Consider the following 115,343-nt stretch of genomic DNA (forward strand, 5'->3'; position numbering starts at 1 on the left):
TCATTTGTTTATTTAGCTTATTATGGCAAGGGTTTGGTATTAGGAGCGAATAAAAAATATCCAGAATCTATAGCTGCATTAGAGTCAGCAACTAAACTCAAACCTGACTATGTAGCTGCTTGGGAAAGACTAAGTATAATCTATCGTCAATCCAAACAGCCAGACAAGGCATTATTAGCAATAGAAAAAGCAATTCAACTCCAGCCAAAAAACCCAAACCTTTATAACGAACAGTATGCAGTCTTATTTGATTTAAAACGATATCCAGAAGCAGAAGTAGCAATCAATAAAGCAATCAAACTTAATCCCCGCGCTGCATTTTACGGTAATCGGGGTAATCTTTACTCTGAGCAGAAAAAATGGGATTTAGCCCTGGCTGATTTCAATCAAGCTCTGAAGATAAATCCTGATTTAGCTAATACTTACAATAGTCGGGGTATTCTTTACCAAGAGCAGAAAAAATTGGAAATAGCTCTTGCTGATTATAACCAAGCTATTAAGCTTAATCCTGATAATGCGGTTGCTTACAACAATCGAGGTAATCTTTACAAAGAGCAGAAAAAATGGGATTTAGCTCTCGCTGATCATAACCAAGCTATTAAAATGAATCCTCAGTATGCTGATGCGTACAACAATCGGGGTCTTCTTTACCAAGAGCAGAAGAAATGGGATTTAGCTCTCGCTGATTACAACCAAGCTATTAAGATTAATCCTGATTTGGCTGAAGTGTACAACAATCGGGGTAATCTTTACAAAGAGCAGAAGAAAGGGGATTTAGCTCTCGCTGATTATAATCAAGCTATTAAAATTAATCCTGATTATGCTCTTGCTTACGGCAATCGGAGTCTTCTTCACTCTGAGCAGAAGAAATGGGATTTAGCCTTGGCTGATGTCAATCAAGCTATTAAGCTTAATCCTGATAATTCTTATGCGTACAATAATAGGGCTAATATTTACTGGACACTGAAAAAATTAGAATTAGCTCTGGCTGATTTCAACCAAGCTCTGAAGATTAATCCTGATAATTCTTATGCGTACAACAATCGGGGTAATCTTTACAAAGAGCAGAAGAAATGGGATTTAGCTCTGGCTGATTTTAACCAAGCTATTAAGATTAGTCCTGATTTGACTGTTGCTTACAACAATCGAGGTAATCTTTACAGAGAGCAGAAGAAATGGGATTTAGCCCTGGCTGATTTTAACCAAGCGATTAAGATTAATCCTGATTTGCCTGAAGCGTACAACAATCGAGGTAATCTTTACAAAGAGCAGAAGAAATGGGAATTAGCCCTGGCTGATTTTAACCAAGCTATTAAGCTTGATCCTCAATATGCTGATGCTTACAACAATCGAGGTAATCTTTACAAAGAGCAGAAGAAATGGGAATTAGCTCTGGCTGATTACAACCAAGCTCTCAAGATTAATCCTGATTTGGCTCTTGCTTACAGCAATCGGGGTAGTCTTTACCAAGATCAGAAGAAATGGGATTTAGCTCTGGCTGATTACAACCAAGCTCTCAAGATTGATCCTGATAATGCTCAAATTTACAACAATCGGGGTAGTTTTTACTATAAGCAGGAAAAATGGGATTTAGCTCTGGCTGATTTAAACCAATCTCTTAAGATTGATCCTGATAATGCTCAAGTTTACAACAATCGGGGTCTTCTTTATTATAGGCAGAAGAAATGGGATTTAGCTCTGCCTGATTATAACCAAGCTATTAAGATTAATCCTGATTATGCTGAGGCTTACTACAATCGAGGGTTCCTTTACTCTCAGCAGGAGAAATGGGATTTAGCTCTGGCTGATTTGAATCAAGCGATTAAGATTAATCCTGATTACGCTCAAGCTTACTTTGCGAGAGGATTTGTTTATAATGGTCTCGGAGATAAACAAAAAGCTATTCAAGATTTACAGCAAGCAGCCCAACTTTTCCAAGCTCAAGGAAATATTGCTATTTATGAAAGTGTTATGATTTTATTAAAACAGTTACAACAATAATTGTAATTATGCTTTAATTTTCCGCCTTCCTTACTAGGGAAGGGTGTTAGCACAATAGTAGTTAGTAGGGTGCGTCATTAGGAATTATCTCTTGGTGTAGTGATAATTTATCGAACTGACGCACCGTAAAATTGGTATATTTTTTTTAGATAACAATCACTAAAACACATATTCAAATAAATAACGACACTAATTTAAAAAAGAAATCATAAACGCCATTTAATTTATATTAATTATATAACGATAACATCTCAATTAATCGCTAATTATTGATTGGCGATTATAAATGTAATAGAATAATTAAATATCAGCAAAACTTTTCCCAATAGCCAAATTAAATGACCCGCTTTATACATGACAAATTTGCCAAAGACTACCTTGAAGAACTATTAAAAAACTACGGAGAAATCAAGACATCAGAAAAAGTAGCAGGAGAGATTAAAGAAATCGATGTTTTATTCACTCCAAATCAACAGCGAAACTCTAATTTAAAAGTTCTGGGATTATTAGGAAGATTGGCTGAAAATCCTGCAATCATAGAACCTTTTCGCAATCCAGTTTCTACCGACGAAATTTGCGACTGTATTCTCAAATTATTAGAAGTCAAAGCTTTGCTCCGGCGAGAATCAAAAGCCAATAAAACCAAACTTCAAGATTCAGAAATTCCCCAATTGTGGGTTCTGACTCCCACGGTATCTGAAACTAGATTATCTAGTTTTGGAACTAGACAAAAAGCAGACTGGTTATCAGGAGTACATTTTCTCCCAGATGCCTTGAGGACAGGTATTATCGCCATACATCAACTACCACAAACACCGGAAACATTATGGTTAAGGCTTTTAGGTAGAGGGAGCGTGCAGTCACAAGCAATAATTGAGTTGCAGGCGTTACCATTAAATCATCCATACCAAAAAGCCAGCCTAGAATTAGTTTACAACTTGCGTGAAAACTTGAGAGTAAATCAAGAATTAGAAGCAGACGATAGGGAGTTAATTATGCGATTAGAACCGCTTTATCAAAGAGACAGAGAACAAGCCAAACAAGAAGGAAGACAAGAAGGAAGACAAGAAGGAAGACAAGAAGGAGAACAAAACTTAATACTGCGCCTACTTAATCGTCGTATTGGTGAAGTTGACGCTTCATTAATCAAGCGAATTCAAGGATTATCTATTGAACAATTAGAAAATTTAGGAGAAGCGTTACTAGATTTCTCTACAGTTGATGATTTAGAAAATTGGTTAAATCAACAATAAAAAGTCTCTACATATTCCCCCTTCCCTACGAGGGAAGGGGGTTAGGGGGTTAGGTTTTACATTAACTTTGCTGTCGTAATCTTTACTTACCTAATTACTTGCGGAGATTTTCCAGCCTGCCAATAATTAACTGTATTTGCTCATATCTTTGATAATTTTTCTGCTCGTACAGTTTACGAGCTAATATTCTATATTTCTGAAGTGCTGTTAGTATATCTTTTTTCCTCAAAGCTGCACGAGCTTCATTCTCCACCTCTTCTATAGAATAAGGAGAAGTTATAGAAGAATTTGTTGGACTTCTTAACTCTGGATCTTCTGGTAATAACACCAGTTTAGTCAGCGATTTGATTTCCGCATCCAGTTGGTTAACATTTTCTAAAAATTTATCAAACTCAGCTAATTTTTGATGTTCTAAAGCCACTAAACCTTTTTGCCAATAAAGCTCTTTTGCTACCTGAAAATCTGCTAATTTTTGTGCATTTTCCTCTTGTATCAACCCTCGCTGATGGTAAGCTGCTGCATATTGAGGGTTAATTTGAATCGCCTGATTGAAATCTGCAATAGCTAGGCGTTTATTCTCTTCAGCCCTCGCGCTTACTTCCACACGACAAATAACTCTATAAGCATCGATTTTTTTACATCCGGGTACGGTTCCATCTGGATTTAAAGGTTCTCCTTGAGCATATCTAGCATAAATTAAACCCCGTTGATAATAAGCTTCGGCATATTGGGGATTAATTTGAATAGCTTGGGTAAAGTCTGATATTGCACCTGGATAATTTTGCTGATTTACCTTTTGTATCCCTTGTAAAAACCAGTTGGTAGCTGTTTGGTTTGTTTGGATTGGCGTTGGTAATGCCTCGATTGTTGGTAACATCACCCCAAAGGTGGTAAAAATAGTAATTGTCAGACTGAGACAGGTAACAGTTAGCTTCATAATTGATAATTAATAAAAATTATTTATCTTGGCTGCATAGGCGGCGTTCTTCTATACCTAAATTGGGATTGGTATTGAAGTAATCTTTTAACCAATCACAACTACGCTGTTGTAAATCTTGGGTATTTAAATCCCATAATCTGATATTATTTTGAACATCTACTAAAGTAATAATATTACCGTTGGCACTAAAATTAACTTCCTTGATATTATGAGTTAATCCTGGTAGGGTATGGAGTAATTCACCTGCTAAATTCCAGAAATTAACTTGAGTCGCACTGGCTGAAATTAGCACTTGGCTATCAGGACTAAAGCTAATATCATAAACTTTATCTTGATGCTCGAAGGTGCGTAATAATTTTCCGCTATGGCTATCCCAAATTTTCACGGTTTTATCGAGACTAGCTGTAGCAATTATTTTGCCATCATAGCTATATACAACAGATGTGATATTATCTTGATGCCCAGATATGATTTTTAATAAATCGCCTTGTAGATTCCACAAGTTTACAGTTTGATCATTATTAGTTGCTAAGGTTTGACCATCTGGACTAAATTGGATAGTTGTTACTAAATTAGTCTTATCTTGCCAAGTTTTTAATAAATTACCATCCAGATTCCACAGTTTAATTTTGTTTTCACGTCCGCCAACAGTCGCTAGTATTTTACCATCTGGACTGACGCTGGCATCTCGAATCTCATCAATTACATCTATATGATTACTAAATCTGTGGTTTACTTGCCAATTTTTTAATAGATTTCCTGACAAATTCCAGATTTTAATCTGATGATCTTTGCCAATAGTGACGAAATTATTATCAACAGGATTAAAAAGAACTTTGATGATTTCTCCTTGATGTGCTGGAAAGCTATGAAGTAAACTTCCGTCGCATTTTCTGAGGGTAATAATACCTTGCTTATCGCTAATTACAATAGTTCTCTCATCAGGACTGACACTAATATGATTACCAATAAAATTCGGTGACATCCCCTCTAAACGCCATAGTTTGATGCTATTATCTGCACTTGCAGTAGCTATAGTTTGACTATCTGGGCTAAAACTCACTTCTGATGCTTTACTTCCGTGTCCTGACAATGTATAAAGTTGTGTTTTAGTGTCAATACTCCAAATTTTGACTGTATTATCTGCACTAGCACTAGCTATTAATTTACTATCAGGACTAAAACCAACATCTAAGACTTCATCTTCATGACCATTAAATGTATGTAATAATTTGCCTCTGACATCCCAAAGTTTTACGGTTTTATCTTTACTAGCGGTTGCTAATTTCTGACTATCTGGACTAAAGTTAACGCTTAATACTTCCTCACTATGACCTGATAAAGTTTTTACAAGCTTCCCTTCTAGATTCCAAATCTTAACAGTTTTATCAGCACTAGCTGTAGCAAAGGTCTTACCATTAGGACTAAAACTTAAACTCCAGATTTTCTGGTTATGGGCTGCAATTGTTTTAATTAATTTACCATCCAATGTCCAAAATTTAACTTGACCTTTTTTATTGCCAGTCGCTAACATTTTGCTATCAGGAGTTAAGCGAGTTGCTAATAATCCATCTGGTTCGGAAATTCTGACAACCGGACGAGTATCAAATAATCCGGTGGCGGAATTATATCGCCAGATAGTGACGGTGTTATCAAAGCTTCCTGCAATTACTAATTGACTATCTTGGCTGAACATGACAGTAAACACACTCTGCTGATGTCCGGTAAGTGTTTGGATTAATTGTCCGTTTTTTTGCCAAATTTTAATTGTTTCATCTCCACTCGCTGATGCTAAAAGCTGACCATTAGCACTAAAATTTAAACTGGTAACTTCACCTGTATGACTTTCTAGACGGTTGTATTCTTTAATTTGTCGGAGATTTTCGACAACAGGAATTAATAAACCTATCTTGGTTTTGGTATCTAATTGCTTGAAACTTCCTAGTCTTTTGAGTACGTCAATAGTGCTGATTAATGTTTTGATTTGGTCATTATTTGAGTTTAAATAACTCAGAGTATTTAATTGAGTAATCTGAATTTCTTGCCTCAATCGCTCTGATTGTTGCCATTGAGACAAAGCAAATACTGATAATATCAATGCACCAATTAGCCCAGTGGATAAGCTAATAATTATTCTTTGTTTAACCGTGTGCTTCTGCTGTTCTTCTCTTTCCTGTAATTCTAAGCTGAAATTAATAAAAATCTGCTCATTAGCACTAATTTCTGTAGGGCGTTGATGTAACCATTCTGCGGCATCAATTAAGGGTTTACCTCGCAATAATGCTCCGGTATCTTTATTACTATTTTCCCATTGTCTGATGACTACTCTTAATTGTTCTTGCCAACGGCGAAATTCTCCATCAGTTTCCATCCATTGTTTTAGTCTGAGCCAGTTTTTAATTAATGCTTCATGGATAATTTCTACGGTTTCAATATTAGTAATTTCATGGCGATTTGTAACTAATAATCGTCCATTGGCTAACTGTGCAACTAACTTCCAGTTTTCTTCTCCCAGTTCTTCACGAGTCGCTAAACGGCGGATATCTGCATTATTTTCTGTAGGTTGTACTAATTGAATAAATATTTGTCGTACTTTTTCTTGTTCTGCTGCACTCAGTTGAGTATAAATTGATTCTGCATGGTTGGCTAAGGCGGTTTCTACTCCGCCAATATCTGTATATGCTTGATGAGTTAGCCATCCTTTTTGTTGTTTTTCCCACAACTGGGTTAAGGTAAATTCCAGCAGGGGTAAGTGAGAGGGAGATGTTAACACTACGTCAATCAGGCGTTGCGTTAATCCTGGTTCTAACTGTACATTCAGGCTATGGGCGGGTTTTTCTATGGCTGCGGCTAATTCTTTGGGGTTCATCGCCCCTAAGTTGATTTGTGCATCTTGTAACGCATCACTCAAGGGACGGTAGGATAATACTTCGCCAAAAAAGTCGGCGCGGAGGGTTAAAACTAGGGTGAAGTAGGGAACAGTTTTCACCGCCGTCAGGAGATGATCTAGAAAGATTTGGCGTTCTTTGCTGTTTTGACAAAGAGTATATAGTTCTTCAAATTGATCAGCAATGAGAACTATGTGAGAGTTGGGTGCAGCAGTATGGAGGGATTCGAGGAAGTTTTGGAAGGTATTCTGGCTTTCTTTTAACCTGATCTCAAATTCCAACTCCTGCAACCTTTCCCCAGGTTTTAGTTCTTGATGAAGTGCGATCGCTAATGATTCTAACGGATTATTCCCTGGACGAAAAGACACTATCTGCCAATGATGGCTTCTCTCCCGCTTTAATTGCGGAATCAACCCCGCAAACACCACTGAAGATTTCCCACTCCCCGAAGCCCCAACCACTGCTACTAAATGCTGTTTCTTCACCGCCGCTACTAACTGTTGTGTCACTGTTTCTCGCCCATAAAAATAGGCTGCGTCTTGTGCTTGAAAAGCGGCTAAACCCCTGTAGGGACATTGAGTTACAGCACCCAAACTTTGCCAGGTCGGGGGTGTTGCTAACAAATTTTGGACAATTATTGGCAACCAACTAGCACAGGGATATTCTGTTTCTAAACCTTGTAATTTTTTGCGGGCAATATTAACAGATTGATAGAATGATTTGTTGTTAGTAAACTGTTGAATAAAGTCCTTTAAAAATTGATGGGCTACCTGATCCGGTACAGGTTCACGCATCACAATTACTTGGGGAATATGCAAAGTTTCTAACTCAGCCGCAATTCCCAAACCATCACAGGAGTTAAAAAAGGCTAACTGTAAACCCTTGCTGACGGCGGTTTGCAACCCATACCGCAGTTGTTCCATTGTTAAACTATCGGTGCGGTTGAGAAAGATTCTACCTTGTGTTGATTCGGTGCGACTATGACCAGAAAAAAAGAGAATATCCCAGCCTGTTTCATACCAAAGATATTGATTAAGTTCGGCTGGTGTAGGTTCAGCTAAAACGACAATTTCGGCTGCTTGGCAATATTGTTTGAGCAGCTTTTCATCCTCAGCAACATTAATTCCTGCGCTATTACCCAAGATAATTAATATGCGGATATGGGGACGGTTACTAGTTTTAATGCGTTGGGATGTTAGAGAACTAAATGCTACTTCTGCATGAGGATAATAGGTGAATAAATTCCATAATTGCCAAGGTAATTTTCGCAGTTGGGTTTCATTGGTGCGAATAATCACGCGCACTTCATCATCAGAATTTAGCTGTGATAAACATACTTCTTTGATGCGCTGGAAGGAATCAGCTTGTAACCAATTGATAAATTGCTGTTTGAGAATGTCGGCTTGGGTGTGACATTCTGTTTTCAGAGATTGAAATCTGACATTAGTAATTTGGTCTTTTTTGGGTTTAATGCGGTATCCATCCAGACTGCGATAACTTTTCGACCAAGTTTGATATATCTCAGGTAGGGTAGGAAGCGGTGGTAATTTTAATGTGTTGTCACTTAATTCGATGTCGGGAAGCGAACCCTCGACGCTAATTGTTAAACTGGCGCGAAACCCTTCATGGAAATCACCATCCAGCTTGAGAACGACTAACTTATTGCTTGTCACACTCTTACCCCTGCATAATTCCTCTATTACGAATTCGATACGCTTGGGAGTATTTTACGCGAATGGCTGAGTTTGTTATAAAAATTGATTGTGATGGTGGATAGATGCGCGATCGCCTCATCTCCCATATTCTGAGAACATAGTCTGTAGGACTGATAATGCTAGACTTGAAACCAGAGTCAGGAGCAAGTCTCATGTTTCAAGCTTTACCGAAAACAGTAAATTTTGCTGAGTTCCTGAATTGGAAGCCAGACGGCGGATATTATGAACTACATAATGGGGTGATTGTTGAAATGCAGCCAGCAGGAGATCATGAAGAGATTAATGGTTTTTTAGCTGGTGAGATCACTTACGAGTTTAAAAGATTAAAACTTCCTTACATCATACCCAAACAAGCATTGATTAAAGTTCCTGATCAAGAGTCTGCTTATTCTCCTGATGTGATCGTGATTAATCAACAGCAACTTTCATCAGAACCGATGTGGAAAAAGTCATCAACAGTGACTCAAGCTACATCTGTTCCTTTAGTGATAGAAGTAGTCAGCACTAATTGGAAAGATGATTATGCACATAAGTTAGTTGATTATGAAACTTTTGGTATTCCTGAATATTGGGTTGTTGACTATTTAGCTTTGGGTGGTAGGCGTTACATAGGTAATCCCAAACAACCGACTATTTCTATTTACTATTTAGTAGAGGATGAGTATCAAGTTAGCCAGTTTCGAGGTAGCGATGTCTTACGACAAGTCGCTTCGCGCCTACGCATTATTTCCCCAACATTCCCGGAATTGAATTTGACTGCTGAACAGGTTTTCTCCAGTGGGCGTTATTCAATTGAGTGAAACCCAACTAAGTTCAAAATTCTAGCTGTTGGGTTACACTCCTAAAAGTAAAACTACAAATAATCTTAACTGTGGTTAGGACTTGCATCAGTACCTAAATTAGTGAAAAATTGATCCGCGAGTAGTTTTAGTACAGCATGGTGGCAATCTGGCTACCACTGTCAATGGTGCAAGAGTTAAAAATTGACTTTTGACTGCCTAGACTGTTCTCGTGTCACAAGGCACGCAAGAGGAAATCAGTGAAAGTTTTAGTTGTAGGTAACGGCGGGCGTGAACATGCTCTAGCATGGAAATTATTGCAATCCCCGCAAGTTGAGCAAGTCGTCTGTGTGCCGGGAAATGGCGGTACAGCTAATCTGGCAGGTTGTCAGAATTTGCCCTTGGCTGTAGATGATTTTGCGGGAATTAGCCAATACGCCTTAGCAAATCATATTTCTTTGGTAGTAGTGGGGCCAGAAGTTCCACTGGCGAAGGGAATTACAGACTATTTGCAAGCTCAGGGACTAATGGTATTTGGCCCTGTTAGAGCAGGGGCGCAAATTGAAGCCAGTAAGGCTTGGGCAAAAGCACTGATGCAAGAAGCTGGTATTCCTACAGCTAAGGCTGCGGTATTTACGGAAGCAACAGCAGCTAAATCATATATCAAAGCTCAAGGTGCGCCGATAGTTGTGAAAGCTGACGGATTGGCGGCAGGGAAGGGTGTAATAGTTGCTACTAACATAGAACAAGCTGAGAGTGCCATTGATGCGATTTTTCAAGGGCAGTTTGGCAGTGCGGGTGAGTTTGTTGTGATTGAAGAGTGTTTATTTGGGCAAGAAGTATCGGTGTTGGCTTTGACCGATGGGTTAACCATTCGCCCTCTACTGCCAGCACAAGACCATAAACGAGTCGGTGAAGGTGATACAGGTGACAATACTGGCGGGATGGGTGCATACTGTCCAGCGCCCATTGCTACACCAGAGTTAATGGCTAGGGTGCAAACAGAAGTTTTAGAAAAAGCGATCGCCACTCTCCGCAGCAAAGGCATAGACTACAGGGGTGTACTTTATGCCGGGTTGATGATTACACCAGAAGGCGACTTTAAAGTGTTGGAATTTAACTGTCGCTTTGGTGATCCCGAAACTCAAGTAATTTTGCCATTGTTAGCCACACCCTTATTAGATTTAATTCTGGCTTGTGTCGAACAGCGTTTAGGCGAAGTCCCCATTGCTTGGCACAGTGGCGCAGCCGCTACCGTCGTGGCAGCTTCTGGTGGTTATCCAGGAGATTATCAAAAAGGCAAAGTCATTACAGGCATTGACGCAGCCGAAACCGCTACAGTCACCGTATTTCATGCCGGGACAAAATTGAACGACCAACAGCAAGTAGTAACTGATGGGGGAAGGGTATTAAATGTCACAGGCACAGGGGAAAACTTTCAACAAGCGATCGCCCAAGCTTACACAGGTCTGAAATCTATCCAGTTTGAAGGAATATATTATAGGAGAGACATTGGTTATAGAGTGCTGAATCAAGTATGAAGTGTGAAGTGTGAAGTATGAAATTTATTTTGCCTTAGCCTACGGTAACGGCATTGCTAACCAACCTTCAGACTTCAGACTTCTCTCTACCCCATTAGTCAAATTAACTGTTAATTTTTTAGTTGTTGGGGTTTATTCCAAAAACTACTAACAACTTGATTGAAAATGTTAGCTCTGTTAAAAACAATCCGAGAAGCGATCGCCAATTGGTGGTCAGATTTCACCCTCCAAACTAAGCTGTTAGCTGTTGCCACTTTGGTGGTTTCTTTGGTGATGAGTGGTCTGACCTTTTGGGCTGTAAACACAATTCAGCAAGATGCGCGTTTGAATGACACCCGATTCGGCCGCGACTTGGGACTGCTGCTTGCTGCTAACGTTACCCCCCTCATTGCAGAAAATAATCTCACTGAGATTGCCCAATTTTCCCAAAGATTTTATAGCAGTACTTCCAGCGTGAGGTATATGCTTTACGCTGACGAAGGCGGCAAAATCTTTTTCGGGATTCCCTTTTGGGAACCAGAGGTGGAAAACTCTTTATTGACAATTGAGCGAAGAATACAATTACCAGAAGATTACCCTGGTGATAACGATAAGCCAATGGTGCGGCAACATAACACCCCCGATGGCATTGTCACCGATGTATTTGTTCCCCTCATTGTTGAGAAAAAATACTTGGGTGTCTTGGCTATTGGGATTAACCCCAACCAAACAGCCGTAATTTCTACTAATTTCACCCGTGATGTTACCATCGCGGTTTTTATCACAATTTGGGTAATGGTGATTTTAGCCGGGGTGATTAATGCTTTAACCATCACCAAGCCGATTAAAGAACTGCTAGTCGGGGTCAAACAAATCGCCACCGGGAATTTTAAGCAGCGCATCGATTTACCTCTAGGCGGCGAACTCGGAGAATTAATTCTCAGTTTTAATGATATGGCAGAGCGTCTAGAACGCTATGAAGAACAAAATATTGAAGAACTAACCGCCGAAAAAGCCAAACTCGAAACTTTGGTTTCGACGATCGCCGATGGTGCTGTGTTGATTGACAACAACATGCAGGTGATTTTGGTCAACCCCACAGCCAGAAGAATTTTTGGCTGGGAAGGTAATGATGTCGTCGGTAGTAATGTCCTGCATCAATTACCCCCCGCCATTCAGATGGAAATCACCCGTCCCTTGTACGAAATGGCTGCGGGTGAATGCGATAGTGCTGAGTTCCGCATTCATCTTAATCAACCAACTAAGCGCACTATTCGGATTTTATTAACCACAGTGCTGAATTTACAACGGGAAAGTATTAAAGGAATTGCGATTACTGTACAAGATATTACACGGGAAGTAGAACTCAACGAAGCCAAGGGCCAATTTATCAGCAACGTGTCTCATGAACTGCGGACACCGTTATTCAATATCAAATCTTTTATTGAAACGCTGCACGACTACGGCGAAGATTTGAGTGTAGAACAGCGTCAAGATTTTCTCAAAACAGTCAACCATGAAACCGATCGCCTGACTCGTTTAGTTAACGATGTTTTAGACTTATCTAAGTTAGAATCTGGTCGTAGTTATAACTTTGATGGTGTAGACCTCTCCCAAGCCATCGAACAAACCCTGCGGACTTATCAACTCAACGCCAAAGATAAAGGCATTGAACTCCTTCAAGAAGTTGCCCCCAGTTTACCCCTAGTCATGGGTAACTATGATTTATTACTCCAAGTCTTAGCCAATTTGGTCGGTAATGCCCTGAAATTTACAAAAGCCGGCGGTAAAGTAGCAATCCGCGCCTACCAATTAGATCCCAAACCCAACTCCCAAAATCAATCTCCCCGTGTGCGCGTGGAAGTATCTGATACTGGAATTGGTATTGCTTCCGAAGACCAACAAGCCATTTTTGACCGCTTCTTCCGCGTTGAAAACCGAGTCCACACTTTAGAAGGTACTGGTTTGGGTTTATCAATTGTCAGAAATATTGTGGAAAGACATGGTAGTAAAGTTAACTTGGTTAGTGAAGTTGGCATAGGAACAACTTTCTGGTTTGACTTAACTTTATGTGACTAGTACAACAAGGCAAAAGTAAAAAGAAAGAATAACGATACTACAAGCCTTTTAGCAATTTCTTATGGTCTATTTATTTACGCCGACCTGTACTAGATTACTGTTTCTGGGCGCAACCTTCTAACACTTTATTACCCAATATCAAAACAGCCGAATAAGGGTAGTTTTTATCTGACATTCCATCACTACAAGCACTCACTTTTTGCAAAATCAATGTATTGTTACCCCTGAGTCGGTAAACTCTGACCAAATCAGCAGGACGGGCTTGGGCTGCTAGAGGTTTTACATAAGGGAAGGTTTGTTTTTTAACCTCTGGTGAAGAGTAAACAATGCCATTTTTACTAACAGTTACACTCCAAAAAGGTTCTGTACCTAAAGCGATAAATTTTTCATTACTAGGAGTGACTGCTTGCAAACTAGAACTGTATGCCAGTAAACTAGCACTCATTCCCACAAAAGCGATGTAAGAGATAAAAGCTTTCATTGCTCAAGATTTTGAAATGATGAATATCTAATAGATACACATTCAATATTCCAATTCCGCTTGGCAATCAAAAGTCACTCTCACGGTTAACAATATGAGTATATTTTTGTTGACTATTTCCAAGAAGATAGAGGTGGAACTTGTGTTAATTCATGGCTGAGAATTTCATGAATGTAACCGTTAGTGGCAAGAATGCGACCTGAGTTGATTTGTAAAGGGCTACCATCATAAGCGGTGACTTTACCGCCTGCTTCTTGTAATAAAATAATGCCAGCGACAATATCCCAAGGTGACAGTCCGCGTTCCCAGTAACCATCAACACGACCACAGGCAACATAAGCTAAATCAATGGATGCTGAACCGCTACGTCTAACTCCTTGGGTGAGGTGAGTCAAGTGACAAAATTCAGCATAATTATTATCTGAGGTTTCGCGGCGATCGTAAGCAAAACCAGTTACTAATAAGCTTTTACGTAATTCATTGGTTTGAGAAACTTTGATGGGGCGACGGTTCCGAGTTGCACCTAAACCAGCCGCCGCCTGAAATAACTCATTATGCAATGGGTCATAAATTACGCCTACCTGCGGCGTACCATTAATTAACAACCCAATAGAAACGGCAAAAAAAGGATATTGGTGGGCGTAGTTTGTCGTACCATCGAGGGGATCGATCGCCCACAAAAATTCATTATCTTGATTGCCTATCTTACCTGATTCTTCCGCCAAAATAGAATGCTGCGGCAAGTGACGGTGGATAACTTCTAACACCACTGCTTCTGAGGCTTTATCCGCCGCCGTTACCAAATCACCGGGGCGGCCTTTTTCAGTTACTGCGTCTTCTAATTTGCCTAAATAACCTTGTAAAACTGCACCTGCTGTTAACGCCGCCTCGGTAGCAATATCGAGAAAAATTTGTAGTTGAGTCATAGGTGAGTTAATTGTCAATAGTCAAGAGTCAATAGTCCCACACTCAGCACTCACGACTCAACACTGAATCATACATTCAAAGGCGCGATCGCTGATCCCTCAATTCATCGATTCAAAAACCGGAACTCAGCCGGAGTTTGGCGCATAGGATTTTTTGGGTTCCAAATTCCCTCTCCCATAATTCTTGCCCATTGCTGGGCGCGTTCTAGACGTTGATCGTATTTGTGATTAGGCGATCGCCCCACAAACAGCGCATATCCTTGTTTGACGATTTGTTCATTTAATAACTGCTTATCTTTCCAGACATAAGCTAATGTCCGCCCCAGTTTATCTTTATTTTCAATATCAAACTCTAGCTTGATTGATTGTTCTACACCACCAATTAACTTTTCTAAGCTTTGTCTCGCTTCATCACCCCAAGGATTTTGCCGCAAATCTGGCGCATCAATGCCAATTAAACGCACTGGCGAAGCAAAATTAGGTTGTTCACCCATACCCAGCACTTCTAAGCTTTGCCCACTCACTACACGCGCTACTTTCACCAATACTTGATTATCTGTGGGCTGATTTTTAGCTTGACAACTTACCAATAGTAATAAGCAAGCTAATATAGCTATTTTTCGCGTCCACCACCCAAAACATCCTGAAATAGTAGATATTCGCATTTTGACTCCTTTGCACCCTTTGAGAAGCCGAGGGAGTTGGGGAGAGGAGTAGACAAGTGAGAGGGGGTAGACAGGGGAGAAGAAATATAGTTTCTACCTTGTCCCCCTTGTCCCCCTTGTCCCCCTTGTCTCCCTTGTCCCCTTGTCCCCCTTGTCCCCCTTGTCCCAGTATTAATCTTCGTCTAACGGTAAACCCGCTTTTACTCTACCTTTAGCAAAGTAACGCCCAAATTGGAGTTCATAGACTTCATCTTCGTCTTGTGTTTCTACATCCAAGTCGGAACGGGCGTAACTCACACACAGCAAGGCGTAACCTTGTCGGCGTAACTCTAAGGACAAGCCAACCGCCTCTGGTTGATCAATTTCTCCCGACAAAACCCTAACAGCGCAAGCTGTACAAGCCCCATTACGGCAAGAAAAAGGCAATTCCACGCCTTGTTGTTCGGCAGAGTGTAGGATGTAGCGGTCATCTGGAACTTGAAGAGTGTGTTCTTTACCAGTGGCGCGATCGCGGATTTTAATTTTGTATGTACGGGACATCGTGATTTTGAATTTGGCTTTTCTCTACTCTAAAATGTCTTGCTAGATATTTGCATTTTCTATAAGTTTATATTACAATAAAAAATTGTGACACCTGGAGAGGTGGCCGAGTGGTTGAAGGCGCAGCACTGGAAATGCTGTTTGGGGGCAACTTCAACGAGGGTTCGAATCCCTCCCTCTCCGTTTTTACAAAGCCTTTAGGGCATTAGAGAAAAGCTTGAAGAAACTTCTTCAAGCTTTTTTCTGTTATTTTGTTTACGTATTCTCAATTAACCAGTACAGTACGTAGGATGCGTTACGACTTGGTGAAATTCTTTCAAATATAGGACTTACGCATAAAAACGAAAAATCAAGGGTTTTGGCGAGGGTGTAGGGGTTCAGGTGTATAAGGGAGCCACTGGCGTGGGCGGGTTTCCCGACTTGAGCCAAGTGGCGTGTGTACTGATTCAAAATCCTTACACCCAATCTCTACAGATAATCTTTGTGCGTAAGTCCTGAAATAGTTTCAGTACTTGCTTTTGACAATCGCTTTTAAAGCATCTGATAGATGTGTGTTATTAAGTGAAAAAATTTCGATGCCATCATCATCCAATTCAGTGGTTACTTGAAGATTCTCTGCCAATTTTGTATCTAGCAGCTGCAACAATTCTGCCAAATTAGGAGCCAAAACACATTTTTCATCTTCATCTCTGCCAAAGTTGATAATTTGCCCAATACATCCATTAACATCAGGCGCTAAATCAATACCGATGTGATTTCCTCCTCCATCGTGCATCAGAGGTATCCATTTTTCATGTGCATAGACGCTTTGGATAACGCCTTCTGGATAAGATGTGCAGAAATCATTTAAACTTTCTAAACCATCTTCAATGATTTCCTTCCAACTTAACCAATTTCGCTCCACTTCAGACAGCGAGAGAAATTGTAACCCATAAAAAATGCCCCGTCCTTCTCTAGACTCTCCATTATTGAGTCGATATAAAGTTTGCATCTCTGCGGGAATTTCATAACCAAGTACCGTTTGCAAATGTAAAATTTCATCTTCACTTGCTGGTGGGTTGAGATACTTGTAATATTTAGGAAACCTATTGTGAATCTTTTCTCGATAGCTTAACCAGGATGCACTAACAAGATTATTCATTTTAGATTAATTTGCTGCAAATAACTCTTTTTTAAGCTGCTGAGAGGTTTTCTCAATTGCATTGATGCTACCTGGATTTACTAATCCATAATAGTCAAAAATATAAACTCGATTATTTTGTGTGGCTTTGAGTTTTTGCCAAAAAGGTTCTTTACTAAATGATTCCAAAATCTCCTTATTTGAGGTTGCTTGCGGAGGGTTGATGACAATTATTGTGTCTGGATTAACTTCTAAAACTTTTTCTGCTGATAAAGTGACATAACCACCAAACGGACTTTTACCTTGTAATTCGGCGGCGACATTCTTGAGTTGAAATTTTTCTAGCAAGTTTCCCGCCCAACTGCTTTTATTTGGGGTGAGAATTGGTTGATTACTCACTAACACTAAAGTAGAAATATTTTGCTCTTGTTTTTCTGGTAAAAAACTTTTGTAGCGAGTTAACAAAGGTTCGGGGTTTGCACCAATTAAATCACCCAGTTTTTGAGTCAGACTTTCTAAAGAATCCCATGTTTTAAGTTGAGTCAATACAGTCGGAATTTTTAATTCTTGTAATCTTTGAATTACTTGGGTAGAAAAACCTTCGATACCAATGACTAAATCTGGTTTGAGAGCCACAATTTTTTCTAAATTAGGAGGAGTTTGACCTTCACTCACACGAGGAATATCCTTCAAACCAAGTTCGTTTTTAAATAATGAATTTCCCGCGATACCTACTAGTTTAGTTTTATCGAGTTGATAAATAATATCTGTGGCTAGGGATGAAAGACTAACTACTCTTTTGGCTGTTGGTTGATTATTAGGGGTTGCTGTAATAGCAGATGTTTGTGGTTGTGGCTGTTGAGTTGTAGCAGTGCTACAAGCCATTAAAAATATACTGATGAGAATTGCTAATGCCGATAATATTAAACGATGATACATATAAGAATAAACCTATGGTAACTATGAAATTTACTGACAAAAATGGCGAGTGTAGACATAGTAAAAATTCCCCCAAGAATTTATAGCTATGCTACCTCGCCATTAAGTATACAAGGTTTATTGAGAAAAGCTTTAAATACTATACATTAGTATGTTGTCAAACTATTGTTAATTAAATAACATTTGTTTGTTTTTGTAAAAAATTTATAGTAAAACTTTTTACTTGTGAGAAATATTTATAAATAATGGTTTAATAGCTGGCTGAAATGTTGTTTTTACTGCATCAATGCCCAATCTTCAGGAGTATTACAGTTAAGTAACATCTTGGTATCAGGCACAGCTAAAACTTGTACCGAATATTGCTGAAGCCACTGCTGAAACGATCGCCCGCCTTGGTTGATAAAATCTAGTAGTTGCGGTAAACATCGCCGGCGATAAAAACCACACAGAGGTTCCCAGCCTTTAGGATGATGCGCCAAAGCGGCGATCGCATCTTCCCCCACATTATCAAGTTGCGCCACCCATCCTTGCAATACCTCAACCTGCAACTTTGGTAAATCGCAAGCAAGTAACAACACCCAATCAGTTTGTACCTGTGTAAGTCCTTGAGCAAACCCCACCAACGGCCCGTGATTTAAAGGTGCTTCTAAAATAAAATTACCACGAGGTAAATGTAAGTGTTGATAACGTTCCAGCCAAGGAGTGACAATATAAACAGTCTCAGCACAAGCCGCCGCAATCTGACAAGCTCGCTGTAATAAAGGTACACCATCAACAGTCAGCAAAGCCTTATCCTGTCCCATCCGCGAACTTTTACCGCCAGCCAATACAATGGCTGATAAAAGTGCTGAGTGCTGAGTGCTGAGTGCTGAGTTATTTGTCATTGGTCATTAGTCGTTAGTCATTAGTCATTTGTTCTTTTATGTTCTTTTCTTCACCTTTACCCTGATGTCGTCACTAGCCCTGAGATATTCTTATTTATCAAGTTTCATCTTTATAAATATAGGACTTACGCAAACTCTACTATTTCTTGGCGTTCTTGGCGGCTTGGCGGTACCCTGCGGGAAGCCGCTTCGCGTCTACGATAAATTAAGCTTGTGGGCAATTGCGTAAGTTCTGAAATAATCTAGAATTTTGGCATCGATACGTTCTTTAATATTATTGGGTAGTTTATTTAGTTGTTTTATCGCACCCTTGGTTAATTCAACTTGATACATTAAGCCGTTTCTTTGTTATATCCTTGATATTCATACCAAGAAACAGTACCATTAATGCGTCTATCTTCTCTAGCTTCCTTAATAGCTTGTAAATCTTCCTCATTTTCTATATCATCGATTCTTTGTAAATACGTGAGTATTTCATCTAATACACTGTCATAAGCTTGATTTAACAACACATTGATAGATTCAATTATTGCTTTTCTTTCTTGTTCAGTTTTCATTGCTATTTTGCTTGATTTATTAGATAGACTTGATCAGTTTTCTGCTTCCTAAAAAGGAATCATCCTCTCGTTTGACTTTGCTGCACTTGCTGTAACATTTGCTCAACACTGGTAGCTGGTGCAAGACACTTTAAACCTTGGCAAACTAAAGCGATACTTCCTTCTGGGAGGTTAGATACTACCGAAAACGCGGCTACTGGCAAATATTGAGGAATGAGAGATTGGATTTGCTCAATGGTACTGCGAATTAGGGTAGAGTTACGATACCAATCTAAAGCGGTGAATAAGCTGGGGCAAGCTTGAGGATGACTAGCCATGATGCTTCGGAAGGCTTTTAAACCTTGCTCTGATAAATCGAGATAATGCAGATTATCAGTGAGTAGAGATAACCTGACAAGATTTGCGATCGCCACTCCGTTAGCAGAAGGTGTAGCATTATCCGCATAGCTGCGTTCGCGGATAATTAATTCCTGACTAGCATCGCTAGATGTGTTAAAATATCCTCCTAGTTCTACACTCCAGAGAAATTCGTCGAATTCTTCTTGGATAGCGATCGCTTTTTCCAACCATTGTTGATCATGTGGGCTACAAGCTTGTAAGTCTAATAACGCTTTAATAAAAAAGGCGTAGTCTTCAGACTGCGCTAAAAATGTCGCTTCACCTTGATAATTGAGTCGGTGGAAACGTCCATTGACAAACTGATTTTCCCAAATAAAATTAGCGGCTTGTGCGGCTAATTCCAAATACAAAGGTGATTGAAAGACCCCACCTGCTCTAGCTAACCCAGAAATCATCAAACTATTCCAAGCCACAATCATTTTTGTATCCGTCACCGAGGGAATACGCCCCGGCCAATTATGGGTTTTGGCTTCTTGATTATTCCGGGCTGGGGGAAAAGTCTTTAATGATTCTGCTTTATCACCATAACGCGCTGTAAACAATTTCCCTAATGCCGTTTCTATTTCTGGACTCAATTCCCCAGGGTTACGCCTTTGCAATACATTCAACCCTTCAAAGTTGCCTTGAGGACTAACTGTAAACTCTTGTTGTAATAGGTTTAATTCTTCTGGTGTTAATAACTGTGCGAGTTCGCTGTAACTCCACACATAAAAAGCCCCTTCTTCTGGCTCGACTGCATCAGAATTAATGAAACTATCTGCATCTTGAGCCGCGTAAAAATACCCTTCTGGGGCAATCATTTCGCGTTGCAGCCATTGTACAGTTCCCGCCACAGCCCTAGCAAAAGATGGTTCTTGAGTACCCGCACTCCATAAATTTGCTAGATACTCGACAATTTGCCCATTGTCATAAAGCATCTTTTCAAAGTGAGGCACTGTCCAGGTGGGATCAACTGTATAGCGATGAAAGCCACCACCCACATGATCATAAATCCCACCCAGGGCTAAATCTAGTCCGCGCTGAGTACAAATTTTCTGACCATCATAGCGAGATGGCAAATTAAACCGATTTCCCCGCAGTGCTAACTCGGCATAAGGCATCATCGGGAAACTGTTACCGTATTGATTAGCAGTAATGATCCCCGTGCTAGTTTCCCAACCTTTGCCCAGTAATTCATTTTCTGCAACTAGTTGGGGATCATCATTTTGCAAGACCGCAGAGGTGAGGAGCGAGTCTAAAATTACTGCTTTGCGTTGGCGTAAATCTTCTTTTTCGTTGTCGTAGTAATGGCGGAGAGCTTGCAGCACCTGTAAAAAACCAGGACGACCATAGCGGGGATCAACCGGAAAATAAGTCCCAGCGTAAAAAGGAACCAAATCTTCCGGAGAAAGAAAGGCATTTAACGGCCAACCACCTTGACCAGTCATCATCTGTAACGCCTGCATATAAATGCTATCGATGTCTGGGCGTTCTTCTCTATCTACCTTGATAGGCAGAAAATTGGCATTCATGTAATCTGCGATCGCAGCATCAGAAAAAGCCTCACCTTCCATCACAGTACACCAGTGGCAACTAGAGTAACCAATGGAAAGAAAGATAGGTTTATTTTCTGCCTTAGCAGTGGCGAGAGCTTCATCACACCAAGGCCACCAATCAATCGGATTTTCGGCGTGTTTACGCAGGTAGAGACTCTTGGCTTGGGCAAGGCGATTAGTCATGATCTTGTTGTGTGAGGATAGATGCCTTATTTGCCCAGTCTACATTCTGAACGTGGGAGTAGAACTACTCCTTACATAAAAAAACAAAACTTACACCACAGGTTTTCAATAGTCAGGTTAGTAAAGCTTGTGAGAAGAGTTGAACAGCTAATCAAACAAACATTTTTTCCTTTGCCTTGTTAATTAGGGCAAAGAGCGCCACAGAAAGCTGATGATAGTTGTTGACATCTCTGGTGCGGGTGGTTTAACCTGGGCTTGAATTTTGGTATTGTAATTAATTCCTGCTATCAGATGGAGCAAGAAAGTAATGATGGCGGCTTGCACAAGTTTTTCGAGCATGGCAGGTCTCCCTCAGTTGATAGCACTGCAAGTAAAATCTTTTTTCTAAATACACCCCGTACTCATAAATTTCGTAATTTGCCGGGATTTTTTGGAAAATTGCCTTAATTTTTGGTAAATAAATCTTGACAAAATCCAAATTTATAGATAAAGGTATGACAGTTTCATTGTCAGAGCGATCGCAGTTGTGGTTTGTCATTGCTCCTCTCTGGCACGAACCGACTCAAATTCCTAGACGCTTTCCCCTATAAAAAGTGCCTGAGTTATGATTTACATCTGTCAGATAGAAGAGAAAATTAGCTCTCTTGCAGGTGATGACAGCCATTCGCCGTTCTCATCGATAAAATAGATGTAAATTAGCTACAGGAACGCTGCATGATTCCTATCGTTATTGAACAATCGGGTCGGGGCGAACGCGCCTTTGATATCTACTCACGACTGTTGCGTGAGCGAATCATCTTCTTGGGACAACAGATTGACAGCAACTTAGCTAACTTAATAGTTGCCCAAATGCTGTTCTTGGATGCAGAAGACCCAGAAAAAGACATTTATATGTACATTAATTCCCCCGGCGGTTCGGTAACTGCTGGTATGGGTATTTTTGACACTATGAAGCATATCCGCCCCGATGTCTGTACCATTTGTACCGGATTAGCGGCGAGTATGGGAGCTTTTCTCCTGAGTGCGGGTGCTAAAGGTAAGCGGATGAGTCTACCCCATTCCCGCATTATGATTCACCAACCTTTAGGCGGCGCACAAGGCCAAGCCACCGACATTGAAATTCAAGCGCGGGAAATTTTGTATCACAAAAAGCGACTCAACGACTTTCTTGCTGAACACACAGGTCAGCCAATTGAGCGCATTGCAGAAGATACCGAACGCGACTTTTTCATGTCACCCGATGAAGCCAGAGAATACGGTTTGATTGACCAAGTAATTGACCGTCACGCTGCGGGTAGTCGTCCGATGACTGTGGTGTAGTTATTTGTAATTGACTATTAAAGCTCCCATCAACACCTGAAAATTTTTACTTTTAAACCAGTATATTGCAGGGGTTATGGGAGCTTTAAAGTATTACTGCTACCTGAGACAAGATATTATGGATAGCGATCGCATCTACCAGTTAATAAATCAAGCAGAAGAACTTGTACAGACGGGGGAGTACAAGTTGGGAATTAGTGTTTTCCAGCAAGCTTTACAAATTGATCCACGTAATGTTGAAGCACTCAGACAATACGCTAAATCTTTGACGCATATACAAGAATTTGAACAGGCTTTTCAAGTTTTCGAGCAAGCCCTAGAAATAGATCCAAATAATGTAGATACATTGAGAAATTACGGTACTACTTTGGGAAAATCAGGTAGAGAGAATGAAGCTTTAAGTATTTTTGAAAAGGCTTTAGAAATCAAACCGAGAGATATTAAAGTTTTGTTTTCGTATAGCACAACATTAAAGAAATTAGGGAAAAATGAGCAGTTGATTTGCGTATTTGAAAAATTAATAGAACTTGATCCTCAAAATTCTCAATTATTAACTAAGTATGCAAATACCTTAGTTAATAATGGTCAGCATGATAAAGCTTTTCATGTTTTTGAGAGATCACTTAAAATTGAACCTAGTAATCCAAGAATACTCAATAGTTATGCCAACGTCTTGTTTTCTAATGGTCGATATGAGAAGGCTTTGCAAATTTTTGAGAGATCACTAGAAATTGAGCCTCATAACCCAATAACTTTAAGCAGATATGCAAACACTTTTGCTGCAATTGGTGAGTATGAGCAGGCTTTTATTTTTTTTGATAAATCACTACAAATTGAAGCGAATAATCTAATAACATTGAGCAAGTATGCAGTTGCTTTGACTGCAATTGGTAAGTATGAGAAAGCTGTTCAATTGTTTGAGCAATGTTTACAGATTAAGTCCCAAAATTCTGATGCGCTAAATGCGCTAAACAGTTATATTTATCTTCAATACGCTCTCGCATTAGAAGGAATAGGTAAATACAAAGACGCAATAGAGCAATTGGAAGCCATCAAAATAGAGACTCAAACTCAATATCAATCTAATGTAATTAAACTCTACTTAGGTAGACTACACTATCGCATTAAACAACCAGATAAAGGTAACGAATATTTCGAGGCGGCAATTGCTAATTCTGATGACAAAGATAAAACTTTACTTTACAGTGCCAGAAGCATCCTTGCCAGCGATCCCCATAGTGAAACAGCTATTAAACTGTTACAGCAAATTGCCGAAGAATCGCCCCGCTATGCTCAAGCATTTGAGATGCTAACTCTCAATTTGAGTGAGGAAGACTACTTTGATATGGTTAAGACTGATACCCAAACTGGGTTAATTGACACAGAGATGCTTAATAGAGCAATGTATCATAAGATTGCCAATGAGATTGGTATACTTAAGGGAATTGCTTATCGGATTTTGCGCCACTCTGAACTACAAGATCCTCTGTTAAGCTGCATTATTCAAGATATTGAAGATGTATTTGAAGAGGTCAATAGACGACGGGCAGCGCAAAAGTCTGAAATTGAAACTATCTCTCACGATGACTATGGAAAAATTCTAGCCGTGATTTCTAAAACAGCCCATGATATATCAGATTTTGTCAATAATCAGCTTGCTGTAATTGAGTCTAAAACTCGTCGGGCAATACGGAAGTTACAACCAAAAGATGTTCACTATACCCAGCTTGAGAAATTGCTGGCGCAACTAGAACTGACTCAGACAGCCCTTAGTGATTTAAAAGCGATTAACGAAGGAATTACCATTAAGAATCATCGCTTTAAAGTGAAAAAGCTGTTTGAAAAGTGGGAAACTACTCCTCGGATTGACCAAGCTCAAATTATGCTAGAGATCCAAAATGGTGATTCTGAATTTTATGGCGATGAAGAAAAAATTAAAAGTGCGCTGAATGAATTAGTAGAGAACTCCCTCAAACACAACTCCGAGCAGCAAAATTTAATAATTCGCATATCTTCTCAGGATGTTATTAATCCACTGGTATGGGGCAGAACAATTCCTGGTGAGCAGAAATATTTGTTTATCGAATTTGCTGATAATGGTAAAGGGATTCCTGAAGATAAAAAAGATTGGATTTTTCAACCACTAAAAACCACTTCTCACGAAGGAAAAGGTAGTGGTTTAGGGTTGTTTATTATCCGTAAAACATTAACTAAGATGAATGGGTATATCCGGGAAACTGGATACAACGGATCTATATTTGAAATTTATATTCCCTATACAAAAGGAGAGTTACATTAGACAAGATGCAAACGGAAAATGTTCATTTATTGGTGGTGGAAGATAACCCTCGTTATTTGAGCGAGTTGCTGGAGTGGTTAGGAGACTATGGTTATCAGCACATAGAAACTGCAACAAGTTCTACCCAAGCACAGGAAAAATTACAAACTCCCTTCGATGTAATAATTTCTGATATGCGGATGGAACAAGATGACAGTGGCTTTGTAATTTTGAATGAAGTGAAGGAAAGAAACCTTTCTTCTGTAGTAATAATTCTGACAGCTAACGATACAGTCGGTGATTGCCGTACAGCATTTAAATCAGGAGTATGGGACTACATTTCCAAAAATATGCGCGGCAATGTTTATGATGTTCTGCATGAATCAATTCAAGATGCGATCGCTTACTTTAACCTTTGGGGTAATGCTCAAAATGAGCAATGGATTACCGAAAATCTAGAAACTTTAGAACAAAATTATTTTGGTCAATATATTGCTGTGATCAACAAAACAGTCATTGATGCAGCAGATACAGAAGAAGCTTTAAAGCAACGTATTGAAGAACGACAACTACGCCGCTTTTTAACCACAATTCGCAAAATTGGCGATTTACGTCCCATCTCTGAGTTGATCCAACTGCCAGAAAGCGATCGCCTAGAATACAAAAGTACCTTTCAGTGGGATGTTAAGCGTAATTGTGAGAACAAAGATTTAAGATTTAGCAGCCTCAAGACAATTGTGGCTTTTCTCAACTCTGAAGGTGGCACTCTGATTATTGGAGTTGAAGATAATGGTAATGTTTTCGGACTTGAACAAGATTTGTCTTTACTGTCAAATGGAAATCTTGACAAATTAGAGCGAACAATTATTGATACAATTTGTAACCATATTGGAAAAAGTTTTATTCAGCAAATCAAAATTAGGTTTGAAAATATTGATGATAAATGTGTTTGTGCAATTGATGTTAAAAAATCTCATAAAAAAGCTTGGTTACAGAAGACTAAAGAAAAGAAACTAGAATTTTATATCCGAATGTCAAACAAGTCTGAACCTCTAGATATTCCAGATATATATGATCACCTCTAAGGGCAAGTATATCTGTATATTTATACTAAACCAGGAGGTATTGCCTTCATATAATGATTTTAGTAAATAAATTTAGGTATTTAAATTTCACCCTACAAATTCTATTTGGATTAATCTAGAGGTGTGGCTAGAGATTCCAAATATTTGAGAAAATCTAGTAGTTCTTCTTCAGTTAATAAATGGCGCGATCGCTTACCATAAGTTTTCATCAGATAATCTCTGCCCCACTCTACACTGACATCTAATCGCTGCATTTCTTGATCAGTTTTAGCTATAACTTGAACAAAAAAATCTTCTCCTGATGATGGCGTAGGTTGAGCTTCCAAGTATCTCAGAAAATCCAGTAATTCTGATTCGGTTAATAAAGTCCGCCCTCTCTTGCCATAAGTTTTAATAAGATATTCTCTTCCTTGTTCTGGTGTCCAGCCTAAACGGTGCAATTCAATATCAGTTTTGGCTAATACTTCTGCTAAATTCACTGGTTTCATAAATGCCTATCTACGGTTAATTTTATCCAAATTCTCTTGACTATTAACTATAGCTGCTATTAATCCTTCAAGGGAATAAGGATTTGCTTCAACATCAACTCTGTTTAAAATACTGCGGCAAGCATTTGAAGTCACTGGGCCAATGGAAGCAATGCAAATATTTTCTAAAACAGATTCGGTATGAATAGATTTAATTAATTGATAGAAACATCCCACTGTTTTCGGACTAGCAAATGTGACTACATCAATTTTATCTGCTTGAAAAGCCTTGGCAATTAATGGTGGTATTTCAGTTGTACAATTTGATTGATAAGTCGGAACAGCTTGGACTTCTGCGCCTAATAAAGTCAGTTCCTCAACAATATTTTCTCGCCCACCTGCTTCTAATTGGGGATAAAGAATTTTAGTATCTTTGAGGTTATCTCTGTTAGGAAAAGACGCAATCAGAGAATCTGAAACAAATTCTGGGGGTGAAAAATCTGCGGTTAAGTTATATGCTTGCAACCGTGCTGCTGTTTTTTGCCCGACTACAGCTATTTTGATTTTGGTGAGTGTGCTGGTATTAAAACCCAAGTTAGTTAATCGCTCTAGAAAGTAATCTACGCCATTAGTTGAGGTAAAAATCAACCAATCAAATTGATTAAGGCTTGCGATCGCATCATCTAGTTTGGCATAACTTGTAGGCGGAGCAATACACAAGCAAGACATCGATAATGCAGTTGCACCCATTTGTTCGAGAAGCGCGACAAACTGATCAGACTGTTCAGCCGCGCGGGTGACAACAACTGTCACGCTACTCAAAGGTAGTTTTGCAGTTTGGTTTTGCTTGGATGAATGTTGATAGTCAGCCATAAATTACAAACTAAAACCTACACTAACCTCTTAAACTTGAGATTATTTAATGCTACCAAAGACAAGGTATGATGAGTAGCGTTAATAACTCAAGCAGAAAAGTTTGTATAGGCAGGTAAGTTATCCGATATCTAAATTCCAGGGCGGAGAATTTTCTCGGCGACTTGGGGAAACCAACGTTGGAGGAAAAACAGCAGTTTGGTTTTACCGATTCGCATTTCATAGCGATCGCACCTAAAATTATGCCAGAATTCATCCGCCAATGCTGCTGGAGAAATTTTACCTTTACCCCTACCGTGAGTCATTGGTGTATCAACTAAAGGCGCGATAATTTCAAATACTTTAATTGATGTGGTTTCCAGTTGCCAGCGCAGGGCTTTAGTGGCAATATGTAATCCGGCTTTACTACCGCAATAAACAGGCGCAGTTTGTTTCGGTACTAATCCCAAACCAGAAGAAACATTCACAATAGCCGCGTTTGGCTTAGTTAACAAATGGGGTAACATCAGTTTAATTAATTGCAATGGTGCAATTAAATTGGTGCGTAATTCTTCTTCAATTAAATCAGGGTCAATCTCTGGATTGATAAATTCATAGTTGTATTGAATCCCGGCATTGTTAATCAATATGTTGACATTGGGGTAGCGATTAACCAGATGTTGTAAAGCATTAAAATCTTGTAAATCAGCAACTTCAGTTATAATTTCCGGCAAGATTTTCTTGACTTCAGCGAGTTTCTTAGCATCACGTCCAGTAATAATCACTGTATTGTTAGCTTGAAGAAATTTTCTAGCCAATGCCAAGCCAATTCCTGATGAACCTCCAGTAATTAACACTGTATTGTTTTGAGTTGAAATAGAGGATTTCTGCACTGATAATTTAACAGCAATTGCCGCCACGAGAATTTGAGCAGCACTAAACCAATAGGGTGTAGCTGGGCTAATGTTTTGATATAACCAACCTGCTAACAAGGGGGCAATCATTCTCGCTAATGCTTGCACTGTTTGAATGTTGCTGTTGATGCGTCCTTGAATTTTTTCACCAACAGTTTTGGACATCAAGCCAATTAAAGAAGTTTCGGCTAGGGGCTGTCCAATGCCAACCAATACAATACTTGTATAGAGAACTATAACCGAGCCTGTGATGGCGAATATACCAGATAAACTAAAAGCTAATCCGGTAATTAATGCCCCAGAAAATGCCATACGAACTTCGCCCCATCGAGGCAATAACCAGGGAATAATTATTACTTGATCAATAACACTAATTACACCAAATAAGGCAAATAACGGGGCAATTTGTGGGGCTGGCCAGTTAAATTGCTCATTTGCTAAAGCAGGTAAATTAGAAATGAGGGCAAACATCGCCATATTCACCATCAAAAAGCTCAACATCAGCCAGCGCAGTTGGGGTAGTACCAAACAGGCTTGCAATTGAGTGAAGGGATTTAATTGAGCAAAATCAGGTTGAGGGGAACGCTGGTTTGATGGTAAAGTTTCCGGCATGGCATAATATCCCCACACCAATGCAACCACAAAAGCGATCGCCACAACATACACAGGTAAAGTTGGATAAATAGCCGACAATACACCACTCATAACCGGGCCGATAATTAGCCCCAAAGCCATCATCCCACTCACCCAGGAAAAAGCACGAGTCCGTTGTTGAGGTGTGGTAGTATCGGCGATCGCTGCAAATGTCATACTAGCTGTACCATCGGTTAGCCCCACAATCAGCCAGCCTGCAAATAGTACAGCTAATGCGCCCCCACTGCCAAAGATAAAATATCCCAAACTAGCCCCTAAAAGGCTAATCAGCATCATCCATCGCCGCCCATAGGCATCGCTAAGATAACCAATTCCTGGCAGTGTCAAAAATTGGGCAAGTGAAAATGTAGCATATAGTAGCCCAACTTCCCACGCTGTACCGCCGTAAAGCCCCACCAATGTCGGCATAATTGGATTTAGGACTCCGAAACCCAAAAATGCCAGAAAGCCTGTGTAGAGGATAAAAGGATGTAGTTTTTTCTTCACCATTGCCCGGTTTGAGCGATCGCATTTCATAACATCTTTTTCAGATGTAATCTCAAATCATGGTGAAGTCATTAACCTATGTTAATTCGGCTGGAGAATTTTCCGAATCCGACTGAGGGACACAGGCGAAATACCCAGATAAGAGGCAATGTGATATTGCTTAACTCTGTGTTCTAAATTAGGATACTCTTGCAAAAACTTTTGATATCTGGTTGTGGCATCATCTAAAAGTAATTCTGCCTCTCGCCTCTCTTTTTTAATAAATAATGCCTCAACCAATTTATGATTAACAGCTTTCCAACATGGGTGTGCTGCACATAATTGGACATACTGACTATAATCAGCAACTAATAATAATGAATCTTCTAAAGCGGTGATAAAAAATTGAGCAGGTTGTTTTAAAATCAGCGCACTATAGGCAGTCAAAAAATGATTTTCTGGACAAAATGATTTAGTAAATTCAGTCCCCGCCCCATTCACATAATAAAGACGAAATATCCCCGCCACCACAAATCCAATTTTGCTAGGAACTTCCCCCGCACGGATGAAAAACTCTCCAGTTTTGCAACTGACTGGTTGAAAGATTTGGGTTAATTTTGCCAGTTCATCCTCTGGAATCTCAACCAGAGTGCGTAAAACATAACTCAGTTGCAGATAGGGCTGAGAAAGCATGACTAATGCTGGAAGTTGTGAGAGATAATCACTCTAGCAGATGCAGGCGCAGATATAAGTAACTCGGTGGAAATAAACAAATTCTATGCAGCTTCATAAAAAATTGGTATTAGACACCACAAAACTTTTACCCCTGTCACCTGTCACCTATTACCTGTCCCCTGCTATATGAGACAATCAAACCACAAAATATTTATGCAAAAATTCTAGTGTATGCAATGGCTCTAGGAGAAATTGCTGGGTGTAAAAATTGTGGTGGGAGTTGTTGAGAATGTCCAAGCAATTTCATGTTTTTCTGGCTCATCACAGCGCAGATAAGCCACTGGTGCGGGAAATTGCCACTAAACTCAAACAGCGTGGGTTCAAACCCTGGGTTGACGAAGAACAAATTCCCCCAGGACGCTCTTTTCAGCAGGCAATTCAACAGGCAATTGACACGGTAGAAACTGCCGCCATCATTCTTGGTAAAGATGGTGTCGGACGTTGGCAAGAGTGGGAAATTGAGACATTCTTTTCTAGGTGTGTGGAAAACAAGATGATTGTCATTCCTGTTTTGCTTCCCGGTGTTGATGAAGTGCCGGAAAAGCTGCCATTTTTACGCAACCTGAGATGGATCAATTTTGATAGTCTAGATGACATAAATGCTCTGGGATTACTGATTTGGGGAATTACAGGCGAGAAACCCGAAGAAGAACTGAAGGAAAGTTCGCCATCTGAAACTAGTACTGAGAAAATTCAACCAAGTTCTTTCGATGCCGATACTTACTTTAACCAAGGGTTAGCCAAGTACAACTTAAGAGACAAGCAAGGGGCAATCTCTGACTTCAATCAAGCCATTCAAATCAAACCTGACTTTGCTCTTGCTTACATCGGTCGCGGGGTAGCCAAGTCAGACTTAGGAGACAAGCAAGGGGCGATATCTGACTACAATCAAGCCATTCATATCAAATCTGACTTTGCTGCTGCCTACTACCTTCGGGGGATAGCCAAGTCAGACCTAGGAGACAATCAAGGGGCGATATCCGACTACAATCAAGCCATTCAAATCCAACCCGACGATGCTGATGCCTACAACAATCGCGGGTTAGCCAAGTCTGAATTAGGAGACAAGCAAGGGGCGATATCCGACTACAATCAAGCCATTCAAATCAAACTTGACTTTGCTCAAGCCTACATCAATCGAGGGGTGGCCAAGTATCTTTTAGGAGACAAGCAAGGAGCAATTGCTGACTTCACTCAAGCCATTCAAATCCAACCTGACTTTGCTAATGCCTACATCGGTCGCGGGATAGCCAAGTCTAGCTTAGGAGACAAGCAAGGAGCAATTGCTGACTTCAATCAAGCAGCACAACTTTACTCGCAGCAGAACAAGATGAGTGATTATCAAGATGCTCTTGATCGAGTGAAAAAACTGGAAAAATCATTTTGGGAAAGGTTGTTTTCATGAAAAGAGATTTATTTTGAACTTATAGGCGTAGGTTGGGTGGAATGAAATGGAACCCAACATTTAAATAACTCAATATTGTGGGGTTTCCCTATGGCTCCACCCAACCTACTGGCGTGTCAAGGCTAAAATGTTGCAGTTTTCTTCATAGCATTTGTTGGGTTACGCTGTCTGTCGCTTCACCCAACCTACGGACTAGCATTACCAATTGGTTAAACTACTCAGACAAAAAGCGATCGCCTGCACAACACCGAGAGCGATCGCTTTTGATTTAAATAGCAATTAACACAATCTCTTACTTTTCCATTGCTAAGGAATACCGGGATAAAATTGCCTTCATTTTCAAGTTAGTCAACTGAATCACAGCTTTAATCATACTTTGCTGATCAGGCAGTAAATCTAAACTCTCTAGAGCTTGATACAAAGTATTACCAGCTTGCAATTTTTCTTTCAACTTTTCGCGTTGCGATAAATTTAAGATAGTATTAATTTCCTTATTGCGGCGTTGACGTAAAGCTTGCAATTGTTGACGTTCTTGGGGTGTAAAATCTGCTTCCGAATATGCAATCAAGTTGCTTTTCCTTGGGGAAGATTGGGCGATAACTACGCCAGAGTTAGCATGAGTTTGTAGAGGTGTAGCTAACGCCATCCCAGGTATCAAGATGACAAGGACAAGAATATTAGCTAACAAAGACAGCCATTTGGGAAAGTTAATTACCATTGTGCGAAACACATAAACGAAATTTCATACTCTGCCTGTTTTAGATGATGGAATTGGAACTTAGATACCAGCATCGTCTGGAAAAATTTTAGATTCTACTTCTTTGTAAATCTAAAATTACCAATCTCAAATCCAAAACTGTTGGAACATTCACAACCAGATGGTAGCTTAGATGATTTTGCTACCTCTGTCTAGAAGGCGCACAGTAAGATACAGAACATACAGCAGATTCGATGTTTATGAGGTACAGCAACTGATTGCAAAAAGTAATGAGTAATGAATAATGAGTAATGAGTCAACAACTTACTTATTACTCATGGTGTACCTCAATTACTTCAAAAGTGCTGTAAGTATTTACTGAATATCTATCTCTGCCAAGCATCCCTTAAAACTATTATCGGAGATTAGGGAAACTGAAAAGATAAATCACGCTACAGAAAATAATTTCTCAAATTTACATTGAAAAATCAGATACACAATTGTTCAAAAAAGTCGAGTATCTGAACCAGGATAATGTTGACAAATCAAACAAACTTAACATAAGAGATTTTTATGTATTTTATGCAACTAAGCTATTGACAATCAAGCAAAATAAACCATTGTTTGGTGAGCATAATTATGCCCACCGTATAAACTACTGAGACCTTTTCATTCTGTTAATTTCTTGTTGTAATTCTTCAATTTGTCGGCGTAAGTTTTCGGCTTCGCTTGCGGAAGTTTCTGAGGCAACATTTACAGCGCCTTCCGAGGGCGATCGCTGATAATTACCTCGGCGGATTTGCTGATATTCTTCTGATACTGCCCACTCCCGTAAGTAATGTATCCGTTCTACAGCAAAGGGATGGCTTAACATCATGCCCTGAGCGCCATTGTAATTCAAGAATTTATAAATTTGATTCAGTCCATCTTCATCCAATGCTTGATAATTTTCTGACTGCCGGATAAACTCTTGTAAACTACATTCATGGGCATATTTGTTACTACCGCCAGATATCTTCATCATCGAAGACATAACTGGATTTAAGTCATCAAGCACTAACAATGCCGCCCGATCTGCTGTTAATTCCGCTTTTCGCCGCCACTCAAAAAAAGCATAGATTAAAGCTTGGGTAACGAAATTACCAATACCAAAGGTCAATTCACCCAGGGCAGAAGCAGCACTCATCGCCCACATCGCCATTTGAATTAAAATAGTATGACCACATTTAATATGTCCCAGTTCATGGGCTAATACTGCCCTAATTTCGACTTCTTCCAGCAAGTCTAGTATGCCTGTATTTATGACAATGAAAGGATTTTCTTGCCCTAAAGCATAGCTATTTGCTTGAGGATCTTGTGAGACAAACAGTGTCGGTTCTGGGTAAACGTCCAAATCCCGCACACATTCCCGAAATATCTGGTAAATAGTGGAATATTGCCTAGGCCCTACTTGGATGGTGTTACCCATTAGATAGACTAACTGCGGGCGTTCATAGACAAATTCCATGAATTTACGGGCAACTAACTCAAATCCCGGTAAATTTCGTAAAGCTTGTTCAGCTTGGCGATCAAGTGGATGCCGGAAAGCATCGCTGGAAATTCCTGTGTACGTTGGCATAATTTAATTCAGTGAACAGTTATCAGTGAACAGTGAACAGTCTAAGTTATCAGTCTAAATAACTGATAAATGAATCAGAGAAATGGGGCTAATGGAAAAATCACTTTGTATGGGATTAAAAGCGTGTGATTGAGGCAGAAGTTCATTTATCACTACATAACTTCCTGCGATCGCAGGCGGGGTTCCCTTCCTGGCCTCATCATTTGACGATGGCAAGGTTGGTAGCCCGCGCCTTGCGTCTAGGACGTAGTGCTTTAATTCAAGTCGGGGCGGCTTGTGGTTATCAAGGAAGATATCGCACCAGCTTTGTCGCATCAGCATTAATGTGGCACGGCCCTGTTATTATTGTTGCGCCAGAAACAGTGCAGCAGCGTCTGTTGCAAGTAGAAATTCCCCGCTTACAACAGTGGTTACAAGTGCAGAAGCCCATCCGCACAGGTAATACTTGGCCGAATTCTGAGTTTCAAGGGCTACTCCTAACGACTCCAGAAGCTTGGTTAAAAGGGCAATTAACTTCTTCTGATGCTTTTTTGCCAGGTGTTCCCACAATTATTGATGGTGTTGATGATTTAGAAGATTGGGTACGTCATCAACTCATTCAAGATGTGCAACCCCAAGACTGGGAAGAATTGATGTTAGCTTGTCCGCAGCAAAGGGAAGCTATTCTTTCTGCAAGAACACAACTCACCAAAGAAGTATTTCAACACCCAGCCAACCCTTATGAGTATTATCTGATTTCCCAGCCAGAAGCAGAAATTCTGCATAATTTGTTTGCAGAATTAGAATTAGCAACTATTCCTGATGTTTGGCAAAATTTCTGGCAGCAATTTCAATACATCCATGAAAATACGCCACTAAATCAGCCACCCCATCTTTTTTGGACGACTATCGCCCGTCGCCAAGGTTTATTTTCTTTGCATTACACGCCGATAGAATTAGCTGAAATACTGTCGCCGATTTGGCAAAGACAGCCAGTGGTGTTAATTGGTAGTGCTTTAGAACCAGAAACCGAAGCGCCTGTATTTCGCCAGCGTTTGGGTTTGGATGATGTTACTTGTCTCAAGTTCTCCTCCGATAGTCAAGCCCAAGCCATTCAACTGTATGTCCCCCATCAGTTACCTTTACCGAATACACCAGAATTTCAACCAGCCTTTATTCACAAAGTCCGTACCTTGTTGTGTTTAAGTGCAACAGCACCAGGGTTGACTGTTGTGTTGGTGGGAGATGTCCCCCTCAAGGCGCAAGTCGGCGCAATTTTAGCTTCAGAGTTTGGTTCGCGGGTGCAGGTAGAAAAAACCTGTTTAGATGAAAATGGTATTTTAATTAGTGGTTGGGAATATTGGCGAGAACATCAACAAGTTTTACCAGCGCCACATTTGTTAATTATTGCGACTTTACCGCTACCATCTCTAGAAAATCCCCTGGTGGCTGGGAGGGTAGCTTATTACAAGCGATCGCACCAAGACTGGTTTCGCGTATACTTACTCCCGGCAGCATTGAATGAACTACAACGCGCGATCGCTCCAGTACGCGAGAATCAAGGTGTAGTAGCATTGCTCGACAGTCGAGTGATTAACCGTAGCTATGGTTCTCAAATCCTCGCAGCACTTAGCCCTCTAGCACGCATCAACTATCTTGACCCTAGTTTATTTTCTAACCCAGATGAAGAAGATTCAGCTTAAATGACAAGTAACTATTTACATTTTGTCAACGGATAGCGATCGCATCTGAGCAAACGCTATTATCAGCTTATTCGCAGATTTTCAATAACACACACTAATTGAAATTTTGAATTACTGATTATGGGTGAAGCAAAACGTCGCAAAGAAACACTTGGAGAACAATACGGTCAAGATGAGCGTATATTGTCTTGGGTTCCCATCACCAAAAAACAATCCGAATTATTTGTGGCTTGGACGACTCGCGGAGCCTGGATTGGTATTGGTACAATGGTTGCTGCTTGGGTAACTATCCGTTTTATCGGCCCCGCCTTCGGTTGGTGGCAAGTTCTAGATTAATCCAGTTCAGAGAGTAGATATAGCAATCTTATTTGATTTGTGAAAATCGAGAGGCTCAGATACCCGACTTCTTTAAGAAGTCGGGTATCTTTTGGTTCACGAATGATTTATGACTGCGATATCTACTCTGTATTATCCCCTGGGAATTAATCAATTCGCTTTTCTAAATATTGACCAATCATTAACTGTTCACCAGAGCGAGAGATGATTGTTTGTCTGGTGCGATATTTATTCCCAATTAACTTTAATTCTTCCTCAAACACTGAGCCATTGTACTCAGTTCGCAAGCACAGAGTTTCAGAATTAGGAAAATGATACTCTGCGGTGATGGGTTTAGATGTGGCAAAACCGCGATCGCGGTACAAAATATTTCCTAATACACCAAATAATGTCGAACCTTGAGATTCTTGTCTACCCTTTAGTTTATCTGTACTATTCCAAATTACTTCTGCACCACAAATCAAACTAACCATATCAGGTAACTCATGCAGTTGTGCCAGCTTTTGTAATTCAGCGCATCCTTGGTCTAAAAACCGAATGGTAATCATACTCACCATTTCTTTGGTTTCACCTTCTGGCAGAGTATAGTAGCGTCTTTCTGATCGCCACTGACCGGCTGATTTTTGGAAAAATTCTGTAATTTCGGCTTCGTTAGCGGTTTGAGTCAGTCTTAGCGGTGATGTCACTCGTTATTGTCCTCGTCTATCCTAAAAAATAGCGTTTGTTCATATACTACATGGTGACAAAAGACAATTACAGTTTAGATTTTTTAATCTATCTCATAAATACTCAGACGTGCCGATTGCTTTTTTAGCAGCTTTGTTAGTATATATTAGGTATACTTAGTAAAACTAAATATAGTTATTTCACCATTGCTAATGCCAAAATTCTGGCAAGAACTAGCACAAAATTTGATTTGTCAAAATCTTCATATCTAAGGCTTATGGTCAAGATATGAGGAAAACATAGCTTTATCTGAATTCTATTGCAGATAAAACCGTTATACATCTGCACAAGCAGGGAGGATATTTTTGTGAAACTTTTATTTAGTAAAAGTAGTAAAAATTGACACAAAAAGATATGTCTCAACATTAATTTATTATCAATGCTTCTATCTAGAGACATATATTCAGAATGGCTTGAGTATAAAAGGCTGCTATTTTCGGAAAAACTTTATATATAAGCAAAATCAATCATTTGCCACCCACAACCGCAAAAATCGATGAAACAGCAAACCTACATAGCTCAAATCCCAGTGATGAATAGCCAGTTAGATTTAACCGCCAATATTTACGCAGAAAACCCAATCAACAAACGGATGTTTCCTGACAGTAAAACCAAGAAATTCATATCATTGTTTGCTTGTTTATTCACCACAGGATTACTTTCAGCTAGTTGTGCATCCCTACCGAAAGAAGCAGCCGAAGCACAGTCACAACAACGTCGAGGCGGACAACAAGGTGGTGCGACACCTGTAGATGTAGCGATCGCCCGGACAGATACACTGGAAAAACAGCCAGAATATACAGGTACAACCATTCCCTTTCGGATAGTATCGCTGCGATCGCAAGTAGAAGCTAGGTTATTATCCTTAAATGTAGATGTTGGCGATCGGATTAGCAAGGGGCAGAACATCGGCCAGTTAGATGATGCCTTGCTGTTAACAGATTTAAAACAAGCCGAAGCCGAACTCGCCGCCCAAAAATCAGATGTAGCCAGAGCCGAAACCCAGGTAAGCAACGCCCGTGCAGAAGTGGAAAGACTGCGGTTACAAATGGTGCAGGCACAAGCCGACTCCGAAAGACAACAAAAATTATACAGAGAAGGTGCGATCGCCGAGCAAACTGCCGAACAAGCAGGTACTCAAGCCCAAACCGCCGCCCAAGCTTTACGAGCTGCTACTGAGCAAGTCCGCACAGAACAACAAGCCGTCGCCGCAGCCCAAGGCAGAGTCTTGGCACAACAAGCAGTGGTGGCTCAAGCCAAAGAACGCCGTTCTTACTCCCGACTAGTTTCCCCCATCAGTGGCGTAGTCACAAGCAAAGTTACAGAACCGGGCAACCTGTTGCAAGCAGGCGGTGAAGTGATCCAAATTGGTGACTTTAGCCGCGTCAAAGTCGTCGTCCAAGTTTCCGAATTAGAACTCGCAAAAATTAGACCAGGGCAATCAGTACAAGTACGGTTAGATGCCTTTCCCCAACGAAGCTTAACAGGTAGAGTCATCCGCATATCTCCCACCGCCGATGCCACAGCAAGGCTCATCCCCGTAGAAGTAGAAGTTCCCAACAGTAACGGCAATATTGGTAGCGGACTGTTAGCCAGAGTTAACTTTGAAAACCAAACCCAACCGCGAGTTGTCGTTTCGCAAACCGCCATTCAAAAACCAGCCACAGACAAACAACCTGCTGAAAACCAAACAGATGGCACTATATTTGTCCTGACAAACACCCCAGGACAACCAAAAGTAACAGCGCGTACCGTCACCTTGGGGAAAAAAGCTGATGGCAAAGTAGAAATTTTATCAGGTTTAAAACCAGGAGAACGCTACGTAGTTCGCAGTGGTAGACCTTTAAAACCAGGAAACCCTGTCCGTCTTTCAATTCTCTCCGAAACAGACGAATCAAATTCTACACAACCCAGAACTAGAAATTAAGAATTTAGATTTGGAGTGCAATCATTCATGCAGCAAGTCCAGAAAAGTGGCGGGTTTAGTATCAGCGCCATCTCAATACGTCAACACATTGGTACGCTCATGCTTACCTTGGCAGTAATTATTATGGGTGTCTTTTTTATCGTTAAGCTGCCCGTAGATTTACTACCATCAATTACCTATCCCCGGATTGGGGTGCGGATACAAGCACCAGGAATTTCCCCAGAAGTGGCAATTGATGAAGTCACCAAGCCTTTAGAAGAAGCTTTTTCTGCAACTGAAGGTGTATTGCAAGTATTTTCCCAAACCCGTGAAGGGCAAATCAGTTTAGATTTATACTTTCAACCGGGAGGCAATATTGACCAAGCCTTAAACGATGCGACAGCAGCCTTTAACCGCGCCAGAGGGACTTTACCAGATACCTTAGAATCACCACGCATATTCAAAGTAGATCCTTCCCAGTTACCTGTTTATGAAATGGCACTAACTTCACCTGCTTTACAAGGTGTAGATTTACGTGTTTTTGCCGAAGAAGAACTCGCCCGTGAACTGGGTGTTGTTCCTGGGGTAGCTGGGGTAGATGTTTCGGGAGGAGTCCCAGAAGAAGTCAGAGTCAACATTGATTTAGACCGCCTACAAGCCTTGGGTGTAGGTTTAACGGATGTTTTAGATGAATTAAGAGACCGTAACCAAGATATTTCCGGCGGTCGTATTTTAGGGCAGAATTCTGAACCATTAACTCGGACTGTCGGGAGGTTTCGCAGCGCAGAAGAATTGCGAAATTTATCCTTTGAAGTATCTGCGGCTAACACGAGTAATACTCAATCAACAGTTCCGACTCGCCGTGTTTATCTGCGAGACTTTGCCGAAGTCATAGACGGCTCAGAATTGCAAAGGGTTTTCGTTTCTTTGAATGGTGAACCAGCCGTCAGAATTAGTGTTCAAAAACAACCAGATGCTAATACCATCAACGTGGTTGATAATGTGAAAAAACGCCTAGAAGAACTGCGCCAGTCTGGCGTGATTCCTGAAGGAACAGTAATTACCGCAACTTTGGACGAATCAAAGTTTATTCGTAATTCTATTTCTAATGTTACAAGTTCGGGGTTAATTGGGACAGGGCTGGCAGCGATCGCAGTTCTCCTGTTTTTAGGTTCTCTACGGCAAACCTTTATCATTGTCCTGGCTATCCCTCTAGCCACCCTCGCCGCAATTATCTTGATGGGGTTGTTTGGCTTATCCATCAACGTTTTTAGTTTGGGTGGTTTAGCCTTGGGTGTGGGTATTGTGGTGGATAACTCCATCGTGATGTTAGAGAATATTGCCGAAGGTGCAGGTATGACACCAGGCAAAAGTAACCGAAGCAAATTAAACCAGCAACAATTAATTAATCAATCAGAACAAAGTAGCCGCGAAGTCGAATCAGCCTTAATCGCTTCTACTAGTACCAACTTAGTCGCAGTATTGCCATTTCTGCTCATTGGTGGATTTATCGCCCTGCTATTTAATGAATTAATTTTGACAATTAGCTTTTCCGTCGCAGCTTCGATTTTAATTGCCGTTACCGTTGTGCCGATGATGGCATCTCGAATGCTGGGATGGAAATTTTCGAGCCGTTTGAGTGAATTTTGGCTGCTCAAAGAATTTAATCGCCGCTTTGATGCTGCCACCAGAGGATATGGCGGCTTTTTAAGTATGATATTACGCTGGCGGATAGTTACAGTTGCGATCGCCCTCCTCTTATTCGGTGGCGGTAGTTTGTGGATGGCTCCCCAAATTCCCCAAGAAATCCTCCCCAGAATTAATACCGGACAAGCTAACTTAAACGCTCAGTTTCCTCCGGGTACACCCTTGGAAACTAACATCAAAGTTATGAATGCGGTAGATGAACTTCTTCGTAACCAACCAGAAACAGAATATATCTTTTCCACATCTGGCGGAGCCTTATTTGGCAACACCACCAACGCCAACCCTTTACGCGGTACTAGCAACATTACCCTCAAACCTGGTACAAATGTCGAAGCTTATGTGGAACGAGTCACCCAAGAACTGGACAAACTAAACTTAGCCGGAATTCGCCTGCGCCTTTCACCCGGACAAGTGCGGGGTTTGATTCTCAATAACTCCCCTGTGCGTGGTGCAGACGTTGACGTAATTTTGCAAGGAAACGACCCAGACACCTTACAACAAGCTGGTCGTCAAGTCTTAGCCGCCTTAGAAGAACAAGCCACCCTCGCCAGATTTCGTCCCGATGCCGATGAACGCCAGCCAGAAATTCAAATTCTGCCAGACTGGGAGCGCGTTTCTGCCTTGGGTTTAACCACTACAGATATTGGCGATACAATTCAAACTGCCCTAGAAGGTAGCGTTCCCACCCAATTACAACGCGGCAACCGCTTAGTTGATGTCCGCGTCAAGTTAAATGAAACAGATGTGCAAGCCCCATCTCAATTAGAAAGATTACCGTTATTTGTTGATAATAATCACCAAGTCCGCTTAAGTGATGTTGCCAAAATTGTGGAAGGGCAAGCACCCGGAGAAATTCAGCGTATCAACCAGCGTCAAGTTGTTATCTTTGCTGGTAATTTAACCGAAGGTGCGAGTTTAAGCCAAGCCATAGAACAGGTGAGAAACGTAATTAATAATCTTGATTTACCAGAAGGTGTAAGTGTCTTACCTAGCGCCGCCGCCGAATCAAATCAACAACTCCAAAGTTCACTGCAACTATTAGGTGGATTAGCAACATTTCTAGTATTTGTAGTTATGGCAGTGCAGTACAATTCCCTCATCGACCCTTTGGTAATTATGTTTACCATTCCGTTAGCATTAGCTGGGGGAATTTTCGGTCTGTATATCACTCAAACTGCTATTGGTGCCACAGTGATAGTTGGTGCTGTGTTACTGGTCGGTATTGTAGTGAACAATGCCATCATCATGGTTGAGTTAGCTAACCAACTTCGAGAAAAAGACAACATCGACCGCAAAACAGCAATTTTACAAGCTGCACCTCAACGTTTACGTCCTGTACTCATGACCACCATTACCACCGTGTTAGGGATGTTTCCCTTAGCATTGGGAATTGGTGAAGGCGCAGAATTTTTACAACCCTTGGGCGTAGTTGTGTTTTCTGGCTTATCCTTAGCGACTGTATTAACGCTGTTTATTATTCCGTGTTTTTACACGCTGCTGCACGATATCTTAGATTTCGGATGGCTCAAGACAATACTCATCAAGTTTGATAAGTTGAAGAACAGGTATTATTAATTTTGCCATCAGTCAAAGTTCGTTAATTCTCAGCTAGAGACGTTGTATACAACGTCTCTATAAAAATCGATAAATCGTATTTATATCCAGAAATTATCTATTATTTAATAATATAGAACAGATTTTGTGATCAGTTTATTTTGAAAATGTAAATTGCGGCAGAAAATAATAGTTAAGAGAATTTTCCAGACCATCAGCGAGAAAGCAGATTGATAAAACATCCTCAGAAAGACTACAAAGTTTTTCTGCTTGAGTGCAACAAACGCCCAATGCAATATGAGATATTTTTTGATATCCTCCATCTTAGGAAGATGATTATGATGATTTTTATGAACTAAAGGATAAATTTTCTCCTTGATTAAAATATTGGTATCTAATCTTTTCGATACGGCGAATTTATGATTATAAGCACCCGGCCAAATGGTGCGATAAGCTAGACATTGATTCAGAAAAATAGCATCACCAAATTGGACAATTCTCAGCCAAGAATCTATATCATCACAATTCGCATCAAGTTGGGAATCCCAACCACCTGTTTTACAGAAAGCATCACGGCTACAAGCAACTTGCACAGGTGTACCAAAAGGCAATAATTCCAACAGCATTCCGTAGTGAATATCCGCTTGAGGAACAGAAAAAGCCAACCCATGTCCAAGCTGAGGAGTGCGACTGAGTTCTACTTCATGTTCATTCACCTGAGCCGCAACACAAGAGCAAATCACCGCACTTGGACAAAAAGCGATCGCCTTTGCCATCTCTTCGATACAATTATCAGCTAGATAATCATCATCATCTAAAAACTTAATCCACTCACCACTGGCTTGTTTAACTCCTGCGTTTACCGTCGCTGCATGACCTTGATTTACCTGATTACGATGGTAAATTACTCTATCACCTAAGCTTTCTACGTAGACTTGTGTGTCATCAGTGGAACAATCATCAGCTACAATTACTTCGCAAGGAATTGTCTGGTTGATGGCAGAATCAACGGCTCGACGCAGTAAGCTGACGCGGTTATAGGTAGTGATCACAATGCTAAATTTCATAAACATCACACCTGTAGCAAAGCTTTATGCAATATAGCCTTCATTTTGGGATATGTCGGATCGGGTAAAATTTTAAATCTTAAATATTACTAGACTGAAAGTCGATTTTCGATTTATTATTGATGATTGTGGGTTTTTCAGCAGATAAGCTATGAACGCTCAAGAGATTATCCGCTCCATAGAAGCGGAACAATTAAAATCTAACTTGCCCGACATTTATGTGGGCGATACAGTCAAAGTCGGTGTGAAAATCAAAGAAGGCGACAAATACCGCGTCCAACCCTACGAAGGCGTTGTGATTGCTAAACGCAATGGCGGTATTAACGAAACTATTACAGTTCGCCGTGTGTTTCAAGGAGTAGGTGTAGAGCGCGTATTTTTATTACATTCTCCACGCATTGACAGCATTAAAGTTGTCCGCCGTGGTAAAGTACGTCGTGCTAAACTTTACTACCTGCGCGATCGCGTTGGTAAAGCAACTCGGATCAAGCAACGCTTCGACCGTCCTTTGTAATTTTTTGCTCAGGGTATGAGAGAAATCTCAATTAACAAGCGGCTTTTGCCGCTAAGTTGCTTCCCCGACAAAAATCATGTACAATCAGAATCGCAATTGCGTTAAACTAAATAAAAGTTCAGCGCAATCACCGAATCAAAACCAACCTGTGCGCTCTTAGTTCAGTTGGTAGAACGCAGGTCTCCAAAACCTGATGTCGGGGGTTCAAGTCCTCCAGGGCGCGCTCGCAAGCAAAAACAAAACCCGAAACAGTAGCACTTCTACCAGCAACGTAGTTAGTGTTTACCATTTCGGGTATAATTGTTTTATACTTTAGAGAATTTTTGCTGCAAGTCAGCAGGCTGGAATCAAAGCTGTAAACCTGAGATAAAACTAAGCAGGATATAGCTGTACAAGAAACGGGGGGATAAACAACAGTGGCGAAAAAAAATGAAGCTGAAATGCCGGAAAACACTGGCGGTCTAAACATCCAAAACTTTGTTCAAGGCACAAAAGAAGAACTTGAAAAAGTAGTTTGGCCAAGTCGCAGACAGCTAGTGAGCGAATCAGCAGCCGTGCTGTTAATGGTGACACTCTCCGCATCTTTGATTTATTTGGTGGATGGATTGTTTGCTTGGGCCGCAAAACAGGTGTTCTGATGACTTTTGCAACAGACGACCCACTTAACTCAAATTTGCAGTCAGAGGAAACAGCAGAAGCGGCGCTTAAAGAAGCGCGGTGGTATGCAGTACAAGTAGCCTCCGGCTGTGAAAAGCGCGTCAAAACCAACTTGGAACAACGCATCCAAACCTTTGACGTTGCCGACAAAATCATTCAAGTCGAAATTCCGCATACGCCAGCAGTCAAAATTCGGAAAGATGGCAGTCGCCAGCATACAGAAGAAAAAGTCTTTCCTGGCTATGTGCTAGTCAGAATGGTGCTGAATGATGATACATGGCAGGTAGTACGTAACACCTCTCATGTGATCAACTTTGTCGGCGCAGAACAAAAACGTGGCAGTGCCAAAGGTCGTGGCCACGTTAAACCAGTACCTCTGAGTTACTCAGAAGTCGAGCGGATATTTAAACAAACCACCGAACAAGAGCCAGTCCTCAAAATTGACATGGCTACAGGTGATAAAATTGTCGTGCTTTCTGGCCCATTTAAGGACTTTGAAGGCGAGGTGATTGAAGTCAGTCCAGAGCGTAGTAAACTCAAAGCCTTGCTCTCGATTTTTGGCAGAGATACACCCGTTGAATTGGAATTCAATCAGGTAGAAAAACAGAGCTAAATACAAATGGCGAAAAAAGTAGTAGCGGTCATTAAACTGGCCCTGAATGCTGGAAAAGCCAACCCAGCACCACCAGTTGGCCCCGCATTGGGTCAACATGGTGTGAACATCATGATGTTCTGCAAAGAGTACAACGCCAAAACAGCCGATCAAGCTGGTATGGTTATCCCTGTAGAAATCTCCGTTTATGAAGACCGGAGTTTTACATTTGTACTCAAAACCCCACCAGCATCAGTATTGATTCGCAAAGCAGCGAAAATCGAAAGAGGTTCCAACGAACCTAACAAAAAGAAAGTTGGTTCCATTACCAAAGCGCAATTGCGGGAAATTGCTCAAACCAAGTTACCCGACCTCAACGCCAACGACATCGACGCGGCAATGAACATTGTGGCCGGAACCGCTAAAAACATGGGCGTTACCATTACTGAATAGTACAAGAAGGCAGGAGGCAGGGGTCAGAAGGAAAGAATATAACTTCGCACTCAGCACGGGCTAAACGCCCCGCTACCGCTAACAGCACTCAGCACTTAAAAAACTATCGGGGGAGAAGCCAAGCTTCGCCATTGACCCCAGGAGAAAAAAATGACAAAAAAAATATCACGTCGCTTGCGAGAACTGCAAGCAAAAGTAGAGGATAGGGACTACGCGCCCATAGAAGCTTTAACACTACTCAAAGAAACAGCAACAGCAAAATTCCCCGAAGCCGCCGAAGCGCATATCCGGCTGGGAATTGATCCCAAGTATACAGACCAACAGTTGCGGACAACGGTAGCACTACCCAAAGGCACAGGGCAAATTGTCAGGGTAGCAGTTATCGCTAGAGGTGAAAAAGTCACAGAAGCAACCAACGCTGGTGCTGATATTGTTGGTTCGGAAGAATTGATTGACGAAATCCAAAAAGGGATGATGGATTTCGATAAACTCATTGCTACACCAGATGTCATGCCACAGGTAGCGAAACTAGGTAAATTACTAGGCCCCCGTGGTTTGATGCCATCCCCCAAAGGTGGTACAGTAACATTTGACATTGCAAGTGCGATCGCTGAATTCAAAGCTGGTAAATTAGAATTCCGGGCTGACCGTACAGGTATTGTTCATGTTATGTTTGGTAAGGCAGGTTTCTCCCCAGAAGATTTGTTAGTAAACTTGAAGGCGTTACAAGAAACAATTGACCGTAACCGTCCTTCGGGAGCAAAAGGCCGCTATTGGCGAACCTTCTATGTATCTGCTACGATGGGGCCTGCAATTAAAGTTGACATCACCGCTTTACGGGATTTAAAACTGACCGAAGCTGCATAAGAAATGGGAATAGGGTTGAGGGGGTAGAAGAGCAAAACCCTACTCACTACTCCCAACTCACCACTCCCCTAAAACTAAATAGTTCAAACCGGAGACAGCAGGTGCGAATAGCTTAATATCCTGCCGAGGTTAAAACTCTCACTGCCTGAAGTACTACCTACAAGGCGTAGACACTACAGCGTCAAGAGTTTTGCTGCGAAACCCCGGTTCAAAAAACTGGGGTTTATTGTTTTTGGTTGTTCAGAACTACAACACACAAGCAGGGAAATCGCTGATTTTGCCCTTGGAGGTGAAACAAGATGGGTAGAACGTTAGAAAACAAACAAGAAATAGTAGCTGACCTCAAACAATCTTTGAGTGAGTCAACTTTAGCACTGGTAATTGAATACCAAGGGCTAACAGTTGCCGAAATCACAGATTTGCGGCGGCGGCTGCGTCCTACAGGCACTACTTGTAAGGTAACAAAAAATACCTTAATGGGTATTGCCATTCAAGAAGACGAAAAATGGCAACCACTGTCTGAGTTGCTGAAAGGTTCTTCTGCCTTTTTATTAGTCAAAGAAGATTTCTCTTCAGCAATTAAGGCTTACCAAGACTTCCAAAAAGCCACCAAGAAAACCGAAATGCGTGGCGGTGTCATGGAAGGCCGTCTGCTGAAAGAAGCTGATGTCAAGGCTTTAGGAGACTTGCCATCCAAAGAACAACTCATGGGTCAAATTGCTGGAGCTATCAACGCATTGGCTACCAAAATTGCTGTTGGTATCAACGAAGTTCCTGGTGGCTTGGCTCGTGCTTTGCAAGCTGTGGCTGAACAAGAACAAGGAAGCGCGGCTGAATAAAGTATGAAGTATGAAGTATGAAGTGTGAAATAAGCCGATTATTCAAAAATGGCTTATTTACTGATTTTTTTCATTCTTTAGACTTCTTTAGTCAAGAGTCAATAGTCAGTGGTAATCACAAATGACAAATGACAAATGACAAATTAACTAATCAAACATTACGGAGTTACATCAATGTCTGCAACAACCGATAACATTTTAGAACAGTTGAAATCCTTGACCTTACTAGAAGCTGCTGAATTAGTTAAGCAAATTGAAGAAGCTTTTGGTGTAAGTGCTGCTGCTCCCGTTGGTGTAGCTGTTGCGGCTCCTACTGGTGCTGTTGCTGCTGAACCTGTTGAAGAAAAAACAGAGTTCGACGTAATTCTGGAATCTGTTCCTGCTGATAAGAAGATTGCCGTACTGAAGATTGTACGTGAGTTGACTGGTCTAGGCTTGAAAGAAGCTAAAGACTTGGTAGAAGCTGCTCCTAAGCCAATCAAAGAAGCGATCACTAAAGAAGCTGCTGAAGATGCTAAGAAACGGATTGAAGAAGCTGGTGGTAAAGTTACCGTTAAATAGTTCCAGTTTCAATACTTGTTTTTAACTAAGAAGCCTATTTAGGCTTCTTTTTTGTATTGTTATTCATTATTTTTCTAGCCATAGCCACAGCAGTTATACCAATTTTATGAGAGGCTGCACTATAGAAATCCTGTAGAGATGTTGTATACAACGTCTCTACTTTTAATTCTTTCCCCTACTTTATCTGAGAATAATCCGATTACGCCCTTCAGCCTTGGCGGTGTAAAGTGCTTTATCTGCGGCCACAATCAAATCAGAAGGTGAAGATTCCCATGTAGGAGTTAGGGTAGCTACGCCGATACTCAGCGTGACATACTCATTTACCGCAGACGCATCGTGAACAATTTGTAAGTTGTTAACACCGGCTTGCATTGCCGTGGCTACATGAAATGCACCAGCAGCAGGAGTATTTGGCATAACTACAGCAAATTCTTCGCCACCATAACGAGCTACTAAATCATGATGTTTTTGTGCATTTTTGCTCAAAACAGCACCCACTCTCTGCAAACAAACATCCCCGGCTGGATGACCATATTGATCGTTATAAAACTTGAAATAATCAATATCACATAAGATTAATGACAGAGGAGATTCTTCCTGTGCTAAATTTATCCATTGAGTATTCAGATATTCATCAAAACGACGGCGATTAGCCAGACCTGTTAAGCCATCAACATTAGCAAGTTGTTGTAAAGCTAGGTTGGCTGCTTCTAATTGTTTATATACTTGCGCTTGTTGTAGTAGACGACGTAAACGCTGGCGCAAAACTGCCCAATGAATTGGCTTGGTAACATAATCAGAGGCTCCTGCTTCAAAAGCACGGTCTACAGATTCTGCATCATTCAAACTCGTAATCATTAATATAGGTGTGCGTTCCCATAATTTGGAAATCACGGTGTTGCCTGTAGCAGAGTCAGTATCAAGATTTGCCAATGCTGACATCAGATTATTTCTGGCAATTTGGAGCAGGTTTTTACAACAAGTAAAGCCATCCATAACAGGCATGATTGCATCTAGTAATACTATGTCGGGTTTGACAGTCTCATAGGCATCTAAACACTGCTTGCCATCTGCAACCTCAACAACTCGATAGCCTTCTTGTTCCATAGCTTCACGCAACAGCAAGCGGATGGTCTTATCATCATCAGCCACCAGAATTACTGGAGGTTGTTTAGGTAGAGAAAATGAGCTTAAGCCTGACATGAATTGCGTTCCACAGAAAATGAAAGTATCGACGAAGAGTAAGCTGGAAAACCTGCATAACACAAAAAGATAGCCATTGAGTAAGATTTTGTGACAGTCAATCTTACTGGAAGGCAACTAGCTGAAAGTTCATGACCGCAGTAAAGCTTGGTCGTACTGCAATGGTCTATGTTTTGTAAGATGTTTGAACTTCCTCGTCAAGTGAGTGCTTGTTAGCACTACTGACTGATCATGGAGGGTGCGATCGCACAATTTTGCCATCGTGGCTAGAAATTTTCTACCCAACCTGTCCGACTGCACAATCAATTTTTTTAGGCAAAGAGAATATTTAATCAGCTTTAGTAAAGAAAGATTTAGATAAATTGGTTTCATAGACAATTTACTGACAAGGGAAAAGCAATTTTTACTTGGGTTGCTCTAGCTTTGCAAAGAAGGCTTATGATTATATTTCCCCAGTGACGTGACTCAGTTACTATCCAGATAAAACTTTAACTCTATAAGAATTTTCATTAGATTCTCAACTGACTTTAGGCAAATACTCAGCAGATTCTTAGCTATGACAAGGTATAGCTGAGAAAACAACTAAACTAAGTCTGAAAAACGCTAGAACGTCCTTGATTACTACCTTTAGGGAAATCTCAGACCTTTAAATTGATGAGCAATTACCCAGATTAAACAGTGTTAATATCAAGCTGTACAAAAAACTTTATTTTTTAAAGGTCAACTTACTTTCGAGTTAAGTAAAATTGCTGATTTCAATCTGCATAATTGGGAGGTAACAAAAAATCATAGATAAGCTTTTAAATAATCTTTATTTAAATACTAGAATATACGAAGTCACACTTACAGAAAAATTGTTTAAATAATCTTATTACCGCTAAAATATTTAATAAAAATAAATTTAAATTAACTCAATTACTGCTATGCCAGACTCTTTAATGTATCAACAAGATAACTTTGTGGTGTTAGAAACTAACCAACCAGAACAATTTCTCACAGCATCAGAGTTATTTGACAAGCTGAAAACAGTTTTACAGACCATAAATTCTCAAGATTTACCACCAGATTTACAAAATATTGAGTCTTTAGAAGCTAGAGTTCAATATCTCATCGATACTAGTTGTGAGTTAGATGTTGGCGCGGGTCAATATTTACAGTGGTATGCAGTTCGGTTAGAAAAGTGATTGTCGGTCAATCGTCATTAGGCGATCGCACAGTCAATAGCTAATAATTAATATTTATTGCTATTGACCATTGACCATTGACTATTGACTAGTAACCAACGCTAACTCTATTTTATCTGCATCGGGCTGGGTAATTTTGATCTCTACTCCAGGGCCAAAGTAACTGGTCATTTTTTCTTGTTTTTGTTGCCAAACATGAATGGGTATATCAGGAGAATCAAATTCTAAAATTAAGGTGTAAGCACCATTAGTTTCTTCTTCCCTTAAACCTGTAACAATTGGTCTTTCTTCGTCGGTGGGGCTGAGACCTAAGTAAGAAAGTGCTGCATCCAAGTGAGCATCTTGACCATAACAATACCGAGTGATGTCTTTGCGGATTTTATTTTGCGTGACAGTTGCTTGCTGCTCACGCAGAGATAATACCGATGGTGCTGTGACTTGGCTGAAGGGTATTGGTTTAAGTTCATTGGCTTTGAGTGCTAGTCCCCCCAATAACAAGGGAAAACCATAAAAAAACCCTACAAGATTGAGAGTGGCATTATTCGCAGCATAGGCAATGAAGCCAACAAGGGTTAATATGCTACCAACTGTTAAACCTAGAGTTCCCAAAGAGATTTGGCGTAACATGAGCAGAAGATAATATTTATTAAGACATTAGTTTTATTATCATCGGCTATGTGTCACAGATGATGACAGCCGTATAACTTTCGTCGAGTTGTTCAAGCTTTGCCTGATTTTGCGCTAACTTTAAACTGGACTGTAGTTAATCAAAGGCAGATAAACAATGGATTTACAAACTATAAAAGAACGAGTTGCAGCAGTTCAAAGCAAACGCGACTATCTTTTGAGTCTCTTAGAACAGCCAAATTTAGGAACTTTGAGAATAGATGTCAATCAAGCTTTAGAAGAACTAGATGACTTACTTGATGAATATAAACGTACTATCCCAGAAACGGGAAATAATTAATTTGTACTAAAAATTGCGTCGGTATCTCTGATAATACAAAAGTGATGCCGACGCTTCTCAATAACAAAACATTACTAGCTCTCCACCCATGAGCCAAGCCTAAGTCAACATAGCATTTGTGCCAATTTATCGCATAATTTCACTGTCGCCTCTACGTTTGCCTAATTGTCTGACTAAAGCGATGAGTTCAGAGGTTGAGACATCTTTTTTACAAAAATCATCGAAATTAGCCATTCCTGTGGCGCGAGGAGATTTAGCCTCTTCTACTGAAGAGTAAGCAAGTATTTGAGTCTGGGGAGAAATGGCTTTAATTTGACTCGAAGCACTCCACCCGTCCATGATGGGCATTTGTAAATCTAAAACAATCACATCAGGACGACAGCATTTTACCATTTCGATCGCTTCTTGACCGTTACTCGCTAACCCCACAACTTGAATATTCTCTTGACAAGAAAAAGCCAATTGTAGGGTTAGACGAGTTAGTTCATGGTCATCAACCACGAGAACACGTAACACAGAAGACTCACAGGAGAGCATTAACATTCAAGGGTAAAAAATTAGTGACAACAATGTTTATAGTTTATGAGAGCTAGTCCCGATAATTACTCTATCTTATGGTTGATAACTCCTGTTTTATCAACCAATTTACATAGAGAAAATACGGAAAAATTAAACTTTACTAAAAAAATCAAATTTTTACTAGTTATCAGTGTAGGAAAAACTCTTTTGAGCATCTAGTAAATTCGGTGTTCCGCCTGTAGAACGGAGTGCCATATTCATCAGAGTTATTTGTGAATGTGTTTCGGGACAATCATCTCCGGGACGGCGTTGGATATAAGTACCATCAGCTTGTAATTCCCAAGCTTGGCGGTTATCTGCCAGCATAATTCCTAAGATTTCTTGCAAATCTTTAGCAATATCTTGATCTTTGATTGGGGTAATCACTTCCACTCGCCGATCTAAGTTGCGGCGCATCCAGTCGGCACTACCAATATAGATTTCTTCTTGACCATTGTTGTAGAAATAATAGACGCGGGAATGTTCTAAAAAGCGACCGACAATGCTGATTATGCGAATGTTTTCACTGATGTCCTTGATTCCTGGACGTAAACAGCAAATGCCCCTAATAATCAAATCGATTTGTACACCAGCGCGGGAAGCTTCGTATAAAGTGGCGATGATTTGTGGGTCAACAAGGGAGTTCATTTTGGCAACAATGCGCCCAGAAAAACCATTTTTGACATTTTCGATTTCGCGCTGAATTAAAGACAAAAAGCGATCGCGCATATTCACAGGTGCAACTAATAATTCTCGATAGGATTTTTGCCGGGAATAGCCAGTTAAAAAATTAAACAAATCTGTAATATCAGCGCCTAATTCTTCACGACAACTAAACAATCCTAAATCGGTATATAGTCTTGCAGTTTTAGGGTTATAATTTCCTGTGCCGATATGCACATAACGACGCATTCTGTCTTTTTCGCGCCGCACTACCATCACGGTTTTGCAATGGGTTTTTAAACCAACTAACCCATAGACAACGTGTACTCCCACCCGTTCTAAACGCCTAGCCCAGTAAATATTATTTTCTTCATCAAATCGGGCTTTTAATTCTACTAAGACTGATACTTGCTTGCCATTTTCAGCCGCAGCAATTAAAGCATTAACGATTGGCGAATCACCGGAAGTCCGGTAAAGGGTCATTTTGATGGCCAGTACATTCGGGTCATGGGCTGCATGGGTGATAAACCGCACCACTGTTGCGGAAAAAGATTGATAAGGATGGTGGACGAAAAGATCCTTTTCCCTAATCACCGAAAAAAAATCTTTGCCTTCTTCCATTTCCAACACATCTTCATCTACATTCGGTTCGCGCAACCTTTGTAGACGAGAAGGAACAACAGATTGACGGGGGGGATCTTTCAGTTCTGGCAAAGGTAAAGCCAGAAAATACATCAAATCGCGTAAACCCAATAAACCATCGACCTCATAAACATCGCTGTCGGTTAAATCTAAATCTTGTAATAACCTTGTGCGGATTGGTTCTGGGGTTTGGGATTGAATTTCGATTCTGACGGGACTACCACCAATCCGGCGTTTGCGTAATTCTTGTTCAATGGCTAACAACAAATCATCGGCTTCATCTTCTTCCAATGCTAAATCAGCATCACGGGTAATGCGGAAGGGATGGTATTCTTGGATATTCATCCCTGGAAACAGAGTGTGTAGGTTATGAGCGATCGCTTGTTCTAAAGGTACACCTGTCCAGTTGGCTGTATGGCCATTTTCTTGAATACCCAACTCTGGCGGTAAAGGCAAAAATCTGGGTAACACGCTTGGGACTTTGACTCTGGCGAAAAATTCTTCTTCGGTATCTGGGTTTTTGACCACCACTGCCAAATTTAAACTGAGATTGGAAATGTAGGGGAAAGGATGGCTAGGGTCAACGGCCAAAGGAGTCAAAACGGGAAAGATTTGTTCTTCAAAATAATTATCTAAATAAGTCCGTTGTTTTTGGTTTAAATTAATGTAGTCCAGGATATGAATGCCGTGGTTGGCTAGTAGCGGACGCAAGACTTCTTCAAAATGCTGATGCTGTTTAACTACTTGCGGGCTAAGGTGCAACCGAATATCATCTAACTGTTGTTGCGGGGTACGGCCATCGGGTGTTAACTGAGTTACCTTTGCTTCTACTTGTTGCTTTAAAGCAGCAATTCGCACCATGAAAAACTCATCTAAATTAGAACTGAAGATAGCTAAAAACTTCAGTCTTTCTAAAAGTGGTGTGCGTGAGTCAAAGGCTTCATGCAACACTCTGTTATTAAATTCCAGCCAGCTTAACTCTCGGTTGATATAGTATTGTGGATCATTGAGATTGATGGGATTGGCAATCTTTTTGGATTTCGGCATGACGATCTGCGGGTAGCCAGAAGTAGCCCACAAGGCTGAAGAACAATAAACATAGTAGTGGAAATTTGTAATTGCCGAGAAGTTGCTTTTTTACAAAAGTCAGATAATTGGGATTTTAAATTTGGGATTTTGAATTAATTTGCTAGTAAAACACAAAAAACGTTACTTTTCTTTAGTTTCCTTTGCGGCTGTAGAAATTGGTAATTGTAGATTTTGGTCATAGACGAACTCGTTGTGAATAGTGACATCGCGTTTGGGGAAAGTCTCACTATTGGCGATCGCTTCTTGGGGTGGAATTCGCAATGTATACTTACCAACAGGCACACCATCTACACGATACAATCCAAATTCGTCAGTCATCGCTGCTAAAACTTCTGTACCATCAAGATTGACGAGTTCTACCCGGACATCAGACATGGGTTGACCTGCAACATCAGTAATTCTGCCTGCTAAACCATATTCTAATCTGGCAGTAAAATCTACATTCGTTACACCTGCCATTCCCACCTCAGCTACACGGCTGGTTTTTTGTACGGTGAGTTCTACAGGTAATTGTTCTGGGTCAACTTCGACGCGATAGACACCTTCTGGTAAACCGCCAACAAAGAAGTTACCACTGGAGTCTGTTTTTGCACCACCCACAGGTTTGTTGTGGTTATTGATGACTCTGACACTAGCGCCTTGTAAATCATAACCTTGATTTTCGCCTGAGACAGCAATGCGTCCCGCGATCGCACCACGGTCTTTACCAAGAGAACTAAAGCTACTAGGAACAGCCCGACCACCAGCAAATGACAAGTCTGAGACTAATGATACCGTCAGGCGATCGTCATTAAATCCGCCAAAAGCATTTCTTCTCCCAGCAAAGGGAATTCCTTGATATTCAACCCTGGCGAATAATCCCGGTAGTACTTGCATACTCGCACCAACAATCGGGCCAAAATTACCCTCACGGTAAGCCAACCCCATTCGCCAACTCAGTTGTCTAATACTTGCAGGACTATAGTTCAACGTCGCTGTATAGCGAGTAGCATAATTACCACCAAAATCAGTACCTAAAGAAACTTGATAGTTACGATTAAAGTTATAACTTAAATCACTAGCATATCTATCTCCATAAGTATTAAAAGATAGTCGTGCCGCATGATTTACTTGATAATAAGCATTGAATAAATACTGCCCAGTAATATCAGGTCTACCACTTAAAGATAAACGAGTAAAAGGTTGTAGAAAGAAAGTTGGTGATATATATTCATTTGTATCCGTACCGCTTTTACGACTACGTGCTAGAAACCCTAACTGAAACTTATTATTAAATCGATAACTTACTTCTGCACTATGGTTAAAGAACTCACCAGAGTTTTTTCCATTCCGATATCCGTTGGGATAAGACTGGGAATTAGCCGTAATATCTAACTGTCCTAATTGAATATCTAAATCTGTGTTATAAGCTAACTTGCCAAAAGAATTACCCACACTAGCAGATAAAACCACAGGATTAGCTACCCGCCAAACTAATCCAGCTTGGCTTTGAATTGTATCAGGGATCGCTTGTACAGAACCTTCAAAAGTTAAATTATTAGAAATACCTTGGCGAATTTGGTAAAATCCAGCAAATTGCCCAGCATCAGTACCATTGTTATTATCAAACAAAGAATTTTGGACTAAATTTCCAGTTAAACCCACCCCAGCTAATTGAACATTACCACCTGCTGGTAATAATAAATCAGAAGCATTAATTCTCACAGAACGGATTTCACTAGGAACATTTAAATTATTCCGGTCAAAAACTAAAATTTCAATTTGATTATTTTGTCCAACAGGTAAATTAACATCAACAAACTCATATCTACCATCAAACCCTACCTGTTGCTGTGCTACAACAACTCCAGAAACCCTCAGTTGTACAAAACTTGCGGCTGGAACTACACCTTGGAAAGTTTGTAAAGGTCGAGAACGTCTTGGTAATAACTCATTCGCATTGTTAGTTTGATTAAAGCGATTTGTTGGTATATTTGTATAACCGAATTGCGCTCCGGTCAAATTCAGACTATTTACTAATGGGTTAATACCAATTTGTTGCCGACCGACTTGATAAAGAAATCTACCATTGCGTTTATAGTAAAAATATTCTGATACATCAGGAGAGTTTTCAAAATTATTATTTACCCTTACACGCCATAAACCACCTGCTAATCTGCCACCCAGTAATGTAGAACTGCGTAAGTTGACATCGCCAGCATTATTAACAATATTTAACTCTTGCCTTAAATTAGAAAAACCATTGAGTGGTGCAAATACATCTGGTTGTAAGTTAACTGCTTGGTTTGTATATGCTGTGCCATCACCCCGCCAAGGTAAGTCAATAATTAAAGCCAGATCCAAAGAATTAAATTCAATATTTGTCGAGAGTTTTTCTCTAACAAAGGCATCACTAATATAGTTGATACCTTTAAAATTTTGAATATCACTCTCTGCAAGATTAATTGTACCTAAAGGCGTATTTAAATATGTATTGTTATCTTTTGTCTCTACTGTAAAACCAGCAAGTTTAGCAAAGTCATCCAAAGGTAGAAGCAAGGTATTTCCTTGGCGGATAACATCTAAGCTTCCTACTTCTTTTCGATTAATAATTACTCCTAGCAATAAATTCTCTAAATTTGAGCTTGCTGTTTGGGTAAAAGTGATACGTGAGTTGTCATCTATATTTAAGATATTTTTACTAACATCTACTCCTTGTTTTGGCGGTTGTACTTCAGCAGGTTTAGTGTTGGGTTGTGGAGTTGATTCTGTGGCTGAACTTGGTGCAGGAGTAGTGTTAGTAGCTGTTTTTTGCGGAACCTGTGGATGAGCTGGTTGTTTTGTTAAAAATGCTGATAAATCTTCTGATTTTTTAGATGTCTGGCTGTTAGTAGGAACTTCAGACGGTACATTGGCAACTTTATATTGAAGTGATGAATTAGATGGTTGTTTTGTTAAAAATGCTGCTAAGTCATGCGAATTTATCGAAGTTTCGCTAGTTGCGGCGGTAGATTCTGTTGTTGTGACATCAGGAAACTGTGATTGAGGTGTTTGTTTTGCTAAAAAAGTACCAAAATTATCAACATTTGTATCAGTTTCGTTGGTAGCTACTTCAGAGAGTGCTGTAATTGTTTGCGATCTTTGTTTATTAACAAAAGTTGCCAAGTCTTCTGGTGCTTTAGCGGCAATTGTCGCTGAAGCTGAGGCTGTTGTATTTTGACGCTGTTGCGGTTGTTTAGTTAAAAAACCAGTTAATTCTTCCGGTGTTTTGGCTGCATCCGCATTACTAGCAACTTCAACTTTAGTATTTTGTGGTTGTGGTGGTTGTTTTAATTTTGTGGAGTCATTCTCACTATTAGCAACTTTGACCGGTGCTGTAGTTCTTCGACGTTGAACTGATGTTTTTGGTTTGGTTTTGTTATCAAAAGTTGTCGTCGCAACTTGAGTCGGTGTTTTGACTTTGCGTTGAACAGAAGTTTGTGCTGGTTTTTTGGTGGTTGATGCTGAGTTGTCAGATGTTGTCGTAGCAACTTGAGTTGGTGCTTTGACTTTCTGTTGTACAGAAGCTTGTGCTGGTTTTTTTGTAGTTGCTGCTGAGTTGTCAGATGTTGTCGTAGCAACTTGAGTTGGTGCTTTGACTTTCTGTTGTACAGAAGCTTGTGCTGGTTTTTTTGTAGTTGCTGCTGAGTTGTCAGATGTTGTCGTAGCAACTTGAGTTGGTGCTTTGACTTTCTGTTGTACAGAAGCTTGTGCTGGTTTTTTTGTAGTTGCTGCTGAGTTGTCAGATGTTGTCGTAGCGACTTGAGTCGGTGCTTTGACTTTACGTTGTACAGAAGCTTGTGCTGGTTTTTCTGTAGTTGCTGCTGAGTTCTCAGGTGTTGTTGTAGCGAATTGAGTGGGTGCTTTGACTTTCTGTTGTACCGAAGCTTGTACTGATTGTTCTGTAGTTGCTGCTGAGTTCTCAGGTGTTGTTGTAGCGAATTGAGTGGGTGCTTTGACTTTCTGTTGCGGTGAAGGCTGTGCTGGTTGTTCCGTAGACAAAGCCACCAAGTTACTCGGTTTTTTTGGAGTTTCGCTGGTAGTAGTAACTTTAGAAGGTGCTTTGACTGGTTTGCATTTAACTAATTGCTTAGTTAATAAATCTGGAGACTCTTCTGATATTGCTGAACTTGCACTAATTGAAACTGTTGGTGCAGAATTTGTTGCTGTTGTGCATTTATCAAGTTCTTGGGTTGATGTGTTCGATACTTCGGGAATTCCGCTTGTAAACGAAATATCAGAAAGTATTGTACCTTTCGTACTGCGTTGAACTGGTACTTCACCAGAATTACTTTCAGCAGATGATTCTTGTTCCTCTACGCCATTGGTAGAAAATTCTGCTTCTGGTGTAGTTTCTGGTGGAAGTGGAGTCGCTACTGTATGTCGCGCAGTTTTATAAGCTGGGTTTGCACTATTTTTATCTGGCGCTGTAATAGGAGCATCTTGCGCGGGTAGAGTAGTAACTTCTGCTGGTGGTAAAGGTGGTGAAGCTTGGTAGATCATACTTGTATACACATGCTGGTATGACAGCCTAAAAAAGTTATAGGCTGGAAGTTGATTGCAGAGACAGACAAGGTAACTAATTTAAAAAACTAGAGAATTTTGGTTAGATAACTGGCAAAATCTAGATAATGTGAGGAGAGATTAGAAGATTACCAGAAGTGAGAAAATCAATTCTTAAACAGTATATTATTTACTTCTGGCTGTAACTGTAAAAGGAATACCCTTATCAATTGCACTGCCATTTAAATCACCATTCACATCTAAAACATATTGCCCAGGAGGCAGTTTTTTGGTGATATTTAGTATTAATTGACGGCGCGTACCTGGCAAAACAGGTGTTGAAGGTAGCATTCCAGCATCCAATACACCATCTGGCTTCTTATTTTTTTCTGCTTGCAAGTTAGCTATTTGCTTAGTACCACTTGCACCAGGATATTTATTAGCAGACCAAACAGCATATTGACCATTCATTCGCACATAAGCATTACCTTGGCTAGAAATGTCAAATGCAGCTTTTAAATTATTAGATTTACTATCAACCGAAATTGAATTCAGAACACCTACTTTTTTGATACTGCCAACATAACCATAGACAGCAACACCAAAACGTCCTAAAACTTTAACGCCAGAACTGGGTTTTTTCTCCTGGTTAGACTTGACTTCTTCGACAAAGATTAAAGCACGGTGTTCTCCAGCTTGAGGTTTAACACGAGGACGAACTGAAAAACGCACGGTTTGGGTTTTGCCAGGAGGAAGAGTAAAGCTGACAGGGTTGACAGTAATCCAGTTATCTAGAGATTGCTCGGTTGATTTTACAGGCTGAATTTCATTTTCTTCGTTAAGCATCCAACCTTGGATATAAATCCTAAATGTTGCAGGTTGATTATCAATATTCACGACACGAAAAACCTGAGTTTTAGGTTTTTTATCATCAAGTTTTAATTCAAACCTGGGCGGGCTAACTCCAATTGCTATTGCCAGGACATGGTTGCAATTAAAAGCAAATGTGCTTAGAGTTAATAGCGCGGTAGCCCCAATTTTATAAAGTCTATTCACTAATTCTTGCTGCTGATTCATTGGTTAATTGCGTTAATATTTAAATCCCAGTAAATGTCATCTTTAATATTCCTGAATAGGAGCCAGAAGTCTTAATATCGGAAAAATCTAATTTAAAAGTGGCTCCTCCTTCTAGAATCCTCTTCGCAGAATTAGGATCTAAAGTTGGGTTAATGGGAATAATAGAAACTTTGATTTCTTCACTAATACCTTCTTTACTTAGACTATTCTCACTTCCATTAGCTGAAGTCAAATCATAACTAACAGATATTTGATTTTCATCTTGACTTGCTGTAAGTTCTAATTGCCAGAGTTTTTGGATTGTACGATCCACTGTTGTAGTCAGTGTAGGTGTTGGTAACGATGGGTTGATTAAGTTGGTTTCTATTTTGCCATTGCCTACTTGATTAGACCCTTCAGTGAAAACTTCATTGACTTTGATTGGATCTAGAGTAATTTTACTACCGGGCAAACTAAATTGCCCCCAAGTTTTGGGCTGATACAAGAGAAATACAGACAAAAATGTGCTAATAAATAGTAGGCGTTTCATCAGATGCTTACCTGACTAAATCAAAGAATGACCTTGAGATATTAAGTTCTGGGAAGAGCATTTAACCTAATGTCATAATTTTGCTCTGAGCCAGAACTTGCCATTTTTACCTATTGGTTTAGATGCAACTCAAGGCCAAAATTTACTATGTCTAAATACCTGTAGCTGTGATTCTCAAAGCTTCTCCTGCTGGTGGAGAGTATGTACCAGATGCTAAGGCGTTTGCGAAGTTAAATCCAAACTGTACATTTCCCAGAATGGGATCTTCGCTTGTATCAAGACCCGGAGCAGCAGCTGATTGAGCTGAGGTAGGTGAGATTACAGAAATGGTTATCTGATTGCTAGATGAGGTATCACCATTCAGATAAAGTATTCCAGAACCGTTATATGCAACGCTATGTTCAATCTGATTATTTGTACCAGTACTTGTACCCCAAATTTTATAAACTAAAACGTCCCCTGTTTGTATCGTTCCTGAAGTAGCAGTTAAGGTACCAGGATCAGGAAGAGGTGTATCAACGCTACCATCAGAGGTAAAGTTTCCAACGGTGTTTTGAGGAACTCCAAAAAACTCTGAGCTATTTGGTTTAAAAGTCAGGCTTTGGTAAGTTTGGATGTAAATAATCTCTGGTACTTCGACTTGGATTGGTACATCAACAAATGCTGCTTTAACAGGTGCAGATAGTAAAGTATTTGCCAGAGAGGCTGCACCGAGAGTAACTGCTGCTAATAAGAAGTTCTTTTTCATGGGGGCTAAATAATTACTCTTTAGAAAAAGATGACAAAATCAATGTAGCCGTTGTAGCAAAAATAGCACCTCAGAGAATTTACCAAAGTCTACGCATTTTACATATATTTCCCTTGTTGATAATTCTCTATAAAGTTACTGTAAAAGCATATTTTTTTATGCCTAATTACTTCTTAAGTATTTTGATATAAGCTGAGTTAATATTTTTCTGTCTACAGTGAAAATACTATTCTTGCGCTAGGTAAAATATGATTTTATCAAGCAGTTTATAAGTTAAATTTAGGATGCGGTTGTAAAGTTTTTACTAAATTAACTGCTACGTTGATAAATTTAGAATCAAGATATTTGGTTTTGGTTTAACTAGGACTTAAGCAGTAAGACGAAAAATTAAGGATTTGGGATAGTTTCAAGGGGTATGGGAGTGTAAGACCTTGTAATCTAATATATTCTTAGCTATTAGTGACTGTTATCAATAAATCTACTTAAGTAGATTTGGGTTGCAAGTATGTTTCAAGCTACTCGTCGTCGGTTGGCTATTTGGTACACTGCGGTAACTGCTGTGTTGTTATTGCTGTTTGCTAGTGGTGTGTACTTATATGTTCGGAGTACGTTGGTGGAGCGAATTGACGATACTTTAAATCATGTGGTGGAAATTGTCGAGCGATCGCTTGTCATTGAGCCAGTAAATCACGAAACTGATAAACTCCGTATTAATGTAGAAGCCAGTTTTCGCAACAATGCCAATAATGTCGATGATGACCACATTGACTTGGAATGGTTTAGTCCTACCGGGAAATTACTTTGGTCAACTTTCTCAGAACCTTTAAATATTCCGATTCACGGTAATCATACTGGTGAAACAGTCCGTATCCCCAAATCAGACCAGTGGGGAGACTCGGAACTATCTTTGCGTCAAGTCACCCAGCGCGTAGAATTTGGCAGACAAGTATTAGGATATCTGCGTGTTAGTCATCCGTGGTTTGAAGTTACTAAACCCAGCCGTCAGCTAATTTTAGATTTAGCATTGGGAATTTGGTTAATGTTACTGTCTGTCGCCGCAAGTGGCTGGTTTCTGTCGGGGAAAGCAATGGAACCTGTGGGTGATTCTTATCAAAGACTCAAGCAATTCACGGCTGATGCTTCCCATGAATTGAGAAGTCCCATTACTTTGATTCAAACTAATGTACAAGTCGCCTTAAGTGAATTGGAGTTAGTTGAAACAGAGGTGAGTAGTTCTACTAACTATCGTCAACAATTAAAGGTAGTGGAACGACTGACCCAACGCTTAGGTAAGTTGGTAAATGATTTATTATTTTTAGCAAGACAAGATAGCGGCATCAGTAAGGATACATTTTCACCTTGTCCTTTGGATGCTTTACTGATGGAAGTGATTGAAGAACAACAACTTCTCGCTAGTGAAAAAGACATTGCTTTAAATTTACACTTAGTTGATCCGCCACTGGCGGAAACGAGTCCCGAATTACTAGAAAATTGGTTCACTCTCTTAGGTGATTGGGATCAACTAGTCAGACTATTGACAAATTTAATTAGTAATGCTTTACGCTACACCCCGGCGGGTGGTAAGGTAAATGTCGAGTTAACACGCCAAGAAGGAATCAGTCGGGTATCGAGGATGCGTGTCAGCACGGCTCAGTTACAAATTAAAGTGGGTGATACTGGCGTTGGTATTCCTACAGAAGCATTACCCAGGTTGTTTGACCGTTTTTATCGGGTAGATCCGGCGCGTACTCATAAAAAAAGTGAAAGCACAGCTACAGATAGTGCTACAGGTTCAGGATTAGGACTAGCGATCGCTCAAGCTATTGTCGAACATCACCAAGGTCAAATTCAAGTTGAAAGTAGCCTTGGTAAAGGTACAACTTTTATTGTCACTCTACCCGTAACTCTAGAGTCTTAAATTTTTGTTTATTGTTTTGTTTCCTGTGACAGATGAATAGATTTGGCATTATTTACTAACTTAAATAGTAAAGCTTGCATTTTTAAATCATAACTTTGAGCGAACACAGTTTACTGTTTACTCTGATGAGTATTCCATAAACTGCTGATTTGTTTTGCCCAAATGCAGCTAAAAATAGGTTATTGGAGCAGATGAGATGCCAACTCCCATTGCAGACAAAAATTTACCTTTTTTAGAAAAGGTAAAACAAAATAGTGGTTTAGCTGACCTTTACGATGCTAGAGATATTACAGAAGTAGTATTTCGCGTGATGCGTGACTTGATGACTACAGAAGCGGCTGACAGAGTTGAAGGTGAACTACACAAACCAGTCGAAGAAACTGAAGACAAATCTCTGCAAATGGAAATTGCCGAACTGTGGCATGATACTAATCCGATTGTGAGCTTTTTGAGTCGGGTACGTCCACCCTGGCAAGGCCCTGGCATTTTTAAAATTGATAGCGATCGCTTTTTATTCCGTGTCGCCAATGAAGGCACTATGCCACCAAATGTAGACCGTGAACAAGTTGTCAAAGCCATTTTTTCTGCGACAAAAGATGAACTTTCCCAAGAAAGAATTCAAGAAATTGCTAGTTGGCTTCCAGGTAGAGTTCGTCAAATTTGGGAAGAAGCTTAGATTTTCCAATCTGCTTGACTGAAAGATGTGAACTATGAATTTTTATTAGTTATTTGTTCTTGATAAACACAAATGACTAATGACAAATGAAGGACTTTTCAGAAAATTATTAATCCCCGATTTACTCAGGAGTAAAAGCTAAATATGAACTCTCAAAAATTACAGAAATTTACTGGCATATTCAGTGCTGTTTGCGGTGGTTTATTAATTAGTTTACCTGCAATTTCGCAAACAGCAGTAGCCCAACAATCACCTACTGTCACACCACAACAATCTACTTCTAAGGTGAACCCTTGCCCTCGTATTTTTTATGAAGAGCCACACAATAGCCGAGTTGTAGTACCGCAAGGATGTCCACCGAATGCCCTCACTCAAAGATTAGCTAATCAAGGACTGTTACCTGAAAATAGCAGCACAACCACCACCTCTACATATCAAACAGGATTAGGTGTGGGTGGTGAAACACCACAAGCTGGTGCGAGTAAAATCAATCCTTGTCCTCGGATTTACTATGAAGAACCTTTCAACAGCAGAAATGTTGTACCTCAAGGTTGTCCACCTAATGCTTTCTCTCAAGGACAAGGAAACATTTCTAGCCAAGGTGTACCAGTAAGTCCCCAGGTGTCTACCGGTGAAACTAGTACCACTCAAACCCCTTTGCCATCTCAACAACAAACACCTAGTGCAACGATCGCCCTGGCCAATGGTAAAGTTGATGTGAGATTGATTAACGATACTGGCGCTAAAGTTACTTACCAAGTTATTGGCGATACAGAAGCGCGATCGCTCGAAGGTAAGTCCAATGTGATGTTACAAGGTATCAGCGCCCCAGTTACAGTCACATTCCAACGCGAAGACGGCGGACTACTGTTAGTCACACCCCAAGCTTCTACTACACAAACAGGAATGTTAGAAGTAACTTTAAATGAAGCAACTGACTTAAGCCAAGACACTAAGGCTATGCGAATTCAACAAAACGGTTCAGTATTCTTGAATTAGTTTTGATTGGGAGTTGGGAGTTTTGATTGGGAATAGGGTGAGGCTCCCCAAAACGGAGAAAGGCTTTGAATCTTGCTCCCCTTCCCTGTCTTCGACACGCTGCGCGAACGTAGGGAAGGGGTTGGGGGTTAGGTTTGAGAGAAAGTTGCACACAGCATTAACTAAAAAAGTTCTCAGTATTGTATTTCCCAACTCCCAACTCCCAACTCCCTCACGTCACAAATTAGTCCCCTCGGTAGTTGATGACGGTAACAACGGTTCTGGTTGTGGTACTGGTTGAGGATTTAACAATTGCTGCCAATTTTTAATTTGTTCTTGTGCTGTACCGTAAGCACTCGTACCTCTAGGAACCAACTGAGCAGTTTCAATGGCTTTGCTGAGATTAGAACTACTCTGAGAGCGGGCTAAGTCTAATAATTGTTGACTCCATTGGTCAATAGCGACATTTGCATCCAAGCGCAGAATATTACTGCTGGGGACTTTATTCGCTAACCGAATTGCCTCAACTAAGGCATCTGGTGTACCCACAGCCGCAACTTGTCTGGCTCTGTTCCAGTTATCTTTGGCGCGAATTTGTCCTCGCCAATCATCAATAGCTGCTTGAGCTTCCCCAGAAAGCGCCCTTCCTGAAGATGCAATTGTCTGTGCGGCGTTAATTGCGGCGTTTAAATCTCCAGTTTGAGCCAAGTCTCGTGCTTGGTCTAAGTATGGTTGGTCTTGGATGCGTTCGATTTTCGCAGTCCAACTGTTAATTCTTCTGCGTGCTTCTGGATATAATGCCCGACCTTTACGGATTTGTCCCGCTTCTGCGATCGCAGCTTGTAAAGAGTTGATATCCTCTAATAAGGCTATTTGTTCGGCACGTTCTAAGTAGGGACGGTCTTCAATGGTTTCCACTTGAGATTGCCAACGTCCGACTTCTTGCCTAGCTTCGGAAGAACGCGGATTATTAGAGGGAATTTGTTGTGCTTCAATAATTGCGGCGGCTAAGTCGTTAATTGTACCTTGGCTGGCTAATGTGCGTGCTTTTTCTAGGCGGGAGACATCTTCAATTTCCAATTGCCAACGGGCAATCAATTGTTGGGCTTTATTATAGTTGGCGCGGGAAGGGTCAATTTCTTGTGCTTGGGCGATCGCAGTTTCTAAACTAGAAACTGTACCTAGCCACGCACTGCGTTGGGCATCTGCTAAAGCAATAAAGTCTTCGACATCTGCTTGTAATTTAGTAATATCAGGAATTTGTCGCGCAATTTCTAAAGCTGCATCTGCATCTTTGGCATCCATCTTAGCTTGCGCCAATTCCAGCATTTTGCGCCCATATAAAGGAATCGACTCTTGGGCTTTATCATAAAAATAACTGTCTTTGCCAATCGATTCCGCAACTTTGATTGCTTCTAATAAGTTATCTACTACTTTGGTTTTGGCTAAACTATCAGCTTTATCTAACTTATCGCCATCTTCCCGCACCGATACAATCAAGCGGTTGATTTGGTCGTATTTAGTACTTGACCAATATTTATTATCTACCCGCAGTAATTTCGCTGCCAACATTGAGGCTGATTGCCAGCGTCTTTGGTTGAGTTCTTCTTGTATTGCTTGATAAATTTCGTCAGCTTTAGCCCAAATCGATTCCCACTTTGCAATTTTCTCGTCTACTAACTTATATACAGGCAAGTCTTGGGGAATTTTTTGGGCGGTGGTAATTGCTGCTTCTAAATCTCCGGCTTGAAAACTTTGATCTGCTAACTGTAAAATATCCCGCGACCACTCCTCAATAAACCGATCAATTTCTCCCCGCAGTGGGTGATTTTGTGGTAACTGTCGAACTAAGGCGATCGCTTGTAATAAATCATTTACTGTCTGCTTAGAAGCTGCCAACTGAGCGCAGTGCAGCCGCACCGAAGCACTCGCCAACGGCCAAAAAATCGCCGGACAGTTAGGAGCCGCAGGCAATTTTAACAGCATTGCCATTGCGATAAACCCGATACTGCCAGGAATCAATGCTAACATTGTTGCCCATAACATCCAGCTTTTCATCCAGCGTGGCAAAGGTCTGGAACGTTTGCTAGGTGGAATGGTTTCGGCGGAATGATGATCTATTATTGGTAATCCTTCTGGATTATTTTCTGTTTGTTGTTTCACTGACTTAGAGTTAGAACCAGTAGCTGGGATGCCAAATGTTTGCGCTTCACCGAAGTGTGGTGTTCGGTTTGTGTGATCTGGCTCTCTAGCTCTAGCTGGAGACCAATCTTCTGGAATATCCCGCTCTGTCATCTCTCACACCAAAAATTTATTAAATAGTAATTGGCTCTAGGTCAAACAATTTTGGATTTTGGATTTTAGATTTACCTTACCCACAAGAGGGATATAGTTTAAAAATTTTATATAGGTTCTGCCCTAACGTAGCGGGGCTGGAACCAAAAAACCAATCTAAAATCCAAAATTCCAAACCTCAAATTCGCAGGGTCAACAATTCAGTTGTTGCCATAGTAACTTTCTCATTGTGAAAAAGCTACTGTTTTTCCGAACTTTCTCCTGGTATACCTTTAACCTTGGCTAAAATCAGTGTTATTTTATACTTAATTTTCAACCAGAAGATTCTGCTTGTAAATCAACAATTAATTGTGCTAAGTGATCACTACTTGCTTGATAAACTCTGCTACAAAAATCGCAAGTAGCCTCAGCACCATTATCTTTCGCAATCATGTCTTGTAATTCCGCTTCTCCTAAAATCTTAAGTGCGCTCAATACCCGGTCAAAAGAACAACTGCAATGAAAACGCAACATCTGAGTTTCGGGAAATATTGACAAACCCATATCTCCCAACAAATCAGTAAAAATTTCTGGCAGGGTCTTACCTGCTTGTAACAATGGGGTAAATCCTGATAAGGCAGCCACCCGTGATTCTAAAGTTTCTACTAATGCTTCATCTCTAGCTGCTTTTGGTAAAACTTGGACTAACAATCCTCCAGCCGCAGTTACTCCAGTCGCACCCACAAACACACCTAATACTAAAGCTGATGGTGTTTGTTCTGAATTTACCAGGTAATGCGCCACATCATCGCCAATTTCTCCAGATACTAGTTCAACAGTACTAGAGTAAGGATAGCCATAACCAATATCCCGAACTACATAGAGGTAGCCACTACCAACTGCACCGCCAACATCAAGTTTACCTTTAGCATTAGGTGGCAGTTCTACAGACGGGTTGCTAACATAACCCCGCACTGTTCCATCCAAGCCCGCATCTACCAATATACCACCCAAAGGGCCATCGCCTTTCACCCGGATATTAATCCTCGAACCAGCACGCTTCATATTAGAAGCCATTAATAAACCTGCTGCCATAGTCCGTCCCAGTGCGGCTGTTGCCACATAAGAAAGTTGATGGCGCTGCCGAGCCTCTTCTGTCAAGCGTGTAGTGATGACACCCACTGCACGAATCCCACCTTCGGCTGCTGTTGCGCGAATTAACTGATCCGCCATGAAAAAACCTTACATTTCTTAACAACTTCACTGTTTCTATTCTAAGTTCTCAGTTACCATCCAGGTGGGTGGATGCTCAGTGGCGATCGCATTTGCAATACTAGAAATACAATTCATTCAAGAATCTAGAAGTCAGGATTCAGAATGCAGAATTTTATGGCTTCTCGCTTGTGAATACTTTTTTGTCGTCCTCACCTTTACAATTCGCAAAAAATGCTAGGTAATTTTCAACAAAGTCAACTACGGATAGAAATCGCAGCATCAGCCAGCGCCATTGGTGATAGCTTGCTACGTCCAGCACAATTAGAAAAATGGCTCTTAGGGCAACGTTTTAACCCCGGAATGCCCGAAGAAATTTATCCAGGATTCCAGTTTACAAGCTGGACTGGCCCTGTCTCCATTCATCATCAAGTGGATGTAGTGCAGTCCAATTGTCTGCGGTTGCTACTCAGTGGCGGTATTGACGGTTTTCATGAATGGTACTGGGGCGAAGGTTGGGTACAGTCCCGCTTGGAAGGCATTTCAATGTTACCTATAAATTTAGGTCAAACCTTGAGTTTATTGAGTCTACGGCAGTTTTTAGCTCAGGCAGAAAAGAGGTAAATAGTGAGATATGCGTCAAATTCTAGTAGTTTCAACCACAGCAGCAATCTTACTATCGTTAATGGCTGTTTCTTCTGCCAATGCCAATAACCAAGAAGAGATAGATATTAACAGAGTGGTAGAACATGAACCAGTAGGACAAATAAAACCCAACTACTCATACCCTGATAATTCCAATAAGGATAAAAAAGAGTTTGATAAAGTCAAACAAATATTAGAGCAAATGAAAGTTAAGGACGGTTTGAAGTTAAAATCAATCAAACTTGTGTCCTACAGTGATTATATTAATTTAATCAGCAATTCTAATTCTGGCAAAATTGAAAATTACCAAGTACATCCAAACAGACAGATGTTTTTAGTGGAAATACATGCACCTAATGGCTACAAACTACCCAAACGAAGAGAATCAAAAATTTATGGTATCACTAAAAACAATCCCCCACTTGAATTTAAAAAAGCAATACTTTACCAAGTATTTGATGCTGAAACTGGCAATTTATGGAGTACGAATGTAAGAGACGTGCAAAACCTAGAAGATTATTAACTCATTTCTGCTAAATTTTTGTAGACTCATAATATAGAGATTGAACATTAGACAGGTTCTATCCATTCATCTGTTTATTATGTAATGCCCTTTAATCTTCCGCAGATAACAATTGCTCAACTGTTAATTGTAATTCGGGAAAAGTTGTCGATAAAATTCTTTCTGAACCGACAAATTCTGTAGGTTAGTATAATTCATCAATTAATGTAAAAACAGGTGTAGATTGGGTGGAGGAACGGAACCCAACAGAGTCTTGAGAATGTTGGGTTCCGCTATCGCTACACCCAACCTACTATTATCTTAACTGTTTATTATGCAATACCCTTTAATCTTCTACAGATAACACTTGCTCAACTGTTAATTTTAATTCGGGAAAGGTTATCGATAAAATTCTTTCTGAACCGACAAATTCTGTGGGTTCATATAATTCATCAATCAATGTGAAAATGGTCACTTTATTGATTAATGGATCAACAATCCAATATTCTGGAATATTCAGAGCATTATATTCAACTCGCTTGGCTCGATAATCTACAGTTTTGGTTGATTCGCTGACAACTTCTACTACTAACAATGGCGGTGGTTCATTAATTTCAATCACTGCTTCTCGGTTTCTTAATTCTCGCCATTGAGGTAAGGGAATAATCACGACATCAGGAATTCTGGAGGTGTCCCATTTACCTGCACGGGGAGAACGCACGCCAATCATCATTTGTTTGGCAGTCCAATCAAAATTTAGTCTAAGAATTTCATTTTGAAAACATTGAGTAATAAATCCGATAATTGCCTCGTGTTGCCCACTTCCCAAACTTATATGAATTAATTCTCCATTGACTAGTTCGTAACGAGTATCATTGCCATCATTGTATTTTAGATATTCGGCAAAAGAGAGTTTTGGGGTAGTTGTAGTCATATTGCTGTTACTACCATTGTTAATTTTTACTGGGCTTCACCACTAATACAGAACAATTAGCTTCTTCTACTACTTGACTACTCACAGAACCCTGGACAATGCGCTTCATTCCAGTTAATCCGCGACTCCCAATAATAATTAAATCAGCTTTATAAATATTAGCTAGGCGAATAATTTCATCGGCAGGTTCGCCAGTGACTAATTCTACTGCACTGTGAATCGATATTTTTTCTTTGTAAGATTGGAGTTGTTTTTCGATTTGGAAATAAGATAATGCTGGAGATTCTGGATGAGGACGATCTGCGGGTAGTTCCATCTCTGAATCTGGTGTCGGAAATACGTGACACAAAACGACTTTAGTTTCTGGTGATAATACCAAATCATCCAAAACCTGAATGACACGTTCTGCAATATCCGAACCATCCAGAGCTACCAATATATTATTCAGCACTGCCCTCGTCTCCTCAAAAGTAGACCCCTGAAACTCTATTACTTACACCAATAATATTACTGATGGAAGCTCAGGTTTTGCTTATTTTATGTATGTTGGGCGATCGCCAATCGCTTTGCCGCCATACAGTTTAATTTTCTAGTGTGCAGCCCCAGGTTAGTTTTTACTAAAAGTGTTGGAAAAAATTAAGCATTCCTCATTACTCATCTTTTTGAATCCGCCGCCGGACTGAATCAGCGTGGGAAGGTAGTCCTTCTGCTGTTGCTAGTGCATCAATTGCCCCAGCCATTTTTTGCAGGGCTGTGGGTGAGTATTGAATAATACTGGAGTGTTTGAGAAAGGTTTCTACACTTAAAGCTGAAGTATAACGAGCTGCGCCAGAGGTAGGTAAGGTATGGTTTGGCCCTGCTAAATAGTCACCAACAGCTTCTGGTGTGGAGTAGCCTAAAAATATCGCGCCAGCATGGCGGATTTGCGGCAAAATAGCCCAAGGATCTTTGACTTCCAATTCTAAATGTTCCGGCGCAAATTCATTGGAGAGTTCTGCTGCGGCTGCTAAAGATTCTACCAGCACAATTAAGCCGTAGTGAGCGATCGCTTTTTCTGTATCAATCCGCCTGGGGTGATCAACTAATTGTCTTTCCACCGCGACTTGGACATTTTTTGCCAAAGCCGGATCTGTAGTTAATAAAATTGCTGCTGCCATTGGATCATGTTCGGCTTGGGCTAACATATCAGCAGCCACATGCACCGGATTGGCAAATTCATCAGCAATAATTAACACTTCGCTCGGCCCTGCCAGCATATCAATGCCCACAGTACCATAGACGAGTTTTTTGGCTAAGGTGACGTAAATATTGCCTGGCCCGGTAATCACATTAACTTTCGGAATTGTTTCTGTCCCATAGGCTAAAGCGGCGATCGCTTGCGCCCCGCCAACGCGGTAAATTTCTTCTATTCCGGTTTCTTGGGCCGCCACTAGCACGGCTGGGCTAATTACTTTCCCCGCCCCTGGTGGTGTCACCATCACAATTCGGGGTACACCAGCCACCTTTGCTGGAATAGCATTCATTAACACCGTACTGGGATAAGCCGCACGACCACCAGGAACATATATCCCGGCTCGGTCTACTGGGGTGTAGCGTTTACCCAAGACTACATCATCTTCCCCAAAGTTTACCCAACTTTTGGGGACACGTTGACGGTGAAATGCTTCAATTTGCCGAGCCGCTAACTGAATCGCTTGGAGCAATTCTTTAGAGACTTGCTGATACGCCGTATCTAGTTCCGAACCCGTAACGCGCAGTTCTTCCAGCTTCAAGGTTTGGTGGTCAAATTCAGCCGTATAGTGCAGCACAGCTTTGTCGCCTTGGCGCTTCACCGTTTGCAACACTTCCCGCACCGTTGCTTCTTTATGAACCACTTGTTCGTCATGGGTGCGATCGCAGATACGTTGTAGTTCTGCTTTAACATCTGCCTGCTGAGTAATGATTCGCAGCATGGAGTAAGGAAAATGCCAAAATTTTAGATTATTCCCGCTTGAGAATTAGTCTGGCTCTTGACCCCCAAGAGGGACGAGTTTCGCTTTAATTCTCATCTCTAGCTTAACCTGGATTTTTTTGATACTCCCCAGGATGCCAGCACATGGATGAGTTAATTTATATGATCTAATTGCCTCAGTTCGACTTGCCTAGTGGGCTTTTGGATAGAAAGCAGGAGTGTAGTTCTACCTATCTTTTCCCTCTATGCCTTACTTGCGGTGGTTTTCTTATGTCGATACATCCTGATTTGCCAATCCAAAAGTCAGTATAGGGTCTGAGTATAGTTATTACTAATTTGATAATTTATTCAGGTACTTTATTCTAGCTTATTTCCAGGGTTCGGCACAGAATTTCACTGACCTACCAGATTGGTTCAAATATACTATAGGACTTACGCAATCAAACGAAAAATCAAGGATGTAGGTGTTCAAAATCCTTATACCCACTCTTCACAGACAACCTTTGAGCATCATTCCGCCCCTTCAAACCAAAGCAAGATTTTTTTGAGAAATTCTGATATTGGCAAGATGAATGCTATATTAGTAAATCTAGTAGTGTGTGTACATATTAAATAGTCTTTTTGGAATCGACTGTGGCGAATACAAAGTCTGCTCTTAAACGCGCCAGTATCGCAGAACGCAATCGGCTGCGGAATAAAACCTACAAGTCAGCTGTTAAGACGCTGATGAAGAAATACTTAACTGTGGTAGAAACCTACGCAGCTAATCCTACGCCCGAACTCAAACAAGAAGTTGAATTACGGCTGGCTGAGGCTTACAGCAAAATCGATAAAGCTGTAAAGCGTGGCATTCTGCATCCTAACAACGGTGCTAGGAAAAAATCGAGATTGGCTCATAAACTCAAGCCAGTCGCAACCGCACAGTAGTAGTCACTTGTCATTAGTCATGCGTTGCAGCAAAAACTAATGACAAATGACAAAGAACAAAAGACAAAAATGCAGCTGATTGACACCCACGTTCATCTTAACTTTGATAACTTCCAGCCAGATTTAGCAGCAGTGCGATCGCGGTGGCAAGCAGCAGGGGTAGTACGTTTAGTACATTCCTGTGTAGAACCATCAGAGTTTTCCAGCATTCAAGCAATTGCCCAGCAATTTCCTGAACTAAGTTTTGCTGTAGGGTTACATCCTTTGGATGCCGAAAAATGGCAAAGTGACACAGCCGAGAAAATTCAATACTTGGCAAGTTCCGACGCAAAAGTGGTGGCAATTGGGGAAATGGGGCTGGATTACTACAAAGCCGAAAACTATGAGCAGCAGCGCATAGTATTTTCCGAGCAATTAGCGATCGCATCAGCACTGAATCTGCCCGTGATTATTCACTGTCGAGATGCGGCCAGTGATGTCAGGGAAATTTTGCAAAAATGGCAGGAAATTACAGGCGGAAGAATGCGGGGTGTCATGCACTGCTGGGGTGGAACACCAGAGGAAACCCAATGGTTTTTGGATCTGGGTTTTTACATTAGCTTTAGCGGGACTGTAACATTCAAAAACGCTAAAGAAATTCACGCCTCAGCCGCGATGGTAAGTAGCGATCGCCTATTAATAGAAACAGACTGTCCCTTTTTGGCTCCTGTTCCCAAACGGGGTGAAAAACGCAATGAACCAGCTTATGTCCGCTATGTGGCGGAAAAATTAGCCGAGTTGCGGGGAGAGACTGTAGAAGCGATCGCCCACCAAACCACGCAAAATGCTTGTAAACTATTTGGATTGGCTCTTTAAGTAACTAACTGTTGCAATTGTCGGGTGTGTACTCAGAATGAAAAACTCAGGAGGATAAAAATATGCTAATATTAATGCCTCCAAAACATTTTGCTTGCGTCATAATGATAAAGGAAGAAACCACAAACTTTTAAGCTTAATATATTGTTATCAACTTGACCATCCTCCACTCTCCACACACGGATGCTCGGAATCAATGAATCACCATAGCAACCGACATTGAGATAAAATTTGGCAAAATATACCCTGCTTTGTATCTAAAACTATAGAAAATTGTTAAAAGTACTTGTCTTGTGAGTAAAACCCACCAAAATAAAGCCATTTTGATTCAAAGCCAGCATCACGCGGCCGATTATCATGATCTTTTGATATTGCCGTGAAGATCAGCGTGCTTAATTTAAAGATTTAAGATGCAAAAATTTTGAGCTGCGTAAGCTACTTACGCGCTTGGGAGGGGAAGTGAGGAAAATAAATCAAAGGCAGAACTCTCTCAACCTGTCGTTGAGAAATCAAGTTAATAGCTGGTTTATAACCGCTATTTATAGCTTGCAAGGGCGTTTACCCCCCTTGTCAAAATCACCCTGTCCAGATTAAAAAAATGCTGCGGTTATCAGCATGAATTAATAACAGGTGGCACAAGGAGAAGTTCCCCAATGGCTACGGACACTGAAGCGGATCAAGAACCATCCCCCAACAGTGTCCTCTAAAAGTTTAACCAGGTTGACAAAGGTAGAGGCATGAATAAAGACAAATATCTGGAACCCGCCTTTTTGTTGCCCGACTTGATTGAAATTCAGCGAGCAAGCTTTCGCTGGTTTTTAGAAGAAGGGTTAATAGAAGAACTAAATTCCTTTAGTCCTATTACAGACTATACAGGCAAATTAGAACTGCATTTTTTAGGACATAACTATAAACTTAAGGAGCCGAAGTACAGCGTAGAAGAAGCAAAACGGCGGGATAGCACCTACGCAGTACAAATGTATGTCCCCACACGCCTGTTGAACAAAGAAACAGGGGACATTAAAGAACAAGAAGTATTTATTGGTGATTTGCCGTTAATGACCGATCGCGGCACGTTCATTATTAACGGAGCCGAGCGGGTAATTGTCAACCAAATTGTGCGATCGCCTGGAGTTTACTACAAATCGGAAATCGATAAAAACGGTCGGCGGACATATTCTGCCAGCCTCATTCCCAACCGGGGTGCATGGCTGAAATTTGAAACAGACCGGAACGATTTGGTGTGGGTACGGATTGATAAAACCCGGAAACTCTCAGCGCAAGTACTTCTCAAAGCCTTGGGTTTATCAGATAACGAAATTTTTGATGCCCTACGTCACCCAGAATATTTCCAAAAAACCATCGAAAAAGAAGGGCAATTCTCAGAAGAAGAAGCCCTGATGGAGTTGTATCGCAAACTCCGTCCTGGTGAACCACCAACCGTATTAGGTGGACAACAACTATTAGACTCTCGCTTCTTCGACCCCAAACGCTATGACTTGGGTCGAGTTGGTCGTTATAAACTCAACAAAAAACTCCGGTTGTCAGTTCCCGATACCATGCGTGTCCTGACCCCTGGTGATATTTTGTCAGCCGTCGATTACCTGATTAATCTGGAATACGACATCGGTAGTATAGACGACATCGACCACTTAGGCAATCGCCGAGTCAGAAGTGTGGGCGAATTGCTGCAAAACCAAGTCAGGGTAGGTTTGAACCGTTTAGAACGGATTATTCGGGAACGGATGACCGTATCTGATGCCGAAGTTTTGACACCAGCATCCTTGGTCAACCCCAAACCTCTAGTAGCAGCCATTAAAGAATTCTTTGGTTCCAGCCAATTAAGCCAGTTCATGGATCAAACCAATCCCCTGGCAGAACTGACACACAAACGCCGACTTTCAGCTTTAGGCCCTGGTGGTTTGACCAGAGAACGGGCGGGTTTTGCGGTGCGGGATATTCACCCCTCCCACTACGGACGGATTTGTCCCATCGAAACTCCTGAAGGCCCCAACGCGGGTTTGATTGGTTCCTTGGCTACCCATGCCCGTGTTAACCAGTATGGCTTTTTAGAAACACCATTCCGCCCTGTAGAAAATGCACGAGTCAGATTTGATCTAGCACCCGTGTATATGACCGCCGATGAAGAAGACGATCTGCGGGTCGCACCAGGAGACATCCCCGTTGATGAAAATGGCTACATTATTGGGCCACAAGTGCCAGTCCGTTACCGCCAAGAATTCTCTACCACCACACCAGAACAGGTAGACTACGTAGCGGTTTCCCCTGTGCAGATTGTCTCGGTAGCGACTAGTATGATTCCCTTCTTGGAGCATGACGACGCGAACCGGGCGCTGATGGGTTCTAACATGCAACGTCAAGCCGTACCTTTGCTGAAACCAGAACGTCCCTTAGTCGGAACTGGTTTGGAAGCCCAAGGTGCGAGAGACTCCGGGATGGTGATTGTTTCCCGGACAGACGGAGATGTTACCTACGTAGACGCGACAGAAATTCGTGTACGTCCCAAACCAAATTCACCAGAAATTAGATACACCGTTTCTAAATACCAACGCTCTAACCAAGACACCTGTTTAAACCAAAAACCCTTAGTCAGAATGGGTGAGAGGGTAGTAGCTGGACAAGTACTAGCCGATGGTTCCTCCACAGAAGGTGGGGAATTGGCGCTGGGACAAAACATTGTTGTCGCTTATATGCCGTGGGAAGGCTATAACTACGAAGACGCAATTTTGATTTCTGAACGCTTGGTACAAGATGACGTTTACACCTCAATTCACATTGAAAAATATGAAATTGAGGCTCGGCAAACCAAACTAGGCCCAGAAGAAATCACCAGAGAAATTCCCAACGTTGGGGAAGATGCTTTACGCCAGTTAGACGAACAAGGCATTATCCGCATTGGGGCTTGGGTAGAATCAGGCGATATCTTAGTCGGTAAAGTTACACCCAAAGGTGAATCCGACCAACCACCAGAAGAAAAACTCTTACGTGCCATCTTCGGGGAAAAAGCGCGGGATGTGCGGGATAACTCCTTGCGTGTACCAAACGGTGAAAAAGGTCGCGTAGTTGACGTGCGCTTGTTCACTCGTGAACAAGGGGATGAACTACCACCGGGAGCCAACATGGTAGTGCGGGTGTATGTCGCCCAGAAGCGGAAAATCCAAGTCGGAGATAAAATGGCGGGTCGCCACGGTAATAAAGGGATTATTTCGCGGATTTTGCCACTGGAAGACATGCCTTACTTACCAGATGGTTCCCCAGTAGACATCGTACTCAACCCCTTGGGCGTACCCAGCCGGATGAACGTCGGACAAGTATTTGAATGTCTGTTGGGTTGGGCTGGTCATACCTTGGGTGTGCGCTTTAAGATAGTTCCCTTTGATGAAATGTATGGGGAAGAATCATCGCGCCGCATTGTGCATGGCAAATTGCAAGAAGCGCGGGACGAAACAGGCAAAGATTGGGTATATAACCCCGATGACCCCGGCAAAATCATGGTGTTTGATGGCCGTACCGGCGAACCCTTTGATCGACCTGTAACCGTTGGTGTAGCTTATATGCTGAAACTGGTGCATTTGGTCGATGACAAGATTCACGCTCGTTCCACAGGTCCCTACTCCTTGGTTACACAGCAACCCCTGGGTGGAAAAGCTCAACAAGGTGGTCAGAGGTTTGGGGAAATGGAAGTGTGGGCGTTGGAAGCCTTTGGTGCAGCTTATACCTTACAGGAATTGCTGACAGTGAAATCCGACGATATGCAGGGACGAAATGAAGCCTTAAATGCGATCGTTAAAGGTAAGGCAATTCCCCGACCAGGTACACCAGAATCCTTTAAGGTGTTGATGCGAGAATTGCAATCCTTGGGGTTAGATATTGCGGTTCATAAAGTAGAAACCCAAGCTGATGGTAGTTCTTTAGACGTGGAAGTTGATTTAATGGCAGACCAGTCAGCCAGACGTACACCACCACGTCCAACGTACGAATCGCTTTCCCGTGAATCGTTAGACGACGACGAGTAAAGAGTAATGAGTGCTGAGTGCTGAGTATTTAATACCTCAGTATTCGCACTCACAGCTTAGAAATCTCTTGATGGATTACTTTTAACTGAATACTTGACTTATAACTCAACACTTAAGTATGAGAGCAGCCCAAACTAATCAGTTTGACTACGTAAAAATCGGTTTGGCATCGCCAGAACGCATTCGGCAATGGGGCGAACGCACCCTACCCAATGGTCAATTAGTAGGTGAAGTCACCAAACCAGAAACGATTAACTACCGGACTTTAAAGCCAGAGATGGATGGCTTATTTTGTGAGCGCATCTTTGGCCCGGCAAAAGATTGGGAATGTCACTGTGGTAAGTACAAGAGAGTCCGCCACAGAGGAATTGTTTGTGAACGTTGTGGCGTAGAAGTTACCGAATCTAGGGTGCGCCGCCACCGCATGGGGTATATCAAACTGGCTGCACCTGTAGCTCACGTTTGGTATCTCAAAGGCATCCCCAGTTATATTGCCATCCTGTTGGATATGCCTTTGCGGGATGTAGAACAAATAGTGTATTTCAACTCTTATGTTGTTCTCAGCCCTGGTAATGCCGAAACTTTAACTTATAAGCAACTACTGAGTGAAGACCAGTGGTTGGAAATTGAAGACCAAATTTATAGCGAAGATTCTACCTTACAAGGGGTAGAGGTGGGCATTGGTGCGGAAGCACTGCTGCGCTTGTTAGCGGATATTAATTTAGAGCAAGAAGCAGAAAGCCTGCGGGAAGAAATTAGCACAGCTAAAGGTCAAAAACGCGCCAAGCTGATTAAGCGGCTGCGGGTAATTGATAACTTCATTGCGACTGGTTCTAAACCAGAGTGGATGGTGATGACCGTCATCCCCGTGATTCCGCCAGACTTGCGCCCAATGGTGCAACTTGATGGTGGACGGTTTGCAACCAGCGACTTGAATGATTTATACAGACGTGTAATCAACCGCAACAACCGTCTGGCACGCCTACAGGAGATTTTGGCACCAGAAATTATTGTGCGGAACGAAAAGCGGATGCTGCAAGAAGCGGTAGACGCGCTGATTGATAACGGTCGTCGGGGTCGGACGGTAGTTGGTGCTAATAACAGACCACTAAAATCTTTATCTGACATTATTGAAGGTAAGCAAGGACGTTTCCGGCAAAACTTGTTGGGTAAACGGGTTGACTACTCTGGACGTTCGGTAATTGTGGTGGGGCCGAAACTAAATATTCACCAGTGCGGCTTACCCAGAGAAATGGCGATCGAGTTATTTCAACCGTTTGTAATTAACCGCTTAATTCGTAGCGGCATGGTGAATAACATTAAAGCGGCGAAAAAGCTGATTTCCCGTTCTGACCCAAGTGTTTGGGATGTGTTGGAAGAGGTGATCGAAGGACACCCAGTCATGCTCAACCGCGCACCGACACTACACCGTCTGGGGATTCAAGCTTTTGAACCAATTTTGGTGGAAGGGCGAGCCATTCAATTACATCCTTTGGTGTGTCCGGCGTTTAACGCTGACTTCGATGGCGACCAAATGGCGGTACACGTACCACTGTCTTTAGAAAGTCAGGCGGAAGCAAGGTTGTTGATGTTGGCTTCTAATAATATTTTGTCGCCAGCTACAGGTAAACCAATCATTACACCTAGCCAAGATATGGTTTTGGGGGCTTACTACCTGACCGCAGAAAATCCCCATGCTACCAAAGGTGCTGGTAAGTACTTTGCTTCCCTCGAAGATGTGATTATGGCCTTTGAGCAACAGCAAGTAGACTTACACGCCTATATCTACGTGCGGTTTGATGGTGAGCTTGAATCAGACCAACCTGATACAGAACCTTTGGAAGTGACAAATAACGATGACGGTACTCGGACGTTACTGTATAAGTTCCGCCGAGTTCGAGAAGACTCCCAAGGAAATTTGATTTCTCAGTACATACGCACAACACCTGGCCGCGTCATTTACAACAAGGCAATTCAGGAAGCACTAGTAAGTTAGGGGATTAGGCAATAGGGAGTAGGGAGTAGGAAATTTCACCACTCACTACTCCCCACTCCCCACTCCCCACTCCCTGCCAATGACTAAGGACGAATGACTAATGACTAACGAAAAAAAAGTTTTTCGCAATCGCGTAGTTGATAAAGGTCAACTGAGAAATTTGATTTCTTGGGCGTTTACCAACTACGGTACGGCGCGAACCGCAGTGATGGCGGACAAACTCAAAGATTTAGGGTTCCGCTACGCTACTAGGGCTGGGGTTTCCATCAGTGTGGATGATTTGATGGTACCACCAAGCAAGCGCAGTCTTTTGGAAGCCGCCGAAGAAGAAATTCGGGCGACAGAAGCTCGTTATCAACGGGGCGAAATCACAGAAGTAGAACGTTTCCAAAAAGTAATTGACACTTGGAACGGTACGAGTGAAGCTCTCAAAGATGAGGTGGTGGTTCACTTCAAGAAAACCAATCCCCTCAATTCTGTGTACATGATGGCGTTTTCGGGAGCGCGGGGTAATATTTCCCAAGTCCGTCAGTTGGTAGGGATGCGGGGACTGATGGCAGATCCTCAAGGGGAAATTATTGACTTACCAATTAAAACCAACTTCCGGGAAGGTTTAACTGTTACAGAATATATTATTTCGTCTTACGGTGCGCGGAAAGGCTTGGTAGATACGGCGCTGCGGACGGCTGACTCTGGGTATTTGACTCGCCGTCTTGTGGACGTGTCTCAGGATGTGATTATTCGGGAATTTGATTGTGGTACTACCAGAGGTATTCCGATCAAAGCTATGACTGAAGGTAGCAAAACCTTGATTCCTCTGGCAACTCGCTTGATGGGAAGGGTAATTGGCGAAGATGTTGTACATCCAACCACTGGTGAAATTATCGCACCCCGGAATACTCCAGTTTCTGATGACTTGGCGAAAGACATTCAAAAAGCTGGGGTAACACAAGTGGTGGTGCGATCGCCTCTTACCTGTGAAGCTGCCCGTTCTGTATGTCAACATTGCTACGGCTGGAGTTTGGCGCACGCCAAAATGGTAGACCTGGGCGAAGCTGTGGGCATCATTGCGGCGCAAAGTATCGGTGAACCCGGTACTCAGCTGACCATGCGGACATTCCACACCGGGGGGGTATTCACTGGGGAAGTTGCTCAACAAGTACGCTCCAAAATGGCTGGGACAGTCAAGATTCCTCGCAAGTTGCGGACAAGACCCTACCGTACACGCCACGGTGAAGATGCTTTGTATGTGGAAGCAAACGGCATCTTAATTTTAGAACCCAAAAAAGAAGGTAGCGAAACCCCCGTTAACCAAGAAATTCAAGTTACCCAAGGTTCCACACTATACATCACCGATGGTCAACAGGTAAAACAAGGTCAGTTATTGGCAGAAGTCGCCATTGGGGGACGGACAACTCGCGCCAACACTGAAAAAGCGGTGAAAGATGTGGCCTCGGACTTGGCTGGGGAAGTGAAATTTGCCGATGTGGTAGCGGAACAAAAAACCGACCGTCAAGGTAACACCACAACCACAGCCGCTAGAGGTGGTTTGATTTGGATTTTATCTGGGGAAGTTTATAACTTGCCTCCTGGTGCAGAATTGGTCGTGAATAATGGCGATCGCATCGATACCAACGGTGTGTTAGCGGAAACCAAACTCACCAGTCAGCATGGTGGTGTAGTGCGTTTACCCGAAGCTACCCCCGGCAAGAGTACCAGAGAAATTGAAATCATCACCGCTTCGGTAATTCTAGACCAAGCCGCCGTTACTGTTAACAGTTCTCAAGGACGCAACAACTACTTAATTACCACTGGAAACAACCAGGAATTTAACCTGCGGGCTACCCCAGGCACAAAAGTGCAGAATGGTCAAGTAGTTGCAGAATTAATTGATGACCGCTATCGCACAACCACTGGTGGCTTTTTGAAATTCGCTGGGCTAGAAGTCCAGAAGAAAGGCAAAGCCAAACAAGGTTATGAAGTCGTACAAGGCGGTACAATCCTGTGGATTCCCGAAGAAACCCACGAAGTTAACAAAGATATCTCGCTGCTGTTGGTAGAAGATGGTCAGTTTGTCGAAGCCGGTTCTGAGGTCGTCAAAGATATCTTCTGTCAAAACAGTGGTGTTGTAGAAGTCACCCAGAAAAACGACATTCTGCGGGAAGTGGTAATTAAACCCGGCGAACTGCTGATGGTGGATGATCCAGAAGCGGTGATTGGGCGAGATAACACCTTTGTCCAACCAGGGGAAGAACTATTGGGACAAACCGTTACCGAGTTGCGCTACATCCAGTATGTCGAATCCCCCGAAGGCCCAGCATTGTTAAGCCGTCCTGTAGTGGAATTTGCTGTACCTAATACCCCAGATGTACCTTCAACAACATCTGTAAGTCAGCAAACCGGACGTTCCATTCAATTACGTGCCGTACAACGCCTACCTTACAAAGATTCTGAGCGGGTCAAATCTGTGGAAGGTGTGGAACTACTGCGGACTCAGTTAGTGTTGGAAATTGAGCAAGAAGGCGAACAAGACCACAATGCTTCGCCCTTAGCAGCCGATATTGAATTGATTCCTGATGCTGAAGATTCAGAAATCCAACGCTTGCAGTTAGTGATTTTGGAATCATTAGTAATTCGCCGTGACATTGTAGCTGATGCTACCCAAGGTAGTACCCAAACTAGTTTGGAAGTCAAAGACGGCGACACGATCGCCCCTGGGGCTGTAGTTGCACGTACCCAAATCTTGTGTAAAGAAGGCGGGATTGTGCGCGGTGTCCAAAAAGGCACAGAAGCAGTACGCCGTTGCTTAGTATTGCGTCACAGCGATATGAACACCGTGACAACGGCTGCACAACCGAAAGTGAAAGTCGGTAATTTGCTGGTAGAAGGTGCAGAAATCGCCCCCGGTGTATTTGCGGAAGAATCTGGGGAAGTTGTAGAGGTGAAGAATGCGCCTCCCGCAGCTGCTGGTGATGAATCAGCCCTCAGTACCCATAATTATCGGGTGACGATTCGCTCTGGTCGTCCTTACCGAGTCAGTCCTGGCGCGGTGTTGCAAATAGAAGATGGCGATTTGGTACAGCGCGGCGATAACTTAGTGCTGTTGGTCTTTGAACGCGCTAAAACCGGAGACATCATTCAAGGTTTACCACGGATTGAAGAACTTCTGGAAGCTCGGAAACCAAAAGAAGCATGTATTTTGGTACGCCGTGGTGGAGAAGTCAAGGTGGTTTATGGTGATGGCGATGAAGCGATCGCAGTGAAAATTGTCGAATCCAATGGTGTAGTCACCGACTATCCCCTTGGCCCTGGACAAAACCTGATTGTTCCTGATGGTTATCACGTCACCGCCGGACAACCAATCACCGATGGCCCATCTAACCCCCACGAAATTCTGGAAATCTTCTTCAGCTTGGGTTCTGAGGATGGAGTCTACGCTTGCGCCAGCCATGCACTACAGAAAGTGCAAACATTCTTGGTGAACGAAGTGCAGTTAGTGTATCAGTCCCAAGGGATTGATATTGCCGACAAACACATTGAAGTAATTGTCCGCCAGATGACCAACAAAGTGCGGATTGATGATGGTGGCGATACTACCATGCTTCCTGGTGAGTTGGTGGAACTGCGCCAAGTTGAACAAGTCAACGAAGCAATGGCCATTACTGGTGGTGCAAGAGCGCAATATACACCAGTATTGTTAGGTATTACCAAAGCATCCTTGAATACAGACAGCTTTATCTCGGCTGCATCCTTCCAAGAAACAACCAGGGTATTGACGGAAGCCGCAATTGAAGGTAAATCTGACTGGCTGCGGGGTCTGAAAGAGAACGTAATTATCGGACGCTTGATTCCGGCAGGTACTGGTTACAATACTTATGACGAACCGGGTGCGATCGATGATTACTCAACTTTGGATACTTCCAGTGTCTTGGATGAAGTTGATGATCCTCTGGATATGGTGTTAGACGATCGCACTGCCCGCGCCTACAATTTAGATGCGCCTTCCCTGACTGAAGGTACTTATGGTAGCCGACGCACAGGATCAATTTTGGATGAAGATGATTTAATTATCGATGGAGTTCATGAAGTCCACGACCTCATACCTGATGACGAAGAGGATGAATACGAGGAAGTTGACGAAGATGATGATTTCGATATGTAAATCATCAGTGAATAATTAGTTAGGAAAGGCAAGAGAAAAGTTTCTTTTGCCTTTTTCTTTTGACTATTTTGAGAAAATTATGTTTTATCCACAAACATAGTCTTAAACTATGCTTCGACTGTTATATAGTAATTTTCATGGGAATGAATTACAAGAGAAAATAATTAACCGCCGATAAATACCGATGATTTTTTTGTAGAAAATTTAAATTAACAATATTTTATATATGACTAACGAAATAAATAATCCGTCTTTAGCAAATCTAGAATATTTTCCTTACATTGATGCAGAGGGAAAACTCCCGGAAATATTTCAAGGAAAAATAGGTGTGTATGCAATTTTTAATCATGATCAATTGCTCCAGTTTGTCGGATATTCTCGTGATGTTTATTCTAGTTTGCAACAACATTTAGTGCGTCAACCAGAACAATGTTATTGGGTGAAAGTACAAACTATTGAACGTCCTAGTCGGACAGTTTTAGAAAATCTTGAAAATGCTTGGATTGCTGAAAATGGCACAATACCTCCAGGTAATGGTGAAAATAAAGAAAAATGGACACAACCAATTAACGTCAAAAATTTGATGACAGCAGAAGAACAAGCAAGTTATCACAATCCTGCTAATGATGAGTTAGCACAAATCAAAGTTGTCAAAAATGTGGCGCGAAGGGTAGAAGCGGAAATTTTCAAAGTTTTAGAATCTCGTGGGTTGCAATTACAACTGCGGTTTAATCCTAAATTGAAGGAAGAAGGATTACTCGATTTGAAGTCTTGATAAGTAGAAGGAATAAATTAAACCTAACTTAAGATGACTTGGTTTCGATACTTCGACAGGCTCTTCGTTTTGATGCGTAAGTTCTAATTTAATTATTATTTCCACTCACCTTGTAAGGTAAAACCAGCCCAGTAATAAGGTGCAGAATAGTTTTCATCTCGCCACAGTTCTAACCTTGCTTCTCGCAGTGCCGCCGCCGGGGTTAATTCTTGTTTGAGAACTTTGGTATAAAATGCTTTCATCAATTGGGATGTTGCTTCATCATCCACATTCCATAAACTGACTAACACACGCGGACTACCAGCGTACATAAATCCTCTGGCTAATCCAACTAATCCTTCGCCTTTGATTTGTTGGCTTATACCAGTTTCGCAAGCACTAAGGACAATCAAATCTGCGGGTAGTTTGAGATTAAAAATATCTTGCAGTCGCAAAAAGCCATTTTGCAACATCCCTTTTTCGTCAAATAGTGACAGCACTACACCAGATAAGGACGGATTTTTGGTATCTAAAATGCCGTGGGTAGCAAAATGAATGATGCGGTATTCACTCAGTTGAGAACTAGTGACAAAATTTCGGTTAGCAGCAAAGTCTAATGCTTGCAGAGTCAGAGATTTTGGCACTAAAGCTAAAATTCCCTCGGCTTCTTGGCGAGTGAAAGATAAACGCTCAAAAGAAAAATTAGGGTTGATGAAGGGAATGTTTGGCTTGGGTATGGGTTTATGGAGAATTCTAGTCAGGCGTTCATCATCATAGCTAAATACAGCATCTGCAATCACGGCTAGGGTTTTGGGGGGTGTTTTGCGTTCTTTGTGTTCGCGCCTAATGACGGCTAAAGTAGAAGCGGATGGTATATAAAGAACTTCGTTACTTTCTAGCAGAGGTCTGATGTTTTTACCGGATGTTCCGGGTTGAGCTAAGGCCGAAAATGGCAGATATTGTAATGCACCATCACCAACTATTACCAGGCGCTTGTTTTTGATTTTTTCCGCAACTGGTTCTAACAACATTTGATTGAGTTTTTCGAGTACTTCGTAACTACTAAAAGCACCTAAACCAGAACTTGCATCTATTTTGATGTTGGCTGTCAGGTTGTAGTAACGTATTTTCAATAAATAGTTAAATTGCTTAACAACTTTTTCAATCTCTGAGCGTTTAGGTAATTCATAACTACTAATACTATTTTTACTAACTGCCCATAAATAACTGCGTTCTTCACCCAGGGCGTATTCTAATAACAGCGTTTCGTCATCTAGTACTTGCTGTTGAATTTCTTTAAGAGAGAGGGGTTGGGGTTGAGTGAGTGCAGCATATTTGGGACTGGTAAATCTGATTTTGGCTTGGACTTCTTGATATTCTTTGAGAAGTGAGGTTAATTCGTTTTCTAAGGCTTGGGCTTGTTCTGGGGTGTATTGACCACTGTTGTAGAGTTCTAAACGCAGTTTCTCTGTTGCATTTAGTCGTTGTTGCAAGTTTTGTTCTGCTTCTAGTAATTTAGGTTCTACACCTTGGCGAATATCAGCATTAGCTTCTGTGAGTAGTTCCAACAAACTGCGAGAACGATATTTTTCACTGTTTTGTAATGCTAAAGCATCGTAGCCTTGCTGGGGATATTTTTTGTGCAACTGCATTAATAAGTCATTGGCAAACTCGTAAATAGTTTGTTGGGAAGCAAAATAAGATGTACGTAGTTGTTCGTTGGTAATTTTAGTCCGGAGATTTTCGATAATTTTAATAGCTGCTTCAACTTTAACTAGAGATTCTTTGAGGTTGTCCCTGTTACGTTCTAAATAAGCAATGTTATAGAGAGTGATAGCTTCCCCGGCTTTATCTTTCATTTGCCGTCTGAGGGGGAGTGACTGGTTGTAATATGCTAAGGCTTGTTGTGTGTCTCCCAGAACAGTGTAAACACCACCTATGTTATTTAGGGTTGTTGCTTCTCCGGCTTTGTCTCTGACTTGCCGTGATAAAAATAAAGATTGGTTGTAATATTGAAGTGCTTCTTGTCTTTCGCCTAATGAGTCATAAACACGGCCGATATTATTCAAGGTAACAGCTTCGCCTGTTCTATCCCCGACTTGCCGTCTTAAAGGCATAGATTGATTGTAGTGTTTGAGTGCTTGTTGTTTGTCTCCTAATAAGTCGTAGACACGGCCAATATTATTCAGGGTAACAGCTTCACCTGTTTTATCGCCAATTTGCCGCCTTAAAGGCAAAGATTGATTGTAGTATTTTAAAGCTTGTTGTTTATCTCCCAAAGCAGAATAAATACCGCCAAGGTTATTTAGGGTTGTAGCTTCCCCGGCTTTATCCTCTACTTTTCGTGATAAATTTAGGGATTGGTTATAAAATTCTAGAGCCTTTTGTTTGTCTCCTAAAGCGTCGTAGACACCACCAATATTGTTGAGAGTAGTAGCTTCGCCTGTTTTATCTCCAACTTCTCGTCTTAAGGGCAAAGATTGATTGTAGTATTTGAGTGCTTGCTGTTTGTCTGCTAAGGAATCGTAGACACGGCCAATATTATTAAGAGTGACTGCTTGTCCGGTTTTATCTTCGACTTTTCTAGATAAGTTGAGGGACTGATTGTAATAGTTGAGTGCTTGCTGTTTGTCTCCTAACGCATCATAAATCCCAGCGATATTGTTGAGAGTGATTGCCTCGCCTGTTGGATCTCCAATTTGCTGTCTTAAGGACATAGATTGGTGATAGTACATTAATGCTTGGTGTTTATCTCCTAAAGCATCGTAGACACCGCCAATGTTATTCAGAGTTGTTGCTTGACCGTTTTTATCGTTGACTTGTTGTGATAAAAGTAGAGATTTGCTGTAGTATGTCAAAGCTTGCTGTTTGTCTCCCAAGGCATCATAAACACCACCAATGTTATTAAGGGTGATTGCTTCTTGAGCTTTATCGCCCATTTTGCGTGAAATGGGTAGGGATTGATTGTAGTATTTTAGTGCTTGCTGTTTTTCTCCCAAGGCGTTGTAGACACTACCGATGTTATTGAGAGTGATTGCTTGCCAGATTAAATCTCCTAGTTGTTCTGATAAAGAGAGAGATTGGTTATAGCAATCCAATGCTTTTTTTTTGTCTCCCAAGGCATCATAAACACCACCAATATTATTAAGAGTAACTGCTTGACCGGCTATATCTCTAATTTGTTGTGTCAAAGATAAGGACTGGTTAAAAAATATTAAGGCTTGCTGTTTATCGCCTAAAGCATTATAAATAAAACCAAGCTCGTTAAGTGTGGTGGCTTGTTGTTTGATATTTCCAGTTTGCTGCCAAAGTTTTAAGGCGGTTTCAAATTTAGCGATCGCTTGCTTGAAAGATGTTGCTGTTCCTAGCTTGAGTAACTCTTCTCCTTCTTGAAATATTTGCTCGGCGCTAGAATTATTAACTACTGATGAATCTATTTGTGCTTGTAGGGTAATATTGGGGGCATAATCTCTAGCAGCTACACCTGATTCAGCAAACATTGTAATGCTGACTAAGAGAAGGGAAAGGTGGCTAGTAAACGCTACTAAAAATCTTCTTGGTTTCTGGTGACGTTTGATTCTCTTAGTCATAACAGCATTTTTTCACAAGAAGTTGTATCTGCTTCACTATACTTTTAGGCATTGGCAAGCTTGTAATTTTTAAGAAAAAAAACCGACTATAGATATAAAAATCTGATTTTATTTCTGAATTTACTTGTGTTAGCAGGGAGTAAGGAATAGGTAGGAGTGGGTTGACTCAATGAATCTGTGGGTAAACAAAATTTTTCCTCAACCCGCACGTACAGGAGTAAAAAATAAGCTTTATTTTAGGTTTATTGATTTTTTCCCAAATTAAATATTAGTTTTATGGATAGCATTACTATTTCTCTTAACTTCAATAGAGACAATCACTTTTAATTCAAAAACTCAAATATACTATCACCTATCTCTAAAAAATCTTTGTATTAGATATCACTTCCACTCAGCTTGTAAAATCCATGACTTACGCAAAAATTCCCAAAAAGCTTAATTTATCGTAGACGCGCAAACGGCTTCCCGCAGGGTAAAACGCCAAGAAATCGTAGAGTCTGCGTAAGTCTTAAAATCAAAGCTGCTCAATCATTAGGGGTAGAATAATTTCTTGTCAGAGTTTTAATTGAGCTTTTCGTATAGCTGCCGCAGGTGTTACTTTTTGTTTTAATATTTCGGTATAAAATCTTTGCAATCAATTTTGCTGTATCCTCATTATCTACGCTCCACAAACTCAATAAGACTTTAAAGCTACACCCATACATCAATTTTCTTGTTAAGCATACCAATCTGCGTTTTGACGCAGTAGGATTTGCTTGTTGTGTTTCTGTATGTGTTTGTTGGGCAATGTTTACTGGATAACGCCAGCCGTTGCTGTACTTGATTTAGCAAATATCAAATCCTCATGTTTTTTTCAATATACTTCTATGTAGTGTGATGACTGGTGTTTTTAATAAAATTTTTTACTCTCACGCACAGACACAGAGGTGCTGAGAGTAAAAGTTGACAAAAAGGCATATTGCTTTCTAATTTTGGCAAAATGTTGACTGAGAATGTCAAATTACTTACTCATCTTGGTGTTTTCCGCAAGCAAAATGCCAAAATACTTGCTCAAAATGCCAAAGTGTTTTCTCATTTCAGTAAATTGTGTACTCATTTTGGTGTTTTCCGCAAACAAAATGCCAAAATACTTGCTCAAAACTTCAAATTGCTGACTAATTTTCGTAAATCACGCAAGCATTAAAGACATCGCAGTGTAACAAAAGCCGTTGTAAATTTGCTGGAATTTTCTCAGGCTGAAAATTATAAATATTTTTTAAGGTAAAGAATATTTACCGTACTGTATTTCAAGGTGTATATTATGGCTCGACAAAAAAGAAGTTCAAAGATATTAGAAAAAGCTGTGCGTCGCGCTGCTAGTATCAATTCTATTGATCCCTATTTAGATTTAGGTAATGGTCTTTCTTTACCAGCTTTTTCAAATTTGATAGAGCAAATGCGAACTAAAGAAAATTTATATAATACGGCTCTTTCTAATTTAGATAAGTTATATCGGGAAATGCTAGAAACTGAGGGCGAGTTGGCAGATATGACAGAACACATGCTACTTGGTGTTGCAACTCGATACGGCAAAAGCAGTGTAGAGTATGGGATGGCAGGCGGAGTTCCAAAAAGTCAGCGTTACAAAAAACGTCGCGGCGAGTCATTAACTGCTAATTCTGAGCAACCTACAATTGTTACCAGTCTCAACAATCAAAACGGCAATAAACCAACAGTGATTAGTTAGGGAAATTTTAGCAAGAAAAATTAGGGCGATCGCATAGACAATTCCAGGAAGAGAAATATCCCATTGTTCTAAGACAGGAGATTATCCTAATTTTAAATGCGATCGCTCTAATTTAAGTTGTACCAAACTCAGTAAACTGACGAATGTATGGCTCATGAAAAGCCAAAATAATATCTTGCTTTGGTACTCCCATTTCTACCAATCGATTGGCAATTCCTTCTTCAGTGCCATCATGTTGAATCCAAATTTTGCCATCTTTAATATCAAGATGTAAAATACAGCCAAAATCGCGTTGATTACCTCGCCAACCAACATACAGTAATTGATAATGGTCTTGCCGTTCGTCAAAAATTGTTTGCACTTCATACTCTTCGGCAGTCAATTTTTGTTGAATTGCGGCTCGTTGTTGTCTTTCAGAAAGAAGATGTTCGATGTATTGGCGATATTGTTCTACAGCCATTGAGAAATCACCTCAGCTTGTACATCATAAATAATCAGTCGTAACTGATATTTTTTAACAGATACAGCAATAAACCTTCGTTGAAAAAAACTTTTATAAATTGGTAAACGAACTGCCAAATATAGTTGGCGTTCTGGTTCAATTTGATCTAAAGCATCTCGATAGTTTAAAAACTGCCCCAACGCAGTATGAAAATCAGAGACATTCGAGGGACTCAGAAAACTTTTAATTTCCACTGCTATTTTTCTGCCCTCTTGTTCTGCTGCTAAAAGCTGTTCTGCTGCTAAATCAATCTCAAAATCTACATCATCTACATTAATTTCATAAGGGTCAGCAGTAATCTTCCAACCGTCTTTTTCTAAAGCGTTTCTGACAATATAATGAAATCTATCTTTTGCCATAGCAGTTAAAAGCACCTAGCACAGCACCATCAAAAATAATTTGTGGCTGCTGTAAAGCCATAATTCATCCCAGCCCAGGTTTATTTTATATACACTCTCACAATCCCACAAGGGAACATTATTTGTTTTGGCATCGTGATGTACATTTAAATATGGCGGACATATTGAACTGTTCATGACATCTATTCTGCTGAATAATCGCTATCAAGTTATCCAGGTACTCGGTGCTGGTGGATTTGGGGAAACCTTTTTGGCAGAAGATACCCACATGCCTTCTCGCCGTCGCTGTGTGATTAAGCAATTAAAACCAATTGCCAATGATCCTCAAACCTACGCCTTGATTCAGCAACGTTTTGAAAGAGAAGCAGCCACCTTAGAGTATCTGGGCGAAAGTAGTGACCAAATTCCTCGACTCCATGCTTATTTTTCGGAAAATGGGCTGTTTTATCTGGTACAAGAATGGATTCACGGTGCAACGTTAACTCATGTTGTCGAAACAAAAGGATGCCAAAGTGAAATCATAGTCCGAGAAATTCTCTTGAGTCTGCTATCGGTGTTGGATTATGTGCATAGCAAGGGCATCATTCATCGTGACATCAAACCAGATAATATTATTCTGCGCTCTGTTGATAGCAAGCCTGTGTTGATTGATTTTGGTGCAGTCAAAGAAACCATCCGCACAGTAGCAGTTAGACCAGGATATCCAACACAATCAATGGTGATTGGTACACCAGGATACATGCCGAGTGAACAAGCAATTGGGCGGCCTGTTTACGCTACAGATATTTACAGTTTGGGTTTAACAGCGATTTATCTTTTGACTGGGAAACAGCCTTCAGAATTACCCACACATCAACAAACCGGGGAAATTCTCTGGCAAAATTATGCGCCGCCAGTGTCACCCCAACTAGCAATGGTACTGAATCAGGCAATTAAACCGCAGGCGAGCGATCGCTACAGTACGGCTAGTAAAATGCTTTATGCTTTAAACTCTACAGCTAATCTGCCTCCATCCCCTACTATCAATCCTCGTCCAACCGAACTCCCATCAACTCAACAAACCCAAGCTGTTTCTCCTCCCCCAAAAATTTCACCGCAAAATTCTCAAAAACCAATTTGGATATTTGGTGGTTTAATCGCCTTTGGTTTAATGACTGGGATAGGACTAGCTCGCTTAACCCGTCCCCAACAGTCGCAAGCACCCATCACCAACAATTCCGACTCTCCATCATCTCCAATTTCATCTTCAGAACCCCAAGAGCCACCAGCCACCCCATTTTTGTCTACACCTAGCACTTCCCCACAGCCACCAATCAATTCAGATACTTTATCCGCCAACAATGGCACAACAGATTCTAACTCTCCAAATGAATCTCCAGAATCTCCAGTCATCACCAATGAGCAACCTGTAAATTCAGAACCTGACAATTCCCCAACCACAACTGATTCTCAACCCACAGCCAGTCCCACACCAGAAGCACCCCCGGTAGAGCCAGAAAAACCAAATAAATCAAAAAAAGTTAGTACCACTAGCCGTCAAAGCGTTCCCGCATTCCCTACAGGGACAGACAGAAGCACCGTAGAAGCAACTCTCGGTAGACCCAAAAGGGATTTCAGAGGTTTGTGGGGTGATACTCGCGCTGTCACTTACAAAGTCGTCCCAAATCAAATCGACTTGGGCTATTTATTCGACCGTAATTCGGGCAGGTTGGTGCAAACTGAAGCCGCATTTGCTCAATCTGTAGACCCACAAGTGATGCAAAATACTTTAAGTGGAATGCTAAACGGTCGAGTCACTCCCGAAATTCAGCAAAAACTCACACAACTCCAGCAGCGTCAAAAAGATGATTTCAGTTTTAATTTAGGTTCTGTGAAAGGACAAGTTGTCCGCCAGAATTGTGATTTTATTTATATCAGCATCTGGGAAGCTGACTTACATCCCATTGGCGACCCATCGTCTGCTAAACAATGTTCGTAAAATTTGGGAAAGGGACGAGGGGGACAAGGGGGACAAGGTGGACAAGGTGGACAAGGTGGACAAGGTGGACAAGGGGGAAACTATATTTCTTCTCCCTTGTCTCCCCCCTCTCCCTTGTCTCCCCTCTCTCCCTTGTCTCCCCCCTCTCCCTTGTCTAATACCACTCAACACTCAGCCCTAAAACGGATAAACAGGCAATGTAAAGTGAAACCATGCTCCACCGTTAGGTGTAGAATCTACCCAAATTTGACCGTAATGCGCCCGAATAATTCGCTGGCACAAACACAAACCAATGCCATATCCGTCAGTACCTTCATCTCTTTGCAGGCGGAAGTGGTTCTCAAAAATTAATTCACGACTTTCGGCGGGAATACCAGGGCCAGTATCGCCCACGCTAAACTGCACTTTTTGGGTGGTGCGGTGCAAGCCAGCAACAGTAATTTTACCGCCTACTGGTGTATATTTGATAGCATTATCCAAGAGGTTGACGACGACTTGGCGAATGCGTTCTGGATCGGCATAGACGCAAGGCAGGTCTGAGGGAATATCTGTTTCTAGGGTTTGGGATTTGGCGGTGTAGCGATCGCCTAATTCCTCTAACACTTCTAAACAAAGTTGTCCAAGTTCAATTTTTTGCGGTATAATTGGAAACTCTTTATCACTGCCTCTGCCTACCTGCAACAAATCAGCAATTAAGCGGTCAATTAACTTGGTTTGAGTCCGAGCTTGTTTTAACAAATGGGCGGCCATAGCTGGCTTGAGACGTTGAAAGCTGCCTGATTCTATATTGTAATTAGATTGCAGTGTTTCAATAGCGATCGCTGCCGCCGTTAAAGGATTCCGCAAGTCATGAGCCAACATCGCTATAACTCGGTCTTTGAACTGTAATTGCTCCTGAAGTTTTTCCTTTTCTTGTTTCAAATGAAAGATTTCATCAGAAAGTTTAATCAGTTCGGCGGAAACAGCAACAGAATTAATTGTTGATTTGGGTGGTGATACCCGACTATTTTCATCGATACGTTCTTGAAAATCTTCTTGCAATTTTAAATAAGCGTCTACAGCAGTTTGCCAACGCGGCCACCAGTTTTTTAATTGAGCAATAATATTACTTCCAGCCAGAACTTGCCTTGGTTCTGGATGAATTTTAATCAACGCTGGCGTAGCTACTAACTTAAAATGTTCGGCTAGATACGGTTGTTGACCGACATCAATAATTTGGACTTCAAAGTGATACTCTGCCTGCAACTCTTTTAAGTAAGAGCGTATTCGCTGTACCTGTTGTCGAGACTGGGGTCTGCCATCGACAAACAGCAACAACTGTAGAGGAGCCTCAAAATAATTAGGCTGATCCTGGGAAACTTGCATGTAATCGTGTTTCAGCACTGGTAACAACCTGGCAACGCTTTGCAGAAGATGAAATTGACTAACGGTTGTCGATGGTCGTTGTTTTTATCAATTTAATATCTATTTTAGATTTTTCATACTCCTACCCGCCCTAAGTTTTGGATGTAAGATACACCTTTTTTTCAATTTTTGCTTTCTTTTTAACTAACTTGCTGCTCAATCAACAACCTACCTGTTATACCATTTTGGATTTTGGATTGGGGAAGATTTGATTGGTAAGCTGTTCAGCAATCTATCTGTCACAATCATTTTGCCACTTGGTATAAGTATAAGTGCGTATACAAGTCTTACCACAATGTAGGAGCAGAGTTAATTGGTGAAAACTTTTATACAACTCAAGTTAGCTTTGGTGGTTTGCACTCAGGCGGCCCTCAATGAACTAGATATGTTCATACCTAGCTATTTATCTGGGAATGATGAATTTTCCCAGCCAAACTTTAGCAGTTTTGCTTAACTATCAGCACTCAAGCCGATTTTTCAGAACAGCTTCCCCTTAACTTAAGCAATTTACTAAGCTACAGAAACCAATTTACTGCTTTTTGTCAACTTTTAGTCAGGATTTATGCAAAATTCTCGATGACTAAACTAATTGCATTCTCAACAGTGTGAATGGATATCATTTAAAATGCAATTTTTATGCTGTTCTTAACCCTTGTATAAAGTTGCGGTCTTACACAAAGCAGCAACCGTGATGTAGAGTCGGGAACTTTGATTTAGTAAGCAGCACCACAAAACATCAGCACTTGTAACAACAGCATTTGCTTCGCTTCTAATACCCAGTTATTCTCTAGAATGCTGCCACCAGAATAAATGAATGCGATCGCACTCCTCAAGGCAGTTATTTTTACTTGCACAAATAGGAAGAGGTTGTTGATAGTAGTGCTAAGAAACTTTTTCTGCTCTTTCACTGATAGAACCAGAGAAAATTTCTACCTGACTTAACATTCTTGTTTTTTGGTGATCCCTAGTGGGGATATACTCCTTAGTCTAGCACTGTACCGCCAAGAGGACTAACTTTCTTTGGCAAATCTGGAATTTTCACGATTTTACAATTGTTTATTTACGTGTCTGATTGCGAAACATAGGGGATTATTTGCTAGTCATCCGTTATAGTTTTGCTGGGGATGGACAGCTAGATAGCTGTCACATCTAACCCTTCTTAGCCAACTATAATTCAGCACATTACAGACACAAAAATGAAATATCAAGGTTTTCATTTTTCTTCCATCAAAAGTATTTACTCGTTTTCTGGAAGAAACCTGAAATTGAATTTATCCTTAAAAGCCGGACTGACAGCTTTATTATTAGCTGCAACTGGTTCGACATTATTGATAGGGACAGCAAATGGCGGTGCTTCGCCCAGTGTGATAGCGCAAGCACCAGCAGCAGCAAAAGTAATTTATGTCAACCCAGCAACAGGTCAAGACAATGCAAGTGCAGGTGCAACAGCAGCCGCACCATACAAAACTATTAGCTTTGCACTCACCCAAGCTCAACCAAGTACAATTATTCGACTTGCGCCAGGAAATTATAACCAAGAAACTGGAGAAACATTTCCACTGTTAATCAAATCAGGGGTGACGTTACAAGGTGACGAAGCCAGCAAAGGTCAAGGGATAATTATTACTGGAGCAGGCTATTACACCAGCCGCACATTTGCGAGACAAGAAATTACCATTTTAGCTGACAACAACAGCGCGATCGCAGGTGTCACCGTGACTAACCCGACTCAACGCGGTACAGGTATTTGGGTAGAATCTACTAACCCGGTGATTCAAAACAACACTTTTACCGCTAATGGTCGAGAAGGCGTATTTGTCACGGGTACAGGAAATCCCAGAATTGAAGGCAATATCTTTGTGCAGAACAAAGGTAATGGGGTTTCTATTGCCAGAGCCGCTCAGGGTGTAGTCAGAAATAACTTATTTCAGGATACAGGTTTTGGTTTAGCGATCGGTGGAACTTCCACAACTTTAGTAGAAGGAAACCAAATCATTCAAAACCAAGATGGTCTATTTATCTCCGACTCCGCTAAACCCGTACTCCGCAAGAATGTCATTCAAAGTAATAAGCGAGATGGTGTAGTCGCCATTACCACGGCTCAACCAGACTTGGGTACAAACGAAAATCCTGGTGGTAATCTGATTCGTGGTAATACTCGTTATGACGTAAACAACGCCACAAAAACTAACACCATTGTGGCTGTTGGTAATGATGTTGATCAGAAAAAAATCTTTGGTCAAGTAGACTTTGTAGCAGCCACAGTCGAACCACCAACAGGCGGCGCTGTGGCCTTTAAAGATGTACCGAGCAATTTTTGGGCAAAAAGCTACATTGAAGCTTTAGCCGCACAAAATATTATTGCTGGGTTCCCAGATGGCACATTTAAACCCAATGACCCTGTAACTCGCGCCCAGTTTGCCACAATTATTACTAAAGCTTTAAATCCCACCGCTAAACGTAGCGCCATCACCTTTCAAGACGTTCCTAGCAATTTTTGGGCTTTCGCTGCAATTAGATCCGCTTATCAAAGCCAATTTGTTTCAGGCTACCCTGATGGTACATTTAAACCACAGCAACAAATTCCCAGAGTACAAGCACTAGTAGCCCTAGCCAATGGTTTAGGCTTAACCGCCAATAATCAAAACGTGCTGAATTTCTACAATGATGCGGCGCAAATTCCTAATTATGCAACCGGCCCAGTTGCAGCAGCCACTGTCCGCCAATTAGTAGTTAACTATCCTACCGTTAAACAGCTTGAGCCTAATCGGCAAGCAACCAGAGCCGAAGTAGCAGCTTTTGTCTACCAAGCCCTCGTTAATGCTGGACGCGCTCAACCAATAACCTCGCCTTACTTGGTGACAGCTCAGTAAAATGCTCTGTTGAAACTGGGTGTAAGGGTGTAAGGGTTTTGAACACCTACACCCTTTTATTACGTAATTTATCAATAAAAATAGCAATTTTTATGACTACATTATTAACAGTAATCATTTCTAAGGCATGATTTTAATGAAGTGAGTTATACAACAATCAGTGTATATTTAGTAAATTAATTTACATACTATCATTTTTTCTATAAGTTTAGGACTTACGCAACTAGCATATTTTTTCTGTAGGGTGTGTGACGCAACAAGAAGATTTTAACGTAGTCATCAGATTTATAGCGTCACGCACTAACCACCAATTGCGACACTTACGTAAGTCCTGAAGTTATATAGAACTAATATTTGATTTGGGAAAAATCAGTGAACTTAGATAAGGCTTTTTTCCTACTCTCTAACTACACAAGTAAATTTAGAAAGCAAACCGAACTCATCCATATTCCAAATTATTAAGTAATGAAAATTGTTGCCTGACGATGAAAATTGTTGGGAACTAACAGTAAAGAAATATAGTCGATGTATATAAGCCAAGCAAGATACCAATTGATAAATATTAGGGTTTTGGTATCACCACAGATAAATGGAACTCTGAAATTCAATTGACAGTCTTCTGCGGAGACAGCAGATATGAGGCTAGAAGTAAAACTCATAGTCTTAAATTACTGCTTTTAGATTTGCAGATGATGTCTCATAAGTATTGCAATTCAAGCAATACAGCTATTCACACTGCTAATAAATAGTAGCTTGTGAGTACTCACGAAAGTATTTTTGTAAATACTTTTGGCAATTTTTTGTGGCATTTTTTTCAAAATCTGCCATGAATTTTGTATTGCAATTTTTCAGGAATAGAGATGGTGATCACAGATTTTATGGAAAATATTTACCGAAAATTACAATCACAAATCTAGTTCCTAATAATTTCTAATTACTCAACTGAGGTGAGTTATGAACATTCAAAATATCAGGAAAACATCTATCAACTTGGCAAAATCTTTTTTTGCAGGTGCAGTACTAATTACAGCTTCTGTTGGCCCTGCTTTTGCTGCTGAGAAAGTTGAGATTCTGGGTGCAGAATATGGTGGTAATGGTTGTCCTGAAGGTTCTGCTAGTGTAAATGTGAGTCCTGATGGTCAAGAGTTAAGTATTCTCTTCGATCAGTTTATTGCTTTAGGAAATCAATCATCAGAAAGGCGTAAAAGTTGTAATTTGAGCATTCCAATTAAAGTGCCTCAAGGATTCCAAATTTCTCTCTATGATGCTGATTACCGTGGCTATGTTGCTCCTAGTACCACTGGGAGACTTAGAGCCGAATACTTTTTTGCTGGTCAACGTGGCCCTGTTTTATCTCGGACATTTCGTGGCGAAACTGACTACAACGTTCGAGATCAGTTAGTGACTGTTGCTGATGTGTGGTCACGCTGTGGCGATAGTGTAAATATGCGTGTCAATGCAGCGATGACTGCTAATGGAGCAGGTATGGCGACTGTTGACTCCTTCGACTTGGCTCACCGGGGATTGGTGTATCACATCAAATATCGTCAGTGTCGTTAGATAGGCTGAAAGCGAGGATAGGGGAAAATCAAGTCAAAAATTCTCTGACTTTTGAATTTTGACTTCTCTGTAAGGGTGTAGGTTTTCAAAATCCTCACACCCTTATAGCTCAATGGTGATGAGGGCTGATTGCTTAATTTCTGCTCTAGCTACCAGACAAGGAGTAAGATTTGGGGGATTCTCCCCCAAGCCCCCGATTGGGGGACGGTTGCGTCCCCCAAACCCCCTCCAAAATCATTCTTTCGTTTTTTGTAGAGTCATTATTTGTTGGTTTGGTGGTGATTTAGTTTTCTGATTTTAAAGGTATTGTCTTATACCTTAATATATTTCAGTTAAGACTAAAAACAAAGTCTTGATGATGTTGGGTTTTGTTACTCAACCCAACATCATCAAGACTTTGTTGGGTGGAGCGATAGCTTAACCAAAACGTATTTCTTTATACTGAAGTCATAATGTCGTCAGGAATGCAGTGGACTTGATATGAGTTCTGGTTAAATACAAATGACAAAACCGCCCACACATTACCTGAAAGAATAGCTAACAAGGTATGGTTGTGGCGGTTTTAAAAATCGCTGTTGGGTAACTGGTAGCGATGCTAACCTATAAAAATTTTGGAAGATTGGCACTGTTCGGGTAAAACAGCAAAGGAGTTAAATGTGCAGTATCAAGCACTACCTGTAAAAGCAACTTCTGGGAACTTCAACTGAGCTTCTGCCATTGGACGGTTTCGACCTTCCTCTTGCCAGTAGTTGATCACTTCTGTTGCTTTGTTAAGCAATTCTACGCGATCTAGCTCAGTAATCCAGTGTTTGGATTCGAGTTCCTTTTTTAACTCTTCCCAAGCATCATTTCTGGGCCAGAAAAAGTACTTTGTTAAGGGACTGGTACCTTTACCTACAACTTGGTCAACTGCTAGGGCAACGTTATCTTCCAACCAAAGAATTTTTAGAATGAACTTGGTCAATCACACCTCCGGGATACATCCGGGCATAGCTTACTAAGTTTGCGATTGCTTATTGTAACTTAATATCTAGCCGAATGACCAAACTTTTCAGGGAGTAGGGAATGGGGAGTGGGGAATTATCGAAAGAATTCAGGACTCAGAAGCCAGAATTCTCCAATTAAATTCTATGCGGCTGATTCTGAATTCTTCTTCAAGGATGCTTATCCAATTTAAAATCGGAAAAGTTTAAATTGTGATCCACGCAACCATGACTGCACAAGCTTCAGCACGAGCAATTGTCGTTTTTGATATTGATGGCGTTGTGCGCGATGTCGGCGGTTCTTATCGCCGCGCGATCGCTGATACTGTAGAGTATTTTACTAACGCTGCATATCGTCCCACACCGTTAGATATTGACCAACTCAAGTCTGAAGGCGTTTGGAATAACGATTGGGAAGCATCGCAAGAATTAATTTACCGTTACTTTGAGTCTCAAGGAAAGACAAGAGAACAACAACAGCTAGACTACAACTCTATTGTGACTTTTTTTCAAGCCCGTTATCGTGGCCCAGACCCGAATAATTTCACGGGATATATTTGTGATGAACCTTTATTGTTAAGTTCAGATTATTTACAGCAGTTGACTGAAGCTAATATTACTTGGGGATTTTTTAGTGGTGCTACCCGTGGCTCTGCTAATTTCATTTTAGAAAAACGTTTGGGTTTGCGATCGCCAGTGTTGATTGCGATGGAAGATGCACCCGGTAAACCCGATCCGACAGGGTTGTTTGCCACTGTTGAGAAGTTGGAAAATCCACAAAGCAACACCACCGTTATTTATGTGGGTGATACTGTGGCTGATATGTATACAGTCACGAAAGCGCGAGAATTGCAGCCGCATCGTCCTTGGGTTGGTGTTGGAGTGTTACCGCCGCACGTCCAAGAAACAGCCGCACGCGCTCAAGCATACAGTGAAAATCTGCAAAAAGCTGGAGCCGCAATAGTTGTGAGTAATGTTGAAGAGTTAAATCCAGCCAAAATAGCAGAACTATTGTTGTGATGAAATACTAACTCGTTGGTATTGGGAATACTTAAACTGAGAAAGCGATCGCTTTTTTACTTCATGCTGCATTTATGAAGAAGAATTCAGCAATCAGGAGTCAGAATTCAGTATGAATTCTGTATGAAACTTCCACAAGCGAGAGTGCATTGCTGCGTGATGAATATTGCTTGATATCCTCGTCCCGTGTGGGCGAAATCGAAATCAAACTTTCTTCTTCATTTCAACTCCATCCCTTTATGTGCGGAGAATCCTGAATTCTGTCTTCTGACTCCTTTTTATTCCCAATAGTTCAAAATCTAGTTATTTATGACAGTCAATCGTCTACTTACTCCCATTGAGGAGGCCTTGGAAATAGTTAATCAGACTGGTGGTTCGTTTAATGTAGTGACAATTAGCCGAATTATTGGGTGTTTAGACGAAGAAATCCTGAGAAAAGCTCTTGATATTGTCCAGTTACGTCATCCTCTGTTAAATGCTCGGATTATTAATTCCCTAAATCGTCTGTGCTATGAAACAGGTGCAATTCAAATTCCTCTGCGTAGTGTTAATAGCCAGCATTGGCAAGAGGTTGTGATTGCAGAAATGAACGAAAAAATAGCGAGTGATGCAGGTTTAGCAAGATGTGTGTTAGTTAAATCGCCGAGTGAGAATCATGTAAATTATCTAATTACAATCTTGCACCACGCTATCTCAGACGGTTTATCTAGCGTCCAACTGCACTCAGAAATATTAACTTATTGTCAAAAAATCGCAGATGGAGAGTTAATCAATTCTGTTGAAAGTTTACCTGTGTTACCACCTATTCAAGAACTGCTACCAGAATCAATGCAGGGATGGTGGGGTAAAATCAAAGGCATTTTCTTGTTATTAAATTTGCAATTAAAGCAGTTATGGTATCAACCAAAAGCTCTAGATTTTGAGCAATGTGTCCCGATAGAATCTCGTTGTTGTGGGTTGGTTCACCGACAACTAGACAAAGAACTAACAGAAAAGTTAGTGAATTTTTGTAGACAGGAAAAAACTACAGTACAAGGCGCGTTATGTGCAGCGTTAATGTTTGCAGTCGCTAATCAAATTTATGGTTACGAGAGGAAAGATATTTGGTTAAATTGTTGGTCTCATGTTGATTTGCGCCAAAGGTTGCGATCGCTTGTGAGTGAAAATAATCTCGGTGTGTTGTTTTCGTCCATCACTTCATTTCATCCCCTCACAACCAAAACAACCTTCTGGGATTTAGCACGGGAAGTCAGACAAACTATCATCGCAGGGTTAAATTCTGATCATCTCTTCAGCATCATTATGATGTACAAGCAGGTACTCAAATTCTTACTGAAGAAACCTAATCAAGCACCTGCAAGTGTCTCTGTAACTAATATTGGCAAGGTCAAAATTCCTAAATTTTACGGTCAATTGGAATTAGAACAAATCAGCTTTTTGCCAGTACAGGGTGTTTTTGGTGGTGTTGTGACTTTGGCTGTGGCAACTTTTGACAGCAAAATGAATTTAAACTTTGCATTTTCTCTACCTGCAATTAGCCAAAATGCGATGGAAGAATTGGCAGACAATTTAGTTGTCTGCCTGAAGAATGCTTGTGATTTTTAGACTTCCCTGATTATTCCAGTTTCAAGAACTTATCTAAAGCAGCCACCATACTAGGGGGCCATCGGCGGATATTTTTCACCCAGTTGATATCTTTGTAACGGTTATCCAAGCCATAAGCGGCTACCCAGTTGCTTTCGGCTTCACCTTTTTGTCCATTTACCCAGTAAGCGGCGGTTAAAGCTGCACGCACATCAGCAAATTTGGGATATTTCCGGGCAATATTTCTCATTTCGCGGATTGCTGGCTCTATTTGACCAGTTTCATATAAAGCGATCGCATAGTTAGCACGAGCAAAGGCAAAATTCGGGGCGACTTCGGTAGACTTTTTATAATCTGCGATCGCATCGTCCCATTTTCCTAAACCTGCTTTGGCATTGCCGCGATTGTTATAGGCCATTGCATCGTTAGGATCTAATTCTAAAACGTGGTTGTAATCTGCGATCGCCTGATCCCATTTTCCCAAACCTTCTAAAGCTGTACCCCGATTTAAATAAGGATCTGTCACATTCGGAGCCAATTCTACAGCTTTGTTGTAGTCTGCTAATGCCTCTTGCAGCTTATTTTGACTCACCCGCGAATTTCCGCGATTACTCCACGCACCCGCATTGGTGGGAAATTTCTCAATAATCTTTGTCCAGTATTTTTCAGCCGTGGCAAAGTCACCCTTATTTGTCGCTGCAAACGCTTGATTTGCCCACTCATCTCCTTGTTGTATTTCTTCTGGCGTGAAGTTGGGTTGTTGGGATTGTGCCATGACTGGTTGACCCCAGCCAAACACAAGTAACACACAAAGAACAACACTAATTAACTTAATCATCTGGGTTTACCTGTGTCTATCTGCGGTGGAGATTCCACAATTTATCATGGCGAAAACTGTCTTAGACAGCAAGCTAGTAAAACAAGGCAAAATTAAAAGGTCAAAAGGCAAAAGAAAGAATATTTATACCACGAGCTTTTTAGCAATTACAGATGGTCACTGAGTTTCGGCTTCGCGGTAATCGAGCGAAGCGATGCACTGAGCTTGTCGTTCGCGTAGCGTCTCCGGTAGGAGAAGTGTCGAGATTCAACTACCGCGCCGTCGAAGTGTGGTCTGTTTATTTACGCCAACCTGTAAGCATAAAAACAAAAAATTAAGGGTGTACACAAGGGTTTGATGTATCCAACACCCTTACACCCTCACACCCCTAAACCCAATCTCTACAGACAATCTTAGTGCGTAAGTCCTTTAGTTTATTTTCCCACCGCTTCTAACCAAACCTGCACATCCGCAAGGCCGGCAAAGTCTAACAGTGCTTCGCTTAAATCTTCCAGAACAGGTAAAGGTAAAGAAGAAATTGACAAACACATTTCCTCTGATAACTCGCCAAACCGCTTAGTTAAAATTCGGATAATCAAGCTAACAGCTTCTTCTGTTCGTCCTTCCTCACGTCCTTCTTCTTTGATTTCACGGTAAACTCTTGTTTCTTGGAGCGTTATTCCTAACATCGACTCTACCTCGGCTCGACTTAAGATTTCAAATTTGTACACCATGATCGTCGTTATCATCTCTATTATGGCGCGGCTTGCCCTTTCGGATGTTTCTTGACTAGCTCTGGTTAACAAATACCTGGCTTCTGTTGGTGCTTGTTCTGGTTCTACTGTGGTCAGTACCATCAACGCTACCCATAAAGGTAATTGACGAATGTCGCCTAACTCGTCTAAATACACCCGATGGACTTGCTCTCCATTTAGCAGGGTACGATGAGGATAAATATCACTCTGTTCAATATACTGCACGATGGATAGATAATTACAGCCTGCCAATCGCTGAACCTGGGACGATTGCGGTAGAAATATAACGAGGATTCTGCAAATACCCTTTCATAAAGCTGTTCGTCTCTTTGAAATTGTACTTCGCAGAAATATACAACCCCAACACCTTCATTGTCTGGCGGCAGAAATACGCCATCGATTTCAAATTTCGGTTCTTTGACAGCTACCGAATCAAACCGATACGCTCCTGCATTGTTTGGGATATTTGTCAATAGTTCAAATAATAAACTAGGGGATTGTTGAAATAGTTTGTAAAAGATTGAGTCTCGGCGCATGAACCATTCTATGTGTTTGTTTTAGTCTGCGATCGCATCATCCCACATCCCCCACAGCGTAATGGCGATCGCACTTTCTCCCTTCACAAAAGAGATAACTGCTCATTCGGTGGCGTAAAATTCATGTGCTTATATGCAGCTTTAGTTGCAATCCGACCGCGTGGCGTGCGGCTTAAATAACCAATCTGCATCAGATAAGGTTCGTAAACTTCTTCAATGGTTTGCGGATCTTCACCTGTGGCGGCAGCGATAGTTTCTAAACCCACCGGGCCACCATTAAACTGCTCAATAATCACACTGAGCATTTTCCTGTCTGTCCAATCTAAGCCACAGGGGTCTACTTGGAATAGATGGAGTGCTTCTGCGGCAACACTTTCGGTAATTTCTGGCTGTTTTTTCACTTCCGCGAAATCACGCACTCGCTTGAGTAATCTATTCGCAATACGCGGTGTACCTCGTGAACGACGGGCAATTTCTGTTGCGCCATCGGGTGTAACGTTGGTTTGTAGTAGTTGCGAACTGCGGAGAACGATTTGGCTCAGTTCCTCTACTTCATAAAAGCGTAACTTCTGCACCAAGCCAAAGCGATCGCGTAATGGTGAAGTCAAAGCACCCACGCGGGTTGTCGCTCCCACCAAGGTAAACTTCGCCAAAGGCAAACTTCTAATCCGGGCGCTGGTACCTTTGCCAATGGTAATATCTAAGCGATAATCCTCCATAGCTGGATAGAGAATTTCCTCAGTCATCCGCGAAAGACGATGAATTTCGTCGATGAAGATGATATCGCCGGGTTTTAGGTTAACTAATAACCCAACAATATCTCTAGGGCGTTCTAACGCTGGCGCACTCGTAATTTTATAGTTGACCCCCATTTCTGATGCTAAAATCATTGCCATTGTCGTTTTACCCAAACCTGGTGGGCCGTATAACAATAAGTGATCCAGCACTTCCCCTCGTGATTTTGCGGCTTTGATGGCAATTTCTAGCACATCCTTTAAATCTTTCTGCCCAATATAATCGGCAAATCGCTGCGGCCTGATACTCTCTTCTTGCTTACCTTGCTCGTCCAACACGGCTTCGGGTTGCAAAATTTTTTCTTCGGCAGATGCTGTGACAGATTCTCGCTGTTCCTTGGGTTTTTTATTGGGTTCTGGAGGCTGTTTTTTTGAGGAGATTATCGCCATAATTCAGCTATTAATTTTGACTTGAGGACTGATTGAGCGCCATCTATGATCGCCATCTTTGAGAATAAACCTCAGATGCGAAAATTTTGTTTGGGAATACACGTACCAATTTAAAATTTAAGTTCCGGGCAATGAAGGAAGGAGTTGAGAATTTATTATGTTGTCTAAAAGAATCTTACCTTGCTTGGATGTGAAGGCGGGACGGGTTGTAAAAGGAGTTAACTTTGTTGATCTCAAAGATGCCGGTGATCCTGTGGAGTTGGCGAAGGTTTACAACGATGCTGGGGCAGATGAGTTAGTATTTCTGGATATTACAGCCACTCATGAAGACCGAGGCATAATTCTGGATGTTGTTTACCGGACTGCTGAACAGGTCTTTATTCCACTCACTGTAGGCGGTGGCATTCAAACCTTAGAAAATGTTAAAGCTTTGTTACGAGCCGGAGCAGACAAGGTTAGTATTAACTCTGCGGCAGTACGTGACCCAGACTTGATCAATCGGGCAAGCGATCGCTTTGGTAATCAGTGCATAGTTGTTGCCATTGATGCCAGACGCAGAGTAGACCCCCAAAATCCCGGCTGGGATGTGTATGTGCGTGGCGGCAGGGAAAACACGGGTTTAGATGCCCTAAAATGGGCGGTTGAAGTTGAACAACGTGGTGCAGGAGAACTGTTAGTTACAAGTATGGACGCAGATGGGACTCAAGCCGGTTACGACTTAGAGTTAACCAAAGCGATCGCTCAATTAGTACAAATTCCAGTTATTGCCTCCGGTGGAGCAGGCAATTGTGAACATATCTATCAAGCTGTAACTGAAGGCAAAGCCGAAGCTGCATTGTTAGCTTCGTTACTACACTATGGGCAATTAAGCGTTTCAGAAATTAAACATTATTTGCGCGATCGCTCCATACCAGTACGTTTGTACTCTTAACGCCAAAGATAACATTAAAATCCCACTACCTGCCACCGAAATTAACTACACTTCTGAAAATCGATGTTAATATTGATTTATAAGTATTAATAAATATTAAGAAATATGTTGATTCCTATTTTATTATTTGATGTAGCACTGGTGGCATGGTCACTACATTTAATGGAAAAAGCCTATGAAAACAAAGAATTCTCGCTCATGCTGGCTGGTACATTAGTAGCTCTAGCTGCGGCGGCGATGTTAGTAGTTTACTTTCTTATGGGTCACTGTATGACCTACTTGTTACAAGTCTCGTAGAAATTACGATGTATTAGATTAGGTTTTTACAACCATTTAATATAGATAATTCATCAGACTTGACAAAAGATAAATTATTCAGCCATAATAAAAAATGGCTTTACGGGGTTATAGCTCAGTTGGTAGAGCGCTGCAATGGCATTGCAGAGGTCAGCGGTTCGAACCCGCTTAGCTCCATGTGTACATTAAATAATTATTGTCAGTTTTAAAGAATTCTTGTCCAGAGTTGAAACCAGTTTTAAACTGCAAGAAGAAATGAATCCAATTATCTGGTGTCGCTACATTCGCATCTCTACGAGCCACCTTGTTAGGTGCTTGACGAATAGCGTCTATCCAGTCCACCTTTTTTAGATATTCTGGAGAATCTTCATTTACAAAGAGATTTTTGATGCGTTCAGGGAATCACTTATGGCAGATATTGGCTTGACTCATATTGCACTGGGAGTAACCGACATCAATCAAAGCATTGCTTTTTATCAGAAGTATGCTGGTATGAAAGTGGTGCATCGCCGCACTGATGAAACTAATAATTTTGAAGTTGCTTGGATTAGTGATTTAACTCGACCATTTGTAATTGTGCTACTGCAATTAGATAAGTCACAATGCCAACCATCATCGGGCTTTCATATTGGCGTAGCTTGTAAAAGCCGTGAGGAAGTAGATTATCTGTGTCAGCAAGCAAAATCAGAAGGTTTATTGCAAGAAGGGCCGCATGATTATGGTGCGCCTGTGGGTTACTGGGCGTTTATTTGTGATCCTGATGGTTATCAACTTGAGGTTGCTTATGGTCAGGAAGTTAATTTTACAATTACCCAAGCACAACAACAAGAATAAGGATGAGCGATCGCTATGATAAATCCTGGGAGTTAATTGCGACCCATCACCTAAACCTTAGTTATATTCTTCTCAAGAAATAGATTAATTATGCGCTCATTACTCTTAAATTCTGACTACTGAGTTCTGAATGCTTACATTTAAGCTTCTTCTATGACTTTTGTGGGTATGCTAATGACAAACTCAGTTCCTCCGCCTGGTGTGGAAACACAATATAATTCCCCACGGTGTTTTTTCACGATAATTTGGTAGCTAATAGATAAACCCATCCCGGTACCTTTCCCTACAGGTTTAGTGGTAAAGAAGGGGTCAAAGATGCGATCGCGGATTTTGGCATTGATTCCGGGGCCATTATCGGTAATACTAATTTTGATGCGATCGCTTGCTTGCAATTGAGTACGAATTTGAATTTGTGGGTGAGTTATGGCAACTTCTGCTAAAGCATCAATGGCATTAGTTAACAGGCTCATAAATACCTGATTCATCTGTCCAGGATGACACATGACCTGTGGCAAATCACCATACTCTTTAATCACTTCAATTCCCGTAGATTCTGGTTGGGATTTCAAGCGATTTTGCAACAGTAACAAGGCATTATCAATCCCTTCGTGAATATTCACCAATTTCATGCCTTCTTCGTCAACTCTTGAGAAGTTGCGTAAAGATAAAACAATCTGGCGAATACGCTCGGCTCCAATATTCATCGAGTCGAGAACTTTAGGCAAATCATAGCGAATAAAATCTAAATCAATGGTATTAATTTCTTGGTGAGCTTCTGGTGTCCGGGGGACAAAGTGCTGTTGATAAAGTTCAATTAAATGAAATAAATCCTGTACATAATCATTGGCATATTTCACATTGCCATAAATAAAATTCACCGGGTTATTGATTTCATGGGCAATACCCGCCACCAATTGTCCCAAACTCGACATTTTTTCTGATTGAATGAGTTGAGACTGGGCTTGTTTTAGTTCTTGCAGTGTCTCTTCTAACTGCTGAGTTTTAGTGCGAAACTTGGCTTCTGATTTTCTTAAAGCTTTTTCTATCCTCTGTCTGCGAATTTCTTCATGTTTGCGGACTGTGATATCGTGACAAATACCAACAAAGTAAATAATACTACCAGTAGTATCTTTGATGGCTGATAAGTAGCAACTGTGCCACCGCCATGTGCCATTTTTATGTTTGACGCGATATTCAATCGTATCTTGCTGTTCACCTGTGATTAAAGCTTTGGTGAAATAATCTGTACAAGTTGATAAATCTTCGAGATGTACAAAAGAGGCAAAGGGCTGACCTTCAACTTCTGACACTTCATGCCCTAAAATTTCACTCCAGTTAGGCGACACATAAGAAAATAAACCATCAGGGGTAACCGCAGAAATAATGTTGTTGGCATTTTCTACAATAGTCTGAAAATGATCACCACACTCTAAAAAAGCCTCTTGGACTATGTGAGTAATATCGCGCAACAACACAATAATTTCGGTTGATTCTACTGGCAACAATTGAGCTTCACAATGAGCTTTATTGTTGCCTACATGCAAACTATATGCAAAACTAACTACCGATTGAGTTTGCCGGACTTGATTGATGGCTTGATGAAAACGAATAGCAATAGATGTTGGGATGCACTCGAATAATTGCTTACCTGGAGCTATATTAGTTTGATTGAGAAAATTATAAGGTTTATTTGCTTGATATTCTAAGATAATGCCTTGGGGATCAATACGAAAGTAGACATCCGCCAGCTTTGGCAAAATTGCCTGCATTTGGTAAGTTGGCTGACTTACCATTGTCCCTTCTAGCTCATGATTAGCGGCTGGGCGTGCTATATTAATTAACTTGCGATCGCTTGCATTTTTTTGACTGCGCTTCTGCACGACTTTCGCGCTTTCATCTTTATTATTTAACTTCTGCACCCTTTCAGAGAACACTTTTACCTGCCTAGTTATGAGGAGACTTATATTATAGGAAACTTGTCAAAAAATATATTTAGTTTTCGAGAAAATAATGATTTTATAATTTTATAGACTGCACTGAAACCATCAACTCTAGCCGATATTTATGTTATTAACTATCACCCCAGTAAAACATCTATCTGAAGAATGGTCATCAAGTGGATTAAATAGTATTTTGAGTAAATAAAATCTATCATAATTTTTGGGCTGCAAAATCAATTATGCTTAAACTTTTAAGTATTAAAATTGAAATTTGTATGAAAATAAGCCAAAAGTCACAATACCTGATACTTGATGCCAGAGATTTACAGAAATTAAAGTTTTTTGATATTGATAATTACAATGGGTGACTTTTAACTACATCAATATACAAGTTTCCTATAATACATGGATTTTTCTCCGCAGCCACATCAAAATCACCTGCTATGAAACTGCCGTTAATCTAGTCTATATCTTAACCCCACTCCCTAAATTTAATTTTTAGAAATAATATTTTTATCTACTTACTGAAAATATTTTATACCAAAAATTACTAATTTATCAGTAGTGCTTAATCCCTCCTTGATTTTTGCCATAATTCTTTAAAACACAAAAATTATCAAAAAGTGATTTTACTAGAGTGCAAAGTTGTGCATCCAGACTCATACATTTGAGAATCTAGGTCAAAAAGTTAAATTTTGGTTAAAAATTACTGGAATTGAATTTTTACATAGAATAAATATCTATTTGCTTGAGAAACCTTAGAGCGTTTTTTATTCCAATGAGGTACATCAATCTAGCCTCTAGCCTCTATCCCCTATCAACTTGTACCGCACTCAATCGGAAAACGCCATATGCCATATACCTAAATGCTACCCAATTCCCAATCAATAATCAGCATCCCGTTTGATTTCCAAATTTACTTGTGTTGACATCAATCAGATATGACTAACTAAAATCCGAGACAACATAACATCTGCTATCAACTTTTATGTTATAAAACTCACATAAATTTTATTTTTAACGGTAACTATTCTATGGAACTAGAAAGACTTGCATATTTTAAAGAATACGGTGAATTTATACTGCAAAAAATTAACTCTGTCCCGCAGTATCCTTCTCAACAAGAAGACTGGGTTCCCGCGAGTTTGGATGAATGTCTGGCGCGTCTCAGAGAAACTGCGGAAAAAACCATAGAACTGGCCACCTCACCAGTCAAAATTGGCGTGATGGGAGAATTTAGTAGTGGTAAAACCTTACTTTTGGGCAGTTTAATTGGCTATGCCGATGCTTTACCAGTCAACGAAAACCCAACTACGGGGAATGTTACAGCCATTCACCTCGTCGCCCAAGATGAATTTGCGACCACCCAAGTCGGGAATTTTACGGTGGAGTATCTTTCTCATGAAGGGGTGAAAGAGTGTTTGCGGTTTATGTTAGCAGAAGCGAGTCGCCGTTCCGCCGCCGCCGGACTTGTACCTGTACAACTGGCGCAGTTAAATTCTGGTAAAGAAATTCTGGCTTGGTGTGAGCAAGCGTGGAACCAAAGTAATAATTTAGAGTTGCGCTATTTGCTGCGGGAGTTGGTGTTATTTGTGCGTGCTTACGCTTCCTATGGTGAGGCGATGTGTGGTGGACGCTATCAAATTGATCATGCCACAGCCCAGGAAGGTTTACAGCTGCCAGAACAGCCAATGGCTATCCAAACTTTCCGGTTTACAGACTTACCGCCAGCGCATATCCGCTTACCCAGTCCACCGCATAAATTAGCATCAAAGTTATTACAAAATAGCTTCCCCTTAATTCGCCGCGTTGATATTGAAGTGAAAATTTCGCGGGAAATTTGGGATGTGACAGACGCTTCCGAATTTATTTTGTTAGATTTTCCGGGTTTGGGTGCGGCGAACTCCGGCGCGAGGGATACATTTTTATCGCTGCGAGAGTTGGCGGAAGTCCAGACAATTTTAATCTTGCTCAATGGTAAATCGCCGGGGAGCGATCGCGCTCACAAAATTTTCACCATGATGCAGCAACAGCGTCCGGGACAAGACCTGAAAGATTTGATTTTGGTTGGTGTCGGTCGTTTTGACCAACTACCCCTAGAAAGTGAAGGCGGCGAACGAGAACTCGACCAATTCATTGCTGAGAACATCGCCAACACGCCTTTATCTGAGGATGCTGTTCTCAAAAAACTCCGAGTTCTGCAAACAACCATTGATGGCGCGAGTGCATTCACCACTCAAAAAGACCGCATTGTGTTGTTATCGCCCTTATTGGGACTAGCGGAATTAGCGAAACGTTCCAGTAGTGTCAAAGCTGGTTCGCCAGAATTTTTATCTAACTTAGATTATCCCAATTACCTGGAAACCTCGAAACGGTTGCAGCAAAAATGGACTCGCCTCAGCGAAAGACTACTAGAGTCGGATGCACGTAGTCAACTGGGGAGACAATTAGGTTACTTTGCTCAAGATGGCGGTATTGCCAAACTGCGAGAGTTAATTCAAAATCACGTTGCTATGCACGGACTCAAGCAACTGTATGAAGACACCCGTCGCGCGGCTGAAAGTCTCCGTCAACAACAAGAAAACCTGAAAAATATCATCGCCGAAATTCACGAACAAGGCATACCAACACTCGATAGTCCCACATTAATTGATTTGCGTCATGCCATTGATAGTTTAGATAAAACCTATCGGAATTTCCAAAAAGAATTAGGCAAAGAACCACTCAAAGACCGTCGCGGAACTGTCGTGAGTGAAGTAGTGAAAGACGAACTCACCTTTAAAATTGTCAACTGGAACCAGTGGACTTTGTTATTTAACAAAGCCAACAACGGTGCTATTACTATCGCCGAAAGCAAAGGTGCAGCCGGTAAGTTATTTGAAAGAGGAAATAGAACTAATCATGCTTTGCCAACTAAAAGCGATGATTTCTACCCCACCTTTGAAAAAACTGTGCAGGAAGTCGAGATATTTGCCCGCGATCGCATCCGTCAAGCAGTGGTAGATTTATTAAATAAACTCTCCAATCAAGTAGCCGAAGCACGGGACTATCTCAAATCTCTTCTCTCACCAGAAATGGAACAAGAAATTGAAATTGGTTTTGGTGGAGAAGAAGCCGACTTATTTTATAAATTACTGTTAGGCTGCGACCCCAACCAATGGAAAGAAGCTATTCTCGCAGAACTGAATAGTAAAGACAAAGAAATTGCCCCCGAATTGATATTTCCTCTTGCACGCCAAGACGAAAAACACAACATTGGTCAAATATTTGATTGGTCTCCCGAAAGAAATCAAAATTCACCCAGAGCCAGCCATCATCAAATGTTAGTATTACGTTTGCGTGATGAAATTACTGCCAGTGCCAGTTTACATTTAGTGCAGTATGTCAGCGAAGTGAATCAACAAGTCAACTCAGAAATCGAAGGCATTTTAGACCAAATTATTCCCACACTGCAAAATATTTCCAAAAAGGAAGCATTGCTGAGATACCTTGCTGCTGGTGACTCACCACCAAAACTTGCTATTCCCACTTGGTTAAATATTCTTGCAGAAATCGCCACCACTTCTGATTTAGATATCCCTGGTTACTAGATAATTTATTTCCTAGTTCATATCTTCTTTTCCTTCTTTCCTTCTTTCCTTCCTTCCTTCCTTCCTTCCTTCGTGTCCTTTGCGCTCTTTGCGGTTCGTTTAAAAAATGCAGGTAGTTTAATGGTGAGATAGTAAATTTATTTATTCGAGAAATTATACCTTCGCGCGAAATAAAAGAAAGGAACTAAAAAATGCCAGTAGAAATTCGCCTCCCTCCACGCTTTCAAGTTCAAGTTAACGACAACGAATATTTAGAACTTCCCACCATTCAACTAGTCGCTATTGGTAATAATGTACCCCACATTGCCCGAATTAACTTCTCTGTTAAAGGTACACCCAGCGAACTAATCATCCAAATTCAAAAAGCATATAAACCCTTTGATGCTGTCACCCCAAAAATTTCCCAAATCGGACAACTAGAACAATATCCTTGTAAATTAGACAAACCTTTAACCGAACCAATCAACTGTACCTTACACGTCATTGTTGAATATTTTGATTCCGACTTTTCAGGGGAACCAGTATTATCTGAACCGCGACAAGTTCAGGCTGTTTGTTATTTATGGACACCATCTACTGCTGAAGCGCAAATTATGAATTCTGAGTCACTACCAAACCCGCCGGAAGAACCAGTTAACTATCAACAAGTCAAAAGATTTCCGGGATGGTTTGCTTTAGATTTTGGTACGTCGAACTCTACCGTGACTTTGTTCGACCCGATAGAAATTCCCATTGCCGAAATTTTACCACGGGAACAGGAATTAAGATTGCGCGATCGCCTGTCGCAATGGCTCAATTCTCCCGCTTCCGAAGCACTACCAGAAATCAGCGAAGTTGAGTGGCAAAAATTTATTATTGATATTAGTAAAAACTTAGAAATCGAACCCAGCCGTTTAAGCGAAATCTTTGAAAGTGATAACAGAGAAAGATTTTTAGAAGCAATTCGCCAAATCGAATTATCTTTAGGTAATAGCGAAAAATTTCAACGCGCCGCCAGTAAAAAATTATATCAAATATATCATGAAGTCTTTCGCGTTCCTACCTTGGAATCACAAAATTTAATCCCTGTAGTTTTAGATATTGACCGCCGTGATAGCGAAATCCCCAGCGAGTTAGAAATTGCCAACTTAGAAGTATTAAAACTGAAAATGGGGCGAGAAGCAAGAGATAATCGCAAAAAAGCGATCGCCCAAGGTACTAGCAGTTCTTTAAAAGAAATTATCAGTCGGTTTCATCATTCACCAAAGCGGTATTTTGGACAGAATAAAACATTCCCTGTAATGTTAAATGATACTGAAATTAATATTAATGTTAACCAATTAATTCAAGCAGCTTGGGCGCATTTAATTGATTTAACTGAAGATTACCGCCAACGTGCTAGACGTAGATTTTCTGAAGGTGAACTGTTAACAGCAGTTGTTACTTACCCCACTGTTGCACCGCCAGTAGTTCGTAAAGAAGTTAAGCAATTAGTTGAACAATTAGGTATTGATGATGTGCAAACAGCTTATGATGAAGCTGTTTCGGTAGCGATATTTTTCTTGTGGCGAGAATTTGGCGGTAATTTAAATATTGGCATTGAATCTTTTAAAACTCGTTGTCGACGCGATGGCAATAAATGGTCACAAAATGTATTAGTTTTAGATATTGGTGGCGGTACAACAGACTTAGCATTAATTGAATTAACCTTAGAAGATAAAACCCCATTCTTTGCCACTAATGAAGACCGAGGCTTAGGTGGCAGGTATTATAAACTAACGCCAAAACTATTAGGTTCATCAGGACATTTACAACTCGGTGGCGAATTAATTACACTGCGAGTATTTAGGTTATTAAAAGTTGCGATCGCAGATTTTCTCTTAACAGCAGTTACCCGTGGCGATATCGATAGCGAAAAACTCGAAGACTTAATTAGTTCCGAATTAAACGAGCGTTTTCTCGACCAAGGAAAATTCAAAACAGGCAGCTTATTAAAATGCCTAGATAGAGAAAATCCCGAAGGCGATACAGCTTATAAAGATGCCTTAGATACAGCCGAAAAAGTCTTACCAACCCGTTGGCAACAAGCACCTCAACGTCTACAAACCTTCTACACATTGTGGGATTATGCAGAAGCCGCCAAACTCAAACTCGGACAAAAATTACCAGCAGATAATTCACTTGTAACCTTTACAATCTCTGAACAACAAATTGCTGAACTTCTCACCCAAAGCGCCATTAAATATCAAATTCACAACCCCGATAATATTGCCGTCACCCTAGATAATCAACAATTTGAACGTGTTGCCACTTCTGCTATTAAAGAAGCCATTGGTATTGCTAAAGGCTTAATGGAAAGCCGCTTACGTTCAGACGATAACACCATCGACGCTTGGAACACCCACAAAGTTGACTGGTTAATTCTCTCAGGAAAAACTTGCAATCTCGACTTAGTACAACGCCATATTTACCAAGAATTTAGCAAGTCTCCCTACTTCGTTTGGAACCCAGAACGCATCACCTTCGTTTTAGAATTTACTAAAC

General features: G+C 41.0%; 92 protein-coding genes, 3 tRNA genes, 3 pseudogenes and 1 other annotated feature (1 of these 99 running past the window's edge). Of the genes and pseudogenes, 51 read left to right on the top strand and 47 right to left on the bottom strand.

The window, feature by feature from the left end:
• Together H6G28_RS17780 and H6G28_RS17785 are read left to right on the top strand one after the other, a co-directional pair.
• The coding region (locus H6G28_RS17780) for a tetratricopeptide repeat protein (protein ID WP_190672781.1) at positions 1-2,001 on the top strand (2,001 nt) is incomplete at its 5' end.
• A gap of 338 nt (positions 2,002-2,339) precedes the next feature.
• Complete coding sequence (locus H6G28_RS17785) at positions 2,340-3,254, top strand: DUF4351 domain-containing protein (protein WP_190672782.1); 915 nt, start codon at positions 2,340-2,342, stop codon at positions 3,252-3,254.
• A gap of 94 nt (positions 3,255-3,348) precedes the next feature.
• Here the strand turns inward: H6G28_RS17785 and H6G28_RS17790 are convergent, their stop codons facing one another.
• Positions 3,349-4,191 (bottom strand): tetratricopeptide repeat protein, encoded by an 843-nt coding sequence (locus tag H6G28_RS17790; RefSeq protein WP_190672785.1) that lies wholly within the window; start codon positions 4,189-4,191, stop codon positions 3,349-3,351.
• Between the two features lie 19 nt (positions 4,192-4,210).
• Positions 4,211-8,755 carry an nSTAND1 domain-containing NTPase gene (locus H6G28_RS17795; RefSeq protein WP_190672788.1) on the bottom strand — a complete coding sequence of 1,515 codons (4,545 nt, stop codon included), beginning with the start codon at positions 8,753-8,755 and terminating at the stop codon, positions 4,211-4,213.
• A 194-nt stretch (positions 8,756-8,949) separates the two neighbouring features.
• Here H6G28_RS17795 and H6G28_RS17800 point away from each other — a divergent pair, with 194 nt between their 5' ends.
• The 4 genes from H6G28_RS17800 (at position 8,950) to nblS (ending at position 13,175) form a co-directional block, all read left to right on the top strand.
• Entirely contained in the window at positions 8,950-9,597 is a 648-nt protein-coding gene (locus tag H6G28_RS17800) for a Uma2 family endonuclease (RefSeq protein WP_190672985.1), read from the top strand.
• A gap of 239 nt (positions 9,598-9,836) precedes the next feature.
• Complete coding sequence (gene purD, locus H6G28_RS17805; protein WP_190672791.1) at positions 9,837-11,117, top strand: phosphoribosylamine--glycine ligase; 1,281 nt, start codon at positions 9,837-9,839, stop codon at positions 11,115-11,117.
• A gap of 10 nt (positions 11,118-11,127) precedes the next feature.
• Complete coding sequence (locus H6G28_RS17810) at positions 11,128-11,268, top strand: hypothetical protein (protein WP_190672794.1); 141 nt, start codon at positions 11,128-11,130, stop codon at positions 11,266-11,268.
• Between the two features lie 14 nt (positions 11,269-11,282).
• Positions 11,283-13,175, top strand: coding sequence for a two-component system sensor histidine kinase NblS (gene nblS, locus H6G28_RS17815; RefSeq protein ID WP_190672797.1), 1,893 nt, complete (start codon positions 11,283-11,285; stop codon positions 13,173-13,175).
• Between the two features lie 94 nt (positions 13,176-13,269).
• On the opposite strand, the gene H6G28_RS17820 is transcribed toward nblS, so the two are convergent.
• The 4 genes from H6G28_RS17820 to H6G28_RS17835 all read right to left on the bottom strand — a co-directional run bounded on the left by H6G28_RS17820 (position 13,270) and on the right by H6G28_RS17835 (position 15,787).
• Entirely contained in the window at positions 13,270-13,656 is a 387-nt protein-coding gene (locus H6G28_RS17820) for a COG3650 family protein (protein ID WP_190589035.1), read from the bottom strand.
• A gap of 113 nt (positions 13,657-13,769) precedes the next feature.
• Positions 13,770-14,582: an inositol monophosphatase family protein gene (locus H6G28_RS17825; RefSeq protein WP_190672800.1), complete on the bottom strand. Its 813-nt coding sequence runs from the start codon at positions 14,580-14,582 to the stop codon at positions 13,770-13,772.
• Positions 14,583-14,686: 104 nt separating this feature from the next.
• Positions 14,687-15,247: a thermonuclease family protein gene (locus H6G28_RS17830; protein ID WP_190672803.1), complete on the bottom strand. Its 561-nt coding sequence runs from the start codon at positions 15,245-15,247 to the stop codon at positions 14,687-14,689.
• Between the two features lie 171 nt (positions 15,248-15,418).
• Positions 15,419-15,787, bottom strand: a complete 369-nt coding sequence (locus H6G28_RS17835) for a 2Fe-2S iron-sulfur cluster-binding protein (protein WP_190589042.1) — start codon at positions 15,785-15,787, stop codon at positions 15,419-15,421.
• A 96-nt stretch (positions 15,788-15,883) separates the two neighbouring features.
• Here H6G28_RS17835 and H6G28_RS17840 point away from each other — a divergent pair.
• Positions 15,884-15,970 (top strand) — tRNA-Ser (locus H6G28_RS17840).
• Between the two features lie 322 nt (positions 15,971-16,292).
• Here H6G28_RS17840 and H6G28_RS17845 read toward each other — a convergent pair.
• From H6G28_RS17845 to H6G28_RS17870, 6 genes are all read right to left on the bottom strand, one after another.
• Positions 16,293-16,928, bottom strand: a complete 636-nt coding sequence (locus H6G28_RS17845) for an SMI1/KNR4 family protein (RefSeq protein ID WP_190672806.1) — start codon at positions 16,926-16,928, stop codon at positions 16,293-16,295.
• Positions 16,929-16,934: 6 nt separating this feature from the next.
• Entirely contained in the window at positions 16,935-17,846 is a 912-nt protein-coding gene (locus tag H6G28_RS17850) for an ABC transporter substrate-binding protein (RefSeq protein ID WP_190589046.1), read from the bottom strand.
• A gap of 275 nt (positions 17,847-18,121) precedes the next feature.
• Complete coding sequence (locus H6G28_RS17855; RefSeq protein ID WP_190589047.1) at positions 18,122-18,730, bottom strand: molybdenum cofactor guanylyltransferase; 609 nt, start codon at positions 18,728-18,730, stop codon at positions 18,122-18,124.
• A gap of 332 nt (positions 18,731-19,062) precedes the next feature.
• Positions 19,063-19,287 carry a hypothetical protein gene (locus H6G28_RS17860; RefSeq protein WP_190589049.1) on the bottom strand — a complete coding sequence of 75 codons (225 nt, stop codon included), beginning with the start codon at positions 19,285-19,287 and terminating at the stop codon, positions 19,063-19,065.
• 59 nt (positions 19,288-19,346) lie between these two features.
• A complete protein-coding gene (locus tag H6G28_RS17865) occupies positions 19,347-21,404 on the bottom strand; it encodes a thioredoxin domain-containing protein (RefSeq protein ID WP_190672810.1) in 2,058 nt (685 codons plus the stop codon).
• Between the two features lie 183 nt (positions 21,405-21,587).
• Positions 21,588-21,743, bottom strand: a complete 156-nt coding sequence (locus H6G28_RS17870) for a QAALIT motif small membrane protein (RefSeq protein WP_190589053.1) — start codon at positions 21,741-21,743, stop codon at positions 21,588-21,590.
• Between the two features lie 375 nt (positions 21,744-22,118).
• On the opposite strand from H6G28_RS17870, the gene clpP reads away from it, so the two are divergent.
• The 3 genes from clpP (at position 22,119) to H6G28_RS17885 (ending at position 26,087) form a co-directional block, all read left to right on the top strand.
• Positions 22,119-22,724, top strand: coding sequence for an ATP-dependent Clp endopeptidase proteolytic subunit ClpP (gene clpP, locus H6G28_RS17875; RefSeq protein WP_190589055.1), 606 nt, complete (start codon positions 22,119-22,121; stop codon positions 22,722-22,724).
• A gap of 76 nt (positions 22,725-22,800) precedes the next feature.
• Positions 22,801-25,023, top strand: coding sequence for a tetratricopeptide repeat protein (locus H6G28_RS17880; RefSeq protein ID WP_190672813.1), 2,223 nt, complete (start codon positions 22,801-22,803; stop codon positions 25,021-25,023).
• 5 nt (positions 25,024-25,028) lie between these two features.
• Positions 25,029-26,087, top strand: coding sequence for an RNA-binding domain-containing protein (locus H6G28_RS17885; RefSeq protein WP_190589059.1), 1,059 nt, complete (start codon positions 25,029-25,031; stop codon positions 26,085-26,087).
• A 110-nt stretch (positions 26,088-26,197) separates the two neighbouring features.
• Here the strand turns inward: H6G28_RS17885 and H6G28_RS37950 are convergent.
• From H6G28_RS37950 to H6G28_RS17905, 5 genes and pseudogenes are all read right to left on the bottom strand, one after another.
• Positions 26,198-26,362 (bottom strand): annotated as a pseudogene (locus H6G28_RS37950) (hypothetical protein); the annotation flags it as partial.
• Positions 26,363-26,383: 21 nt separating this feature from the next.
• Positions 26,384-26,572, bottom strand: a pseudogene (locus tag H6G28_RS17890) (slr1353 family protein); the annotation flags it as partial.
• A 9-nt stretch (positions 26,573-26,581) separates the two neighbouring features.
• Positions 26,582-27,427: a uroporphyrinogen-III synthase gene (locus tag H6G28_RS17895; RefSeq protein WP_190672817.1), complete on the bottom strand. Its 846-nt coding sequence runs from the start codon at positions 27,425-27,427 to the stop codon at positions 26,582-26,584.
• A gap of 131 nt (positions 27,428-27,558) precedes the next feature.
• Positions 27,559-29,490: an MFS transporter gene (locus tag H6G28_RS17900; protein WP_190672820.1), complete on the bottom strand. Its 1,932-nt coding sequence runs from the start codon at positions 29,488-29,490 to the stop codon at positions 27,559-27,561.
• A 51-nt stretch (positions 29,491-29,541) separates the two neighbouring features.
• Positions 29,542-30,132: a Crp/Fnr family transcriptional regulator gene (locus H6G28_RS17905; RefSeq protein WP_190672823.1), complete on the bottom strand. Its 591-nt coding sequence runs from the start codon at positions 30,130-30,132 to the stop codon at positions 29,542-29,544.
• Positions 30,133-30,403: 271 nt separating this feature from the next.
• Between H6G28_RS17905 and H6G28_RS17910 the strand changes: the two genes are divergently transcribed.
• Together H6G28_RS17910 and H6G28_RS17915 are read left to right on the top strand one after the other, a co-directional pair.
• Positions 30,404-31,579, top strand: a complete 1,176-nt coding sequence (locus H6G28_RS17910; protein ID WP_190672825.1) for a toll/interleukin-1 receptor domain-containing protein — start codon at positions 30,404-30,406, stop codon at positions 31,577-31,579.
• Between the two features lie 113 nt (positions 31,580-31,692).
• Positions 31,693-31,851, top strand: coding sequence for a hypothetical protein (locus tag H6G28_RS17915; RefSeq protein ID WP_190672828.1), 159 nt, complete (start codon positions 31,693-31,695; stop codon positions 31,849-31,851).
• A gap of 20 nt (positions 31,852-31,871) precedes the next feature.
• On the opposite strand, the gene H6G28_RS17920 is transcribed toward H6G28_RS17915, so the two are convergent.
• Entirely contained in the window at positions 31,872-32,297 is a 426-nt protein-coding gene (locus tag H6G28_RS17920; protein WP_190672831.1) for a hypothetical protein, read from the bottom strand.
• A gap of 634 nt (positions 32,298-32,931) precedes the next feature.
• Positions 32,932-33,894, bottom strand: coding sequence for a M48 family metallopeptidase (locus H6G28_RS17925; protein WP_190589071.1), 963 nt, complete (start codon positions 33,892-33,894; stop codon positions 32,932-32,934).
• A 125-nt stretch (positions 33,895-34,019) separates the two neighbouring features.
• Here H6G28_RS17925 and H6G28_RS17930 point away from each other — a divergent pair, with 125 nt between their 5' ends.
• Both H6G28_RS17930 and H6G28_RS17935 read left to right on the top strand, forming a co-directional pair.
• Positions 34,020-35,576 (top strand): helicase C-terminal domain-containing protein, encoded by a 1,557-nt coding sequence (locus H6G28_RS17930; protein WP_190672835.1) that lies wholly within the window; start codon positions 34,020-34,022, stop codon positions 35,574-35,576.
• 120 nt (positions 35,577-35,696) lie between these two features.
• On the top strand, positions 35,697-35,912 hold the full coding sequence (locus tag H6G28_RS17935; RefSeq protein ID WP_190589074.1) for a DUF2839 domain-containing protein: 216 nt from the start codon (positions 35,697-35,699) through the stop codon (positions 35,910-35,912).
• A 146-nt stretch (positions 35,913-36,058) separates the two neighbouring features.
• Here H6G28_RS17935 and H6G28_RS17940 read toward each other — a convergent pair whose 3' ends face one another.
• On the bottom strand, positions 36,059-36,598 hold the full coding sequence (locus H6G28_RS17940; RefSeq protein WP_190672838.1) for a phycobiliprotein lyase: 540 nt from the start codon (positions 36,596-36,598) through the stop codon (positions 36,059-36,061).
• 536 nt (positions 36,599-37,134) lie between these two features.
• On the opposite strand from H6G28_RS17940, the gene H6G28_RS17945 reads away from it, so the two are divergent.
• On the top strand, positions 37,135-38,565 hold the full coding sequence (locus tag H6G28_RS17945) for an efflux RND transporter periplasmic adaptor subunit (RefSeq protein WP_190672841.1): 1,431 nt from the start codon (positions 37,135-37,137) through the stop codon (positions 38,563-38,565).
• A gap of 27 nt (positions 38,566-38,592) precedes the next feature.
• Positions 38,593-41,826, top strand: a complete 3,234-nt coding sequence (locus tag H6G28_RS17950; protein ID WP_190672844.1) for an efflux RND transporter permease subunit — start codon at positions 38,593-38,595, stop codon at positions 41,824-41,826.
• Between the two features lie 104 nt (positions 41,827-41,930).
• On the opposite strand, the gene H6G28_RS17955 is transcribed toward H6G28_RS17950, so the two are convergent.
• Positions 41,931-42,872, bottom strand: coding sequence for a glycosyltransferase family 2 protein (locus H6G28_RS17955; protein ID WP_190672846.1), 942 nt, complete (start codon positions 42,870-42,872; stop codon positions 41,931-41,933).
• Positions 42,873-43,023: 151 nt separating this feature from the next.
• Between H6G28_RS17955 and rplS the strand changes: the two genes are divergently transcribed.
• From rplS to rplL, 8 genes are all read left to right on the top strand, one after another.
• Positions 43,024-43,386 (top strand): 50S ribosomal protein L19, encoded by a 363-nt coding sequence (gene rplS, locus H6G28_RS17960; protein WP_190589086.1) that lies wholly within the window; start codon positions 43,024-43,026, stop codon positions 43,384-43,386.
• A 150-nt stretch (positions 43,387-43,536) separates the two neighbouring features.
• A tRNA-Trp gene (locus H6G28_RS17965) sits at positions 43,537-43,609 on the top strand.
• A gap of 193 nt (positions 43,610-43,802) precedes the next feature.
• Positions 43,803-44,024 carry a preprotein translocase subunit SecE gene (secE, locus tag H6G28_RS17970; RefSeq protein ID WP_190589088.1) on the top strand — a complete coding sequence of 74 codons (222 nt, stop codon included), beginning with the start codon at positions 43,803-43,805 and terminating at the stop codon, positions 44,022-44,024.
• Entirely contained in the window at positions 44,024-44,656 is a 633-nt protein-coding gene (nusG, locus tag H6G28_RS17975) for a transcription termination/antitermination protein NusG (RefSeq protein ID WP_190589090.1), read from the top strand. The genes secE and nusG overlap by 1 nt, the downstream gene beginning before the upstream one ends.
• Positions 44,657-44,662: 6 nt before the next feature.
• Positions 44,663-45,088: a 50S ribosomal protein L11 gene (gene rplK / locus H6G28_RS17980; RefSeq protein ID WP_190589092.1), complete on the top strand. Its 426-nt coding sequence runs from the start codon at positions 44,663-44,665 to the stop codon at positions 45,086-45,088.
• Positions 45,089-45,238: 150 nt separating this feature from the next.
• Entirely contained in the window at positions 45,239-45,955 is a 717-nt protein-coding gene (rplA, locus tag H6G28_RS17985; protein ID WP_190589094.1) for a 50S ribosomal protein L1, read from the top strand.
• Between the two features lie 70 nt (positions 45,956-46,025).
• Positions 46,026-46,192: a sequence feature (ribosomal protein L10 leader region), on the top strand.
• Positions 46,193-46,254: 62 nt separating this feature from the next.
• On the top strand, positions 46,255-46,794 hold the full coding sequence (gene rplJ, locus H6G28_RS17990; RefSeq protein ID WP_190589097.1) for a 50S ribosomal protein L10: 540 nt from the start codon (positions 46,255-46,257) through the stop codon (positions 46,792-46,794).
• Between the two features lie 174 nt (positions 46,795-46,968).
• Positions 46,969-47,355 carry a 50S ribosomal protein L7/L12 gene (gene rplL / locus H6G28_RS17995; protein ID WP_190589099.1) on the top strand — a complete coding sequence of 129 codons (387 nt, stop codon included), beginning with the start codon at positions 46,969-46,971 and terminating at the stop codon, positions 47,353-47,355.
• 180 nt (positions 47,356-47,535) lie between these two features.
• Here rplL and H6G28_RS18000 read toward each other — a convergent pair whose 3' ends face one another.
• Positions 47,536-48,558, bottom strand: coding sequence for a GGDEF domain-containing response regulator (locus H6G28_RS18000; protein ID WP_190589101.1), 1,023 nt, complete (start codon positions 48,556-48,558; stop codon positions 47,536-47,538).
• A gap of 923 nt (positions 48,559-49,481) precedes the next feature.
• Here H6G28_RS18000 and H6G28_RS18005 point away from each other — a divergent pair.
• Complete coding sequence (locus tag H6G28_RS18005) at positions 49,482-49,742, top strand: CRR7 family NDH-1 assembly protein (RefSeq protein WP_190589103.1); 261 nt, start codon at positions 49,482-49,484, stop codon at positions 49,740-49,742.
• Positions 49,743-49,823: 81 nt separating this feature from the next.
• Here the strand turns inward: H6G28_RS18005 and H6G28_RS18010 are convergent, their stop codons facing one another.
• Positions 49,824-50,369, bottom strand: a complete 546-nt coding sequence (locus H6G28_RS18010) for a DUF2854 domain-containing protein (RefSeq protein ID WP_190672849.1) — start codon at positions 50,367-50,369, stop codon at positions 49,824-49,826.
• Positions 50,370-50,526: 157 nt separating this feature from the next.
• Between H6G28_RS18010 and H6G28_RS18015 the strand changes: the two genes are divergently transcribed.
• Complete coding sequence (locus H6G28_RS18015; protein ID WP_190589107.1) at positions 50,527-50,709, top strand: hypothetical protein; 183 nt, start codon at positions 50,527-50,529, stop codon at positions 50,707-50,709.
• A gap of 126 nt (positions 50,710-50,835) precedes the next feature.
• On the opposite strand, the gene H6G28_RS18020 is transcribed toward H6G28_RS18015, so the two are convergent.
• The 6 genes from H6G28_RS18020 to H6G28_RS18045 all read right to left on the bottom strand — a co-directional run bounded on the left by H6G28_RS18020 (position 50,836) and on the right by H6G28_RS18045 (position 60,536).
• Positions 50,836-51,252, bottom strand: coding sequence for a response regulator (locus H6G28_RS18020; RefSeq protein ID WP_190589109.1), 417 nt, complete (start codon positions 51,250-51,252; stop codon positions 50,836-50,838).
• Positions 51,253-51,408: 156 nt separating this feature from the next.
• Positions 51,409-53,619, bottom strand: a complete 2,211-nt coding sequence (gene ppk1 / locus H6G28_RS18025; RefSeq protein ID WP_190589111.1) for a polyphosphate kinase 1 — start codon at positions 53,617-53,619, stop codon at positions 51,409-51,411.
• 162 nt (positions 53,620-53,781) lie between these two features.
• Positions 53,782-58,182 (bottom strand): carboxypeptidase regulatory-like domain-containing protein, encoded by a 4,401-nt coding sequence (locus H6G28_RS18030; protein ID WP_190672852.1) that lies wholly within the window; start codon positions 58,180-58,182, stop codon positions 53,782-53,784.
• Between the two features lie 186 nt (positions 58,183-58,368).
• Entirely contained in the window at positions 58,369-59,259 is an 891-nt protein-coding gene (locus H6G28_RS18035; RefSeq protein WP_190589116.1) for a fimbrial biogenesis chaperone, read from the bottom strand.
• A 19-nt stretch (positions 59,260-59,278) separates the two neighbouring features.
• Positions 59,279-59,743 carry a hypothetical protein gene (locus tag H6G28_RS18040; RefSeq protein WP_190589118.1) on the bottom strand — a complete coding sequence of 155 codons (465 nt, stop codon included), beginning with the start codon at positions 59,741-59,743 and terminating at the stop codon, positions 59,279-59,281.
• Between the two features lie 196 nt (positions 59,744-59,939).
• The gene (locus H6G28_RS18045) at positions 59,940-60,536 is read right to left on the bottom strand and encodes a hypothetical protein (RefSeq protein ID WP_190589119.1); all 597 of its coding nucleotides are present in this window, start codon (positions 60,534-60,536) and stop codon (positions 59,940-59,942) included.
• 505 nt (positions 60,537-61,041) lie between these two features.
• On the opposite strand from H6G28_RS18045, the gene H6G28_RS18050 reads away from it, so the two are divergent.
• The 3 genes from H6G28_RS18050 (at position 61,042) to H6G28_RS18060 (ending at position 64,129) form a co-directional block, all read left to right on the top strand.
• Positions 61,042-62,454 (top strand): sensor histidine kinase, encoded by a 1,413-nt coding sequence (locus H6G28_RS18050; RefSeq protein WP_190589121.1) that lies wholly within the window; start codon positions 61,042-61,044, stop codon positions 62,452-62,454.
• Between the two features lie 196 nt (positions 62,455-62,650).
• Positions 62,651-63,130, top strand: a complete 480-nt coding sequence (locus H6G28_RS18055) for a DUF2267 domain-containing protein (protein ID WP_190589123.1) — start codon at positions 62,651-62,653, stop codon at positions 63,128-63,130.
• 144 nt (positions 63,131-63,274) lie between these two features.
• Positions 63,275-64,129 (top strand): hypothetical protein, encoded by an 855-nt coding sequence (locus H6G28_RS18060; protein ID WP_190672854.1) that lies wholly within the window; start codon positions 63,275-63,277, stop codon positions 64,127-64,129.
• Between the two features lie 216 nt (positions 64,130-64,345).
• On the opposite strand, the gene H6G28_RS18065 is transcribed toward H6G28_RS18060, so the two are convergent.
• Together H6G28_RS18065 and hslO are read right to left on the bottom strand one after the other, a co-directional pair.
• The gene (locus H6G28_RS18065) at positions 64,346-66,403 is read right to left on the bottom strand and encodes a coiled-coil domain-containing protein (RefSeq protein ID WP_190672857.1); all 2,058 of its coding nucleotides are present in this window, start codon (positions 66,401-66,403) and stop codon (positions 64,346-64,348) included.
• A gap of 312 nt (positions 66,404-66,715) precedes the next feature.
• Positions 66,716-67,615: an Hsp33 family molecular chaperone HslO gene (hslO, locus tag H6G28_RS18070; RefSeq protein ID WP_190672860.1), complete on the bottom strand. Its 900-nt coding sequence runs from the start codon at positions 67,613-67,615 to the stop codon at positions 66,716-66,718.
• 213 nt (positions 67,616-67,828) lie between these two features.
• Here hslO and H6G28_RS18075 point away from each other — a divergent pair, with 213 nt between their 5' ends.
• On the top strand, positions 67,829-68,218 hold the full coding sequence (locus H6G28_RS18075; RefSeq protein WP_190589131.1) for a hypothetical protein: 390 nt from the start codon (positions 67,829-67,831) through the stop codon (positions 68,216-68,218).
• 10 nt (positions 68,219-68,228) lie between these two features.
• The gene (locus H6G28_RS18080; RefSeq protein ID WP_190589133.1) at positions 68,229-68,762 is read left to right on the top strand and encodes a hypothetical protein; all 534 of its coding nucleotides are present in this window, start codon (positions 68,229-68,231) and stop codon (positions 68,760-68,762) included.
• Positions 68,763-69,087: 325 nt separating this feature from the next.
• Here H6G28_RS18080 and H6G28_RS18085 read toward each other — a convergent pair whose 3' ends face one another.
• From H6G28_RS18085 to hisD, 3 genes are all read right to left on the bottom strand, one after another.
• Positions 69,088-69,675 (bottom strand): Uma2 family endonuclease, encoded by a 588-nt coding sequence (locus H6G28_RS18085; RefSeq protein WP_190672863.1) that lies wholly within the window; start codon positions 69,673-69,675, stop codon positions 69,088-69,090.
• A 19-nt stretch (positions 69,676-69,694) separates the two neighbouring features.
• Positions 69,695-70,126 carry a universal stress protein gene (locus H6G28_RS18090; RefSeq protein WP_062290373.1) on the bottom strand — a complete coding sequence of 144 codons (432 nt, stop codon included), beginning with the start codon at positions 70,124-70,126 and terminating at the stop codon, positions 69,695-69,697.
• 199 nt (positions 70,127-70,325) lie between these two features.
• A complete protein-coding gene (hisD, locus tag H6G28_RS18095; RefSeq protein ID WP_190589137.1) occupies positions 70,326-71,627 on the bottom strand; it encodes a histidinol dehydrogenase in 1,302 nt (433 codons plus the stop codon).
• Between the two features lie 632 nt (positions 71,628-72,259).
• Here hisD and rpsT point away from each other — a divergent pair.
• The 6 genes from rpsT (at position 72,260) to H6G28_RS18125 (ending at position 84,378) form a co-directional block, all read left to right on the top strand.
• The gene (rpsT, locus tag H6G28_RS18100; protein ID WP_062297364.1) at positions 72,260-72,553 is read left to right on the top strand and encodes a 30S ribosomal protein S20; all 294 of its coding nucleotides are present in this window, start codon (positions 72,260-72,262) and stop codon (positions 72,551-72,553) included.
• Positions 72,554-72,622: 69 nt separating this feature from the next.
• The gene (locus H6G28_RS18105) at positions 72,623-73,408 is read left to right on the top strand and encodes a TatD family hydrolase (RefSeq protein WP_190589336.1); all 786 of its coding nucleotides are present in this window, start codon (positions 72,623-72,625) and stop codon (positions 73,406-73,408) included.
• 737 nt (positions 73,409-74,145) lie between these two features.
• Positions 74,146-77,445, top strand: coding sequence for a DNA-directed RNA polymerase subunit beta (gene rpoB, locus H6G28_RS18110; RefSeq protein WP_190589139.1), 3,300 nt, complete (start codon positions 74,146-74,148; stop codon positions 77,443-77,445).
• 118 nt (positions 77,446-77,563) lie between these two features.
• Positions 77,564-79,441, top strand: a complete 1,878-nt coding sequence (locus tag H6G28_RS37395; protein WP_190589141.1) for a DNA-directed RNA polymerase subunit gamma — start codon at positions 77,564-77,566, stop codon at positions 79,439-79,441.
• Between the two features lie 100 nt (positions 79,442-79,541).
• Entirely contained in the window at positions 79,542-83,603 is a 4,062-nt protein-coding gene (locus tag H6G28_RS18120; protein WP_190589143.1) for a DNA-directed RNA polymerase subunit beta'', read from the top strand.
• A gap of 226 nt (positions 83,604-83,829) precedes the next feature.
• The gene (locus H6G28_RS18125) at positions 83,830-84,378 is read left to right on the top strand and encodes a GIY-YIG nuclease family protein (protein WP_190672867.1); all 549 of its coding nucleotides are present in this window, start codon (positions 83,830-83,832) and stop codon (positions 84,376-84,378) included.
• 95 nt (positions 84,379-84,473) lie between these two features.
• Here H6G28_RS18125 and H6G28_RS18130 read toward each other — a convergent pair whose 3' ends face one another.
• Entirely contained in the window at positions 84,474-87,947 is a 3,474-nt protein-coding gene (locus tag H6G28_RS18130; RefSeq protein WP_190672870.1) for a CHAT domain-containing tetratricopeptide repeat protein, read from the bottom strand.
• A gap of 979 nt (positions 87,948-88,926) precedes the next feature.
• Here H6G28_RS18130 and H6G28_RS18135 point away from each other — a divergent pair.
• A complete protein-coding gene (locus H6G28_RS18135) occupies positions 88,927-89,130 on the top strand; it encodes a hypothetical protein (protein ID WP_190589151.1) in 204 nt (67 codons plus the stop codon).
• Between the two features lie 117 nt (positions 89,131-89,247).
• On the top strand, positions 89,248-89,673 hold the full coding sequence (locus H6G28_RS18140) for a hypothetical protein (RefSeq protein ID WP_190672872.1): 426 nt from the start codon (positions 89,248-89,250) through the stop codon (positions 89,671-89,673).
• Between the two features lie 112 nt (positions 89,674-89,785).
• Here H6G28_RS18140 and H6G28_RS18145 read toward each other — a convergent pair whose 3' ends face one another.
• Genes H6G28_RS18145 through H6G28_RS36580 form a run of 3 tightly spaced genes read right to left on the bottom strand, consistent with a single transcriptional unit; the run spans position 89,786 to position 90,711 of the window.
• Positions 89,786-90,133 carry a XisI protein gene (locus H6G28_RS18145; protein ID WP_190589155.1) on the bottom strand — a complete coding sequence of 116 codons (348 nt, stop codon included), beginning with the start codon at positions 90,131-90,133 and terminating at the stop codon, positions 89,786-89,788.
• Positions 90,124-90,534 (bottom strand): XisH family protein, encoded by a 411-nt coding sequence (locus tag H6G28_RS18150; protein ID WP_190672875.1) that lies wholly within the window; start codon positions 90,532-90,534, stop codon positions 90,124-90,126. Before H6G28_RS18150 ends, H6G28_RS18145 begins: the two co-directional genes overlap by 10 nt.
• A gap of 15 nt (positions 90,535-90,549) precedes the next feature.
• Positions 90,550-90,711: a hypothetical protein gene (locus tag H6G28_RS36580; RefSeq protein WP_190871993.1), complete on the bottom strand. Its 162-nt coding sequence runs from the start codon at positions 90,709-90,711 to the stop codon at positions 90,550-90,552.
• On the opposite strand from H6G28_RS36580, the gene H6G28_RS18155 reads away from it, so the two are divergent.
• Entirely contained in the window at positions 90,710-92,512 is a 1,803-nt protein-coding gene (locus H6G28_RS18155; RefSeq protein WP_190672878.1) for a serine/threonine-protein kinase, read from the top strand. The two genes, H6G28_RS36580 and H6G28_RS18155, sit on opposite strands and share 2 nt — an antisense overlap.
• 177 nt (positions 92,513-92,689) lie before the next feature.
• Here the strand turns inward: H6G28_RS18155 and H6G28_RS18160 are convergent, their stop codons facing one another.
• Positions 92,690-93,895 carry a histidine kinase gene (locus H6G28_RS18160; protein WP_190589161.1) on the bottom strand — a complete coding sequence of 402 codons (1,206 nt, stop codon included), beginning with the start codon at positions 93,893-93,895 and terminating at the stop codon, positions 92,690-92,692.
• A 337-nt stretch (positions 93,896-94,232) separates the two neighbouring features.
• On the opposite strand from H6G28_RS18160, the gene H6G28_RS18165 reads away from it, so the two are divergent.
• Positions 94,233-94,370, top strand: a complete 138-nt coding sequence (locus H6G28_RS18165) for a hypothetical protein (protein WP_190589163.1) — start codon at positions 94,233-94,235, stop codon at positions 94,368-94,370.
• 259 nt (positions 94,371-94,629) lie between these two features.
• On the opposite strand, the gene H6G28_RS18170 is transcribed toward H6G28_RS18165, so the two are convergent.
• Positions 94,630-94,770, bottom strand: coding sequence for a hypothetical protein (locus H6G28_RS18170; protein WP_190589165.1), 141 nt, complete (start codon positions 94,768-94,770; stop codon positions 94,630-94,632).
• Between the two features lie 342 nt (positions 94,771-95,112).
• Here H6G28_RS18170 and H6G28_RS18175 point away from each other — a divergent pair, with 342 nt between their 5' ends.
• Positions 95,113-96,789, top strand: a complete 1,677-nt coding sequence (locus tag H6G28_RS18175) for a DUF1565 domain-containing protein (RefSeq protein ID WP_190672881.1) — start codon at positions 95,113-95,115, stop codon at positions 96,787-96,789.
• 458 nt (positions 96,790-97,247) lie between these two features.
• On the opposite strand, the gene H6G28_RS18180 is transcribed toward H6G28_RS18175, so the two are convergent.
• On the bottom strand, positions 97,248-97,448 hold the full coding sequence (locus tag H6G28_RS18180) for a hypothetical protein (protein WP_190672884.1): 201 nt from the start codon (positions 97,446-97,448) through the stop codon (positions 97,248-97,250).
• A gap of 295 nt (positions 97,449-97,743) precedes the next feature.
• Between H6G28_RS18180 and H6G28_RS18185 the strand changes: the two genes are divergently transcribed.
• Complete coding sequence (locus H6G28_RS18185) at positions 97,744-98,349, top strand: DUF4360 domain-containing protein (protein ID WP_190589169.1); 606 nt, start codon at positions 97,744-97,746, stop codon at positions 98,347-98,349.
• A gap of 664 nt (positions 98,350-99,013) precedes the next feature.
• On the opposite strand, the gene H6G28_RS18190 is transcribed toward H6G28_RS18185, so the two are convergent.
• Positions 99,014-99,313 carry a 30S ribosomal protein PSRP-3 gene (locus H6G28_RS18190; RefSeq protein ID WP_015113334.1) on the bottom strand — a complete coding sequence of 100 codons (300 nt, stop codon included), beginning with the start codon at positions 99,311-99,313 and terminating at the stop codon, positions 99,014-99,016.
• Positions 99,314-99,560: 247 nt separating this feature from the next.
• Here H6G28_RS18190 and H6G28_RS18195 point away from each other — a divergent pair, with 247 nt between their 5' ends.
• Together H6G28_RS18195 and H6G28_RS18200 are read left to right on the top strand one after the other, a co-directional pair.
• Positions 99,561-100,352, top strand: coding sequence for a TIGR01548 family HAD-type hydrolase (locus tag H6G28_RS18195; protein WP_190672887.1), 792 nt, complete (start codon positions 99,561-99,563; stop codon positions 100,350-100,352).
• Between the two features lie 309 nt (positions 100,353-100,661).
• On the top strand, positions 100,662-101,957 hold the full coding sequence (locus H6G28_RS18200; RefSeq protein ID WP_190672890.1) for a phthiocerol/phthiodiolone dimycocerosyl transferase family protein: 1,296 nt from the start codon (positions 100,662-100,664) through the stop codon (positions 101,955-101,957).
• A 10-nt stretch (positions 101,958-101,967) separates the two neighbouring features.
• On the opposite strand, the gene H6G28_RS18205 is transcribed toward H6G28_RS18200, so the two are convergent.
• The 3 genes and pseudogenes from H6G28_RS18205 to ruvB form a co-directional block, all read right to left on the bottom strand.
• Positions 101,968-102,774, bottom strand: coding sequence for a tetratricopeptide repeat protein (locus H6G28_RS18205; RefSeq protein ID WP_190672892.1), 807 nt, complete (start codon positions 102,772-102,774; stop codon positions 101,968-101,970).
• Between the two features lie 413 nt (positions 102,775-103,187).
• Positions 103,188-104,044: pseudogene (locus H6G28_RS18210) on the bottom strand (Rpn family recombination-promoting nuclease/putative transposase).
• 83 nt (positions 104,045-104,127) lie between these two features.
• A complete protein-coding gene (gene ruvB / locus H6G28_RS18215; RefSeq protein ID WP_190672895.1) occupies positions 104,128-105,228 on the bottom strand; it encodes a Holliday junction branch migration DNA helicase RuvB in 1,101 nt (366 codons plus the stop codon).
• Between the two features lie 157 nt (positions 105,229-105,385).
• Between ruvB and hisF the strand changes: the two genes are divergently transcribed.
• The 3 genes from hisF to H6G28_RS18230 all read left to right on the top strand — a co-directional run bounded on the left by hisF (position 105,386) and on the right by H6G28_RS18230 (position 106,633).
• Positions 105,386-106,159, top strand: coding sequence for an imidazole glycerol phosphate synthase subunit HisF (hisF, locus tag H6G28_RS18220; protein WP_190589180.1), 774 nt, complete (start codon positions 105,386-105,388; stop codon positions 106,157-106,159).
• Between the two features lie 105 nt (positions 106,160-106,264).
• Positions 106,265-106,456: a hypothetical protein gene (locus H6G28_RS18225; protein WP_015113328.1), complete on the top strand. Its 192-nt coding sequence runs from the start codon at positions 106,265-106,267 to the stop codon at positions 106,454-106,456.
• A 104-nt stretch (positions 106,457-106,560) separates the two neighbouring features.
• Positions 106,561-106,633: transfer RNA gene (locus H6G28_RS18230), tRNA-Ala, on the top strand.
• Here H6G28_RS18230 and H6G28_RS18235 read toward each other — a convergent pair.
• The gene (locus tag H6G28_RS18235; protein WP_190672901.1) at positions 106,625-106,798 is read right to left on the bottom strand and encodes a hypothetical protein; all 174 of its coding nucleotides are present in this window, start codon (positions 106,796-106,798) and stop codon (positions 106,625-106,627) included. The two genes, H6G28_RS18230 and H6G28_RS18235, sit on opposite strands and share 9 nt — an antisense overlap.
• Before the next feature lie 66 nt (positions 106,799-106,864).
• Between H6G28_RS18235 and H6G28_RS18240 the strand changes: the two genes are divergently transcribed.
• Entirely contained in the window at positions 106,865-107,290 is a 426-nt protein-coding gene (locus tag H6G28_RS18240; protein WP_190589184.1) for a VOC family protein, read from the top strand.
• 140 nt (positions 107,291-107,430) lie between these two features.
• Here H6G28_RS18240 and H6G28_RS18245 read toward each other — a convergent pair whose 3' ends face one another.
• On the bottom strand, positions 107,431-109,224 hold the full coding sequence (locus H6G28_RS18245) for an ATP-binding protein (protein WP_313933904.1): 1,794 nt from the start codon (positions 109,222-109,224) through the stop codon (positions 107,431-107,433).
• 1,040 nt (positions 109,225-110,264) lie between these two features.
• On the opposite strand from H6G28_RS18245, the gene H6G28_RS18250 reads away from it, so the two are divergent.
• Positions 110,265-112,820 (top strand): GTPase family protein, encoded by a 2,556-nt coding sequence (locus H6G28_RS18250; protein ID WP_190672903.1) that lies wholly within the window; start codon positions 110,265-110,267, stop codon positions 112,818-112,820.
• 191 nt (positions 112,821-113,011) lie between these two features.
• On the top strand, positions 113,012-115,343 hold the 5' portion of the coding sequence (locus H6G28_RS18255; RefSeq protein ID WP_190672906.1) for an acetate and sugar kinases/Hsc70/actin family protein. The gene runs 1,052 nt beyond the window's last position; 2,332 of the gene's 3,384 nt are visible here — the first part of the coding sequence; its start codon is at positions 113,012-113,014; its stop codon lies off the right edge, out of view.

The sequence above is a fragment of the Nostoc sp. FACHB-190 genome (assembly GCF_014696905.1).
Lineage (GTDB): Bacteria > Cyanobacteriota > Cyanobacteriia > Cyanobacteriales > Nostocaceae > Nostoc_B.

What these genes read in the sequence shown, in the direction of transcription:
- H6G28_RS17785 (WP_190672782.1), top strand. Translation starts at nt 2,340, where the DNA reads ATGACCCGCTTTATACATGACAAATTTGCCAAAGACTACCTTGAAGAA.
- H6G28_RS17790 (WP_190672785.1), bottom strand. Translation starts at nt 4,191, where the DNA reads ATGAAGCTAACTGTTACCTGTCTCAGTCTGACAATTACTATTTTTACC.
- H6G28_RS17800 (WP_190672985.1), top strand. Translation starts at nt 8,950, where the DNA reads ATGTTTCAAGCTTTACCGAAAACAGTAAATTTTGCTGAGTTCCTGAAT.
- nblS (WP_190672797.1), top strand. Translation starts at nt 11,283, where the DNA reads ATGTTAGCTCTGTTAAAAACAATCCGAGAAGCGATCGCCAATTGGTGG.
- H6G28_RS17820 (WP_190589035.1), bottom strand. Translation starts at nt 13,656, where the DNA reads ATGAAAGCTTTTATCTCTTACATCGCTTTTGTGGGAATGAGTGCTAGT.
- H6G28_RS17825 (WP_190672800.1), bottom strand. Translation starts at nt 14,582, where the DNA reads ATGACTCAACTACAAATTTTTCTCGATATTGCTACCGAGGCGGCGTTA.
- H6G28_RS17830 (WP_190672803.1), bottom strand. Translation starts at nt 15,247, where the DNA reads ATGCGAATATCTACTATTTCAGGATGTTTTGGGTGGTGGACGCGAAAA.
- H6G28_RS17835 (WP_190589042.1), bottom strand. Translation starts at nt 15,787, where the DNA reads ATGTCCCGTACATACAAAATTAAAATCCGCGATCGCGCCACTGGTAAA.
- H6G28_RS17845 (WP_190672806.1), bottom strand. Translation starts at nt 16,928, where the DNA reads ATGAATAATCTTGTTAGTGCATCCTGGTTAAGCTATCGAGAAAAGATT.
- H6G28_RS17850 (WP_190589046.1), bottom strand. Translation starts at nt 17,846, where the DNA reads ATGTATCATCGTTTAATATTATCGGCATTAGCAATTCTCATCAGTATA.
- H6G28_RS17855 (WP_190589047.1), bottom strand. Translation starts at nt 18,730, where the DNA reads ATGACAAATAACTCAGCACTCAGCACTCAGCACTCAGCACTTTTATCA.
- H6G28_RS17860 (WP_190589049.1), bottom strand. Translation starts at nt 19,287, where the DNA reads ATGAAAACTGAACAAGAAAGAAAAGCAATAATTGAATCTATCAATGTG.
- H6G28_RS17865 (WP_190672810.1), bottom strand. Translation starts at nt 21,404, where the DNA reads ATGACTAATCGCCTTGCCCAAGCCAAGAGTCTCTACCTGCGTAAACAC.
- H6G28_RS17870 (WP_190589053.1), bottom strand. Translation starts at nt 21,743, where the DNA reads ATGCTCGAAAAACTTGTGCAAGCCGCCATCATTACTTTCTTGCTCCAT.
- clpP (WP_190589055.1), top strand. Translation starts at nt 22,119, where the DNA reads ATGATTCCTATCGTTATTGAACAATCGGGTCGGGGCGAACGCGCCTTT.
- H6G28_RS17880 (WP_190672813.1), top strand. Translation starts at nt 22,801, where the DNA reads ATGGGAGCTTTAAAGTATTACTGCTACCTGAGACAAGATATTATGGAT.
- H6G28_RS17885 (WP_190589059.1), top strand. Translation starts at nt 25,029, where the DNA reads ATGCAAACGGAAAATGTTCATTTATTGGTGGTGGAAGATAACCCTCGT.
- H6G28_RS17895 (WP_190672817.1), bottom strand. Translation starts at nt 27,427, where the DNA reads ATGGCTGACTATCAACATTCATCCAAGCAAAACCAAACTGCAAAACTA.
- H6G28_RS17900 (WP_190672820.1), bottom strand. Translation starts at nt 29,490, where the DNA reads ATGAAATGCGATCGCTCAAACCGGGCAATGGTGAAGAAAAAACTACAT.
- H6G28_RS17905 (WP_190672823.1), bottom strand. Translation starts at nt 30,132, where the DNA reads ATGCTTTCTCAGCCCTATCTGCAACTGAGTTATGTTTTACGCACTCTG.
- H6G28_RS17910 (WP_190672825.1), top strand. Translation starts at nt 30,404, where the DNA reads ATGTCCAAGCAATTTCATGTTTTTCTGGCTCATCACAGCGCAGATAAG.
- H6G28_RS17920 (WP_190672831.1), bottom strand. Translation starts at nt 32,297, where the DNA reads ATGGTAATTAACTTTCCCAAATGGCTGTCTTTGTTAGCTAATATTCTT.
- H6G28_RS17925 (WP_190589071.1), bottom strand. Translation starts at nt 33,894, where the DNA reads ATGCCAACGTACACAGGAATTTCCAGCGATGCTTTCCGGCATCCACTT.
- H6G28_RS17935 (WP_190589074.1), top strand. Translation starts at nt 35,697, where the DNA reads ATGGGTGAAGCAAAACGTCGCAAAGAAACACTTGGAGAACAATACGGT.
- H6G28_RS17945 (WP_190672841.1), top strand. Translation starts at nt 37,135, where the DNA reads ATGAAACAGCAAACCTACATAGCTCAAATCCCAGTGATGAATAGCCAG.
- H6G28_RS17950 (WP_190672844.1), top strand. Translation starts at nt 38,593, where the DNA reads ATGCAGCAAGTCCAGAAAAGTGGCGGGTTTAGTATCAGCGCCATCTCA.
- H6G28_RS17955 (WP_190672846.1), bottom strand. Translation starts at nt 42,872, where the DNA reads ATGAAATTTAGCATTGTGATCACTACCTATAACCGCGTCAGCTTACTG.
- rplS (WP_190589086.1), top strand. Translation starts at nt 43,024, where the DNA reads ATGAACGCTCAAGAGATTATCCGCTCCATAGAAGCGGAACAATTAAAA.
- nusG (WP_190589090.1), top strand. Translation starts at nt 44,024, where the DNA reads ATGACTTTTGCAACAGACGACCCACTTAACTCAAATTTGCAGTCAGAG.
- rplK (WP_190589092.1), top strand. Translation starts at nt 44,663, where the DNA reads ATGGCGAAAAAAGTAGTAGCGGTCATTAAACTGGCCCTGAATGCTGGA.
- rplA (WP_190589094.1), top strand. Translation starts at nt 45,239, where the DNA reads ATGACAAAAAAAATATCACGTCGCTTGCGAGAACTGCAAGCAAAAGTA.
- rplJ (WP_190589097.1), top strand. Translation starts at nt 46,255, where the DNA reads ATGGGTAGAACGTTAGAAAACAAACAAGAAATAGTAGCTGACCTCAAA.
- rplL (WP_190589099.1), top strand. Translation starts at nt 46,969, where the DNA reads ATGTCTGCAACAACCGATAACATTTTAGAACAGTTGAAATCCTTGACC.
- H6G28_RS18000 (WP_190589101.1), bottom strand. Translation starts at nt 48,558, where the DNA reads ATGTCAGGCTTAAGCTCATTTTCTCTACCTAAACAACCTCCAGTAATT.
- H6G28_RS18005 (WP_190589103.1), top strand. Translation starts at nt 49,482, where the DNA reads ATGCCAGACTCTTTAATGTATCAACAAGATAACTTTGTGGTGTTAGAA.
- H6G28_RS18010 (WP_190672849.1), bottom strand. Translation starts at nt 50,369, where the DNA reads ATGTTACGCCAAATCTCTTTGGGAACTCTAGGTTTAACAGTTGGTAGC.
- H6G28_RS18015 (WP_190589107.1), top strand. Translation starts at nt 50,527, where the DNA reads ATGGATTTACAAACTATAAAAGAACGAGTTGCAGCAGTTCAAAGCAAA.
- H6G28_RS18020 (WP_190589109.1), bottom strand. Translation starts at nt 51,252, where the DNA reads ATGTTAATGCTCTCCTGTGAGTCTTCTGTGTTACGTGTTCTCGTGGTT.
- ppk1 (WP_190589111.1), bottom strand. Translation starts at nt 53,619, where the DNA reads ATGCCGAAATCCAAAAAGATTGCCAATCCCATCAATCTCAATGATCCA.
- H6G28_RS18030 (WP_190672852.1), bottom strand. Translation starts at nt 58,182, where the DNA reads ATGATCTACCAAGCTTCACCACCTTTACCACCAGCAGAAGTTACTACT.
- H6G28_RS18035 (WP_190589116.1), bottom strand. Translation starts at nt 59,259, where the DNA reads ATGAATCAGCAGCAAGAATTAGTGAATAGACTTTATAAAATTGGGGCT.
- H6G28_RS18045 (WP_190589119.1), bottom strand. Translation starts at nt 60,536, where the DNA reads ATGAAAAAGAACTTCTTATTAGCAGCAGTTACTCTCGGTGCAGCCTCT.
- H6G28_RS18050 (WP_190589121.1), top strand. Translation starts at nt 61,042, where the DNA reads ATGTTTCAAGCTACTCGTCGTCGGTTGGCTATTTGGTACACTGCGGTA.
- H6G28_RS18055 (WP_190589123.1), top strand. Translation starts at nt 62,651, where the DNA reads ATGCCAACTCCCATTGCAGACAAAAATTTACCTTTTTTAGAAAAGGTA.
- H6G28_RS18060 (WP_190672854.1), top strand. Translation starts at nt 63,275, where the DNA reads ATGAACTCTCAAAAATTACAGAAATTTACTGGCATATTCAGTGCTGTT.
- H6G28_RS18065 (WP_190672857.1), bottom strand. Translation starts at nt 66,403, where the DNA reads ATGACAGAGCGGGATATTCCAGAAGATTGGTCTCCAGCTAGAGCTAGA.
- hslO (WP_190672860.1), bottom strand. Translation starts at nt 67,615, where the DNA reads ATGGCGGATCAGTTAATTCGCGCAACAGCAGCCGAAGGTGGGATTCGT.
- H6G28_RS18075 (WP_190589131.1), top strand. Translation starts at nt 67,829, where the DNA reads ATGCTAGGTAATTTTCAACAAAGTCAACTACGGATAGAAATCGCAGCA.
- H6G28_RS18080 (WP_190589133.1), top strand. Translation starts at nt 68,229, where the DNA reads ATGCGTCAAATTCTAGTAGTTTCAACCACAGCAGCAATCTTACTATCG.
- H6G28_RS18085 (WP_190672863.1), bottom strand. Translation starts at nt 69,675, where the DNA reads ATGACTACAACTACCCCAAAACTCTCTTTTGCCGAATATCTAAAATAC.
- hisD (WP_190589137.1), bottom strand. Translation starts at nt 71,627, where the DNA reads ATGCTGCGAATCATTACTCAGCAGGCAGATGTTAAAGCAGAACTACAA.
- H6G28_RS18105 (WP_190589336.1), top strand. Translation starts at nt 72,623, where the DNA reads ATGCAGCTGATTGACACCCACGTTCATCTTAACTTTGATAACTTCCAG.
- rpoB (WP_190589139.1), top strand. Translation starts at nt 74,146, where the DNA reads ATGAATAAAGACAAATATCTGGAACCCGCCTTTTTGTTGCCCGACTTG.
- H6G28_RS37395 (WP_190589141.1), top strand. Translation starts at nt 77,564, where the DNA reads ATGAGAGCAGCCCAAACTAATCAGTTTGACTACGTAAAAATCGGTTTG.
- H6G28_RS18120 (WP_190589143.1), top strand. Translation starts at nt 79,542, where the DNA reads ATGACTAACGAAAAAAAAGTTTTTCGCAATCGCGTAGTTGATAAAGGT.
- H6G28_RS18125 (WP_190672867.1), top strand. Translation starts at nt 83,830, where the DNA reads ATGACTAACGAAATAAATAATCCGTCTTTAGCAAATCTAGAATATTTT.
- H6G28_RS18130 (WP_190672870.1), bottom strand. Translation starts at nt 87,947, where the DNA reads ATGACTAAGAGAATCAAACGTCACCAGAAACCAAGAAGATTTTTAGTA.
- H6G28_RS18135 (WP_190589151.1), top strand. Translation starts at nt 88,927, where the DNA reads ATGTTGACTGAGAATGTCAAATTACTTACTCATCTTGGTGTTTTCCGC.
- H6G28_RS18140 (WP_190672872.1), top strand. Translation starts at nt 89,248, where the DNA reads ATGGCTCGACAAAAAAGAAGTTCAAAGATATTAGAAAAAGCTGTGCGT.
- H6G28_RS18145 (WP_190589155.1), bottom strand. Translation starts at nt 90,133, where the DNA reads ATGGCTGTAGAACAATATCGCCAATACATCGAACATCTTCTTTCTGAA.
- H6G28_RS18150 (WP_190672875.1), bottom strand. Translation starts at nt 90,534, where the DNA reads ATGGCAAAAGATAGATTTCATTATATTGTCAGAAACGCTTTAGAAAAA.
- H6G28_RS18155 (WP_190672878.1), top strand. Translation starts at nt 90,710, where the DNA reads ATGACATCTATTCTGCTGAATAATCGCTATCAAGTTATCCAGGTACTC.
- H6G28_RS36580 (WP_190871993.1), bottom strand. Translation starts at nt 90,711, where the DNA reads ATGAACAGTTCAATATGTCCGCCATATTTAAATGTACATCACGATGCC.
- H6G28_RS18175 (WP_190672881.1), top strand. Translation starts at nt 95,113, where the DNA reads ATGAAATATCAAGGTTTTCATTTTTCTTCCATCAAAAGTATTTACTCG.
- H6G28_RS18180 (WP_190672884.1), bottom strand. Translation starts at nt 97,448, where the DNA reads ATGAGTTTTACTTCTAGCCTCATATCTGCTGTCTCCGCAGAAGACTGT.
- H6G28_RS18185 (WP_190589169.1), top strand. Translation starts at nt 97,744, where the DNA reads ATGAACATTCAAAATATCAGGAAAACATCTATCAACTTGGCAAAATCT.
- H6G28_RS18195 (WP_190672887.1), top strand. Translation starts at nt 99,561, where the DNA reads ATGACTGCACAAGCTTCAGCACGAGCAATTGTCGTTTTTGATATTGAT.
- H6G28_RS18200 (WP_190672890.1), top strand. Translation starts at nt 100,662, where the DNA reads ATGACAGTCAATCGTCTACTTACTCCCATTGAGGAGGCCTTGGAAATA.
- H6G28_RS18205 (WP_190672892.1), bottom strand. Translation starts at nt 102,774, where the DNA reads ATGATTAAGTTAATTAGTGTTGTTCTTTGTGTGTTACTTGTGTTTGGC.
- ruvB (WP_190672895.1), bottom strand. Translation starts at nt 105,228, where the DNA reads ATGGCGATAATCTCCTCAAAAAAACAGCCTCCAGAACCCAATAAAAAA.
- hisF (WP_190589180.1), top strand. Translation starts at nt 105,386, where the DNA reads ATGTTGTCTAAAAGAATCTTACCTTGCTTGGATGTGAAGGCGGGACGG.
- H6G28_RS18225 (WP_015113328.1), top strand. Translation starts at nt 106,265, where the DNA reads ATGTTGATTCCTATTTTATTATTTGATGTAGCACTGGTGGCATGGTCA.
- H6G28_RS18240 (WP_190589184.1), top strand. Translation starts at nt 106,865, where the DNA reads ATGGCAGATATTGGCTTGACTCATATTGCACTGGGAGTAACCGACATC.
- H6G28_RS18250 (WP_190672903.1), top strand. Translation starts at nt 110,265, where the DNA reads ATGGAACTAGAAAGACTTGCATATTTTAAAGAATACGGTGAATTTATA.